Consider the following 107,077-nt stretch of genomic DNA (forward strand, 5'->3'; position numbering starts at 1 on the left):
GACGGTGTCGTCCTCGATCGGGTCGACCAGGCCGTACTCCAGGGTGTGCCGGACCCCGAAGAGCCGGTCGAGATGGGCGTACCAGGGGCCGCGCTGCTCCTCGTGGGCGCCGGGCGAGTAGGAGACGTAGACGGTCGCGCCGCCCCGGGCCAGCTCCTCCAGCCGGTACCAGCTCGGGGAGAGCAACTGCTTGGTGGAGGGCAGCAGATAGAGCCGGTGGCCGTCCGTGATGCCGTCGCTCTCCCGTACGACGGTGGCGGGGGCGTCGGCCAGCCGGGAGCTGATCCAGGCCTGCCGCCCGGTCCGCTCCACGTACGAGCGGTCCTCCTCCCGGGTGAAGGGGTAGAGGGTGTCCAGGTACGAGGAGACCACCAGCGCGGTGTCGGTGCCGGGCCGGACGCAGTGGCCGAAGTCGATCCGCTCCAGCAGTTCCGCGAACGCCCGGACCTCCTTGAGCTGGGGTTTGGGGGTGCCCGCGCTGTCGGTGAGCCCGAAGTGCATCTCGAAGGCGTGGTGGGAGTAGGGCGGTTGCTCGCGCAGGGTGTCGTAGTCGGTGTTGTTCCAGGCGATCCAGCCGGTGGCGCCGGCCAGCAGGCTGTTGTGGAGGGCCTGGCGGTAGTAGCGGGCGGCGTACGGTCCTGACGCGAAGTCGGAGGTGAGCCCGAACTCCTCCAGGACGACGGGGAGTCCGAAGCAGCCGGTCAGTTCGCACACCCACGCGGCGGCGTAGTGCTGGCGGACCGGGTCGTCCTCCATACGGTAGACGTGCGGGCCCAGCCAGTCGGTGAGGGCGGCGCAGTCCCGCAGCCGGAAGCCGTTGTCGTGGCCGGAGTTCTCCAGGCCCCAGGCGCCGTCACCGAGCGAGACCGGCTGCCGGGCGCCGGAGGCCCGTACGCCGTCCACCACGAGCTGGGCCCAGGCGGCCACCTCCTCCCGTGTGGCGCCCGCCCGCCCGTAGATCGGCATCTCGTTGGAGACCAGCCATCCGGCCACGGCCGGATGGTCCTTGAAGCGGGCCGCCATCTCGCGGGCGAACCACGCCTGCCGGGAGACCAGCCAGACATCGGTGTAGAGGTCCCGGCTGCCGCGCCAGGCCGGGTCCCAGTTCTCACCGGACATGTGGCCCACGAGGAAGGTGGGAACCGTGGTCATGCCGAGGGCGTGGTGCCGGTCCAGGAAGTCCGCGTAGTGGGCGCAGAGCCGCTCGTCGATCCGGTCGGGCTCCGGCATGAAGTCCGGCCAGTAGAAGAACGACCGGGTCATGTTGAGCCCGTGGTCGCGCAGCACCCGCAGCTCCTCGTCGACCACCTCGCCGCGGTACGAGCGCCACATGAGCGGCCCTCCGGTACGCGACCAGAAATTGGCGCCGATCCAGGTGACGGGGTGCTCGCCGACGGAAATCCGGGCAGCGGGACGCGGCATCTTCGTACTCTCCCTAGAACGGGGATTGATGAAATACCTGCGTGTGTGTGGGCCGTGCGCGAGAAGCGCCTCGGGCGCGCGTGGAGATCGTGTGCGGCCCCGGTGCGGACGGGGTCGGTGCCACATCTTTTCCAGTGAATCGCTGTACCGGTTTAGCGTCAACCCCGCACGGCATTACCGTAAACCGGTTTAGGACTCCGCCGCGGGCGGCGGCGCGACGCTGCCGCGCGGGGTGAGACGGGGCGCCGGGTCCTGGCGGTCCGGTACCGCGAGCCCGCCGGCCGCCTCGCGCAGCATCCGCGCCGCACGCGCGCCGTGGGCCACGATGTCCCTGCTCAGCGCGGTCAGCGGCGGGTCCACCAGCTCGCACAGGGCGGAGTCGTCCCAGGCGACGACGGAGAGGTCGGCGGGCACCCGTACGCCCAGGGAGTGCGCGGCGGTCAGCCCCGACACGGCCATCACGTCGTTGTCGTAGAGGATCGCGGTGGGCGGGCGGTCCGCGCCGAGGAGGGCGCGGGTGGCCGCCGCGCCGCCCTCCCCGCTGTAGTCGGCCTCGACGGTCCTGCCGGTGAGCCCCCGGTCCCGTACGGCCGCGTCGAAGGCCGCCGTACGGATCGCCGTGTGGCGCAGCGGAGCCGGGCCGCCGACCCGGGCGAGGCGGCGATGGCCCAGGCCGGCGAGGTGGTCGACGACGGTGGTGACGGCCGCGGCGTCGTCGCTCCACACGGCGGGCAGCCCGCGGGTGCCGATGGGCGCGCCGATCACCACGGTGGGCAGGCCCAGCTCCTCCAGCACGGGGACACGGGCGTCGTCGACCTTCAGGTCCACCAGGAAGACGCCGTCCACCCGGCGCCGGGCCGACCAGGAGCGGTAGAGCGCGATCTCGGTGGCCCGGTCCTCGGCCATGGTGAAGACGAGGGGGGTGGCATCGGCGATCAGTTCGGCCTGGATCCCTGAGATGAGCTGCATGAAGAAGGGTTCGAGGCCGAGGGTGTGCGCCGGGCGGTCGATGACCAGGCCGAACGCCCCCGCCGTGCCCCCGGAGAGCGCCCGCGCCGCGCTGTTGGGCTGCCAGCCCAGCTCCTGGGCGATGGCCCGGATACGCCGCCGGGTGGGTTCCGAGACGCCGGGGCGGTCGTTGAGGGCGAAGGAGACGGCAGCCTTGGTGACGCCGGCCCGATCGGCGATATCGGCCATGGTGGGGCGCTTCACGGTGGGGTGCCTCGCTTTTCTCCGCAGGTGCGGACGGCGGCCCGGGACGGGGGCCGGAGATGAATATGGCCGAATCGGTCCGGGAGGAAATCCCGGCCCTGGCACATCGTTCACCGGGGAAGTCGAGAAAAGCAATGCACCGGCATTGACACTCGCTTTCCGGCGCCTTTAATTTCACGGCGCCGGAAGGTGTGCGGACCACCCCCATCGGACCATCCCCCCATCGGACCACCCCCCACATCGGACCACCCCCATCCACCCTCGTACAGCCGAGCCAAGGGGCCGACATGACCGTACCGACCGTGACCACCACGCGCGCGGGCCGCAGGACGCCGCCCTCCGTGCCGCTGCTCGCCACCGCCGTCGCCGGCGCGCTGCTGGTGGCCGGCTGCACCGGCGGCGGGGCCGCCTCCCGGGGCGAGGAGGCGAAGGCTGCCGGCGACCCGTCGAAGGTCTCCGGGACCATCACCGTGCTGACCCACCGGACGGACTGGGTGCAGGACGGCACGATGAAGAAGTACGCCGACGCGTTCCGGAAGGTCTACCCCAAGGTGACCGTCAAGTTCGACGGGATCACCGACTACGAGGGGGAGGTCAAGATCCGGATGAACACCGAGAACTACGGCGACGTCCTCATGATCCCGGCCGCGATCAAACGGAACGACTACCCGAAGTTCTTCGCCTCCCTGGGCAGTCGGGCGGAGCGGGCGAAGAAGTATCAGTTCACCGCCTTCACCACGGTGGACGACAAGGTCTACGGGCAGAGCCCGATCGGGGTGACGCCCGGCTTCCTCTACAACAGGAAGGTGTGGGAACGGGCCGGGGTCACCGAGTGGCCCACGACGCCCGCCGCCTTCCTCGACGATCTGAAGGCGATCAAGTCGCGGACGGACGCGGTGCCGTACTACACCAACTTCAAGGACATGTGGCCGCTCACCTCATGGACGAACGCACTGGGTTCGGTGAGCTGCGACGCCCGGGCGAACAACCTGCTGGCGACGACCGACCCGTGGGCCGAGGGGTCCGAACTGCGCGCCATCGACACCCTGCTGTACGACATGGTGCGCGGCAAGCTGGTCGAGAAGGACCCGTCGACCACCAACTGGGAGGGGTCGAAGCCGCGGTTGGCCAAGGGGGAGATCGCCACGATGTGGCTGGGCTCCTGGGCGATCACCCAGTTCCGGGCCGCCGCGGAGCAGGCCGGCACGGACCCCGACGACATCGGCTTCATGCCCTACCCCGCCCAGGTGGACGGCGCGTTCTGCGCGGTCGCGTCGCCGGACTACGCGCAGGCGGTGAACGTCCACTCGAAGCGGAAGGAGGCGGCGCGCGCCTGGGTCGACTGGTTCACCGAGAAGTCCGGGTACGCGGCCGACAACCTGGCGCTCTCACCGCTGAAGGGCGACCCGCTGCCGGACGTGCTGAAGCCGTACACGGACCGGGGTGTGAAATTCATCGAGCTGGACCAGAAGGACGCGGCGCTGGTCAACGAGATCGACAACGCGGCCGAGGTCGGCCTGCAGAAGCCGGACTACCGCCAGGACCTGGTCGATGTGGCGCGCGGTGCCGCCCAGGGCGATCTCGACGGGTTCCTCTCCGGGCTCTCCCGGCGCTGGACCGAGGCGGAGAAGAGCGCGGGCGCGCGATGACGCGGCGGCTGTGGCGGGAGCTGACGCCCTGGCTCTTCCTGCTCGTACCGCTGACGCTGCTGGTGGTCTTCACGTACGCCCCGGTCGTCAACATGATCGTGTACAGCTTCACGGACTGGGACGGGGTCAGCCCGGATCTCGCGTTCACCGGGATCGGCAACTACGTGGAGCTCTTCACCCGGCCCGAGTTGTTCCAGGTCTTCTTCGTCAGCGGCTACTACCTGGCGGCGTCGGTGGTGCAGATCGCCGCCGCGCTCTACTTCGCGACGGTGCTGAGCTTCCGCACCCGGTTCCGTAACTTCTTCAAGGGCGTGCTGTTCTTCCCGTATCTGATCAACGGGGTCGCGATCGGCTTCGTCTTCCTCTACTTCTTCCAGGACGGCGGCACACTCGACTCGGTGCTGCGGCTGTTCGGGATCGCAGGTGACCACGCCTGGCTCTCCTCCGCCACTTCGGCCAACGTCTCCCTGGCCGGGGTCTCGGTGTGGCGGTTCATGGGGCTGAACTTCGTGCTGTTCCTCGGCGCGATCCAGTCGATCCCCGGTGAGCTGTACGAGGCGTCCGAACTGGACGGGGCGAATCGCTGGCAGCAGTTCCGGCACATCATCGCGCCCGGCATCCGGCCGGTGCTGAGCCTCAGTGTGATCCTCGCGGTCTCCGGTTCGCTCTCGGTCTTCGAGATCCCGTACATCATGACCGGCGGGGCCACCGGCACCGAGACCTTCGTGATCCAGACCGTGAAGCTGGCGTTCCAGTTCAACAAGACGGGGCTGGCCTCGGCGGCGGCGGTCGTCCTGCTGCTGATCATCCTGGCGGTGACCTGGGTGCAGCGCCGTCTCGTCCCGGACGACAAGGTGGATCTCGTATGAGCGCCCGCGCCCGGCTGGCCGGCTCCCTGAAGTACCTCTCCCTGGTGGTGGCGGCCGTGGTGGTGCTGCTGCCCCTCGCGGTGGTCTTCCTGACCTCGCTGAAGACCGGGAAGGAGATGGCCGACGGCAGCGGCGCGCTGGCGCTGCCGGACAACCCGCTCAACTTCGGGAACTACGCGACGGCGTTCTCCGACGGCAGGATGCTCGGCGCCTTCGGGAACACCGCGTTCATCCTGCTCTTCGCGATCACCGGGACGGTGGTCATCGGCTCCATGACGGCGTACGCCGTCGACCGCTTCGACTTCCGGTTCCGGCGGCTGGTGGTCGCGCTCTTCCTGGTCGCGACGCTGGTGCCCGGGGTGACGACGCAGGTGGCGACCTTCCAGATCGTCAACAGCTTCGGGCTCTTCGACTCGCTCTGGGCGCCGATCGTGCTCTACATGGGCACCGACATCGTCTCGATCTACATCTTCCTCCAGTTCATCCGGGGGATCCCGGTCTCGCTCGACGAATCGGCGCGGCTGGACGGCGCGAACTCCTTCACGGTCTTCTGGAGGATCATCTTCCCGCTGCTCAAGCCGGCCGTCGCCACGGTGGTCATCATCAAGGGCATCACGGTCTACAACGACTTCTACCTTCCGTTCCTCTACATGCCGTCCGAGGAACGGGGCACCATCTCCACGTCGTTGTTCCGCTTCAAGGGCCCTTTCGGGGCGCACTGGGAGAACATCTCGGCGGGGGCGGTGCTGGTCATCGTGCCGACGCTGGTCGCGTTCCTCTTCCTCCAGCGCTACATCTACAACGGCTTCACGCGGGGTGCGACTCGCTGAGACCGCCGGGGGCGAACCAGGTGGGCGCGTCGTTGAGCGCCTGCTTGATCCGGAAGCGCGCGAACTCGGGCAGCTCCGGCAGCGCGTCCACGGAGAACCACGCGACGTCCAGCGACTCGTCGTCGTTGACGCGCGCCTCGCCCCCGACGGCCCGGCAGCGGAAGGTGATGTCCATGTACTGGCAGGTGTCGCCGTTGGGATAGACGACCGGCTTCAGCGTCTGGACGAGTACGACCCGCTCCGCCTCGCACCGTACGGCGGTCTCCTCGTACACCTCGCGCACCGCCGCGACGGCGGGCTGCTCCCCCGGCTCGGGGATGCCGCCGATGACCGACCACCCGCCCGTGTCGGCGCGCCGCCCGAGCAGGACGCGCCCCTCGTCGTCGAAGACGATGGCGCTCACGCCCGGCAGGAAGAGCAGCTGGTGGCCGGCGTCGGCCCGGATCTCGCGGATGAAGTCAGGGGTTCCCATGCCACCGACCCTAACCGGCGGCTCCGGCGCTCAAGCCGCCTTCCGGGCACGCCGGTCGCGTACGGCGCCGAGCGCCACCCAGCCCAGTCCGGCCACCGCTACGGCCGCCAGAAGCGCCTCGGGCAGCGGGCCGAGCCGGGTCGCGGGCGTCAGCGAGGAGCGCAGCGGGACCTTCGCGACCAGCGCGTCCGGGGTGAACATCCCGCTCCGCTCGGTGATCCGGCCGTCGGGCTGGATGATGGCGCTGACCCCGCTGGTGACCGGGACGACCACGGTCCTGCTGTGCTCGACGGCCCGCACCCGTGACATCGCGAGCTGCTGGTACGTCATCTCGCTGCGGTCGAACGTGGCGTTGTTGCTGGGGACGGAGATGAGCTGGGCGCCGTGCGTGACGGCGTCCCGTACGGTCCAGTCGAACGCCGCCTCGTAGCAGGTGGCGAGGCCGACCTCGGTGCCCGCCATGTCGAAGACACCGGTTTTGTCGCCGCGGCCGAAGTCCCTGCGGACCATCTCCGCGTAGCCGGGGCTGATCCACCGCACCACGGAGCGCAGCGGAAGGTACTCGCCGAACGGCTGGATCTCCCGCTTGTCGTACGTGGCGGTCGGGCCACGCTCGGGGTCCCAGAGGATCTGCCGGTTGTACAGCGGGCCGCTGTCGGGCGTGACGACGGCGCCGACGGAGATCGGGGCGCCGATCGCCTTGGCCGCCTGGTCGATCACGTCGTACGCGTCGGCGTTGCGGTACGGGTCGATGTCGGAGGAGTTCTCCGGCCACAGGACGACGTCGGGCCGCGGCTCCTTGCCCGCCTTCACCTCGGCGGCGAGCTGCAGCGTCCTGCGCACATGGTTGTCGAGAACGGCCCGGCGCTGGGCGTTGAACTCCAGGCCGGCGCGCGGCACGTTGCCCTGGACCGCGGCGACGGTCGCGGTCCCGTCCTGCGCCGAGTCGCTGACGAGCGGCAGCGCGGCGAGCGCCGCGACGACCGGGACGAGGACGGTGGCCGCCGCCGCGACGACCGCTCCTCGCGGGACCGTGCGGGTCGCGCGGTACGCGAGGACCTGGCGGACGCCCTCGTACAACCCGAAGCCGCAGAGCACGACGGCGAAGCCGAGCACGGGGGTGCCGCCGACCGCGGCGAGCGGCAGGAAGACGCCGTCCGCCTGGCCGAAGGCGATCTTGCCCCAGGGGAAACCGCCGAACGGCACCCGGGCGCGCGCCGCCTCGCCGAGGATCCAGACCGCCGCGGCCCAGACGGGCCACAGCGGCAGCCTGCTGACGGCGGCGATCCCGAGCCCGGTGAACGCGATGAACACGGCTTCCAGCGCGACGAGACCGAGCCAGGGGCCCGGTCCCACCTCGGTGCCGGTCCAGAACAGCAGCGGCAGCAGGAAGCCGAGCCCCGCGAGATAGCCGAGGCCGAGCGCCGCCCGCGCCCGGCGCCCGTACAGGCTCCAGGCGAGCAGGGCGAAGCCGGGCAGGGCCAGCCACCACAGGGTGCGGGGCGGGAAGCTCGCGTAGAGCAGCAGACCGGCCGCCGCGGCTCCGGCCGGTCGGGCGAACCGCCGGAACAGGGACGGCCCGGGGCCGGTCGGGGCGGCGGGCTGCGGGGGTTCGACGGTGGTCATGGTGGCGCTCACCTGGCGGAGTCTACGGTGACACCGCCGGTGCCGGGAGTGAGACCTCCGCCCTTCCGCCGGCGCCCGCGCCGGGGGCGGAAGCCGCGGTCCGGCGGGCCCCTCGGCCGGAACCGGAGGGAATCCTTCTCCGCAATCCCTCCACAAACGCCCGTCCCTGCCGTTAACGTGTGCGCCAGTCCGTGGCGTATGGGACGGATCCGGCCATGCGCACGGGGGGCAAGACCGACACAGTTCGAGCGACAGGCCCTGGGGGGTCGGCACCATGTCCGCACCGGCGGAACGGACCGCGGCGGGGCGGCGCGGCAGAGCACCCGACGCGGTCGGCGCCGCGCTGCTCGCCGGCTGCGCCCTATGGGCGCTGATCAGCACGGCCGGGCGGGAGGCCAGGCCCGAAGGGGTGCTGCTCGCGGTGCTCGCCGTCACCACGGGGTACGTCGTCGGCCGGATCAGCGGATCGCTCGTACCGGTCGCGACCGCGTCCGCCATGGCGCTCCTCTGGCTCGCCGGAGCGATCACATCGAGCCAGGAGACGTTCGGCACGGCGGTGAGCGCGGCCGCCCCTCCCGGCGACTCCGGCGCGGTGGCCGCGCTGCTGGTACTGGGCGGCGGGGCCGCCTGCTGCGCCGGTACGGGGGCCCGCCGGGCGTCCGGGCGGCTGGCGCTGCGGCTGCTGGCCCTGGCGATCGCGGGCTGCGCGCTGCTGCTCGGCTCGGTCGTGGGGTTCCTCGCCACCCTCGGCGTGCTGCTGTGCTCGCTGGCCGCGGCCCGGCTGCGCGGGCGGTTCCTGTGGCTCGCGGGGTACGCGCTGATCACGGTGCTGGTCGTCGGGACGTCCTGGGCGGTGGCGGAGCGCGCGCTCCCCGAGGGGCTCACGGTCTCGCTGGAGGGGCAGCTCACCCAGCACCGGGTGGAGCTGTGGCACGACGCCGCCGAGCTGGCGAGGGAGCGTCCGGGGCGCGGGATCGGCCCCGACCGGTTCGGTGATCTCAGCCCGACGGTGTCCCGGTCGCTGGACGACGACGGCAAGCCGCATTCGGCACCGCTCCAGCAGGCGGCCGAGCAGGGTGTGGTGGGGGTGGTACTGCTGGGGGCGCTGTTCGGCTGGTTGCTGTACGTACTGGGGCGCTCGCCCTGCTCCACTCCGGTGATTCTGACGGCGGGGGCCGCGCTGACGGCGCTGGCCGCGGTGGCGACCGTGGGGAACGCGCTGAGCTTCACGCAGGTGACGGCGGGCGCGGGGCTGCTGGCCGGGCTGGCGACGGCCCGGCCGGCGGCGGGCACCGGCCCTGGCGCGCCGCCGGAACCGGCCGGGAGCGCGCGGACCGGGGCCCCGGCGGAGGTCTAGGGCCTGTCGTTGCGGGTGTACGTGCAGGGCCTGCCGTTCGGCTCGTCCGGGCCGCTGACGAGGCCGGGCCGCCGGGGCTCAGGCGCCCGCCGTGCCCGTGCCGGTCGCGGGCAGCAGGCCCAGCCGGTGGCGGATGATCCGTACCGCCGACTCGGCGTCGTCCACCGTGACCGTGAACGTACGGCCGTCGCCGAGCTTGAGGACCAGGGCCTCGCCCCGCCGCACCACCACCGCCGTGCCCATCTCGGGGCGCCAGCGGTAGCCCCAGCCGCCCCACTGGCGCGGGGTGACCCGGGGTGCGAAGTCGGCGTCCACGACCTGGGCGAACTCGATGCGTCTGCGGGGCAGGCCCATGTGGCCGCAGCGCACCTCCAGGCACTCCTTGTCGACGCTGACGGCCACATGGACGAAGGCGAGCGTGCCGAAGAGGATCAGCAGGCCCGCCGCCACACAGCCGACGACGGACATCAGCAGGGCCACGGGACCGCTGTTCCAGCTGGAGTCGACGGCCAGCTCGACGCCGAGCGCGACACAGGCCGCGCCGACGGCCGCCAGCAGCCACTGCACACGGTTGGTGGCCCGGCCGTTCCAGGTCTCCGGCGGGGGCGGGGCCACCGGGCTCTCGGGCCCGGGATGCTCCTTCATGCCATGCAGCGTACTCAGATTCCGCCCGTCGGGGAGCCCCTGTGGACAACCGGCGGGCGCTACGCCGAACGGGTCACTCGGCCCGTACGAGACCCGCGAGCGCCCGTCCCTCCGCGTACGCCAGCGCGGCGGGCGGCAGCGCGGACTCGCGCCCGCCCAGCAGCACGGTGAGCCGCCCGACGGCACCGCCGGGCTCGGGCCGCCCGCCGGCCCGGCGCAGCGCCTGTGCAGCGACCGCGCCGGCCGAGCCGTACAGCGCGGGGTCCGGCAGGCCGGGCCCGCGGACCGCCGCGAGGATACGCCCGGCGACCAGCTCGTAATGGGTGCAGCCGAGGACGACGGCCCGTACGCCACGCGGTGTCAGCGCGGCGGCGGCCGCCACCGCGCGGTCGATCGCCTCCTCGTCCGCGTGCTGCACGGCGTCCGCGAGTCCGGGGCACGGCACTTCGGTGACGTCGGCCGCGGCGGCGAAGTCGCGGATCAGGGCGCGCTGGTACGGGCTGCCGGTGGTGGCCGGGGTCGCCCAGATCGCGACGGGGCCGCCACCGGAGGCCGCCGGCTTGATCGCCGGGACGGTGCCGATGACGGGCAGCCGGGGCTCCAGCTCGGCGCGGAGCGCGGGCAGCGCGTGGACCGAGGCGGTGTTGCAGGCGATGATCAGGGCGTCGGGGCGGTGCCCGGCCGCGGCGCGGGCGACGGCGAGGGCCCGCTCGGTGACGTCCTCGGGGGTACGGGGCCCCCAGGGCATCGAGTCGGGGTCCGAGGAGAGGACGAGATCGGCTTCGGGGCACAGCCGCCGTACCGCGTCCGCCGCCGCGAGCAGGCCGATGCCGGAGTCCATGAGCGCGATCTTCACCCGGTCACCATAGTCGACGGCACTTGCGGTCCTCCTCAGGTGGTGCAGACTGCGGCGAATGAGCGCCGTTGTCTGGATCGCCGTGGGTTCGCTGGCCGCGTGGTGCTGGCTGTTGCTGGGTCAGGGGTTCTTCTGGCGTACGGATCAGCGGCTGCCCGCGCACGAGAGGTGCGCGGACGATCCCAAGGGGCATGAGGGGGACGACGGCCGGCGCTGGCCCTCGGTCGCCGTCGTCGTACCGGCGCGGGACGAAGCCGCCGTACTGCCGCAGTCGCTGCCGTCCCTCCTGGCACAGGTCTATCCGGGCAGCGCGGAGATCTTCCTGATCGACGACGGCAGCCGGGACGGGACGAGCGCCCTGGCGCGTGAGCTCTCGGCGCGCTACGGCGGGCTGCCGCTGACCGTCGCGTCGCCCGGCGAGCCCGAACCCGGCTGGACCGGCAAGCTGTGGGCGCTGCGCCACGGCATCGCGCTGGCCCGCGCCCGCGATCCCGAGTATCTGCTGCTGACGGACGCGGACATCGCCCATGAGCCGGACAGCCTGCGGGAGCTGGTGGCCTCCGCGAGGCCGGAGGGGTTCGACCTCGTCTCGCAGATGGCGCGGCTGCGGGTCGTCAGCGGCTGGGAGAAGCTCATCGTGCCCGCGTTCGTGTACTTCTTCGCGCAGCTCTATCCGTTCCGCCGGATCAACCGTCCGGGCGCGCGGACCTCGGCCGCGGCGGGCGGCTGTGTCCTGCTGCGTACGGAGGCCGCCGTGCGTGCCCGGGTGCCGGAGTCGATCCGCCAGGCCGTGATCGACGACGTGTCCCTGGCCCGCGCGGTACGGCGCAGCGGCGGACGCATCTGGCTGGGGCTGGCGGAACGGGTGGACAGTGTGCGGCCCTGTCCGCGGCTGGCCGATCTGTGGCGGATGGTCTCGCGCAGCGCGTACGCCCAGCTGCGGCACAGTCCGCTGCTGCTCCTGGGCACCGTGGCGGGGATGGTGGTGGTCTATCTGGCGCCGCCCGTGGTGCTGTGCGTGGGAGCGTTCGGCGGGAACGGGGCCGCGGGGTGGCTGGGGTTCGCGGCGTGGGGGGTGATGACGGGGACGTACGTCCCGATACTGCGCTACTACCGGCTGTCCCTGTGGCTGGCTCCGCTGCTGCCGTTCACGGCGCTGCTCTATCTGCTGATGACGGTCGATTCCGCGGTGCGGCACTACCGGGGGCGCGGGGCGGCCTGGAAGGGCCGGACGTACACCCGTCCCGAGACCGCCCCCGACCCCTGACGGACGGGGGGTGTCCGGCCGTCGGCGTAGGTCACTTCCTGCCGGGTGTCCAGTTCATGCCCCATCCGTAGGCGTAATCGATGGTGCGCTGCGGGCTGACGCCCCGTTCCGGTACGAGAAAGCGTGCCTCGCGCTGGACGACGAGGTCGGAACCGGTATTGGTGATCAGCGCGAGTGAGCAGACCGTCGAGGCCACCGTGCATTCGCCGAGCGAGAAGTCGATCGCGGCACCGTGCTGCGGCTGGAGAGTGACCGTCGCGTCGAGATCCGCGAAACTGCGGGCGCCTTCGTAGATGGTCACGAAGATGACGACGCGGCGCAGCCGGTCCTTGTGGTCGAGGTTGATGGTGAGGTTCTCACCGCTGGAGACCGCGCCCGTGCGGTCGTCGCCGTCGAGATGGATGTACGGCGGCTGGTTGAGCGCGCCGAAGGCATTACCGAGCGCCTGGACCACGCCTTTGCGGCCGTCGGTCAGTTCGTAGAGCGCGCACAGGTCGAGATCGAGATCTCCGTGCATGGCGACGGCCCGGCCGAGTTTGGCGCCCCAGCCCTTGAACTGTTTACGCACCTGCCAGTTGAGGTTCACGCGCATCGCACCCGAGGTTCCGCCCTGTTTGGCGAGGGAGACGGAGGGCGCGTCCTTCGTCAGCGTCACCTTGCTGAGCCGTACGGGCGGGGCGGAGCGGGACGGAGCGGGCTGCGCCGGGGGCGTCGGGGCCGCCGGAGGCGTCGGGGCCGCCGAGGGAACTGCCGGGCGCGTGGGAGGTACGGACGGCGTGGGAGGTACGGACGGCGCGGTCCGTGCCGGGCGCGCCGCCCGGACCGGAGCGGGCGGCGTGGTGCGGGACGGCGCCGGGGCCGGGGCCGAGGGGCCCGGGTCGTCGACCGAGATACCGAAGTCCGTTGCCAGACCGGCGAGTCCGCTGTCGTAGCCCTGTCCGACGGCCCGGAACTTCCACTGTCCCTGGCGGCGGTACAGCTCGCCGACGACGAACGCCGTCTCGACGGTCGCGTCCGTGGAGTCGTACCGCGCGAGCTCCGCGCCGGTGGCCGCGTCCAGCACCCGTACGCGCAGTCCCGGAACCCGGCCGAAGGTGCCGCCGTCGGCGGAGGCCGCGAGGACGATCCGCTCGACGGCGGGTTCGACCCCGGCGAGATCCACCGCGAGGGTGTCCGTGACCTCGGCTCCCCCGGGCTTCTTGCCTTCGTGCCGAACCGCCCCCGAGGCGTGCCGCGGCTGGTTGTAGAAGACGAAGTCCGCGTCCGAGCGGACCTTTCCGGAGACGAGCAGGAGGGCCGACGCGTCGACGTCCGGCACCCCCGGCCCTGAACGCCATCCCAATTCGACGCGGACGGCGGGCGCCGTCACCGGAAGATTGGCTCCTTTAAGCATGGACATGCTCGCCCCCATCGCGCATCGCTGAGTCCGAGGATTCGGTCCCGTCAAACCTAATCGAGACGTCAGCGCGATGCCCCCGTTGGTGCCGCGGACACCGCGGGACTCACTGGTAACCCCCCGCGAACTTGCCTTTTACACGATCCGAACGCGCCAGGACGACCGTTTTTCCCACGTTCGCTCGCATTGGGGATGCGAAGACACCCAGAGGTCCCCAAAGAACCCCCAATCCCGACTCCCCAACCGGCGGGTCCTGGGCTTAACTTATGTTCCATGACCTCCCCCCGCGCCACCTACGGCGGCGGTTACTACACCGCCCCGGCGTTCCCGGACACCCCGATCTACGACTCCCTGGTCGCGGAGCGGGGCACGCCTCAGATCGCCCCGATCCGAGTGCCCGCCGCCTACGACACGGGCAACAGCTATCTGCCGGCCCTGCCCGCCGCGCTGCCGGCCCTCCCGGCGGCTCCCTCGCACTCCGCCCCGTCCTACGGGGGCGGCTACCCGCAACAGCAGCCCATGCAGCAGATGCCGCAGCCGATGCCTCTCCAGCAGGCGCCGGCTCCGTACATCCCGCAGCAGGCCGCCGCGCCCCGGGGCTACCAGCCGGCTCCCCAGCCCCAGCAGTACGGGCAGCCCCAGCCGCAGCGTCCGATGCCCGGTACCGGGTACGAGGCGATGCGTCCGGCCGCGGCGCGCCCGGCCCCCGCGGCGCCTCAGCAGTACGAGGACCCGTACAACCGGCCCTACCAGGGCCGGGGTTACTGAGACAGCCCGCCGAGGGCCCGAGGCGCCGACGGGAGGCACCGGACAGGAGGGGCGGCAGGAGGCACCGGCGGCATCCGGCCAGGGGCCGGGGCCGGGGCAAGACCGTCGGGCGGCCGGCGGCTGACAGGATGGCTTCATGCCGAAGCCGTTCCACGCCGTTGTGCACGCTCTGGGGGTCCACCCGGTCAAGTCGATGGCCGGGTGCGCGCCAGCGAGCGCCGTGGTGGAGCCCTGGGGGCTCGCCGCGGACCGCCGGTGGGCGCTGATCGACCGTACGGGGAAAGTGGTCACGCAGCGCCAGCGTCCGGGGCTGGCGCTGGTCCACGCGGAGCCGCTGCCCGCGGGCGCCGTCCGGCTGCGCGGGCCCGGGCTCGGCCCGGTGGACGTCGCGGTTCCGGAACCGGCGACCGGGAGCACGACGGGGACGGAGCTCGTCGTGACGGACATCTTCGGCACCAAGGTCGAGTCGGTGCCGGCCGGTCCCGACGCGAGTGAGGTGGAACGCCGGCTGAGCGCGTACCTCGGGGAGGAGGTCCGGCTCGTCCACCTCGACGACCCGGCCACGCGCCGGCCGGTCAACCCGCTCTACGGGCGGCCCGGCGAGACGGTCTCCTTCGCCGACGGCTTTCCGCTGCTCGTCACCTCCACGGCGTCGCTCGACGCCCTCAACGCGCTGATCGCGCAGGGGGACCACCCGGAAGAGGGTCCGTTGCCGATGGACCGGTTCCGGCCGAATCTCGTGGTGGCGGGGACGGCGCCCTGGGCGGAGGACGGCTGGCGGCGTCTCGCCGTCGGCGAGGTCGCCTTCCGGGTCGCCAAGCCGTGCGGGCGCTGCGTCATCACCACCATCGACCAGCGCACGGCGGAGCGCGGCAAGGAGCCGCTGCGGACCCTCGGCCGTCACCGCCGCCTCGACGGGAAGCTCGTCTTCGGGCAGAACCTGGTCCCCGAGTCGACCGGCACGGTGCGGGTGGGGGATCCGGTGACGGTGCTGGAGTGACCCGTGCCACGCGGCCGTACGGCCGAAAAGCTCCCTCTCCGGCGTGACGCCGCGGGCTCACGGGAACACGCCGCACGGAACCGTCCGTTGAGCGGACGGGCACATGTCGGTGCATGGGGCACCGAGGTGAGCTTGCTCTCTCTTCAGGCCGACGGCGCGTGGAACCCACCGTCCCCGGCCAGGACGGACACCGGAAAGGGGGTGCGGACTGGTGCGCACCATGGTGGGACTGTGGCGCTGGCGGCGCAACCCCTTGCGCAGGGGCACCGACGCCGCGGAGGGGTGGGTCGCGCTGACGGCGGTGCTGCTCTTCGCGCTGGCGGCACCGGCCGCCGGCTGGCTCTGCGGCGAGCGGGTCGACGCGGCGCTGCGGGAGACGGTGCGGCTCCAGGAGGAGCAGCGGCACACGACCCCCGCCACGGTCGTCTCCCGCACGCGGGAGCGGCCCCTCCTGGCGTACGACACGGAGTCCGCCACCGAGCAGGACACGGGCAGCCGGGTGGTCGCGACCTGGCGGGCGCCGGACGGCACGGCGCGCACGGGCACGGTCTCCACGCCGCTGCGCACCCCGCACGCGGGCGACACCTTCACCATCTGGGCCGACGGGGAGGGACAGCACGTACGGCCCCCGATGACCGTCGAGGCGGCGCGGGCCCACGCCGTCCTGGCGGGGTTCGGTCTCGCGGCCCTGACCGTCGGAGTGGTCGAGGGCGTCAGACGGCTGATCGTATGGCGGCTCGTGCAACGGCGGTACGAGCGGCTCGACCGTGCCTGGGCCAAGGCCGGTCCTGACTGGGGGCGTACCGGGGCGGGGAGTTAGGGTCGGTCGGACCTGGCCCGACCCGACCTGTACCTGACCTGACCGGTCGGTGGGAGCCCCGGCCCCGATCGGGCCGGGTCCGGCCGCGGGACACGCCCCGGTGGCACGGACGGGAAGTTGTCCGCCATGTCCGGGGCGCGGCGGAAAGCGGCCTCCCGGAGCCGCTGCTCGCGTCAACTCGGCGGCGCCGCGCGCGCTACGGTGGTGCCGCCCGGTATGCCGCACTGACCGGGGGCCGGGGCCGGCACCCGGGACGGCACGACACGGGCATACGCACGAGGTGGGGACAGAACAACACCATGGCACAGGGCACGGTCCAGGTGACCAACACCGGAACATCGCGCTGGCGGCGGCGCACGGGCGAGTACGCCTCCCTCGCCGCCGCGCTGGAGGCCGCCGGGGACGGCGACATCCTCACCGTCGCCCCCGGGACGTACCGGGAGAACCTCGTGGTCACGCGGGCGGTCACGCTGCGCGGCGCGGAGGGCTCCCTCGGCTCCGTACGGATCGCGCCGCTCGACGGCGTGCCGCTGATCGTGCGTGCCTCCGCCACCGTCCAGGACCTCCATGTGGAGGGCCAGGACGCCACGGCGCCCGCGCTGCTGGTGGAGGACGGCACGCCGGATCTGACGGATCTGCGGATCGTGACCCGCTCGGCGGCGGGACTGGAGGTCCGCGGCGCGGCCCGCCCCACGGTGCGGCGGTGCACGGTCGACAATCCTGCCGGGGTCGGCATAGCCGTACTCGACGGCGCCGGCGGGGTGTTCGAGGAGTGCGAGATCGTCGCGGCGGGCCAGGCGGGCATCTCGGTGCACGGCGGCGCGCATCCCCGTCTGGAGCGCTGCCGGATCCACCACGCCTCGGGCTCCGGGCTGGCCGTCACCGGTGAGGGCAGCGGTCTGGAGGCGATCGGCTGCGAGGTGTACGAGATCAAGGGCACCGGCGTGCAGATCGCGTCCCGCGCGGCGGTCCATCTGACCGACTCGTCCGTGCACCGCACCTCGGCGGACGGCATAACCCTGGACACCGACGCCGTTCTCACGCTCTCCGACTGCGACATCCACGACATTCCGGAGAACGCGGTCGATCTGCGCTCCCGTTCGGTCCTGACGCTGACCCGCTCCACTGTGCGCCGCTTCGGCCGCAACGGGCTCTCCGTGTGGGATCCGGGCACCCGCGTCGATGCCAACCAGTGCGAGATCCACGACAGTACGGGCGACTATCCGGCGGTCTGGGTGAGTGACGGCGCGACCGTCGTGCTCGACTCCTGCCGGCTGCACGACGTGCCCGACGCGCTCTTCGTGCTCGACCGGGGCTCGCGCGCGGACGTCGTCGACAGCGACATCTCCCAGGTGCGCAACACCGCCGTGTCGGTGAGCGACGGGGCGACCGCCCAGCTCGACGACTGCCGGATCAGGGAGGCCTCCACGGGCGCCTGGTTCCGCGACCACGGCAGCGGCGGCACCCTCGCCTCCTGCACCATCGACGCCGTCCAGACGGGCGTCATCGTCACCAAGGGCGCCGATCCGGTCATCGAACGCTGCACGGTCACCTCGCCCGCCGAGGCGGGCTTCTACGTCTCCGCCGAGGGCCGCGGCACCTTCCGCAACTGCCGGGTGACGGGCAGCGGCGGCTACGGCTTCCACGTCATGGACGGCTGCCGTACGACGCTCACCCGCTGCCGTACGGAGCGCTGCGCGCGCGGCGGGTACGACTTCGCGGAGGACGGGCCGACCGTCGAGGACTGCACCAGCGACGAGAGCGGTGTGCTGGCCCCGCCGTCACCGGTTGCGGAACCGACGGCGAAGCTGACGGCCAGCCAGTCCCCCGGCCTGCTCGGGGCGGTGCCCGCGCAGACCGCCCCCGCCACGCCGCCCGGCGTCACCGCCACCGCCGAGCCCCCGCGCGGCTCCGAGGAGGTGCTCGGGGAACTGGACTCGCTGGTCGGCCTGGACAGCGTCAAGCGCGAGGTGCGGGCCCTCACCGACATGATCGAGGTCGGCCGCCGCCGCAAGGAGGCGGGCCTCAAGGCGGCCTCGGTCCGCCGCCATCTCGTCTTCACCGGCTCCCCCGGCACCGGCAAGACGACCGTGGCCCGGCTGTACGGCGAGATCCTGCACTCCCTCGGGGTGCTGGAGCGCGGCCACCTCGTCGAGGTCTCCCGGGTGGACCTGGTCGGCGAGCACATCGGCTCGACCGCGATCCGTACGCAGGAGGCGTTCGACCGGGCGCGCGGCGGTGTGCTGTTCATCGACGAGGCGTACGCGCTCTCCCCCGAGGACTCGGGCCGCGACTTCGGCAAGGAGGCCATCGACACCCTGGTGAAGCTGATGGAGGACCACCGGGACGCGGTGGTGGTGATCGTCGCCGGGTACACCGCGGAGATGGAGCGGTTCCTCACCGTCAACCCCGGTGTGGCGTCCCGTTTCTCCCGGACCATCACCTTCAGCGACTATGTGCCCGAGGAACTGCTGCGGATCGTCCGGCAACAGTCCGAGGAGCAGGAGTACCGGCTGGGCGAGGGCACGGCCGAGGCCCTGCTGTCGTACTTCACGGACCTGCCGAAGGGGCCCGCCTTCGGCAACGGCCGTACCGCGCGCCAGACGTTCGAGTCGATGGTGGAGCGGCACGCGGGCCGGGTCGCCCAGCTTCCGGAGACCAGCACGGACGACCTGACCCTGCTCTACGCCGACGACCTGCCGGAACTGCCCGGGCTGCCCGAACTGCCCTGAGCCGCACCGGCGTCGGGCAGCGGCGGGAGCACGGTCGGCCGGTGTCCGTCGGTGCGCTGCGGCGGCAGTTGCGGCGGCAGCCGGTCGAGCAGCGAGGCACGTTCCTCGGCGAAGACGGGGTCGGCCTGGTAGTCGGAGTGGCCGAGGATCGGCTCGGGCAGCGGGTGGAGCACCGTACGGCCGTAGGCGAGCGGGTCCTTCAGCGGGCCCCGGTCGACCTCGGCCCCGTCGCCGTCGGCGGGCACCCTGACGGGCCCGCCGATCGGGTCGGTGTCGCGCCACAGGTTGCGCCAGCAGTGCAATTCCTTGCTCAGGTCCCCGAGTTGCCCCGCGCCGAAGTACGCGGGGAACCAGCGGCCGTAGAGCCGCTCCAGCGGTGAGCCGTACGTCAGCAGTGCGACCCGGTGGCGGGTGGCGGACGAGAGCTGCCAGACGGCGGCGGCGGCGAGCACACTGCCCTGGGAGTGGCCGGAGAGGACCAGCCGGCCGCCCGAGCGCTCGGTCCAGGTGGCGATGCGCCAGGTGAGGTCGGGGACGGCGCGCTCGGCGTAGCAGGGCGGCGCGAACGGGTGGGCGGCACGCGGCCAGAACGTACCGACGTCCCACAGGATGCCGATGGTGCGGCGGGCCGAGGGGTCGCGGTAGGCGCGCCGCCCCCAGGTGACCAGCAGTATGAAGCCGAGGCCCACGAACCAGGAGCCCAGCGCCTGCGCGGTCTGCGCCACGGACTCCAGGAGCGGGAAGGTGCCCCGCATCGCCTTGCCCGGCACCTGGCCGCTGACCCACGATCCGGCGACCGCGGCGGCGCCGAGGAACAGGGCCGCGCCGGAGACCAGTCCGACGATCCGGGGAGCGGAGTCGGTGAGCGCGGCGCGGGCACGGGCGCCCGCGATCTGCCGGGTGCGCGGGGAGTCGGCGGCGATGTCGCCGTACTCCTTCTCGACGGCGGGTGCCAGGGCACGGGTGGCGCGTACGGTACGGACGCACAGGACGGCGAGGGGGATCAGCAGCAGCACGAGCAGCACCGGGATGACCGACGCCTGCCAGCTCAGCAGCGCCGGAGGGCCGATGATCGCACCGCCGCCCATGCCGGGGGTGGCGTCGCCGTCCAGCCAGTCGGCGACGCGCTGGGCGACCCCGCCGGTCATCACCCCGGCCAGGGCGCAGGCGAGCATCGCGACGGCGGGCCCGGCGAGTCCGCGCAGCGCGGTGCGCGGCTGGGCGGCGCGGCGGTGGAGCACATGCGCGGTGACGGCGAGGGCGACGATCAGGGCGACCTGGGCGAGCGAGAGGACCCGGAAGGAGAGATTGCCGGGCAGCCCGCCGGAGGAGGCCCAGCCGGGTCTGGACCACCCGGCGTACACCACGGCCAGCACGAGCACCGCGACGGAGCCGGCGGGCAGTCGGCTGATCACCATCCGGTCGAGGGAGCCGTCGCGGCGGCGCTCGCTGCGGCCCCTGCTGCACACGACGTACAGCACCGCGCCGAGGCCGGCGACGAGCGCCGCCTGGAGCAGCAGGCCGAGGAGTTCGAGGGGCCCGTCACCGGCCCGCCGGTCGTGGTCGGCGCCCGCCGCGACGAGGGCGGCGGCGATGGTGAGGAAACCGGCGGCGGTGTGCGCGGCGCGCAGCCGGGCGACGAGGCGGCGGCCGTACCAGAAGCCGGGCCGGCCGAGGGCGGGGCGTACCCGGGCCTGCCCGTCGTCGGCGGAGGCGCCGGGGGCGCCAGGGACTCCGGGCGCGGCCGCGGGATCCGGAACGGCTGCCCTCGCGGGGGACGGCTCCGCGGGGCGGTCGCCGGTGAGCGGCGGGCGCTGGGCCTCGTACGCGCTCCATGTCCGGTTGGAGAGGAACCACAACAGCGTGACCAGCGCCGCCGGCACCACGGCGGCCAGGGCGAGGCGGCGGCCCGGCTGCGACCACCAGCCGTGGGACTCGGGCGAGAGGAAGCCGATCCAGGAGCGCTGTTCGACACACTGCGCGGAGCCGGCACACTGCCACGCCGTCAGGTCGAGCGCGACCTCGCAGGCGGCGGCGGTGAGCAGCACGGTGAGGGTGAGGGCGACCAGCCGTACCAACAGGCCGTACAGCCGCTGGGACCTGCCGAGTCCCTTGGTGGCCGGGCGCATCCAGTGGGCGAGGTTGACCACCATGAAGGGCAGGAGCAGCAGCCACAGGGCGCGGGAGCCGTTGCCCGAGGTGAGGTTGGACCAGCAGTACGCCTCGGGGATCGGCCGGTCCCGGTAGCGCTCCGGGTGCTGCTCGGCGTCGGCGTCGTCGGCTCTCCGGTAGACCGCGGCCGTCTTGTCGCCGGTGACTCTGACCGTGCGCGGGTCGTCGAGCATCTCCTGCGGGGTGGCCCCGCCGACGCCGTGGACCAGCAGTTCGAGTGCGGCTCCGCCGGAGTGCGGACCCGCTGTTGGTGAGGACACTTCGTAGCTCGCTCTCTCGTGGCGGACCGGGGAACGGTGGGGGAGGAACGATGAGGAGAACGGTGGGGAGGGGACTGTGGCGACGCGACGGCAGGGAGGGAACGGTGTGAGTACCAGAGTCCCGGATGGTGGTGGTTCGGCGCCGGTCCGTCACCGAATCTCCTCGTCACTCTCTTCCAGCGGGCACCGGGGCGGCTGTCCGACCCCCGTGGCAGGATGGGGCGCACAGCGGACAGGGCGGGGGCGTGCGATGCCGGTGCACGGCCGCGTTCCACGACGAGACGGAAGGCCGGCGCGGTGGTGAGCGACAACCAGAACCTGCTGGCGGAGCAGCGCCGCGCGCTGATCCTGGACGAGGTGCGCCGGCGGGGCGGGGTCAGGGTCAACGAGCTGACGCGCAGGCTCAATGTCTCCGACATGACGGTGCGCCGGGATCTCGACGCGCTGTCCCGGCAGGGCGTTGTGGCGAAGGTGCACGGCGGCGCGGTGCCGGTGGCCGAGGCGAGCACGCACGAGCCCGGCTTCGAGGCGAAGTCGGCGCTGGAGCTGACGGCCAAGCAGGACATCGCGCGGGCGGCGGCGGCGATGGTGGTGCCCGGCAGTGCCATCGCGCTCTCGGGCGGGACGACGACGTACGCGCTGGCGCACCTGCTGCTGGACGTGCCGGACCTGACGGTGGTGACGAACTCGATGCGGGTGGCCGATGTGTTCCACGCCGCCCGGCAGACGGAGCCGGGTGGCGCCGGCCGTCCCGGGGCGGCGATGGTGGTGCTCACGGGCGGCGTACGGACGCCGTCCGACTCGCTGGTGGGCCCCGTCGCCGACCAGGCGATCCGCTCGCTCCACTTCGATGTGCTCTTCCTCGGGGTGCACGGCATCTCGGTGGAGGCCGGGCTCTCCACCCCCAACCTGGGCGAGGCGGAGACGAACCGGCGGCTGATGAGGTCGGCGCGCCGGGTGGTGGTCGTCGCCGACCACACCAAGTGGGGCACGGTGGGCCTGAGTTCCTTCGCGACGCTGGACGAGGTCGACACACTGGTGACCGACGCGGGGCTGTCGGCGCAGGCCCGCGCGGAGATCGAGGAGCGGCTGCCGGGGCTGGTGGTGGCGGGCGACCGGGACGAATCCGCGGAGGGTCCGGGCGGCGACTGACACCGCCCCGGCCTACGATCACCGGATGAGCGTCTTCCGTATCGACCGGACCACCCCGCTCTCCGCCGAGGACGCCTGGCGTCGGCTCACCGACTGGCCGGCGCACGCCGCTCAGGTGCCACTGACCCGGATCACCGTTCTGACGCCGGGCCCGACCCGTGCAGGAACGGTCTTCGTCGCCCGCACCGGGCTCGGCCGCGCCGCGTTCGACGACCCGATGGAGGTCGTCCGCTGGCAGCCGCCCGCGCCGGGCCGCCCCGGCCACTGCCGGCTGGAGAAGCGCGGGACCGCGGTCACGGGCTGGGCCGAGATCCATGTGCGCCAGGAGGGCGGGGCCGGGGAAGCCGCGTACGGGAGCCCCACCCGGGTGCGCTGGGAGGAGGAACTGCGCGTGGGCCCGCTCCCCCGCCTCCTCGCCCCGCTCACCGCGCGCGCCGGCCGCCTGGTGTTCGGCCGGGTCGTCGACCGGCTGCTGCGCGGCCAGGGGTGACGCCCGCGCGCGGAACGGGCGGGGAACGCCGGTCAGTCCGGGGGTCGCCGGTCAGTCCGGGGGGAACCCTGGTCAGTCCGGGGGGACGCCGGTCAGTCCGGGGGGGGACGCCGGTCAGTCCGGCCAGACACCGGACTCCAGGAAGCGGTCGAGGGTCCGCGCGTACGGGGCGATGTCCAGGCCCTGTCCGGCGAGCCAGGCGTCGGAGTAGTACTTGTCGAGATAGCGGTCGCCCGGGTCACAGAGCAGGGTCACCACACTGCCGGTGCTCCCCCGCGCGACCATCTCCGCCACGATGCGCAGCGCACTCCACAGTCCGGTGCCGGTGGAGCCGCCCGCCTTGCGTCCGATGGCCCCCTCCAGCGCCCGTACCGCGGCGACGCTCGCGGCGTCCGGGACCTTCATCATCCGGTCGATCGCGCCGGGCACGAAGCTCGGCTCCATCCGGGGGCGGCCGATCCCCTCGATCCGGGAGCCGCGGGCGCTGCGCGCCCGGTCGTCGTGGCGCGTCCAGCCGTCGAAGAAACAGGAGTTCTCGGGGTCGGGCACACAGATCCGGGTGTCGTACTGCATGTAGTGGACATAGCGCGCGATGGTCGCGGAGGTGCCTCCGGTACCCGCCGTGGCGACGATCCACGCGGGCTCCGGGTAGCGCTCCAGCCTGAGCTGCTGATAGATCGACTCGGCGATGTTGTTGTTGCCGCGCCAGTCGGTGGCACGCTCCGCGTAGGTGAACTGGTCCATGTAATGGCCGCCGGTCCGCTCGGCCAGCCCAGCGGACTCCTCGTAGATCGTGCCCGCGTCGTCCACGAAGTGGCAGCGCCCGCCGTGGAATTCGATGAGCCGGCACTTCTCCGCGCTGGTGGTACGCGGCATGACCGCGATGAACGGCACGCCGATCAGCTTGGCGAAGTACGCCTCCGAGACGGCCGTCGAACCGCTGGACGCCTCGATGACCGGCTTGCCGGGTCTGATCCAGCCGTTGCACAGGCCGTACAGGAAGAGCGAGCGGGCGAGCCGGTGTTTGAGGCTTCCGGTCGGGTGTGTCGACTCGTCCTTGAGGTAGAGGTCGATGCCCCACTCCTCGGGCAGCGGGAAACGCAGCAGGTGCGTGTCCGCGGAGCGGTTGGCGTCGGCCTGCACCTTGCGCACGGCGTCCTTGAGCCAGGCTCGGTACCCGGCGTCGCTGCGGTCCACGTCGACCGTGGGCATGACCCGTCCGCCGACAGGTTCGCGGACGGGCTCCGGGACAGGTCCCTCCGCCGGCGCCGTCGTCCCTGTCGGCCGTCCGCTCGTCTCTCGCCCAGTCATACGTACCGCCCCTCTCCGTCTCCACTGTCTCCGTACCGGTTCCCAGCCGCACCGTACCTCTACCACCTGCACAAACGCTTGCTTTGGTGACCCATAGGAATCGCTGGTGAAGTGTGCGCCCCACGCGCTCTGGTGCCGGGCGGCATACTTGTGCAAACTGCCTTGAGGGGACGAACGGGGAACGGGTACGGAGGGGGCTGGAACGCCATGGCGGAACCGGAGTTCGACGCGCGCGGCGTGCGGATCGAGCGGTGGCCCCGCTCGCTCACCAGGGCCGGCCAGGTGCTGGTCCAGGACGGCAGGCTGGCGCTGCTGACCAGTTACGGCCGGGTGATCGACAGCGCGCCGCTGCGTGCGGTCCGGGCGGCGCGGCCGTGGTTCGCCGGAAGCGGCAGCATGGTCGCGACCGTGAACGGGACCCGCTACCGGCTGACCATGGGGCAGCGGGGGCGCAGGCCGGACGCGACGGCCCTGGCCGGTCGGCTCATGGAGGCGGTCAGCAGGGCGAGCCACCCGGGGCCCTGAAGCGGGCCGGCTCAGGGGACGCGCCGACACCTCAAGTCGGTCTGCCGCGAGTTGCGAAGCCGGGGTCGCTGGTCCACTCTGATCTCACATCACTCAGAGTTTCCCGGCGGTTACGCTGCGATCCAGCCCCGCCGGACGGGAACGGCGGCGAGCCGGTCGCCGGTCCCGGCCCCCTTCGTGTTCTTCCGGACCTCATTCGGGGAGTCGCGGCCGTGATCAGTCAGCCCAGCAGGCACTGCACGGTGGAGCTCCAGGCCCTGCCGTCGCGGATCGGTCAGATACGCAGAATAATCTCCGCGCAATTGCGCTACTGGCACCTCGACCTTCTCATCGACCCAGCGGCTCTCGGGGTGACCGAGCTGCTGACCAACGTTCACCGGCACGCACACCCGGACAAGAGATGCACCGTCGATGTCGAGCTGCTGCTCGAACGGCTCATGGTCTCGGTCAGCGACCACGATCCGCGCCTGCCGACGGTGCACCACGCCACTTTGTCGGACACCGGCGGCCGCGGCCTCGCGCTGATCGCGGCGGTGAGCGAGAGCTGGGGCATTCATTCCCGGGGCGACACCGGGAAGAGCATATGGTTCACGCTCCCCGCACCGCCGGTCGCCCTGGCGCTGCCGCTGCGACCTGTGTACGGCGCGATCACCGACGGCCCGTTCCCCGCGACGGAGTTCGGCGCCGTGGCGGGGGCGCACGGACCGAACCGGGCCCGGTCGGCCGTGTTCGGCTGACCCCGGGCACCCGGCCACGGGCAACCGGCCCCCACTCCTTGTCCGCGGACGTCAGCGTCCGAGCGCGCCGAGCGGGTCGTCGAGCACCGGCTGCCACGCCAACTCGGCGGCTCCCACGAGGCTGTTGTGGTCCAGGGTGCACGGCAGGATGGGTACGCCGCCGCTGCGGCCCCACAGACTGCGGTCGGCGACGACCGCGCGCAGCCGGTCCGGGTCGGCTTCGAGCAGTTCGCGGTGGAGCCCGCCGAGGATGATCCGGTCCGGGTTGAGGATGTTGACCAGTCCGGCGAGCCCCAGGCCGAGCCGGTCGATCAGCTCCGCGGCGGCGCCCCGTACGGCCGGGTCGGCGTACTCCGTACGGAGCAGATCGCGCGACTGCTGGAGCAGCGAGCTCTCGGGGCCCGGCGTGCGGCCCGCCGCGGTGAGGAAGGCGAGTGGGTCGGCCTCGACGTCGAGACAGCCCCTGCTGCCGCAGTAGCAGGAGCGCCCCTCGGGGTTGACCGTCAGATGGCCGACCTCCAGGGCAAGGCCCGAACTGCCGGTGTGCAGACGTCCGTCGAGGACGAGCGCGCCGCCGACTCCCCGGTGGCCGGTGGCGACGCAGAGGAGGTGCTGGGCGCCGCGCCCCGCGCCGTGTCGGTGCTCGGCGAGCGCTGCCAGATTGACGTCGTTGCCGGTGAAGGCGGGGCCCTCGATGCCCGCGGCGCGGACCCGCTCGGCGAAGATCTCCCGTACCCGCGAGCCCACGGGCCAGGCGATGTGGAGCGGGTTGAGCGCGGTTCCCTCCGGTTCGGCGACCGCGGAGGGCACGGCGAGGCCCGCGCCCACGCACCGCCGCCCCGCGGCGCGCAGCAGTCCGGCGCCCGTCTCGACGACCGCGCCGAGGACCTGCGCGGGGTCGGCCGAGGCCGTACCGCGGCCGGGAGCGGTCGCGACGATCCGGCCGCCGAGCCCGACCAGCGCGGCCCGGAAGCCGTCGGCGTGGACCTGGGCGGCGAGCACGACGGGGCCCGCCTCGTCGACCGAGAGCCGGTGCGAGGGCCGGCCCTGGGAACCGGCGGCGGCGCCGGGCCGGGAGTCCACCCGGATCAGGCCGAGCGCTTCCAGCTCGGCGGCGACCGCGCCGGCCGTGGCGCGGGTGACGCCCAGCTCCGCCGTGAGGACGGCGCGGGTGGGCGCGCGGCCCGTGTGAACCAGTTCCAGCGCCGGGCCGAGCGCGCCGCGGCCCCTCTCCAGCCGTGTCCTGGCCGTGGTCCCCTTGCCGTTCATGGAGGCGAGTCTCCCATGATCCGATGGAGTGGCGGACTTCCGGCCGGAAAGGACGGCGGAGTCCGCGGGACGGCCCATGACGCCTTGTAGGGACGTCCCCTGGCCCCTATCCTCACTTTGTGCCGCTTCTAAACAAAATGCGTACGGCTCTCTCCGGCAGCGCGGCCGGAGCGCCCCGGGCGCATTCCCCCCTCAGCCGCCTCCGCACCGTCCTGACCGTGATCTTCGCCCTCGACGGCTTCCTGTTCGCCGGCTGGGTGGTCCGCATCCCGGCGATCAAGCAGCAGACCGGGGCGTCGGCGAGCGACCTCGGCCTCGCCCTGCTCGGGGTCTCCGCGGGCGCCGTGGCAACCATGGCGTTCACCGGCGGGCTCTGCCGCCGGTTCGGCAGTCATCCGGTGACGGTGGTCTGCGCGGTGCTGCTCTCGCTGAGCGTCCTGCTGCCGCCGCAGACCCACTCGGCGCTCACGCTCGGCCTGGTGCTGCTGCCGTTCGGCGCGGCCTACGGCGGACTCAACGTGTCGTAGACACTAACTACTTGAGGCGTAGCTGAGCCCCGTTCGACAGCGTTGTCGAACGGGGCTCAGCTACGCAGTGCGGCGCCCGTCCAGCCGGGACTTACGCCAGAGATCAACAAGAACGCGCCGATCCGCTTCCGAGAGGTCCATCGCCCAGATCGCGCGCTCATGTCGATCATCGAGGTCCGCATACGGCTTCGGATCCGAATCCGGCTCCGCCGCACGCTTCAACGGCTCAAGGGCGCCGCCGGCATACGCGCGCTGGATCGATCCAGGAGCCAGCTCAAGAGCCGCCTCCCAGGCAGGTCGCTTCCCCCTGCTGATCGTGGCGCGACCGTTCTCGGCAGCGGAAACGGAGTTCACAGTGATGCCGATGCGATGAGCGATCGCCTGCTGCGTGAGGTCGAGCTCTTCGCGGCGCGCGGCGAGCTGCTTGCCGACCAGCGTGGGGGTGTCGGACTGGGTCATGTCACAGAACTGTCCCACGGAGACTCTAGAAAATCTACAAGTCTTGTCCACCAATTGCAGCACTCTGGGGGCACAAAGGCGCACAGGTGTTTCTTTGGGATGAGACTTGTACAAGTCTGGTACCTGTGCTTATCTTCGTGCATGCCACTTCGATCAAACGGGGCTGAGATCCGTCGACGCCGCGAACTGATGGGCATGACGCTCACGCACTTCGCGAAGACGACGGGCTTCTGCCTGAACCACGCCAGCATGGTCGAGATCGGCCGGTCCAACGGCGGCCCACGGTTCCTGAAGGCCGCCGCGAACACCCTGGGCTGCGAGATCGCCGACATCGTCGAAAACACCAGGGCCAGGCCGTGACCCGCCGGGTGTGCCGCACCGTCGACGACGCGTGGGCCGCGGGGTGGGACGCGCCGTGCGGGCATGGCATCACCGATCTGCGGAACTGCCCGGACTGCCGACTCACCCCGGCCGAAATCGGCGCCCTGGCCACTCTGCTGCGCCCCAGTCCCGAGACCGCGCAGGCGCTGGCGTCCACGCACAGCGCCGCCTGAACACGCCGCGGGGCTGCTCCGACTTCCCGGCCTGAGCAGCCCCGCCGGCCCTCACCAACGAGAGAAGCGAGGACCCGTGAATCACAGTATCCACCGTCGAGGCACGCCGCCCACGGCCACCACCCAGCTCGCTGCCCCGGCCGTGCCGCCGTGGCGTACGGCGCAGCAGCTCGCGATGAACGCGGTCTGGGCGGCGTCCGCTCAGACCGCGCTCGCCCCGTTCTGCGTCTCGCTGTCCCGGATGAACCTGAAGTCGGACGTCTTCGTCGGGCACCTGCACTACGAGGCCGCCCGGTCCGTGACCGAGTTCGCGTCGGCGTACGACGTGACGCCGACGGAGGACCACCAGCGCGGCGGGGCCCAGTGCACGCACAAGGCGGTCGCCACGGTCGACGGCGTCCAGGTCACCGCCGTGGCCGTCGTCACCGTCACCGCTGCGGCGGGTGCGGGGGCCGGCCGATGACGGGCGCCATGGACTCCTACCTGGAGTGGGACCTGCTGGCCCACGAGCCCGACTGCGCCAGCCCGGCCTGGACGATCGACACGCGTACCGAGTACAACGCGTACCGCCTCCGCCACGACGGCGTCTCGCACGACTGCCGGAACCAGGAGTGCGGCCACGGCGACAACTTCGCGCGGACGACCCTGCGCATCGTGTGCTCGTGCTGCGGGGCGGCCTACGTGATGACCGGCGAGGAGACCCCGGAGGCGACGTCCACGCAGGCGCTCGGCTACGGGCAGCCGCCCCGCCGCATCGCCGGCCTCTACCTCTACCCCGGCGAGCCGCTCCTCCACGGCTGGGGTGAGAGCGCCGGGCCGCATGACCAGCTCGTGACCGCGCGCCGCGTCCCACGCCTCCAGGCCGACGACGTGATCGGGCAGATCACCCAGAGCCGCGGCAAGCGCGGCGCGGTCCGCTGGTCGGCGTGCGCCGTGCCCAGCGCGGAGGGCACCTACGGCATCCGCCCGCTGCGCTGGACGCGCGTCGAGGTCGACTTCCGTTCGGTGGCGGCCGCCGCGAAGTGGATCGCCGCCCGCCACGCCGAGCGCGCCGAGGGTGGTGACCCGTCGTGAGCGACAACTCCACCACCCCCAACCAGCCGGGCCTGCACGTCCCGCACTCGGCGCGCCGTGGCTGCGCGGCGTGCAGCGGGATGCACCACCCGGCCCGGCGGGGCCTCGCGCGCCGCCTGGCCGCGCACCCGATCCCCCGTCAGATCCTCGGCCCGAAGGGCGGGACCCGATGACGAGTACTCCCACACACCGCCGCACGCTGACTGCCCAGGTCGTGGCCCGGGCGATCGCCGGGCGCCTGCCCGGCGCGGTCGTCGACGAGACCCGCGTCACGGTCGAGTCCGGCCGCCACACCTGGACCGGCACCCCGGACGGGCTCGCCTTCCACATCGCCGATGCCCTCCACCCGCCGCGACCCGGCAGCAGCAAGGCGCCCGTCCCGGTGGCCGACCTCCACGGCTGGCTGCGCGGCGTGGCGGCCACGCTGCAGGACGGCGAGACCCTCGCACCGGGCGACGTGCAGACCATCTACGCCTGCCGGTTCCACGCGATCCTCGGACGGAGCGATGCCCGCGCCGCGCTGTACGCGCTGCGCGACGAGGGACTCCTCGTCGCCGACGACAGCGATCCGGCCCGCCGCGTCTACCGCCGCACCACGCCGCACACCGTCACCGTCACGGAGAAGACCACCCCCGCCGCCGTGGCGGGGACTGCGGTCACTCCCGGCGCGTGGCCGCGCGGCGCGGAGGCGGCGGTGCTGATCGCGCTGGCCCGGGCGATGCGGGAGCAGCCCACCGGGTACCGGGTCCTGGCCGGCCTGGAGGAGCTCGGTGAGGCTGTCGTCCTCAAGGACGCGAACGCCGTCGTTGACTGGGTCCCGGCTCTGTCCCAGCTCCTGGCCGACCACAGTGTTGTTCCGTTCCTGCCCGGGCAGGCGGAGGTGTCCGCGGCCGGGCACGAGGCGGTGATCGCGGACCGGATCCGCGCCCTCGGCGCGGACCACCCTGCGGAGGACGCGGCGGCCGAGATCACCGCCTGGCACATCCAGCCCCTCCACCGGCGCATCACCGAGCTGGAGAAGCAGCGCGACCGGCGCCGTGCCGAGTTGGTGGCGCGGCGGAACGACGACATGGAGATGCGGGGACTCCTCGCGCCGAACGGTGCCGCGCGCCGGGTTCCGATGCCGCTCGGCGAGAGGCTCGCGCCGGCCGTCGACTGGCTCATCGACCGTATCGCCGAGCTGGAGGCCGCCGCCGCGCAGGCGCCGGTCGAGTACCTCGCGTCGCACGAGTCGGTCCCCTTCGGCCGCTACACCAACCCGGCCGCGGCGGTCGCGCACATCGAGGACCTCCTGGTCCAGGAGGAGGGCCCGAAGGTCCGGTCCCGGATCGTGTGGTCAAACCCGGAGGACGAGGACGAGGAGGTGCCCGTCTGGGACGTGGCGCTCCGCGACCCGGCCACCGGGGCCCTGACCCCCACCCAGTACATGGTCACCGCGCTCTCGCTCGCCCACGACTACAACCGGGAGGCCGACGCATGAGCGCAGACGCCCTGACCAACTTGATCATCGTCACGTTCGTGGTGGGCACCGCCGCCTTCCTCGCCGTCGGTTACGCGCTGGACCAGAACCGCACCCAGGCCGAGCGTGCGTCGGGCCCGGAGATCATCGGCCAGTTCACGCAGGGGCCCCGGCCGCCCCGGCCCGGACCCCGGCCCGAATTTGTGTACCCGCCGCTGCCGACACACCCGCCGGTACGGCGTGAGACGGGGCGTCCGTGACCAGGCTGCCGGGCGTCCGCCCGGCAGCCGCTCCCGGCCCCGCCCCGGTTCTGGTGGACTTTTCCCAGGCCGCTTGCGTGGCGACGCCCGGCCCGTTCGGCGCGGTGCCCGGGGTGTCCGCGAACCAGCAGGCGGCCCTCGCCGTCTGTGCCCGCTGCCCCGTCAAGCCTGGCTGCCTCGAGAAGGCCATGGAGGAAGAGGGGGCACTGCCGGCAGCCCATCGCGGCGGAGTCCGCGGCGGCCGCACCGAGCTGCAGCGGGCCGATCTCTACGTGAAGCGGTCCAAGGCCTGCGGCGGGCGAGGGCTGCGCGCGCGGTCCGCGTCCTCTGAGCAGATCGTGACGCTGCTGAGGACCGGTATCAGCGATCAGGCGGTCAAGGCCGCGGTGCGCAGGCTGGGGATGACGGCGGACGCCGCCCGTATCGCCGCTCTGCGCGCCGAGTACGGCATCGTCCGCGCGTCCGGGACGGAGGCCGGCCGTGGCTGAGTTCGCGCTCTTCAACCCGGTCGCCGCGCTGCTGATCACGGGCATGACCGCAGCCCTCGCGCTGGTCGCGATCGCCGGGCTCGCCTGGCTCCTGGCCCACCGCACCTGGCGCCTCGTCGCCCCCGCCACCCGCATCCCGTCAATCCCGGCGCCCTCCCCAGCCCCGGCCGACGAGGACCCGGCACCCGTACCGGTCCGCTACCTGCCCTGCCACAGCACCCGCTGCGCGCACCTGACCACCAGGCACACCGAGCTGCCGGGCGGCGGGTGGGTGTGCACCACCCGCGGCTGCGGCCGTATCGGCCAGGCCCCGTCGGAGGAGTGCTGATGTCCAGGTTCTCGTCCAGCAGCTGGCGTCTGGCCGCCGTGTGTGTGCCGTTCGCGGACCTGTTCATCCCCGACGGGGAGACGCGGGAGGGCAGCGGGGAGGCGAACCGTCGTAACCGTGCGGCCAAGGGGATCTGCGTGCCGTGCCCGGTGCGGCGTGAGTGCCTGTCCGACGCGCTGAGCACCGAGGGTACGGACAGTCCGTATCAGCGGGCCGTGGTGCGGGGCGGGATGAGCCCCCATCAGCGGGCCACGCTCAGCGTCGTGGACCGTGAGCGCCTGATTCGCGAGGGCCAGACCGGCCCGCCCGGACCCCGATGACCGGCCCGGGCACTGCCGAGTGCGGTCACTGGCTCGGTGAACTGCGGCTCTACTGCCGCGCCGTGGTCGGCGTCCGCCGCTACCGGACCGGGCTGCGCTGCCCGCTGCACACCCCGGCCGCGCTGGCCGACCGACCGGAGCCGCCGTCCGGCCCGGGCTGGCCGGCCGCCGCCAGGACCACCTACCAGGCCGCCCAGGCCGCCGAGGAGAACCACAAGCGATGACCACCACCAGCACCCAGGGCGGGCCCGGGGCCGGTCCCGAGCAGCAGACCGTGTTCCGCGGCTACGGCGCATGGTCCAACCGGCCGCAGCCCTGCATCCGCTGCGCCATCCCGACCCATCTCCGCGACACCGACGGACAGCCCGCACACATCCCGTGCCGCGGCACTCAGAACGGAACACCATGAACAACCCCACGAGCGCCGGCGCGGGCGGTGTGGTTCACCGGACCACCCCGCTCGCCCCGCTGCCCGGGCCCGGGGATCCGCCCCTGGTCCCGGAGTGGGTGGCGTACATCCTGCGCGCCACCCACCTCCTGCCGTACTACCGGCACGTCGCCCTCACTCTCGCCACCCACGCCGACCTGGTCACCGGCGCCATCCCGCCCGGCGCGCCGACCGGCGAGGCCGAGCTGATGGCGCAGACCGGACTGCCCGACTACCGGGTCCGCGGCGGCCTCCGCTCCCTGGAGTCCCGCTGCCTCATCCACCGGCACGGCGACCAGGTCACCGGGCTGGTCCTGTCCCTGACCTCCCAGGCACTCATCCGCAAGGCCCGCGCCGCCAAGGAGGCCTCGGCCCGGTGACCGCCCGTCTGCTCGCTTCCGCCGAGCCCCGCCGCACCCGCGGCGGGGCCGGTGGCGTGCGCTACAACCGGCCCCGCCGGCGCAGCGAGCAGACCGTATGGATCCCCGAAAGCCTCTTCCGCGGCACGCACTTCAACGACGAAGCGGTCACCGTGTACGTGAAGGTGGCCGCGCTGGACGCTCGCCGTACCTGGCCGGGGTCCCGTACGGACACCGACCCGTGCACCGCGGCCGTCACCGAACTCGCCGACGCCCTGGGCCTGTCCGTCTCCGCGGTCGAGCGGGGCCTGAAACTCCTCAACCGGCCCGGCCCCGACGGTGCCGCGCCCTGGCTGAGTACCAAGCAGCGCACCCACACCGGCGGCCGCGGCCGCAGCGCGCTGCGCCACGCCCGCCTGGTGCCCTGTGACGAGGCGGCCCTGGAGGTCCCGGTGACCGTCGCCGAGGCCCTGACGCCCCGCCGCTTCCGCGCCTACCTGCACCTGGCCCGGGCCACCGCGAAGGGCCTGCCCGTCACCGGCGCGGAGCTGGCCGGTGAACTCCACCACCAGCCCGGCAGCAAGCACGCGGGCAAGCCACTGAGCGAGACGACCGGCCGGCGCATCATGACCGAGCTGGACGCGGCGGGCTGGATCACCCTGGACCACCGGGCCGGATACCAGGGCCGTCACCTCGTCACCGTCCACCGCCACCCGCTCCTCGCCACGGAAACGGCCGTCGACGAGCAGCTCGCCCTCCCCCTCGACACCCCGGCCCCTGCCCCCTCCACCAGGGCGGACACGTCCGCGATCACCACAGACGGATCCGGTGCCGCCGATCATGACGGGTCCCTCGCGTCTAAGGAAGACAGCAACTACTCCACTGACAGGACCTCGCAGCTCGGTGGGGGGTGCCGCCGTAGGCGAGGTGACCGTAAGTGGGTCGCCCGGCCTGTGGAAAACCCCGGTGGTGTCCCTGACACCTTCCGTGCCGGTCACCGCGAAAAGCGCAGCAACAGCGGGGGCCAGGAACGGCCGTACGACGGGCCCGGCTTGACGATCTCCGCCCGCATCTGGCAGGTCCTCGCCCCCGTCCACCACGTCTACCGGCACGCCACCGTCTGGGAGCAGCGGGAGATCGCCCGGCGGATCGGACGGCAGCTCTCCGGCGGTTGCCCGCCCGAGCGGCTCACCCACCGCATCGGAACGCGGTACGCGACCGCTCTGGACCCCTACCGGGGGCCCGACGGCATCGGCCGGTGGATCCTCGGCGTCGCCCTGGCGCCCGGGGGGTGCGGGCTGGCGATGTGCGAGGACGGGGCAACCTGGCCCACCCGCGCCCCATGCCCCGGCTGCTCGGAGATCGCCGCCGACAAGGCCGCGGCGTCCGCCCGGCTGCGGCGTGAGGAAGACGAGCGGGCGGCCCGGGCGCAGCGGCGGCGCGCCGAGGAGCAGTGGGCGCAGCGCACCGCCGCCTGGGCGAAGCGCCAGGAGCAGGAGGCCGCGGCCGCCCGGGCGGGTGGCGGGCAGGGCGGGGCGCAGCAGCCGGCGGGGCCGGTTGTGGCGCAGCCCGTACCGCCAGGTCCTCGCTCCGGCGCCGGGCCCGGCCCGGGGGCCGGGCCGGTGACCGTGTGGCCTCGGCGCGCGCCGGCGACTCCGCCCCCGCACCGGGAGCTGGACGCCGCCGAGCTGGCGGAGCTCCGCGCGGCCGCGACTCCGGCCGCCATCACCGCGGCGGTGGCCGAGCACGGGCGGACCCATGCGGTCTACCTCTACGGCCACGCCCTGGTCCTGCGCCACCTCAACGCCATTGACCTCGAAGGAGAAGCCCGTGCTCAGTAGCGCAGGAGTCCACCCGTGCCCGCGCTGCGGGCGCCCGGTCCGTACCGCTGTCACCGAGTACAGGCGCCAGCAGGACATCGACGCCGCCCCGGACGAGAAGGGCAACCTCGCCGCCTACACCGATGTCACCGGCAGGCTGCGGGTCCGTGTCCTGAAGAAGGACCGGCCGGACCTGGAGCACATCGAGTGGCGGGCCATGCCCCACGTCGCATCGTGCCCGCCCACCAACGCCCGGCGCAGCAGCGGTTCGGGGCAGCGCCGCCGTAGCGGGGTGCGCCCGGCGCCGTGGCAGTCCAGGCCCGTGCGGTGACGATCGCCGCGCTGCGGCGCCTCCTCGACCAGGAACTCCCGCACGTGCCCCGCCTGCCCGCCCCGACCCTTCCCCGCCGGCCTTTCAGCGCCAAGGAGACACCCGACATGCCAGAGACCGCCGACACCCTGATCAGCACCACGGACGACGTCGTCGACCACGAGGACCTGGCCGCGCCGCAGCACAGCACGGAGCAGCCCGCGGCGCCCGCCGAGCCGTTGACGACCGGAGCGCTCATCGCGTGGGCGGAACGCCACACCGACCCCACGGTCCGCGCGGACGGTGAGCGCGCGTGGACATCCCTGCAGGCGCTGCGGGAGCGACACACGGCCGACTCCGAACTGGTGCAGGTCGACACCGAGATGAGCCGGCTTGAGGACCGTCTCGCCGTGCTGCGCGCCCGGCGCGACCACCTCGCGCCGAGGCCGAAGAAGCGCGGAGCCCGCGGCTACGAACCGAGGGTCGTCCGGGGGTGGGCCCTGGAGCAAGGGATGGACGTCCCCGCGCTCGGCCCGGTCCCCAAGAAGATCGTGGCCGCCTGGCGGCAGCGGGCCGAGGCGGTGAGCCAGTCGTGACCCGGGCCCCGCTCTCCCTTCTCCTCTCCGAGGAATGGCCCGACGGAACCTTCGGCGGCGCCCGGCCCGTCCCGGACGCGCCAGCCGCGCCGACCCGGACACCGGACCCGGACGCCGCCGCACACGTCGCAGTCCTGGAGGCCGCCGTCCACCGCCGGCAGCCCGGGCGGTCCGCGGCATGACCACCACCAGCCACCGTCACCAGGAGCAACGCGTGAAGAGCCCGGTCCCGTACTTCGGCAGCAAGCGGCGGGTGGCCGACTGGATCGTCGGCATGCTCCCGCCGCACGCCCACTACGTAGAACCGTTCGCCGGCGGGATGTCCGTCCTCTTCGCGAAGGCGCCGTCCGCGATGGAGACCGTCAACGACCTCGACGGCGACCTGGTCACCTTCTGGCGCGTCCTGCGTGACCGCCCCGAGGACCTGGCCCGCGTCTGCACGCTGACCCCGCACTCCCGCGCCGAACTCACCGACGCCTGGGAGCCGGCCGAGGACGAGGTGGAACGGGCGCGCCGCGTCTGGGTCCGGCTGTCCCAGGGCCGCGGCGGGATGATGCGGCGCAGCGGCTGGCGGCACTACGTCACCACCTCCCGGTCGAGCTTCAGCATGCCCGACCACCTGGACGCCTACCGGGACCGGCTGCTGCCCGCCGCCGAGCGGATCATGTCCGTGAGCCTGGAGTGCCTGCCCGCCCTCACCATGATCGGCAAGTACGGGTCCGCGAAGGATGTGCTGCTGTACGTCGACCCGCCGTACCTCGGCACCACCCGCAGCCACCGCGACCGCTACGGCGCGGAGATGCGCGGCGAGGCCGACCACCGGGAGCTCGCGGCCGCGCTCGCCGACTGCCGATCCGCCGTCGTCCTGTCCGGCTACCCCTCAGCGTTGTACGACGAGCTGTACGCGGGATGGCACCGGTACGAGACGTCGACCAGCACCGGCAACGCCGCGGCGGAGCAGGCCCGGACCGAGGTCCTGTGGTCGAACCGCGTCCTCGGCGGTCAGCAGGACCTGTTCGCCGGGAGCAGCGGATGACGCCGGCGGCGCGCGGGGTGCCGCGGCGGATCGTGGTCGTGGCCGGCCTGTCCGAGGGCCGGAGTCACCGGCAGATCGCGGCCGAGCTGGGGATCGGGCGCAGCACGCTGACGGACTACGTGTACCGGCTGTCCAGGTCGGTTGGTGCCCCGGACCGGGCCGCGCTGGTCGCGTACGCGTACCGGAACGGCTGGCTCGCCGTGCCCGCGGCACCTGCCGGCGGGGCCGGCTGCCCGCGGCCGCTTCCGCACCTGGTCCGGGTCCTGGAGTGCATGGCCCGGGGGATGGACCACCGGCAGATCGCTGCCGCCCTCGGCCTGACCCACCACACCGTCTGCGCCTACGGCCGGGACCTGCGCGCCCACTACGGAGCCCGGCACCGCGCCCACGCCGTGGCCCTCGCCCACCAGCACCGTCACCTTCCCATCACCACGAGGAGCAGTTCCTGATGACCGACACGCCCGTCTCGTACACGTCGTGGGCACAGGTGCCGCCCGGCTTCATGACGAAGACCGTCCTGGCGCAGCTCGACCTGCCCCGGCAGCCCGGTGGCCCCGTGCGCGCCACCGTCACCGCCCGGGATTTCCGGAACCGGGAGACCGAGGTCGAGCTGTACGCGGTGGCCGAGTCGGTGCCCACCGGGGCGAGCGTCGCCCAGCTCGCCGCCGCCCGGGCCCGCGGCGGCGGGCCGGACACCCGCCGCTGCTCCGACTGCGGCGCCCGGCCCGACCGGCCGTGCACCGTATATAAGGACGGTCAGGTGCTGTGCGGGTGCTGCGGGCACATCCGTCACCTCCGTGATCTCCAGCGGCAGGCCGCCGAGCAGCGGGCGCACTCCGCCGCCAGGGCCGCCGGGCTCCTCGCCGACGAGCGCCTGGCCGTCGTCCACGTCCAGCTCACCGACCGCGGCACCACCCCCGGCGGTACGCGGCGTTCCCCGTCCGCTGCCCGTGTCACTGCGGTCGGCCCGGCCGGGCAGCCGTTGTGCGATGTCACGGTGCGGCTGGTCGGCCCCCGCTCGGCGGGCGTCCCCGACGGCGCGCTGGCCCCCGAGGACGCGGCGCCGCTCCTGGAGGTCCTCGCCGGCCGGGTGCTGCTGGAGTGGGAGGCCGGGCCGCTCGCCTTGGTCGCCGGCGCCTTGCAGGCCGCCGGGCAGACCGTCCCGTTCCCGACCGGTCACGGCGCTCGCCGCGCCTTGTGGGGCCTGGCCCTGAACTGGCGGGCGGACGTCGACCACCGCGCGCGCAGTGTCCGGCAGGCCGTGGCGCCCGGGCGGGCCGAGCGGATGCTCTGGCTCCTCCAGCAGATCGCCGCCGACGCCACCCCCGAACCCGCCACCCCCTGACCCGCCACCCCCTGACCCGCCACCCGGGGCAGCCCCGCACGCCGGCTGCCCCGGGTCACCGGCCGTGTCACCCGCGAACAGCAGCACCAGGAGCAGCAGTTGACCAGCATCCGCAGTATCAGCAGCACCCCGGACCTGTCGGAGTGGCTCGACCCGGTGATCGTGGCCGGCGGCGCGCGCCCGCCGGTCCCCGCGCTCCACGCCGCCTACCTCCTGCAGCGCGACGGCGGGCACGTCCATTACGTGGCGGACGGGCAGGCCCGCTGCCTCGGCGGCCACTGCTCGCTCTATGTAGGGAGCGGCAGGTGACGGGGCTGCCGGACGGCTACTACGCGGTCCTGGATCCGGCCGATCCGCAGACGATGACGTACTGGCGGGCCCGAGCCGGGGAGCTGAAAGCGTGGCCGGCCGGGGCGTGGCACGGGCCCGCCCGGCTGCTGAAGAAGGACGCGCCTGCTGACCGTGACGAGCGTGTCGCGTGGATGAGGGACTGGCAGGCCCGCTACCGGGCGTGGCTGGAGACCCTGCACGCGGCGCTCGCCGCCGACCCGGCCGGAGCACGGCGCACGTTCGTGGGGTTCACGGTGCGCTGCTGCCTGTGCGGCCGGGCCCTGCGCGACGAGAAGTCGAAGGTTCTCGGGGTCGGCCCGGAGTGCCGCACCGGTCTGGACGAGCACGCGCTCGCGGCGCTCCTCACCCCGGCCATCGCCACCGCCCACGCCACCCACACCCACGCCCAACTCCCCACAGAGGACGAGGCGTGATGGCCGCGCTCCTGCGCCTGCCCGGCGGGCCAGACGACGTCGCCGAGCTGGTCGAAGCACTCCTCGTCGCGGCCGACGCCCGGCCCGGAACCCCGACCGCGGCCCGCTGGCGGCGCCTCGCCGACCAGTTCGGCGACGCCCTGGACCACCTCCCCACACCCGCACCCACCACCATCAAGGAGCAGCAGCAGTGATCAGCCTCTCGAAGATCGAAGAGCGCGCCCCCGGACTCGTGTCGCTCGCCAAGACGGCCGCCGTGTCGCTGGAGAAGCACGGCATCACCGACGAGGTCGCCAGCGTGTACCTGGTCCTCGACCACTCCGCCAGCATGCAGCGCTACTACCGGGACGGCAGCGTGCAGCAGCTCGCCGAACAGGCCCTCGCCCTGGCCGTCAACCTGGACGACGACGGCACCGTGCCGCTCGCCTACTTCGCGTCCCGCTACCAGACCGCCGCCGACGTCCAGCTCTCCGACTACCAGGGCGTGATCGACCGGACACACCGTCACGCCCGGTGGGGCAGCACCAACTACGCCGCGGCGATCATCGAGACCGCGAACGCGTACGGGCGGTCCTGCCACGGCGGCGCACCCGGCCTGGTGATCTTCCAGTCCGACGGCGAACCCGACCACCGCGGCGCGGCTGTCGACACGCTGCGCCAGGTCAGCACCATGCCGATCTTCTGGGCGTTCGTCGGCTACGGCGACCGCATCAGCTTCCTCGAGCAGCTGGACTACCTGGACGGCCGGGCCGTCGACAACGCGAGCTTCTTCCACGCCCGGGACCCGCACAACGTGAGCGACGCGGAGCTGTACGACGGGATCACCTCCCAGTACGGGACGTGGCTCGCCGCCGCCCGCGCCGCCGGCATCATCCGCCGCCCCTGACCCGCCCATTGGGGCCGTCCCGCCGCCGGGACGGCCCCTCCCGTCACCCGGTCCACGACATGGAGACCACGGTGCCCGCCTTCCTGTTCGACGACTGACCCCTCACCCCACCAGCACCTTCAGGAGCACATCTCCCATGACAAGCAGCAAGCGGGCCAGCATGGTGGCGATCGACGGGACCGACGCCCTCGCCTACGTCATCATCCGTCCCGGAGCGGAGCCGGGCACGATCATCCCGCAGGCCGGCGCGAAGGGCCTGAGCAAGCAGGACGCCGCCGAAATCCTCCGCTACGTCGCCGACCAGTGGGGCGGCCTCCCCGAACACCAGGCCACCCGCCAGGTCCTCGCCGAGATCGCCAGCGAACGCCGGCGCCAGGACGACAAGTTCGGCGAGCAGAACCACCCCGACGGCACGGGCCAGCACCCCGAGCAGATCGACGCGGACGTCGCCCGCATGGCGTGCCAGCAGGCGGCCGACGGCGGCTATCTCGACTGGCTGCACATCCTCCGCGAAGAAGTGGCCGAGGCCCTCGCCGAGTCCGACCCGGCCCGGCTGCGCGCCGAGCTGGTCCAGGTCGCCGCCGTCGCCGCCGCCTGGGTCGAAGCAATCGACCGCCGCACACCGCAGGACGACGACTCATGACCGACCACGCCGCGGCCGCGCGCAGACACCGCGCCTACGAACTGGCCTTCGCCACGGGCTGCCTGGCCCTGTCCGCCGTCGCCCTGTGGTGCGCGGCGCACGCCCTGTGGTGGCACACCGCGCTGTTCGGGGGCGTCGCCCTGGTCCTCGCCGACGGCGCCGCCCGCTCCGGCACCGACTACCGGCACGCCTGCGCCCGTACGACCGGCGACACCAGCGGCCCGTGCTGCCCCACCTGGACCGCCTCCCACCACACCGTCCACAGCGCCCGCTGCACCCACACCAACCCGCCGTACACCGAGGAGACCGACCATGCCTGACCAGCCCGAGCCCGCCACCCTGGAGCATCGCCGCGTGCCCGGTGCCGGAAGTGCCAAGGGGACGCACTGCTCGTGTGGCATCGTCTGGCCCTGCACGATCGGCGCCGACCGGGCCGTGCTGCGGAGGCTGGCTGCCGACGCGGTCCGTTCCGCCGCCTGCCCTGGCAGCGACTGCCCGTACACCGAAGAGGAGTGCACGGCGCGGCGCATCCAGCCTGCTGCCTGGGAGCTCGGCGTGCTCTCCGAGGTGCACGGCCGTCCCGAGTGGTTCGCCGACGCGATGCTGTCCGTGCTGCCCATCGTGCAGGCCGACCTGACCCGCCGCGCCGACCTGGCGGAGGCAGCGATCAGGAACGTGCGTGAACTCGCGGCCGCCGTCGACGATCCGGACTGGCGCGCGCCCGGCACCGAGGTCGCCGGCCGGATCCGCCTCGCCCTCTCCCACGACAGCCCAGCCGTTTTGAGGCCAGCCGCGGGGTTCGCGCGCGGGTTCCGTCTCCACCACCGCGGTGCTGTCCTCCACGGTGCGCAGTTCCCCGGCGACGGGCACGTCGTGCTCCTCGACCTCGAGGACGCGTACTTCGCGACCGGCGCGCCCACTTTGGACCAGCTCCTCCTCCACTACCCGGGCGCCCACGTCCAGTGGGCGGACCAGTCCGGCGACACCCCGGCCCCGGTCGTCCACCCCGGCGACGAGCAGCAGGCCAGCACGCCGCCGGGGGTGGACGAGTCCGGGCAGGACCCGGTCGACGCCGCCCACATGCGTGCCGAGCTGGAACAGGTGCAGGCCGCCGTCGACCGGGTCCGGGCCGCGACGGCCAGGATGCGGGTGCAGTCCCGAACGTGGCATCCGGCCGCCGACCTGGTCGACGCCGCACTCCTCGGCACGACCGCATCCTCCGAGCCCGGCCCGGAGGATGCGGACAACGAGCCCGGCCGGCGCACCGCCCGCCGCCGGGACATGGCCGACCTCCTCACCCAGGCCGTCAGCACCGGCACCGTGGACGCCAACCGCCTGTGGGAGTACGCCTGGTCGGAGATGGCCGAGGCGGACATCGCCCGCAGCATCCTCGCCGACCACCGGGTCGAGACCCAAGCCGTACGGGCCAAGCTGGAGGAGGCGCGGCGGCAGGCCGGCCTGTCCGACTCGGTGACCGCAGCCACGAAGGAGCTGCTGGCGCGGCGTACCGCCACGCTGCGGGAGCGAGCGGCGCGGGCGGAGGCCCGTATCGAGCGCACCGTCAAGCAGATGGAGGCGTACGCCGCGGCGGGCTCCGGCGGGGTGAACCCCCACCAGGTGATCGGCCTGCTCTCACCGACGTGGCCGGACGGTAACCACGAAGCCGCCGCCCCTGGTGAAACGGCCACCCTCCGTACCGACACCCGCCCCTGAGCACGTTCCGCCGCATGCAGCGGGGGCGCGCCATACGCAGTCTGACCAGGACCGGCGCGCCCCCGAGGTGATCATCAGCCTACGCCCCGCCCGCCCACTGGAGCGCCCGATGAGCACCACCACGATTGAGCACCTCACCACCGTGATCACCCACTGGCCCGACCTCCAGGCCGCTCTTGCTACCCGCGCCCCCGACGTATGGCCGCCCGCCGGGCGCATGTCCGACTACCTCACCAGCCTCGACCGGCTCGACGACGACCGCGCCGAAGTTCTCCGCCATCAGGCCGCCGAGCTGCGCAGCCAGGAACGCGACCCCGGCCAGATCGGGGCGAGCGCCGCACCGCTGCGCCTGGCCCTGCTGGACGTGATGATCGAGCTCGAGACGGATTTGCTCCGGTTCACCGATGCGGCGGCCGGCCGCATCCAGCGCCAGCCGTACGAAGCGAGGAACGCCCGGTGGAGTGATCGGATTCACCGGGAGGTGGCGCGCCTGTCGCTCCTGGACGCGGCCGACCCCAGCCGCTGGGGGCGCGACAGTTCGACCCGCACCACGGTCCACGCGGCGAGGTGGCTGCGCGCCCGCGCCCAGCACCAGCCCGGCCCGTTCTGCCCCATGCCCGACGGCCTCCAGTGGCAGCTGAAGGAGATCGCCCGGCTGTCCGCGCACCGTGTCGCCGTCGCCCTCGACATCACGGGCCGTACGGCGGTGGTCGCCCGGCCCTGCACCGCCTGCGGAGGGCGGATCGAGATGCGCAGCGCCGGCGGAGAACCGCCCGTCGCCCGCTGCACCGGCACCTGCGGCCGCGTCTGGACCATCCTTGACATCCCCGCCAGCGCCTGACCGCCGCGGCGTAGAATCCCCGCCGGACAGCACGAAGGGCCCACCGCAACTCCCATGCGGTGGGCCCTGATGCGTGCGCTCCTAGCCTCCCTGCGTGTCGAGGTCGGTGCGCCGCCCTTGCCTGATCCCTGACTGCCGTTCCGCCCAGTACGTATCGAACCAAGCCACGTCGTACTCCGGGCGGCTGCTGCCCGGCTTGAAGACCGGCGCTGGCCACCCTTCAGCGGGATTGGTCGCGAGGCGATGGATCAGTGTCCGGCTGCGCCCCACTCGTTCGGCGAGTTTGGGGATGGTCATGGTCTCCCTCTCCGTCTCTTGGCCCTTTGGCGGTTCGGGCATGCGGCCATCCTCTCCGAGAAGTGTGGACAATGTCCACACTTCCCGCTACGGTCGTACTCGGTAAACGGGAAAGCCCCTCGGCCCGGCGCTTGCGACGCCAAATGGACCGAGGGGCGGACCCACCCACAACCTCGACGAAGGGATGGATCCGTGAGGGATCGTATCCGCGGCACTGTCGTACTGGCAGCCCCCACCCCGCCCACCTCGCCCGCCCGGCGCCTCGTCGCCACCGGGATCCTCGGCCGGGCTGGTGCCCGCACCGTCCGTACGGTCCGGACCGAGGCCGGTACCACCGGCACCGTCACGCCTGCCCGCCAGGACCGCACCGCCCATCTCGCCCTCGCGGTCGCCCGGCACCTCGCCGCGCACCGCCCCGGCGCGCCGATGACGGAGGCCGCCCGGCTGACGATCGCCCTGCGCATCGCGGGCACCGGGGCGGCCGCCCGCCCGCTCCTGGCCGTGCTGCCCTGGCCCACGGCCGGCATCACCCGCGGCGAGTACGCGCTGCGCCTCCGCAAGACCGCCTGGGCCTCCGTCACCAGCGACAACCGCTGCCCGGGCGGCCTCCTGCTGGAGAACTGCATGTGCCGCGACGGCCAGGCCGGCAGCTCCTGCCCCCGGCAGGCGGTGACCCGATGAGTAAGCGGACCACCCCCGTCGACGAGGACCAGAACGCCACCGTCGAAGAGTTCCACCAGCGCGCCGCGCAGGACTACGCCGCGAACGCGGACGCGCAGGCGGACCCGGACCGGGCTCCGTTCTGCGACTGCGTTCTGGGTGACGGGCACTACTGCTGACCGGTCTGACCGCTGCCTCCCCCGCCCGTCCGCCCCGGCGTACGGGCGGGGCCTCAGAGGGAGCCGTCCAGCCCGGACCGGCCGAACCCGCCCTGGAGGGCACGTGTTCCGCATCATCCGCACGAAGAACCTGGCCGCGCTGCGCGCCGACCGCGACCAGGCCCATGCCGACCTGGCGGCGCTCCAGGCCGAGGCCGCCGCCCTGCGCACGGGCGCCGAACGGGCCACCGACAGCGCGATCCGCGCCGAGCTGCTCACCGGGGAACTCCGCGAGCAGCTCGCGACCGCGACCGCCGGCGCTGCCCGGGTCGAGGGAGAGCTGTCCGCCCTGCGCACCCAGCAGCTCCTCGACACCGAGGACCGTGCCGTGCTCCGCGCACTGCTGCGCAACGCCCGCAAACAGCAGCTGGACCGGGTGTACGTCCTCTTCCGCAACGGCGACCTCCACAGCGTGCACATCTCGCCCGCCACCGCCGAGGACACCGCCGAGAAGGAGGGCGCCTCCAGCACCTGGACCGTGCGCGAGACCGCCCGGCCCTCGGCGGAGCCCGCGCCCTGGAGCATCGGCCGCTTCCCCCTCCAGCGGACCCAGGACTGAGGCGGCACCTCGACTCGCCGCCAGCCCGGACCGCCTGACCGCCCCTCAACCGGCCGGGCGCGCAGTGACCACCCCTGCACGCCCGGCCCCCGACCCGGAAGACCCACCGATGAAGACACGCTCCGTTCCCCGTACCCGCTGGGTCCAGCACACCGAGGCCGGCGAGACCCGCACCGTCCCCGACCGCTACACCGAGGACATTCCCGTACCGCCCCGGGACTGGGACCACATCCTCCTGAAGGCCGCGCTCACCGCCGCGGTTGCCTTCACCGGCGTCTCGGTCGTGTGGTCCGCGGTCTCCGGCGGCGGACTCCTCGCCACCACCGCCACCCCCTGGGTCGCCTACCCCGTCGCCCTCGCGTACGACGCCGCCTGGATCACCTGCCTGATCCTGGAGTGGCTCGCCCGCCACGACCCCGACCGCGCCGTCCTCCCGCGCCGCCTCGGCTACGCCGCCCTGGCCATCGTCATGGTCGTGATCTACGCCCACGGCCACCTCGCCGACCAACGAGTCGCCGGGATCGCCGGCGCGGCGATCAGCCTCATCGCGAAAGTCCTCTGGTCGCTGGTCCTCGGCCGGTTCTCCTACGAGCTGCCGACACTGACCCGGGAGTGGGTACGTGTCTCCCGCGCCGAGATCGGCGCAGAGCTGGCCCTCACCCAGGAGCGCCGCCAACTCGACCGGATGCGCGGACAGTCCCTCGCCCTCCAGGCCGCCACCCGCACCACCCCCATGCCCGCAACACCTCCCGTCGCGACACCCGCCACACCCACCGTCGCACCCGCAGCACAGCCCGCCGGACTCCCGCCCGCCGCCACGCCCACACACCCCCCGCGCAACACCCAGCCCCCGCCCGCCCGTCGCACCCAGCGCCGCCGCACCACCCGCCGCGCCACACCCGTCCCCCGGCCCGCAACGCCCCCGCAGCCCGGTCCCGCGACGCTGCCTCCGCCCCCGCCCAACCAGATCCCGCCCGGCGCCACGCTGCTCCCCGTCATCTGCCCGCCCCGCAGCACCGCCGCCCCTGCAACACCCATCCCACCTGCGGCGCAGCACACCGCCGCGCACCCCGCGACGGCCAGCACCGGGCCGGTGGAACGCGTCGCAGCCGCCGCAGCACCCGCTGTCGCACCCGTCCGCAGCGCCGAGCTGCTGCTCACCGTCGCGGACGTCGCACGGCTGCGCGGCGTCAAGCCGGGCACGGTCCGCTCCTGGGTCAACCGCGGCAAGCTCACCCCCGCGCCCGAGAGCAGCGACGGCCGCAACGTGTTCCGTCCCGAGGCCGTCGCAGCCCTCGACAACCCCACCGCGACACCCCCCGTCGCACCGTCGCAGCCCGGCCCCATGGAAGGCGGCTACGCGTGAGTGCCGAGCCGGGCGCCGACGAGCGCCGCGTGCAGCATCTGCTCCGCCGCCGCGGCGTCGGCCCGAACGGCGACCCGGCCCCGGTACCCCCGCCGCGCCCTGCCCGGCCGCCCCGGATGCCGGCCCCGCGGCCGGACCGGGGGGACTGGGTGGACGAGGCGGTGGCCGCATCCCGCGCGCAGCGCCCGCGCCCGATCACCCCGACCCGGATCATCCCGCCCGGCACGCCGCTGCCCCTGCCTGAGCGGGTCCCCGAGCACGGCGAGGTCCCTCCGCAGCGGCCCGCGCCGCCCGCGGCCGCGCCGCCGGCTGTTCCGCCGCCGCTCCCGCCGAACGGCTGGTACGGCCCCGGCCCGTACGCCGGACCGCCAGTTCCGGCCGGGCCGATCGAGGTCCACGTCACCCTCACCCCCGCCGCGCCCGCGCCCGACCCGACCTGGCGCGAGCGAATCATGGAGTGGCTGCGTACCTACGCCAGCCCCACCCAGGCCATCCTCGGGCTGGTCCTGGCCGTCGCGCCCATCCCCGGCGTCGGCTACAGCGCGGCCGCGGTCTGGTACGAGACCGTCGCCGGCGCCCGGGACTTCGGCTCCGGGTGGGGCTACGCGCTCGGCGGCACCGCCCTCGTCCTCACTGCGGCAGGCCTCGCCCGCCGCCGAAGCCTCACCGGCGGCAAGACCAGCAGCTTCCTGCGGATCTTCTTCTTCGCCACCGCGCTCGTCGGCTCCTTCGGAGCCATCAACCTGTACGACCCCGTCACCTGGATCACCGGAGTCACCCCATGATCGGCACCACCCTCGCGGGCGCCACCATCGCCACCGCGATCCTCTTCCTCAGCATGCGCAAGTGGTGGACCGGCGGCCGCCAGTTGAAGGACTTGATTCCCACCGTGCAGGGCCTGCTCACCGGCGCGATGAGCACCGTGTGCGTCGGGGGCCTCGCCGGATGGCTCTCCGGCTGCACCCGCCAGGCCGTCAACTTCGGCGGCGGCACCGCCGTGTCCGGCACCACCGGCACGGACTCCAGCGGCCCCATCGCCACCGGCACCATGGGCGCACTCAGCGAAGAGGGCGGCGTCGTCGTCTTCCTGCTGTTCGTCGCCACGATCGCCGCGTACAAGGCGTTCAACAAGGAGGAGAAGGGCCGCCTGACCGGCGCCATGGTCGCGGGCAGCATCCTGTGCGCGACCGCAGGCGTGGCCGGAGCGCTCGACAGCCTGCCCGGCATCGCCAACGGCCTCGGCGCCGCCGGCGTGTCCCTGTTCGAGGGGAAGAGCCTGTGAGCACTCCGCTTCAGCGCCTCGCCGCCCGCCTGTGGGACGGCTCCCTCATCCGCGCCCGCCAGCTCGCCGCCCGCGTCGCCGCGTGGATCCGGGCCGGCCGCCGCGACGACCTCACCGGCCTCGCCGCCGTCCTCGGCGTCTGGCTCCGCGTGCTGCTCGCCCTCCTCGGCGGCTACCTCCTGTGGCGCCTCATCCGCGCCGTCCCCGGGCTGCTCTGGCTCATCGTCCCCGTGTGGTGCTGGTCCGCCGTCCGCGCCGTCCCGCCCACGGACGACGCGGAGGACAGCCCCGAAGAGAGCGCCAGCGGGGGCACTGAGAGGTCCATGCGCGACGACGTCCTGGCGCTGCTCTTCGACGTCCTCGGAGACCGCCCCGCAGTGCACCTGTCCGAGGTCCTCCAACACCTCCAGAAGCAGGGCCAGGGAGAGGGCTGGACGGTCACCGACCTGAAGACCCGTCTGGAGGCTCTGGGCATCCCGGTCGAAGCCAAGGTCAAGGCGGGCGGGAAAGGGCCGACCCGCGGGGTCCGCCGGGACGCCCTCCTGGCCCTCTCCCCGGACGCGGCCCCGGAGGCGTCTACCTCCCCGTCTACCGCCGCCTGACCTGCACGTCTACCACGCCGTCTACCGGCATCTACCCCTGATCTCCCGGCGGATCTACCGCCGGTCTACCTCACCGAGAGGCACCCACCGTGACTCAGCAGACCGACGCCCCGCAGGGCACGCACCACTTCGTCATCACCATTCAGAAGCCTCTCCTTGGAGGCGGCGGCTTCGCGATCGCCGACATGCACGGCTTCATCACCCTGCCCCCGGCCTGGAGTCGCCACGACGCCTTCGAGGCGATCCGCGAGGAGCACGCCCGCCGGAACCCGGACACGGAGGGCGGCAGCGTCCTCTTCTTCTCCCTGGAGCTCAACCAGCTCTGACCCCGGGGCGGCCGGCTCACTGCCAGGCGAACGGCCGCCCCGGGCCCCATCACCCACCAGGAAACAGGAACCGCATCATGACATTCGCTCAGGCGATCGCCACCGTCCTCCGGTACACCAGCCCGACGCTCGACTACTGCCCGACGCACGCCGGCCACTACCCGCCCAGCCATTTCCCCTGCGGGTGAGAACCGCTCAATCCCACCCGCACAGCACCCGCCCGAGGAGACGATGACCATATGACCCCACCTCGCCCCCGCCGCGAACAGACCACCCTGCCGGGCATCGCAGACATCCGCATCGTGGCCGACGAAGCCACCACCGAGATCGTCCTGGAAGCGCTGCGACGCGAGTTCACCGTCACCACGCCCCGGCCCTACTCCGGCGGGCGCAGCTACCTCCAGCTCGACACCGGCTCCACCTCACCAGACCCCGACACGGAATGAGGAACTGACATGAGCAAACGCTTCGCGCCGGACTGCGGCGCCATCAAGCCCGACGAGGAGTGCGGCGAGTGCGAGGCATGTGACGAAGCCGAGTACAACGGCATCGTGAGCGACAACGAGGCGGGCATCATCACCGACGCTGAGGCGCTCGCCCGGCACGCTGACCGCGGGGACATCTGAGCGACGCCCGCCACTGGAATCTGAGCCCCGCCGTCACCCCCCGCCGGCGGGGCTCACCCATACCCGCCTGTTCCCAACGCGACGGCTACTTGCGCGGGACCACGCGGCCCGGAGAGCGGAGGGCCGTGTGGTCGACGGCGGCGATGATCTCGTCCATATGCCGCTCGGTCCGAATACCCCCTGGCTCATCGACCACGACCAGGGCGTGCTGGATGACCGCCTTGTAGTGCAGCAGCACGAAGGCCAGCTCGCTCGGACTGTGCGTGGCGTAGTGGGCCACGAAGTCCTCGTCGCTGACGAACGGCGCGAGAGTGCCACAGAGGACGCACCCCTCACCCGTACCTGCGTAATCCACGAGCTGCATGCACCCACCCTGCCCGACGTCATCGCTAACGGCAGGGCCTTCGCCATACCCGCCCGCAGCCGGACTCCGCTGCGCCACCATGGGGCCATGACCGAGCCCACCAGCACCGTGGAAGTCGAGCTCCACGGCGGCCCCCTCGACGGCGAGCACGTACCCGTAGACCTCACCGACCCCGACCCGTGGACCGCGATCATCAGCGACCACGGCCAGTACCCCGGCGGCCGATCCCTCTACGCCCCGGATGAGGCAAGCGTCTGGCGATGGGTCAGAGACCTCCCCTGGGACGCCCTGTGAACCGGCCGCCCCGCGAGAGACTGAGGGCATGAGCGACGACCTGGTGGACTTCCTGCGGGCCCGGCTCGCCGAGGACGAGGCGGCAGCCGTGATCGCATCGGGCGTACTGCACCCGGCCGCCCACTGGTCCCTGGACGAATGGACCGGCAGAGAAGAGCCCCACTCGCTGATCGCGCAAGGCACCGCGGCGCAGCCGGTACTGATCGGGCACTTCACAGCGGACCCGGTGCCTACCGCGCAAGCGGCCCACATCGTCCGCCACGACCCGGCCCGCGTCCTACGGGAGATCCAGGCGTACCGAACGACCGTCGACGAGTACGAGATCGCCCTTTGGGCGCAGCCGGACGCGGACCAGGCCGCCTACTGGCAGGCTCGCCGCGACGCCCTGCGGGAGACCTGCCTCCGCATCGCCACCGTGTGGGCCGACCACCCCGACCACCGCTCGGAGTGGCGACCGTAGACGGTGGGACAACCCCGCGCATGAGGGGTGACATCCGGCCATCGCCGGGCGTAGCGTGACGCAACCGGCGGCGCGGCAGGGCTCGCACGACTTCCCGCGCGCGAGGACCTTCCCGTCCTGCTGCGCCGTCGGCCGTACGGCCCCGCCGAACCCCCGCGGCGGGGCCGTACCCATGCCCGGCGGAGCACGGACCGTATCCACCGCCGCTTGACTCTGCGTGATCTCCTGCCGCATTCTGGGGGCACGTCCGGAGTGCCCGGACGCAGAAGCCCCGCCAACGAGCGGGGCATCGCTGTCTCCGGGACCACCCAGCGGGCCGCTCGCCGTGTAACGGCACGGTCACCCGCCGGACAGGCCCGACCCTCACGCGACACCATGCTCCCCTCAGCGGCACCATCCCAGGGGGAACCATGCGCGCCCAACTCGCCGTCGTCGCGGCCCTGCTCGTCACGCTCACCGCCTGCGGGAGCACCGAGAACACTCCGGTACCCGAGACCAGCGCCAGCGCTTCGGCCGCCCTCTCCTCCGAGGAGGCAGCCCAGGCGTGCACCGACGCCGTGTACGACGCCGACTCAGCCGCCCGGGAAGCGGGCACCGACGCCGACTGGCCGATGCCAACGGAGTGCACGCACCTCGACCCCGGCGACTACGTCGACATCGTCTTCGCCGTCAACCAGCAGCTCAACAAGAACGCCCGCGACGAACTGGAACGGCAAGCCGAAGAGGCCAAAGACAACCAGCAGTAGCCCAGGAGGCGCCCGTGGCCGGCAACCCGCGCAACGGGCGCCCCTACCGCCGCCTCTGCGCCGTACAGCGCGCCCTCGGCCTCCCGTGCTGGATCTGCGGCCACAACATCGCCTACGAGATCCGCGGCCCCGAGGCAGGCCGCCACCCGGACGCCTTCACCCTCGACCACCTCGTCCCCCTCAGCCTCGGCGGCGTCCTCCTGGACCCCGCCAACGCCCGCTCCGCGCACCGCCGATGCAACAGCGCCCGCGGCAACCGCACAGCCGTACGGCAGCCCCGCACCTCCCGGAGATGGTGAGTGACCATGGACGTACCGCCGCCTGCCCGCCCGTTCCTCGTCCGCCTGACCGACGGCCGCGCGTGGCCCGGAGCCGAGTTCGCAGACGGGTTCGTCTGCGTCCACCACCCGGACGAGCCCACCGTGTGCACCATCGCCGTCTCAGTCGACGCCCTGCTCGAGGACCGCAGCCCCGGAGACCCGCTCCACGGCGCACGAGTCGAGCGGCAGGACGACCGCCCCGACCACCGCAAGGAGTACGGGCCGTGACCAAGTCGGACGACGACCACGCCGCGCTCAAGCAGCGCTTCGCCAACTCGATGGACAACCCGCGGCTCCGCATCCTCACGCCCATCACGTCCCGCAACTCCGCCTGGACGGCCCGTACCGGCCTCTCCTGGTGGCTCGGCTACGCCCTGCACGAGCCCCGCGAGTTCGCCTACGTCACGCCACGCCGCATCGCCTGCCGCGTCCTCGGCCGCCACAACCCCACCTGCATCGGACGGCCCGCGCCACACCCGCGCCGCTGGTGACACCATGGACGGCATGGACGACCTGGTGAAGTTCCTCCGGCACCGCCTTGACGAAGACGAGCGGGCTGCCCTGGCAGCCTCGTGGGACGAGTGGGACGGTAGCCACTGGACGGCGCACCACCGCGAGCAGCACGACGGACGATGGGTCATCATCGACCGCGCAGACGAAGGCGTCACGGAAGTGACCCCGCAGGCGGCCGACGACGAGGCGGTGGCTCGACACATCGCCCGCCACGATCCGGCCCGCGCCGTACGCAGCGTTGAGGCCCATCGCGGTCTGCTCAAGCAGTACGAGGAACCCGAGACGAGTGCGGCCCTCCCCGACTCGTTCAACACGTACACGGCTCGCATGCAACGCGCACACCTGACCGCCGTGTTCCGGCATCTCGCCCTGGCCTACGCCGACCACCCCGACTACCGCCCGGCATGGCGGCCGTAGGGCCCGAGCCTCCCGGAGGCGGGCATGACCCAGAAGGCCACCCTCACCCCCCGTCGCTCACCGGCACCGCCACCGCCCCCGCCACCCCCGCCGCCCAAGAGTTGCCCGTGCTGTACGTGATCACCGGCCCGCCCGGCGCGGGCAAGTCGGCGTGGATCCGGGCGCACGCCAAGCCGTCGGACATCGTCATCGACCTCGACCTCATGGCCCTGGCGATGGCCGGTCCCGGCGCCGATCACCACGCGCACACACCCGAGCTGCTGCGCGTCGTGCACCGCGCCCGCCAGGCGGCCCTGTACGAGGCGGAGAAGGTGCTGGACACCGTGGACGTGTACGTGATCCACACCATGCCCCAGGCCAAGGCTCGCGCCCGCTACAAGCGACTCGGCGCGCGCATCGTCGTTGTAGATCCAGGCGAAGCGATCGTTCGTCAACGCGTACGGGACATGCGGCAGCCCGCCATGGAGGCGGTGGTCACCCGCTGGTACGCCCAGCATCGCAAGGGTGGTTCACGCCCCGTCACCCGGCAGGCATCCCGGGAGTGGTGAGCTGCGCCGGGCGCCCCCGGCGCGGCCCCGGCCGGTGATCATCAGCGCTCGATGATCACGCTTCGGGGAGAGAGTGGATCAAAAGTTCAGGGCCGGAGCGGGCGACCCAAACGCCCTTGTCGCCCGGTTTTTTGCGCGCCCGATTCAAAGATCATTTCCCCAAAGCTCGACCTAGGCACTAAATGATCATGAACCGTCAAACGATCTTGCCGCCATGATCACCCAACGTCACTCCGAGTGACATTGCTATGAGTGACGGGAGGCGAATGATCATGGTGGCTCGGCAAGTGCGCGCGGAGATCAAACAGCTCGGCGCCGCGGACACCGCGCCCGGCCTCGCGGCCGTCGCGATCCGCCTCGCCACCGCCCTCGACGCCATCCCCGCGGGTGAAGCCCCGACGTCACAGGCGGTAGTTGCCGACAAGCTTGCGGCGATCATGATCAAGCTGCGCGCCCTGGCGCCCGTTAAGGAAGCGGGTGATCCTGTCGATGACATCCGGCGTCAGCGAGAAAAGCGCAGGTCAGAGGCGTACGGCCGTACGGGCACCGGCGACGGGTAGACCTCCGGGGCGCCGCGCCGCCCTCTACGGCGCGCAGCGTCCGCGGATCCAGACCGTGCCCGCTACGCTGCGTTCGTCGGCGGGCCAGGAGGCCATCGACCTGGCCCTGCGGGCCGGCCTCGAGCTGGACCCGTGGCAGCAGTTCATCCTCCGCCAGGGCATGGGCGAGGACGCCGACGGCCGGTGGGCCGCGTTCGAGATCTGTGTCAACGTCCCGCGCCAGAACGGCAAGGGCGGGGTCGCCGAGGCCCGGGAGCTGTGGGGCCTGTTCATCGGCGGCGAGGAGCTGATCCTCCACAGCGCGCACGAGTTCAAGACCGCGATGCAGGCGTACAAGCGGATCGAACGTCTGATCCGTCAGACCCCTGACCTGCATAAACGTGTCAAGCAGTATCGCAAGACGGTGGGCCAGGAGTACATCGAGCTCCACTCGGGCCAGGTCCTGCGGTTCATCGCCCGCTCGCGAGGCTCGGGCCGGGGCTTCACCGGCGACTGCAACGTGATGGACGAGGACATGTTCCTCGGCGACGACGAGATGGACGCCCTCGGGCCCACCATGTCGGCGATCGACGACCCGCAGATCTGGTACCTCGGCAGCGCCGGCGTCGGCGCGCCCTCCGTGCAGCTGGCCCGGCTGCGGCGGCGCGCCCTGGCCGCAGCCGAGTCGGGCACGCCGGACCCGTCGCTGGTGTACCTGGAGTGGTCCATCGACCCGCACGTACAGGAGTGCCCGCCGGACTGCGCCGACCACGACGACCCCGCGTCGGACGAGGCGGTACTCAAGTCGAACCCGGGCATCGGCTACCGGCTCACGCTGGAGAAGACGGAGAACGAGCGGCGGATGATGAGCACGGAGGGCTTCGCCCGTGAGCGCCTCGGCGTGGGCTCGTACCCGGTCGAGGAGGAGGACGGCTGGCGAATCGTCTCCGAGGACGCGTGGCGGGCGCTGACGGACCATACGTCGCAGATGGTCGACCCCGTGGCGTTCGCGGTCGACGTGACGCCCGAGCGGTCGCACGCGGCGATCTGCTCGGCCAGCGTCGCCGACGTGCCCGGCCGTGACGACCAGGGCCAGGAGTTCCCCCGGATCCAGATCGAGGTACCCGAGCACCGGCCCGGCACCGGCTGGGTGGTCGAGCGGCTCATGGAGATGGTCGGCAAGCACAAGCCGTGTGCGGTCGCCGTCGACAAGGGCGGGCCGGCCGCGTCCCTCATGACGGCGATCCGCACCGCGCTGGAGGAGCGCGGCCTGGGCCACCTGCTGGTCGAGATGACGACCCGCGACGTCGCCGCGGCGTACGGGCAGTTCATCGACGCGATCGGCGAGGAGCGGCTCGCGCACCTGGACCAGGCGCCGGTGGCCACCGCTCTCGCGGGCGCGGACCGGCGCGCGGTCGGGGACGGCTGGGCCTGGGCGCGCCGTGGCGTGCAGGTCGACATCAGCCCGCTGGTGGGTGTCACGCACGCAGCGTGGGCCCACGGCGAGCGGGCGCATCTGGAGCCGGAAGGGGCACCGAACCTGTGGTGACGGAGCGTGTTCTCACTGTGTGTGAGGTGGTGTTCGTCCTGGCCGTACTGGTCGGGGTGGGGCTGTGGAGCGTCCCGGCCGCCCTGGTGGCGGGCGGGGTCCTGGGTGTGCTGGCGTGCGAACGCGCGTCGGCTGAGAGGCGTGCCGCTGGGCGGCGGCACGGTGGGGAAGCAGGGGGAGGTGAGCGGCAGCGATGAGTCTCTTCGGGCTGTTCGAGGGGCAGCAGCGGCGGGCGCTGGAGAACCCTGCGCAGCCGCTCACCTCCTCCGCGCTGCTGGACTACCTCGGCGGGCAGGCGGTCGACGCCGGCGTCTCGGTCAGCGAGCGTACGAGTCTGCGGATGCCAGCGGTGTGGCGGGCGGTCGGGCTGATCTCCGGGGTGTCCGCGGCGTTGCCTCTGCCCACGTACAGGGACGGCACGCGGACCAAGGTGCCGACGGACCTGCTGAAGGATCCGCACCCGGAGCTGACGCCGCTGGAGGTCTGGCGCCTGGCCTACGCGCACCGGGTGCTCTGGGGTAACGGCTACGTGCAGAAGGTCCGCGACGGCGCCGGGCAGGTACAGGAGCTGTGGCCGGTCACACCGGACCGGGTCCAGGTCGAGCGCGTACGGCCGTCCGACGAACTGCCCGGCGGGAAGCTCTTCCAGGTCACGGACGACTGGGGTGTCCAGCACGTCCTGACGTCGCGGGAGATCCTGCACATCCCCGGTGTCGGCTACGACGGGCTGACGGGCTGCTCGCCGGTGCGGCTCGCCGCGCAGGGCATCGGCCTGGCGCAGGCGGCGGAGAAGAGCGCTGCCCGGCTGTTCGGCTCGGGAAACCTCATCGGCGGCGTGCTCCAGACCGAGCAGCGGCTGAACTTCGACCAGGCCGAAGCCCTCAAGTCGCGGTGGAAGGCCAAGATGTCCGGGGTCGCCAACAGCCATGAGGTGGCGGTCCTGGACTCTGGCGCCTCCTTCAAGCCGGTCGCGATGCCGAACACGGACGCCCAGTTCCTGGAGTCCAGACAGTTCGGTGTGGTCGAGATCGCGAGGATGTTCGGTGTCCCGCCGTTCCTCCTGATGGCGACGGAGAAGTCAACGAGTTGGGGCACCGGGCTGGAGCAGCAGGCGCAGGGTTTCGTGACCTGGGACCTCGCGCCCACCTGGCTGACGCCCACCGAGCAGCGCATCACCAAGGAGCTGCTGCCGCGCGACCTGTACGCGAAGTACCAGCTCGGAGGGTTGCTGCGGGGGGACAGCGCGGCGCGGGCGACGTTCTACCGGGCCATGAGGGACGTGGGCGCCTACACCGCCAACCAGATCCTCGACCTGGAGGACCTGCCCCCGATCGACGGCCCGGAGGGCGACCTGCGGTTGCAGCCGCTGTACATGGCGCCCCTCGGCTCCAACCCCCTCGCACGCAACGCGGAGGGCGCCCCGGCCGTCGGTAGCAACGCGGCCCGTGCGGCGGCGCTCATGGCCGAGGCGCACCGCCTCCTGCAGACCCCCGACGAGACCGACGCACACCGGCCGGAGGCCGTTGACGACACCGAGGAAGGCGACGCCTGATGAGGACTCTGACCAGGGCAACGACGACCGAGGAGCGCCGCCATCTGCCGCTGTCCACGGCGGAGGTCTCCCTGCGCGCCGACGACGGCCAGGACGGCGCCGACGGCGCGGAGAGGTTCAACGGGTACGCCGCGGTGTTCAACTCCCGGACGGCGATCGGGAACCCGCTGCGCTGGGGGTTCTACGAGGAGATCGCCCCGTCCGCGTTCACCAAGACCCTCACCGAGGGTGATGCGCGGATGCTCATCGACCACGACTCGTACTACGTCGTGTCGCGGGTGTCGGCCGGCTCGCTGCTCCTGGCGGAGGACGCGCGCGGCCTAGCGGTCGACTCCGCCCTCGACACGGGCCTGTCCTACGTGTCCGACCTGAAGATCAACATCAGGATCAAGAACGTCACCGGCATGAGCTTCGGGTTCTACGTCGTCAAGGACGACTGGACCACGGAGACCGTGACCACGTCCGACGGGCAGACCGCCGACGTGGAGGTACGCCGCATCCTCGAGGTCCGCCTCATCGAGGTGTCCGCGGTGACGTTCCCTGCGTACGAGGACACCGAGGCCGAACTCGCCTCGGTGCGCTCCGCGCTGGTGCGGCGCGGGGACGCCGCGGCGATCGAGCGGCGGGCCGTGTGGCGGCCGGAGCTGCGCGACCTCCTGCGCCTGGTCGACGGCGACGACCGCCAGGACGCGGCGCCCGCACCGGTGCAGGCGGAGCCGGTGGCCGAAGTGCGGGCGGCGATCGCCGTGCACTCCACCGGTACGTCGGACGCCGCATGGGACGGACCGGCCAACGCGCGCGATCTGCCGGCGGACGAGGAGGCGCTGCGGCTGGCGCACGCCTGGGTCGACCCGGACGGCGACGCCGCGGCGAAGGCCTCGTACCGGTTCATCCACCACTTCGTCGGCGTGGACGGCGACGTCGGCGCCGCGTCGACGGTGGCGTGCACCACCGCGATCGGCGTACTGAACGGTGCCCGGGGCGGCACGACGCTCCCCGACGAGGACCGCCAGGCGGTCTACAAGCACCTGGCCAGGCACCTCAAGGACGCCGGGATCAAGGCCCCAGAACTCAAGCAGGTTGAGAGCGAGCCGGGTGAGTCCACTCGCGAGACCAGCACGACGGATACCGAGACCACGCCAGTCGAGCCGGCCGCTGCCACTCGCCTGTCACGCGCCTCGGTCGATCTGGCCATGAGCGGGCTGGCCGCCCGCTACGGCCTCACCCAGTAACCGACTCACCCGACACCCGGCCCACACCGGCCGGGCGTTCGGCATGCCCACAGAACGGAGGGCCCTGTGCCCACATCCCAGCTCACTCGCCTGGTCGAGGAGCAGAACAAGACGTGGCAGCGGATGCTCGACATCAGGTCCGCCGCCGAGACCGACGGCCGCGACCTCACTGCCGAGGAGCGCACCAACTGGGACGCCGCCGAAGCGCGACTCACCGAGATCGGCGCCGACATCGACCGCATGACGAAGATGGCCGCGCTGGAGAAGATCGACCGCAGCCAGATCGTCACCGCCACCGGCGAGCCCGAGGACCGTCGCAGCGGCGACCGGGAGGAGAAGGCTAAGCGGTACGCGGACGCGTTCGGCATCTACCTGCGCGGCGGCATGGACCGGCTCAGCCCGGACCAGCGCAACCTGATGATGGACAACGAAGTCGACCTGCGCGCGATGGGCGCGGGCATCGACACGGCCGGCGGGTTCACCGTTCCGGACGAGTTCCGCAACGTCATGACCGAGACGATGAAGGCGTTCGGTGGTCTGCTCGGTCTGGCCGAGGTCATCCCGACCGGGACCGGCGCCGATCTGAAGTGGCCGACGAACGACGACACCGGCAACGAGGGCGAGATCCTGGGCGAGAACCAGCCCGCCGGCGAGCAGGACCTCATGCTCGGGGGGAAGACCCTCAAGGCGCACATCTTCTCTTCCAAGCAGGTCAAGCTGTCGATGGCGCTGCTCCAGGACTCCGCGTTCCCGCTCGACTCGTGGGTGCCGAAGAAGCTTGGCGAGCGCATCGGCCGGCGCGCAGCCAGGGCGTGGACCACGGGCACGGGCGTGGACCAGCCGGAGGGCCTGACCACCGGCGCGGTCGTTGGGAAGGTGGGCGCCAACGGGCAGACCACCAGCCTCGTCTACGACGACCTCGTGGACCTGGAGCACTCGGTCGACTCCGCGTACCGGCCTGGCGCCCAGTACCTGATGCACGACAGCACACTCAAGCTGATCCGGAAGCTGAAGGACACCCAGGGCCGCCCCCTGTGGGTGCCGATCCCCGCACCGGGATTCCCCTCCACGATCAACGGGTTCGGCTACACCCTCGACAACTCGATGCCCCAGCCGGGTGCGTCCGCGAAGACGATCGCGTTCGGCGATTTCAAGGCGGGCTACGTCATCCGTCAGGTCCAGGCTGTGCAGACGCTGCGCCTGGTCGAGCGCTACGCGGAGTACCTCCAGGTCGCGTTCCTCGGGTTCTCCCGCATGGACGGCATGATCCAGGACTCCTCCGCGATCCGCATGTACCAGCACTCGGCATCCTGACCGCCCCGTCCGCCGTACGGCCCGGCCCCACGTGGGCGCCGGGCCGTACGGGGTTCTGACCTGAGAGGAGCGATCCCATGAGGGACGCGTACAACAACATCCGCCCGCGCATCGGTCTGCCGTTCTCGGCCCGTACGGCCACGGCCACCGGAACATCGGTCGACCGGGCCGAGAACGGTCTGGCCTACCAGGACGCGCTGATCACGGTGGCGACGGGGACGATCACCGATGGCACCCACACCATCGACATCAAGGAGTCCGACGACAACTCGACCTGGACGTCGGTGGCTGCGTCGGATCTCCAGGGCGCCAAGCCGGTGCTGACCAGCTCGGCGGGCGGCGCCTCCACCCTGGACGTCGGCTACAAGGGCATGAAGCGGTACGTCCGCGTCGATGTGACCGTGGCCTCCGCGACGACGGGCGGCGTGTACGGGGCGGTCGTCATCCTCGCCAACCCGCGCACCGCGCCGGTGGTGCACTCCTGATGGCGCGCATCCGCGTCCTGGAGTCGATCGCGGGCGCCGACTTCTCGTGGGTGCCCGGCGACGTGGTGGAGCTCCCGGAGGAGCAGGCCGCGGCGTGGGCGGACGGGCACCGGGCCGTACGGGCGGACGACGTGCCGGAGGCCACCAGCGTCCTCGGGCCGGCGGAGCTCGCGCCGGTCGTGACCACGGTGGACGGCATGGTGCTGCGGGTGGTGGACGCTGTGGTCGAGGAGGTCGACGTGCCGGGGCCGGACGGCGGCAGTCTGGCCGGGGTGCGCTGGTCGGTGACCGTCGCCCTGCCCCCGGACGACCCGGACGCCGTGGACGCCCTCGGCCCCGTCAACGACCCGGAAAGCCCTGACGAACCGGATACCCCGGATGCGCCGGCGGTGTTCGTCCCGGGCGAGCACAGCAACCGGGAGGTTCTCGCCTACCTCGCGACCGCCGGGGAACAGGAGGCGCTGCGCGTGCTCGAGGAGGAAGCGGCCGGGCAGGACCGGGCCGGTATCCGTAAGGAGCGGGATGCCGTCCTGGACCAGGCCCGCGTCAACGACGTGGCCCGCAACGGGCGCCAGGAGGACGCGGAGAAGGCCGCCGAGACCTCGCGCGGCGGCGGTCGCGGCGACGGCATCGAGACCCGATGAGGAGGTGGTGAGCGGTGCCGTACGACTTTGGCGCGACGGCGCGCCTGTTCGCGGAGTGCCGGGACCCGGGCGGCACCCTCACCACCGCCACCACCGCGGTCCTGACTATCGGTCTGCCCGACGGCACCAGCACCACCGTGCCCACCGAGGAGACCACCACCGGCCGCTACCAGGCCGACTACCCCACCACCCAGCCCGGACGGCACACCCTGGCCTGGCTGTTCACCGGCCCGGCCCACGCGTACACCGACGTCCTCGACGTACGCCCGACGCTGGCCACCGCGGTGATGTCGATGGCCGACGCCCGCGCCCACCTCAAGTTGACGAGCACCGCCCGGGACGCGGACGTCCGCCAGTGGCTGGAGGTCACCACCGACGCGGTCGAGTGGTTCACCGGGCCCGTCACCGTACGGACCGTCACCGAAGTGCATCAGGTGCGGCAGGTCCGTGCGCTGGCCCTGCGCCAGGCGCCCGTCCTCGAACTCCTCGACATTCAGCCCGTCCACTCCGGCGGCAGGGCGTACGACGTTGTCCAGCTCACCATGGACAGCACGACCGGAGTGGTGCAGCTCCTCGCCGGGCCCGGCTACCTGTACGGGCCGCTGCGCGTCACCTACCGGGCTGGCCGCCCGGTCGTGCCGCCGTCGATTGCTGGTGCGGCCCGCATCATCCTCGGGCACCTGTGGCGTACGCAGCAGGGGCCGGGCCGCCCGCAGACCGGCGGCGGTGACGACTTCGACGTGTCCGAGCCGATCCCCGGCCTCGGCTACGCCATCCCCAACAGGGCCGTCCAGCTCCTCAGTCCGTACCAGCTACCACCAGGGACCGCGTGATGCAGACCTCCGCTGTACCCGCGGCGATCGCCGCACTGCTCGACATCTGCCGCAACGCCCCGGGCCTGGACGGGGTGACCGTGGTCGACGGACCGCCGACCGTCGACATGTCCGACGCCGACCTGGTCGCCGTCGGCTGGGCGCCCGGCGGCGACGGCGGCGCCGAGCTGGTCCAGGACTTCGCGTACGCCGGGGCCCGGTCTCGGGACGAGGACTTCAGCGTCACGTTCTGGGTGGAGTCCTGGTCCGGCGACGACGACATCGCGGCCCGGCGGGCGCGCGCGTTCGAGCTGCTGGCCGCCATCGAGACGGCGATCCGCGCGACCGGCCCCAACCCGGAAGCGCCCACCCTGGGCGGCGCCGTGCTGTGGGCGCACCTGACCCGGGCGCAGCTCCAGCAGATCGCCACCGACCAGGGCGCCCGGGTGGGCATCACCGGCACGGTGACGTGCCGCGCCCGCATCTGACCACGACCAAACACACGAGGAGAGATCATGGCGCGTGTGCGCTACATCGGGCCGGAGCCCGTGACCGTCCCCGAGCTGGGCGGCCGACAGGTCGACCTGGACGAGGTGGTGGAGGTACCGGACGACCGCTACGAGGGCTACGTCTGCCAGCCCGCCGCGTGGGAGTCCGTGGAGGAACCGACGACCAACGAGCCGGCGCCCGTGTCCGCGCCGCTGAAGAAGGCCGCGGGCAGGACCGCGCCGAAGGGAGCTGACCTCTGATGGCGATCGGATCAGGGCTTGGCGCCCAGCTCGGTATCGCGGCGGAGTCCACGTACGGGACGTACGTGGCGCCGACGAAGTTCGTGGAGTTCACCAAGGAAGGGCTCCAGCTCAAGAAGACGACCGCGCAGTCTGCGGGGATCGCGGCGGGCCGGTTGCTGCCGCTGTCCTCCCGCCGGGTGGTGACGCAGCGGGAGGCGTCCGGCAGCATCGACATGGAGGTCACCAACAAGGCGATGGGCGTGCTGCTCCAGTCGCTGATGGGAACCAGCGTCACGCCGGTGCAGCAGGCCACGACCGCGGCCTACCTCCAGACGCACCTTCTCGCCGACATCGCGGGCAAGTCGCTGACGATCCAGAAGGGCGTGCCGTTGACGACGGGCGTCGTCACGAAGAAGAACTTCGTCGGCTGCAAGGTGATCAGCGCCGAGTTCTCGTGTGAGGTCGGCGGCATGCTGACCGCGTCGTTCGAGATCGACGCGAAGGACTGCGAGGAAACGTCGGTGCTGGCGACGGCCACCTACCCCGCGATGAGTCCGTACCACTTCGGACAGATGGCGGTGAAGACCGGTGCTTACGCATCGGAGACGGCCCGGGACGGCGTCCGCAAGGTCAGCATCAAGATCGAGCGGCCTCAGTCGGTGGACCGCTTCTACGCCAACAGCTCCGCGCTGAAGAAGGAACCCATCACGAACGACCAGGTGAAGATCACCGGGTCGATCGAGATGGACTATGTCGACACCGTGCTGGACGACCTCCACACCAGCGACGCGGCCACGTCCCTGCTCTGGGAGTTCAAGGGCGCCAACATCGCCAGCACCTTCGACGAGCGGATCACCTTCGCCCTGCCCGCGATCCGCATTGACGACGCCCCGCCGACCGTCGAAGGGTTCGACGTCGTCAAGCCCACGATCAACTTCACCGGGCTCTACGACGGCAGCAACCAGCCGAAGATCGAGTACATGAGCACCGACATCACGCTCTGACCGGCGGGAGGTGACCCCGTGGTCCAGGACGTCCGCATCCTCAACACCGGCACCCTGCTGATACTCCAGCGCAAGCTGCGCGCGGCCGGGCACGAGAACATCCGGGCCAGCATGCAGCGGCGCATCCGGCATGCGGCCGAGCCGCTGCGTGACGATCTCCAGGACACGATGCGCACCCTGCCGATCCGCTCCAGCGGCCGGGCTCAGGGGAAGCGCGGCGGCCCGTCCCCTACGCGCCGGCCGCTGCGCGCGACCCTCGCCGCGGCGATCCGGATCAGCGTCCGTACGACCGGCAACCCGGGCGCCCGCGTGTGGATGGACAAGAGCGCTCTCCCGCCGGACCTGAAACGCATGCCCGACGTGATCAACAGCGGCCGCATCCGGCACCCCGTATTCGGGAACCGGCGCCGCTGGGCCACCCAGACCACCACCCCCCTGTGGTGGGACAAGACCATCCGCAGTCACACCCCGCGCATGGAGCGCGAGGTGGCCCGCGTCCTCGATGACGTGCGCAACCGACTGACCTGAAAGAGAGCAACCGATGATCGTTGTGTACACGCCGGACGGCGGCCAGCCGGAGCACTACGACGCCCGCAAGCTGCTGCGGTCCGAGGCGTCGCTGGCTCAGTCCGTGACCGGGAAGACCTGGGCGAAGATCAAGGCCGGGCTGCCGGACGACGACCTCGACTCGATGTGCGCCGTGGTGTTCGCGTACAAGAAGCGCCAGGACCCCTCGCTCCGCTGGAGCGGATTCGACCCGGGCGTGGAGGAACTGGTCACCCGCTTCGACAACCGCGAGGCGAAGGACTACGTCACGAACGCCCTGGCCCTCCGGGCCGCCGATCCGGAGGTGGCGCTGGAGCAGATCGCGCACGCGCTGCGGGACCTGCCCGACGCGTGCATCGACCCGGAGTACGCCCGCCAGCTCATCGCGGAGATGACGACCGAGGACCCAAAAGACCCGGAGTCCGAGCAGGCGCCGGAGCCTCGCGTAGAGATCCTGTCGGCGGGCCCGCTGGTGGAGATCTCCCCGAACCCGAGCCCGACATCGACATCGCCCGGCAGCAGTACCTCGGGCTCTTCGCCCACCTCCTCCACATCCCACCCGCAGCCGTAGACGCCCTGTACGTCGACGACTTCGAGGTCCTCATCGCCTGGATGGATGCCCACCAGGCCCAGCAGTCCGGAGGCGATGAGTAGTGGCCCGCCTGACGTTCATCCTCGACGGCCGAGACCAGCTCTCTCGCGTGCTGAACCGGGCGGGGGACTCCGCTCAGCGGCTGCATCGTCGCCTGGCCACCGCCGCCAACGGCAGCTCCAGCGCGATGGGCCGCATGCAGCGGGACGTCGCCAACCGCATGGCCGGTCTCCAGCGGGACGCGAACGCAGGAGAGAAAGCGATCGACGCGCTCGGCGGCGCGCTGCTGTCGCTCGCCCCCGCGGCGCTGCCCATCGCGGCCTCGCTCGCGCCGATCGTCGCGGGCACGGGCGCTGCGACCGTCGCCGTCGCCTCGTTCACGGCGGCGATCATTCCGCAGATCGGCGCCATGAACGAGGCGTCCGAAGCGGAGAAGAAGCACGCGGACGCCGTCGCGAAGTCCGGTGCCCGCTCGGAGCAGGCGGTCACCGCGCACCAGGAGTACCTGGCCGCAGTCCAGGCGATGCCACCCGAGACCCGGAAGGCCGCGGCGGCGCTCGGCATCCTGAAGGACAACTTCGCCGACTGGTCCGACACACTCGCCGCCGACACCATGCCGGTGTTCACCAAGAGCCTGGCCGTAGCCAACAGCCTCCTCCCCCGGACGACGGGCCTGGTGAAGGGCACCAGCCGTGAGCTTGACCGGATGGTCACGATCGCGGCCGGATCCATGGCAACGCCGGGCTTCGACGCCCTCAACACCAAGTTCACCCAGTTCGCCACGCGCACGCTGCGCCAGGTCAACGAAGGACTCCTGTCGCTGGGACGGTCCGGCACCGGCCGCGTTGGTGGCGCGCTCTCCGAGTTCATGACCTACGCCCGGGAGCAGGGGCCCGTCGTGGGCGAGGTCCTGCGCAACATCGCCGAGGCACTGATCCATGTCCTCGATGCGGGCGGCGACGTCGGCGTGGGCATGCTCGACATCGTCAACGCGCTGACCGGCATCGTGGCCGCCGTCCCACCCGGGGCCATCGCCGCGCTGCTGCAACTCGCCCTCGCCATCAAGGCGGTGAAACTCGCCGGGGCCGGGATGGTCGCGGTCCGCTCGGCATTGGCCGGCGTCGGTATCCAACTTGTTGCGATGCAGACCGCTGCGGCGGCGGCGCCCGGCAGGCTCAGTGCGGTGACCGCGGCGATCGGCACTCTGTCACGCGGGGCCAAGCTGGCGATGGCGGGGACGGGGATCGGGCTGCTGATCCTCGGGCTCATGCAGCTCTCCAGCATGGGCAAGAAGACGCCGCCGGACGTCGACCGGCTGACGACCGCGCTCGGGCAACTCGGCTCCACCGGCCGCGTGTCCGGCGAGGCCGCGCGCGCCTACGGCAAAGACCTTTCGGGGCTCGGCGAATCCCTGCGGGTGCTGGCCCGCCCGTCGAACGCCCAGGGGATTCAGCAGTGGCTGACCTCGCTGATCGGCATGGACTCCACCCCGGTCAAGGAAGCGAAGCGGGACCTGGACGGTGTCGACAAGGCGCTGGCCAACCTCGTCTCTTCCGGGAAGCCGGAGTTGGCGCGCGCCGCGTTCGACCAGGTGGCCGCCGCCATGCGGAAGCAGGGCATGACCAGCGGCGAACTGCGCGCCCAGCTCGGCGACTACAAGGCCGCGCTGGCCAACGCCGACTTCGAGGCCAAGCTCATTGCACAGAGCATGGGCTTGTTCGGCGCGCAGGCGGGCGAGGTCCAGCGGAAGCTCGACGCCCAGAAGGCCAGCGCTGACGGGCTGCGCCAGTCGATCCAGGCGCTGAATGACGTGCATCGCAATGGTCTCGGCGGCATGATCGGGTTCGAGGCCGCGATCGATGCCGCAGCGGAGGCGGCGAAGAAGAACGCCGGCGCGCTGGAGATGTCCGGCGGGAAGCTCAACCTCAACTCGGAGAAGGCCCGGACGGCGGCGAGCGCGCTCAACGACCTCGCGGCCAAGACGGACGAGGCGGCGGCACAGGCCCGGCAGTCCGGGGCGTCCTGGTCCACCGTCAACGGCATCTACGACCGGGGCCGCGCCAAGCTGATCGAGTCCGCGCGGGCGATGGGCCTCAACAGGGATAAGGCGAAGCAGCTTGCTGACCAGATCCTGCGGACGCCGGACAAGACTGCGAAGCTCAAGGGGAATCTGGAGGACCTCCAGGCCAAGCTGAAGTCTGCCAAGGGTCAGCTGAAGTCGGTGCCTGACTCGCGACGTGCGAAGCTCCTCGCGACGATCTCCGACCTCCAGGCCAAGGTGGCCGCGGCCAAGCGTGCGATCGGATCCGTACAGGGCAAGACCGTCAGCGTGATGGTCCAGTACCGGACCAGCGGCTCCAAGGCGTCCGCGTTCGCCAAGTCCATCGGCGGCTACGCCGGCGGCGGTAAGCCCAAGCCGGGTGAGCTGGCGTGGGTCGGTGAAGAGGGCCCGGAGCTGATGCGCTTCGGCGGGGGCGGGACGGAGATCTACGACCACCGCTCCAGCATGCGCATGGTCGCCGACGCGCGGACTGCCGGACGGGACGCGGGCCTCGGCCTCCAGCGCGGCATGTCCGTGTCGACCGGCGAGGTCGGCGCGGGCGGCCGGGCCATGGCGGACGCGATCCTCCAGGGGATCCGTGACGAACTGGAGATCGCCTCCCCGTCGAAGAAGACGAAGGCCCTGGCCGCCGACGCGGGCAAGGGCCTGATCATCGGCATGACCGGCTCCAAAGCCCAGATCAGCGCGACGGCGAAAGACTTGGTCAAGGACATCTGGGCGGCGTGGAAGGGCACCAAGTCCACCAAGGACTCCAAGCTCGTCGCGATGGTCAACCGGGACACGGCCAAGCTCCAGGGCCTGGCGTCGAAGCGGGACGCGCTCGCGCAGAAGATCGCGGGGGCGAAGAAGAACGCGCAAGGGTGGACGGAGACGGCGCGCCAGGACGCGTCGCTGTCCGGCCTCGGCATCGAGGAGGGGCAGGTGTCGGCCGGGTCCATCCAGGCCGGTCTGAGCGCCCAGCTCGCGAAGATCAAGCAGTTCACGAACTACATCAAGATCCTCGGCAAGCGCGGGCTGGCCAAGAGCATGTTGAAGCAGATCCTCAACATGGGGCCGGAGCAGGGATACGCCTACGCGTCCGCGCTGGCCGGGGCGTCCACCACCACCCTGAAGTCGATCACCTCCCTCCAGTACGCGGTCAACTCCGAGACGGACAAGTTCGGCAAGGTCGGCGCGGACGTCATGTACGACGCGGGCGCGGCGTCGGGGAAGGGGTTCCTCACCGGGCTCAGCAGCCAGCAGAAGGCCATCGAAGCGCAGATGGTGAAGATCGCCCAGGGGATGCAGAAGGCCATCAAGAAGGCTCTCGGGATCCGTTCGCCCGCACGCAAGCTGATGCCCGACGGGGCCAACGCAACGAAGGGCCTGGCGGTGGGACTGGTCCAGGGGATTCCGTTCCTGGACCAGGCGCTCGCCACCGTCACCGGCCGCGTCGCCGCGACCCGACCCGCCCTCGGCGTGCCCACTGTGGGCGCGGCCGGTGCGGCCGGCGCGGTCATGAACGTGGACATCCGCGTCGAGGGAGCGATGGACCCCGTTGCGGTCGCGCAACAGGTCCAGAAGCTGCTGCTCATGCTCAAGCGGAACCAGGGTGTCAACGTCAATCTGCTGGGGGTGACTGCCTGATGGCGCTGCTGATGGAGATGGGCTGGGGCGGGCTGGTGCAGTACCCGTGGTCGATCACCTGGACGGATGTCTCGTCGCGATTGGACATGGTGCAGGGGGTGAGTATCACCCGAGGCGCCCAGGACGAACTGTCGGACGTCCAGCCCGCCAGCATGTCCGCCCGCCTCGACAACCAGGATGGGGCCCTGACGCCGGGCAACCCGAACAGCCCGTACTGGCCGTTCGTCCGCCGGAACACCCCGGTGCGGGTGGCGGTCACCACGACCACCGCCCGCACCGGGGCCGCGCCGTGGTCGCTTGCCCAGCTCGCGGACGACTTCGACGACGACCGGATCGACACCGGGCTGTGGCCCAACAGCTATGGCGGCGCGGTCGAGACCGGCGGGCGGGCCCGCATCCCCGTCATCCCCGGCGGGTTCGCCGCCTACCAGACCGCACGGTCCTGGCTGCTGGCCGGCTCCCAGCTCTCCCTGAAGATCGCGACGCTGCCCGGCGTCTCGGGATCGTCGGCCGCCTCGGTGTCCGTCATGGTCAACAGCACCACCGCCGGAACGAGGTGCGGGTTCACGTACTCGCCGCTCGGGGGCGGCACGCTGCGCCTGGTGTCGGAGACCGGCTATTTCGACGGGTCGGCCACCGTGCTGACGTACTCGGCGATCGACCATGTGTGGCTGCGGATCCGCGAGTCCGCGGGCACGCTGCGCTGGGAGACCAGCGGAGACGGCACCACGTGGACCACGCAGCGCACCCTGGCCACACCGGCCTGGGTGACCTCCCAGCAGGTAGCGGTCGAGATGGTCGCCAACCGCACCGGCGGAGCCGCTGACTTCTGCGAGTTCGACCTGGTCGGGCACCGGCCGCGCTGGCGGTTCCACGGCACCCTCAACGATCTGCCGGTCTCCTGGAACGGACTCGTGTCGACCGTGACGGTCACGGCCACCGACCTGTTCAAACGGCTCAACCGGCTGCCCGCGCTGAAGAGCTGCCTGGCAGAGGAGATCATGTCCTCGGTGCCGGTGGGCTACTACCGGCTCCTCTCCGCGTACTTCCCGATGGCCGAGGAGACCGGGGCGACGGCGGCCGGCGACCTGTCCGGCCGAGGTGCGGGCGCCATCGCACAGACCCAGGTCGGCGCGGGCGGCACGATCGAATTCGGGGCGGCCGGGCTGCCCGCGACCGGCGACACCTGCGTGACGTTCACCCCGGCCAGCGCGTCGGCTGGCCGGTACCTCACCGGAGACCTGGGCGCGCTGTTCCAGTCCGACAGCAACGCGACCCCGGAGCACACGGTTCTGTCCCCGATGATCGAGGTGTGGATCAAGACGTCCACGGCCGGGCGCGCGATCCTCGGCCTGTACGAGCCGGGGCTCGATCACCGCCTGGTCCTTGCCCTCAACGGCAGCGGCGTGCTGACGGTGGAGCACACCGAGGACGGCGGGAGCCTGACCACCGTCACCACCGCCAGCGCCAACTTGGCTGACGGCGCATGGCATCACATCGTCCACGACAACGCGGCCAAGACCATCTGGGTGGACGGCGTCCAGATCGGCGGCAGCCTGGCCATCAGTACCCAGGGCAACGCCCGCATCCTCCATGTCGGCGGGTACGGCGGCGGGCGCCTGTGGTCCGGGCAGATCGCCCACCTCGCCATCCACCACGCCAACGGCCCCCTCGGTGCCGTCTATGCCGACCACTACACGGCCGGCACCACCGGCTACGCGGGAGAGACCGCGGCCCTTCGGATCGCCCGCCTGGCCCGGTATGCCGGGCTCACCTCCGTCACCGTGTGGGGATTCACGCACGACCCGGTCGCATCCCAGGGCGAAGGCGGCACAGGCGTGCTCCCGCGCATGCGGGAGGTCGAAGCCACCGAGTCCGCCCGGCTGTTCGCCGAGCGCGACTACTTCGGCCTCGCCTACCAGAGCCGGGACATCCGCTACAACCCGAGCCCCAGCCTGGAGACGTTCACCTCCGCCTACGCCGACCTCGAGACCGGCGGCGTCGAACTCGCCGACGACGACCAGAAGCTGTGCAACGCGGTCGAAGCGAGCCGGCCGGGAGGGGCCACCCAGCGAGCGACCGCGTCCGCCTCGGTGCTGGCGTTCGGCCTGTACGAACAGCAGCTCACCCTCCTGAAGATGAGCGACAACTCGGTGCTGGACGCGGCGTACTGGCAGGTCTCCCGCTACGCCAACCCGCAGCCCGAACTGCGCGAGGCAACGATCGAGGCGTACACGCACCCCCGCTACAGCGACATCCTCGACGCCGACATCAGCTCGTACTTCTCCATCAACGACCTGCCCGTACAGGCCCCGGCCAGCTCGATGCGCGTCACGATCGAGGGCTACTCGGAGACCATCCGCGAAGCCAGCCACGTGCTCGCGTTCCGCACCAGCACCAGCGCCCGCGACTCCGTCTGGGTCCTGGACGACCCCACGTACTCCGTCCTGGACTACACCACCCGCCTCGGCTACTGAGGAGCCCCGCATGCCGCCCCTGCCCATCGTCCGCGCAGAGACGTACTACCTGCCGCCGACACCACCCCGCGGCCAGGACCCCGTCGACTGGTCCGGATACGGCGGCGCCGAACTCGTCTACCTGTGGTGGGAAGTCCGCGGCCGCCGCATCCCCATCCCCACCACCTTCGAGCCCGACGCGCCGCCGGTGTACGCGCGGATAGACGACAACCGGTGGCTGGCCGAGTGCGACGCCTGCCGCTCCGCGTGCGTCGTCTCCGTCCTCGACCCGCGGTTCGGATGCGCACAGTGCCGGCGCGCCTGGGTGGAACTGATCGTGCCCGACGACGTCGAGGCCATCGAGGCGGAGGTGCTGCCGCTGGCGCGCCGGTTCTGGTGGCACCCCGACGATCCCCGCAACCCCAACCGGCCCGAGCCCGAGCCTGAGCCGCCGACGGAACCCGAGGAGCCGACCCCGTGACCTTCGCCCCGCGCACCTGGGGTGCTGGCGAAATCGTCAGCGCCGCCCAGCTCAACCAGGAGATCCGCGACCAGCTCAACTCGATGTTCGACGCCTGGACCTCCTGGACCCCGACGTGGACCGCGGTCACCACCAACCCCTCCCTCGGAAACGGCACGCTGAACGGCCGCTACATGAAGTGGGGCCGCACCTGCATGATCAGCCTGGAACTCACCTGCGGCTCCACCACCACCTACGGCGCCGGCGCCTGGTCCTTCAGCCTGCCGTTCGGCTCGGCCACCGGCGTCGGCCACAAGGTGGGACTGGCCCATGCGGTAGGCAGCATCCGCGTCGCCGGCCACACCCTGATCGCCCCGAACGCGCCGAACTTCCAGTGCTTCTTTCCCGCGTCCGGCTCCGTTTCCAACCTGAACAACGCGGGCGCCGCCAACCCGTTTACCTGGGCCGCGACCAACCTGCTGCGCGTCACGCTCACCTACGAGACCGCCACCTGACCCCCACCACCCCGAGCCCCGAGCCGATGGCCGGGGCTTTCGTCATGTCTGGAGATGCACATGGCCTACGGCCTCGACCTCGAGAACCGGTTCACCTACCACCCGCCCGTCGGCAACCAGCCCGAGCGGTACGAGCAGATCCGCGCCGGCGCCCTCACGTTCGCCGAGCTGCTCGCCGAACTCTGCCCGTCCTCACCCGAGCTGACCCGCGCGATCAACGCCGTCGACGAGGCCGTGATGCTCGCCAACGCGTCGATCGCCCGGCACGACCGGACGGAGCAGCGCTGATGGCTTCACCGATGGCCGCAGCATCCTTCGCGGCGATACTCCGAGCGGAGGGCCTGGCCGTGGTGGAGACGCCCGGCTGGGCCACCCACACCCGCACCTCGTCGTCCCGCCTCTGGGGTCCGGTCAACGGCGTGATGATCCACCACACCGTCACCTCCGGCACCGACCGGTCCGTCGCCATCTGCCGCGACGGGTACGCCGGCCTGCCGGGGCCGCTGTGCCACGGCGTCATCGACAAGACCGGCGTCGTCCACCTCGTCGGCTACGGCAGAACGAACCACGCCGGGGGCGGCGACCCGAAGGTTCTGGCGCGGGTGATCGCGGAGGACTACGGCGACCGCCCGCCCACGCCGGCCCGGGGCAACTCCGGGGGCCAGGACGGCAACGCCCGGTTCTACGGCTTCGAGTGCGTCAACCTCGGCGACGGGAAAGACCCGTGGCCCGCCGCCCAGCTCGACGCGATCGAGAAGGCCTCGGCCGCGATCTGCCGTGTCCACGGCTGGAGCGCGCGCAGCGTCATCGGTCACCTGGAATGGTCGAGGGACAAGATCGACCCCAAGGGGTTCGGCATGGACTCGATGCGCGGGCGGATCGCTACCCGGCTCGGCACGCCCCCTGCGCCGAAACCGCCGGCACCCAAGCCGTCGTCGTCGTACGAGCCGTTCCCCGGCGCCGGCTTCTTCACGGCCGGCCGCCGCAGCGCCATCGTCACCGCGATGGGTCGGCGGCTGGTGGCGGAGGGCTGCGGCCGGTACAAGGTCGGGCCCGGGCCCGAGTGGTCGGACACCGACCGCGCCTCGTACGCAGCGTGGCAGCGCAAGTGCGGTTACACCGGAGCGGCCGCCGACGGCGTCCCCGGCAAGACGAGCTGGGACCGCCTCAAGGTCCCGCGCACCTGACTCTCACCGGGTCTGAGATTCGGAATCATTTTATTGCGCCGGATCTCAGACCATCCATCTGACCTGCACTGATGAAGGGAATCAACGTGTCTGCTGCTGTGGAGAAGAAGGTCAGCGTCGCGTCCGCCGCTGCGTATGTCGGATCGACCGGGCTCCTCGCGGGCCTGACGGCCGTCCAGGACAACGCGCGCCTGGTCGAGTGGATGCCGAGCGCGCTGGCGCCGTTCGTCCTCGCGCTGATCCCCACGACGATCACGTTCGTCGGGGGGTGGGTGGCGAAGCACACCCCGCGGGCCGGGCTCCGGTGATGCGGGCCGCGCCGGCCCGAGTGTGGGCGCGGCTGGGCTGGCGCGGCCTGGCCCTGCTCATCTCCGGCGTCTCCTGGATCTCGTACGGCGCCAGCATCGCGGTACAGCCTCGGTACGGGACGACGAGGGGGATCGCGGTTCTGCTGGACCTGATGCCGATGCACGCCTGGGGCTGGGGGTGGATCGCGTGCGGGCTGCTGTGCCTGGTGTGCTGCTGTCTCCCGGCTGGCCGGGACACGGTTGGGGTGCTGGCGGCGATGGCGCCGCCGCTGCTGTGGTCGGTGGCGTATGCGATGGGCGGGGCGCTGGGTGCGTCGCCGACTGCGTGGGGGGCGGTGGCTCCGTGGGGGTCGCACGCGGTGCTGATCGCGATCATTGCGCGGGTGACGCGGCCGAAGGTGTTGATTCCGGTGGTGAAGCATGGATGAGCCGTCGACCTGGTACGGGGTGATCGCGCTGCTGATCACCACCGTGGGCGGGATCATGACCGCGCGCGGGGGGCGGATCCGCCGGCAGGAGGTGCCCGTGGCCGAGCCCGAACCGGCCGAGCTGGTGGGTGCGGACCTGACGACGCTGGCCGGGATCGCCACGGTGGTGTCGCGGCAGTCCCTGAAGCTGACCGCGCAGGAGCAGCGGATTCACCAGCTCGAGGCGGAGCAGGCGGCAACGCGGGATCAGATCGCGGCGCTGGTCCGGTACAACCGGCTTCTGCAGGGGACCATCCGGCGGGCCGGCGGGGTGGTGCCCGAGCCTGATCCGTCCGACCGTCCACTCATCGACCAGTGACAGCGCCCCTCCGCCCACCCCCAGAACGGGGGCGGGCGGAGGGGCGCTTTCGTCATGCCCGCGATCAGGTCAGCCGGTGGGATTCTGCTCGTGGGTGTAGATGGCGGCCTCGTCGGACTGGTCGTGGGTGTCGTTCCAGACCAGCACGCGGGCGCGGTGTTCGCGGGGACCGCGGCCGGCAGCGCGGAGAATGTGCTCTGCGAAGTCTGTGACGGTGCGTTCGGCAGGCACGAGGTCGCCCCCTGTCTCCCATCGCTGCCATCCGGGACCGGCCTCGCTGTCATACAGGTCGAGGCGCCATGAGTACTGGACGTGCTCGCGGATGAGGCGCCGTACGTAGGAGTCGGTCATGCCGAGCTCGCGGGCGATCTCCGCTGTGGTGTCCTGGTTTTCCTTGGCGCGGAGGATGATGCGAGGGAGCGCTGTCTTGATGGCGGTGGCGGCGCGGAGGATGACGCCAGCCTCGTCGATGGTGAGCCGGTCGGCGATCTCCGCGGCGAGCTGGTCGCGTTGTTCGGGGGTGACGGCGTGGGCGTAGTCCCGCGCCAGGCCGAGGAGCCCCGAGTTGTCGAGCAGGTCATCGGAGTGAGGCCGGCGCATTGCCGCAGCCTCCTTGCGCTCGAACGCCATCATGGTGGCGACTAGTTCGGCGGTCAGTCGTCCGAGCGGGGTGCCGTCGTCCCGCCTGGCGAGCAGTCGCTCGATGTCGGCGACCTGCTCAGCCGGGGCGGGAGAGGCTGAGGTGCTGGGGCGTCGTCGGGACGTGCTCGGCGGGGTGTCGTCGGTCATGGTGCCCTCAGATCGGGTGGTGGAAGGGCAGGCGCAACAACACCCCCCTAGCGGTACCGAATACCGTAGGACACCGGTACCTAGTACCGCAAGGAAGGTTACGCGGCCCGCTCGACCTCCGCGCGAGCGGCTGCTTCCCACTCCGCGAGGAGTTGCTCGTACCGGGCCCGCTCCTCCCTCGTCAGCGCACCACCGGCCGCCGCCCACAGCGCGCGTATGTCCGCGTTCACCACAGCGGCAGGACGCAGCGCGGGCCCGTGGGCCCGGGGAGAGAAGGACATGCACTCAGAATATGGACTACACCACTGGGCGGCGCCGCCCTTGCGATGCGGAGAGCCTCACAAGCTATGCAGGGCCGCAGTCGCCCCTCGGCTTCGGTCTGTGACACGCTGTCCGATCATAGATAGGAGGTAGCCAGTGAGTGAATGGACGGTACATGGTTCCCGCACCATCTACACCAGCCCGTGGGTCGAGCTGGACCTGGTCGACGTAGAGCCTCCCGGACACGCAAGGTACGAGCATCACTTGATCAAGCTCGCCCCGGTGGCCGCGACCGTCCTACTGGACGACTCGGAGCGCGTTCTGCTGATGTGGCGGCACCGCTTCGCCACGAAGACCTGGAACTGGGAGATCCCCAGCGGCATTGTCGAGCCGGGCGAGGACCTGGCCGTCGCAGCCGCGCGCGAGGCACTGGAGGAGACGGGTTATCAGGTCGAGGCGAGCGCGCTGGAACCGCTCGCGTACAACCAGCCCATTGGCGGAATGTCCACGGCCGAGCACCATGTCTTCCTGGGTCGAGATGCGGTGCGCGTGGCCGACCCCGTCGATACCCACGAGGCAGACCGCATCGAATGGCGCCCCCTGGACCAGGTGCAGCAGATGATCGATGACCGGCAGATCGTCGCCGGCGTCGCCGTCACCGGGCTGCTCCAGTTGATCGCCCGCCGCTAGCCCGCGGTCAGCTCCGGCCGGCCACTGTCCTCCACCAGCTCGCGCAGGTCCCGCACCGGAGCCGTAGCCGCCGCACGCGCGGGCACGGCCGCCAGGAGGTCCCGAGCACGGGAGATGACGATGCCCGTCCGATGCTCGGGAGGCAGACCGAGCAGGAGCATCTCCGTCTCGCGGCACGCCACCGCGGTCTCGCCCACCCCCAGCAGACACGTCGCCTCGTCCATCGCGATCAGCGCGCGGTCCAGGTGCTCGCCGGGGCCATAGAGGTCCCGGGCCGCCTGAAGCGCAGCCTGGGCCCTGCGGGTGTCGCCCAGCGTCGTCCACATGCTGCCGCTGTGCCAGGTGAGCTGTCGCTCGGTGTAGCCGTAGGCCGTATCCCCCGTGTCGGCCGACGTGAGCCTGGCGAAGGCGCGCTCGGCCATGGCCATTGCGTCCTGAGCCTCGCGGTGCCGGCCCATGCGGGCAAGAGCCCTCGCCTCCAGGCTCGGAGCCCACGCCGCGGTCGCGCAGACCGCCGATCCGGCGAGGACCCGAGCCCGCTCGGCCAAGGCCAGGGCGGCCGCGGGCGCCCCGAAGTAGAACGGGATCACCGCCTCGCGGGCGAGCAGCCAGGCGCGCAGTGCCCGGTCGCCCGTCTCTTCGGCCAGGAGCTGGCCGAGGTGGTACCACTGCCGGGCTTCTCGGTGCTCTCCGAGGGCGACGAGCGCGATGCCCGCTGTACCGGCGAGTTGGGCGCCGATCCGGCAGAGCCGCGCGCGGACGTCCGTGGGCTGTCGCTGCTCCAGCAGCGCCCGCAGCTCCAGGAGGTCGGTGACGGCGGCGGTGAGGATCCCGGACGGCGGGGTGATCTGGTAGGCGTGCCCGTACTCGGCGGCCTGCCGTTCCCACTGGTCGATCGTGGTCTCCGCTATGGGTGTTGCGAGGATCGAGGTCATGCTCCTGCGTACGGACGCGAGGGCCGCGAGGGCGGTACTCGTCGGCGGCATCATCGTCAGCCCGGTGGGCGCCTCGGCGGGGCCGGCCGGGGCAGGCGTCTCGGTGGGCGGCGCGACGGCGGGCGCAGTCTCGCCCGGCGGGGTGTAGTCGCGGCCGTACCCGAGGCGGTCCGGCCGCGTCTCGTACAGCCTGCAGAGGGCGTCCGCGTTCGCCGGACCAGGACGGCCCTTGCCCGTTTCCCATGCCGACAGTTGTTGGACCGTCACGCGGGCCCCGAGCTGCGCCAGTCGCTCACGCACACCATCCAGAGTTTCGGGCAGAGCGAGCCGGTGGGCCTGGAGCAGCGTGCAGCCTGCCTGCTCCGCGATGCACGCCACGAGGGTCCACCGGGTCCAGCGCTCAGCCTCGGCCCTCGCGATGAGAGTGCCGGCGAGCCGCTTCGAGTCGCTACGCATCCCAGCTCCATCCGTTGCGCCCACGGTAAGGGCACCGTCGCGAGGGCGCGCCCGGCTTTCATGCACTCGGTATGACATGTCGGCGTGTTCTTCATACGCACCAGATGAGGGCCTGCCGGTTTCGTACCGAGAGTGCCAATGCGGATTCAGACGGCTGGCGGCACCTTTGAGTCGCCCAGCCCGTACCGTCTGGAGCCGACCATGACGCATGACCAGCTCGCCATCACGCCCCTCGAAGAGTGGCTGGCGAGGACGATTCGAGATCCTGAGTCCGCGTTCCGAGATTGGCGCGAGGGGCGTCCTGCCGTCCTCGCCCTTGGCAGCCTGTTCGATGCGGTGAAGCTTCCGCAGCGCTTGGTGCACGCGGCGGCCAGTATCCCCGAGCACTCCGCCGTTGCTGCCGTGCTGGGCCCTTTGGCCGGCCCCGTCATCTGGTCGCCGCCCGGCTGGTACCTGGCACTCGTCCCTGCCGGCACGGCGGACACCTGGGATTCCCCGCACGCGGCCGCACTCGGCGCAGGCAACTACCTGCCGGTGCCCCGCCTCGACCGCACCGCTCCGGAGGGCATCCACTGGACCGTGCCGCTCAACGGCGCCCGCACCCTGTGCTCCCCGCCCGCTGTCGTGCAGCTGCTGCACGCCGGCCGCGATCGCCAGGGTCTTTCCCGGTGAGCGCCATCGAGGCCACCCTCGCCGAGTCGGCCGCCCTCGCCGACACGCGGGCCAGCCTCCCAGAGCTGATCGAGGCAGCCGAGGCACTGACGGCTCACATCACGGACCTACTGCCTGCCGCCGAGGAAGAGGTCGACGGCATGTGGCGAGGTGGGCGGGAGTGGTGCGGCCGCCGGGCCCGCCTGGACATAGTGCGGCGCCACGCGGCCGCCGACATGCCGTTGTCGCCGCTGTCCGCTCAAGTGCACGTAGCCCTCCTGCGCCGCGACTGCGAGTGGCTCCTGGAGCATTACGGCGCAGGACTGACAGGGGCCGCATCATGAGGGACGGCAAGGTGTGGGTGGGTGACCAGATCCACGACAAGGCCACCGACCGAGACGGCATCGTCACCGACGTCCGCAGCGGCACCTACGTGCTGCGCCCGCTCTACGGAGGCGGGAAGGAGTGGACGGCGGAGGACGGTGGCACGTTGACGGTGGTGGTGCCGCTCGACGAAGCGCCCCCCAGGCACAGTCCCAGGCGCGCGAGGCGTCGGGGAAACTGACTCCCGTACGCCGCCCGGGGTGCTCGCCCCGGCGTGCGGGCCGGTCCGGCCGCGCCACCCCTACGGCCGGACCCCATTTACCGCCCCGGCCGGGAGTCGTCCCCCGTCGTCGCCGGCCGGGGCTCCGTCCGCACCAGGTCCTCAATAGGTACGCCGAGCGCATCGGCTATCAGCAGCAGGTCGGCGTATCGAGGGTCGCGGCGGCCGTTTTCGTACCGTTGGATGGTCCGGCGTTCGACGCCGGTGCGGGCTGCCAGGTCGTCCTGGGACATCTGGACTGCTGCGCGCCGGGTGGCGATGCGGTGGCCGAGGGCGCGGCACTGGGCGAGCACCCAGTCTGGGCGGGGGGTTCGGCGGGCTGGCACCCGGAACACGCTGGGCGGACCAAGATCATCCGTCAGTACCCAAACGGTCGCCAATCCATAACAAGATCATCGGCTGGTTCTCGTTCGCTCGACGCAAGCCCTGGGGAGGGATGCACTCTTGGTGACGCATAGGTGCAGGGCGCACACACAAAGCTCCTGCGCCCCTTTCGCGCCAGCCTTGACCTGAGGTTTACTCATGACACTCTCTCTCCTGCGCGGGGGCCTGGACGCAGAAGGGAGCAGCGCTCTGCCCTGCAGGCCCGGATCGGAGAGCACCACTCATGCGAAATCTGGAGCAGCTCGGTGACCAACTCGACGCCATCAGCGAGGCATTGAACGCCGCGGCAGAAGAGCCGGACCCTGAGCGCCGCACCCGATGGCTGTCGGTGGTGCGTCGAGCTAGGGACTCAGTCCAGCGGGAGCATCAGACCGCGGTCGCCCACAGCAGACGCCCCCGCCTGCGTCTCATCCCCGGCCAGGGTCACGAAGACGATGAGAGTGGCTTACGTACCAGGGCGACGCTCTCGCTGTCGAAGCCGCTGCCCATCCGCGCGCGCTTGACCTGTACTCGGAACAGGGCGCTTACGACCGACGCGCGTACGTCGATGTCGAGGCCCTCCCACTCTTTCCGGCTGATCCCCACGACCGTCAGAAGTACGCGGCGCTCCGCGGTCGTTGCGAGTTGATCTCGGAGCCGGGAGATGCGCCGGTCGAACGACGCAAGCGACGCGACCACCACCTCCGGGTCCAACTCGGTGTCACCGAGGTTCTCCAGGGTCTTCTTTGTTCTGGCGCGGCGCTGCTCCAGCGACGCGATCTCTGTAGCCGGGCTGGGGCCGGCGTCCGTGGTGTAGAGCTCGGTGAGGAAGTCGGCCTGGTTGAGGAGTTGGACGCACTTCGCGCCGACGAACGCGTCCAGGTGTGCCTCGTTGCGTCCCCGGCCGCAGATCTTGCAGTAGTAGATCAGCGACCTGCGTGCGCCCTTCTTGCCGACCGGCTTGTTCCACACCGTGGCCCGATGCTTCATGCACTTGCCGACGATGTCGGTGGCACACAGCTTGCACTCGGCGGTGGCCGTGGTGCAGTCGGAGCACTCGGCGATCCCTGACAGGAGATGACGGCGGTCGTGACCGTGGTAGCCGTACTTCTCTCCGCGCTCTGCGAGCAGCGCGCGGAGGTCCTCCCACAGTGCCTGGGAGATCACCTGGTCCCAGACCGCCTTGTGGTAGACGCCCTGATGCTCGACCAGGCCGGCCATCCGCGGAGCGAGTAGGGCCCTCGTAAGAGTTGTCACGCACCAGGGGTTCCCCATGGACGTGACGGACCGTTTATTCATCCACCGGACCGCTCCACGCTTGCTCATCCCGGCCTGGACCCGCGCGGCCACGTCGGCCAGCAGCTTCGTCTCCTCCGGCACCGTCTGGTCGTAGTCCAGCACCAGCACCAGGTTCTCCTCGCCGGACTCCGGGTCGACTTTCACCCGTACGCGCCCCGTGTCCACGCCCCACCCGAAGGGCCGGCGTCCGCCCGGCCGCGCGCGACCTTTGCTCGTCCGGGACTTGATGCCGCGCTTCACCCGCCGCGAGGTGTTGTCCGACTCGCGGCATGCCTGGGCGGCTTCGATCCGCAGGATGAACCGGTCGTCGGGGCTGGAGAGGTCTCGGACGCCGGACACCGAGGCGAGCGGGATCCTCCGCTGGTCCGCGATGTTGAGCAGGAGCTCGAGGTCGTACGGCTGCCGGATCAACCTATCGCCGTGGTAGACCATGATGCCGTCGTGCTGGTGCTCGGTCGTTGGGTCCAGCGAGATGAGCATGCGTTCCCAGTCGGGGCGGTGCCGATTCCGCTGCCACGCCGAGCGGGAGTTGTCCACGTACACGCAGCAGAAGTCCGGCCAGTTCAGGCGGCCGGCCATGGTTCGGCCGTCGGCCTCCTGGCGCTCCACCTTCTCCAGGGATCCATCCGGCGCATACGAAAGACGGCAGTACAGGCACGCTTTCTGAGGCGTGATCAGGTCGGACATCGAGCCCCCGGAACAGTCGAGTCGCAGCTATTAGTGAGTACTTTACGTTGAGTGGACTGAACGTCGCGATGAACAGCGCCGCCGTCGATCTCGTCGCCGCCCTGCGGCGCCCGGTGATCTCCAGTTTCCACGCCGCGTTCAGCCTGGGCGGCATGGTCGGGGCGGGGCTCGGCGGGCTGCTCGCGGGCGGTCTCTCTCCCGCCGTCCATCTGGCTCTTCTGTCGGCCGTCGGGCTGCTGGTCACCGCCACCGCGGGCCGGACCCTGCTGCGGATCCCCGCGCCGGCGGCGGAGCGTACGAAGGCTACGGACCGTACAGGCGCGGACCGTACGGATGAGGATGAGGATGCGGATGCGGACCGTACAGCTGCGGCTGGTACGGGTACGGACGGTACGGGTACGGAGAAGCGTGGCCGGGGCGGCGGCGGGCCGGACCGGCGCACCCGCCGGATGGTCGCCCTCTTCGGGCTGATCGCGCTGTGCACGGCGTACGGCGAGGGGGCGATGGCCGACTGGAGCGCGCTCCACCTCAGCCAGGACCTCGACGCCACCCCCGCGGTGGCCGCGGCCGGTTACTCGCTCTTCGCCCTCGCCATGACCGCGGGCCGGCTCTCGGGCACGGCCCTGCTGGAACGGCTCGGCCAGACCCGCTCCCTGGTGCTGGGCGGGGTGACGGCCGCCCTCGGCATGCTGCTCGGCGCCCTCGCGCCCACCGCCTGGCTCGCCCTGGCGGGGTTCGCCGTGGCCGGACTCGGCCTCGCCAACATCTTCCCCGTGGCCATCGGCCGGGCGGGCGCGCTGGCAGGGCCCTCCGGGGTCGCCGCCGCGTCCACGCTCGGGTACGGCGGGATGCTGCTCGGGCCGCCCGCGATCGGCTTCCTCGCCGACTGGTTCTCGCTGCCGCTCGCCCTCACCACGGTGGCGCTGCTCGCCGGCGCGGCGGCCCTCATCGCCCACGCGGCCCGCGGCGCCTCGGCGAACGGCCCGGCGGGGCACACCCACGAAGGATGAGTAGGAGTACTCAGGCACAGCCGTTCGAGTTCCCGCACCCTGGAAACAGACCCAAGGGCACCCCACTTCGCGGGAGGAGCCATGAACTCCAGGGAGAACACGATGGTTTCAGGACGGCTGACCGGACTCGCGCGGCTCGCCCACGGCAACCGCGCCTCGCAGGTCTACCTCGCCCTCGTCGGCGCGGCGGCCTTGTTCGTCACGGTCGACACGCTCTTCGTGCACCACGACGACGCGTCGTTCGCCGGAACGTGGCTGTTCTTCCTCGCGGCTCCGGCCGTCTTCGTCTTCCTCATCGGCGGCGGGATGATCGGGGAGGACCTCGCCGCCTCCTCCGGCTTCCTCTACCCGGCGCTGGTCCTCTCCGTGCTGATCCAGTCGATCGCCATAGGCGCCTTCGTACGGCTGCTGCTCCACCGGCCCTCCACCGGCACCGCCCACGCCCGCGAGGCGTGACGCCCCCCGGCCGGCCGAGCCAGGTGTCCGTCCGGTGCTACGGGGCCGCCGGCGGGCCCGCGGGATGCGGCGCCCGCCGAGCGGCGTGACGCTTGGGGTATCCGCGCGCGTCGCGGCGCACAGCGGCACGTCGCGGTACATCACCGTATGTCGCGGTACCGAGGCGGCGGGGGCGGTACTGCCGGAAGAAGGTCGTCATGAGCGTCCCGCAGCAGAAGGTCGCCGTCATCACCGGTGCGTCGCAGGGCATCGGCGCGGGCCTGGTCGAGGCGTACCGCGAGCTCGGCCACGCCGTCGTCGCCACCTCGCGCGGCATCGCTCCCTCCCGGGACCCGGACGTCCGCACCCTCCAGGGCGACATCGCCGACCCCGCCACGGCCGAGCGCGTCGCCGCCGCCGCGATCGAGCGGTTCGGCCGCATCGACACCCTGGTCAACAACGCCGGCGTCTACAGCGGCAAGCCGTTCACCGACTACACCCGGCAGGACTACGACCGCGTCGTCGGCGTCAACCTGACCGGGTTCTTCCGTATCACCCAGCTCGCCGTCGAGCAGATGCTCCGCCAGGGCGGCGGCGGTCACCTCGTCCAGATCACCACCAGCCTCGTGGACCACGCCAGCTCCGCGGCCCCCTCGCTGCTGGCCTCCCTGACCAAGGGCGGGCTCCAGTCCGCCACCAAGGCCCTGGCCATCGAGTACGCGGCCCGTGGCATCCGCAGCAACGCCGTCTCACTGGGCGTCATCAAGACTCCGTTGCACCCGGAGGCCGAGTACGAGGCGCTCGCCGGGCTGCACCCGCTCGGGCGGATGGGCGAGGTCGGCGACGTCGTCGGCGCGATCGTCTACCTGGAGAAGGCGCCCTTCGTGACGGGGGAGATCCTCCATGTCGACGGCGGACAGAGCGCCGGCCACTGATCCCGCCGCCGTCGGGGCGGGCTCCAGGGCGGAGGTGCCTCTGCCCCGGTCGGCGGGTGCGCGACGTTCCGCGGCACACGGGCGGCGCGGCGGAAGGGCTCCTTGCTCCGGGGTGCCGCCTCGGTCAGACTCGGGGCATGGAGACACGGAGCGGGGACCGACGGGACGCCGTCACCGTCGAGATCGCCTTCGCGGTGGTGACGGGGGCCTTCGCGGCGGCGCTGGTGTTCGGGGTGGCCGCCGGTGCGGTGCGGTTTCTGGAGCTGCCCGAGATCGGCCTGCGGATCGGCGCCGTCGCCGCGTGCCTCGCCTTCGTGGCGCGGGTCGTCCAGGTCCTGTGGCGCTTCACCCCGGAGGATCCGGGACGTACACCGGATTCTCCCGGCGGAACCGTCCCTCAGCCCAGCCAGCCCGGCCGCACCAGTCCCGACTCGTAGGCGAGTACGACCAGTTGGGCCCGGTCGCGGGCGCTGAGCTTCACCATCGTCCGGCTCACATGTGTCTTGGCCGTGAGGGGGCTGACCACCAGCCGCCGGGCGATCTCCTCGTTGGAGAGGCCGATCCCGACGAGGGCCATCACCTCCCTTTCCCGGTCGGTGAGTTCACCCAGTCGGGCCGCCTCCGTGGGCTCCTTGGAGCGGGAGGCGAACTCGGCGATCAGCCGACGGGTCACCCCCGGGGAGAGCAGCGCGTCACCGCCCACCACGGCCCTGATCGCACGCACCAGTTCCTCCGGTTCGGTGTCCTTGACCAGAAAGCCCGAGGCCCCCGAGCGGATCGCCTCGAAGACGTACTCGTCGAGCTCGAAGGTGGTGAGCATGACCACCTTCACCTGGTCGCACCGGGGGTCCTCGGTGATCCGACGGGTCGCGGCGAGGCCGTCGAGCCGGGGCATCCGGATGTCCATCAGCACGACGTCGGGGGCGAGTTCGCGCACCCGGCTCAGTGCCTCCTCGCCGTCCGCGGCCTCGCCCGCCACCTCGATGTCCGGCTGGGCGTCCAGCAGCGCGCGGAAGCCCGCCCGTACCAGCGACTGGTCGTCCGCGAGCAGCACCCGGATCATGTGGTCTCCTCGGTCGTCAGGGGAGTCGTCGGGGGAGCCGTCAGGGGAAGTGTGGCCCGCACCCGGAATCCGCCGTCCCGGCGCGGCCCGGCCTCGACGGTGCCGCCGAGCGCGGCGGCCCGCTCCTCCATCCCGACCAGCCCGTTGCCGCTGCCGCCCGCGTCCCCGCCGGTCGCCGGGCCCGGGTCGTCGATCCGCAGGTCGAGCAGCCGGGGCCCGTATCCGAGTCGTACCGCCGCCGTGCGCGCCCCGGAGTGGCGCACCACGTTGGTCAGGGCCTCCTGGACGATCCGGAAGGCGGCCAGATCGGCGCCGGGCGGCAGCGCGACCGGGGTGCCCTCCCGGTGCACCTCGACGGTGAGCCCCGCGGAGGCGGCCTGTTCGGCCAGTTCGGGCAGCCGGTCCAGGCCGGGCGCGGGCGTACGGGGCGCGTCGCCGGGCGTTCTGAGGGTGTCGAGCACCTGCCGCACCTCGCCGAGCGCCTCCTTGCTGGCCGCCTTGACGGTGATGAGCGCCGACCGCGCCTGTTCCGGGTCGGTGTCGAGCAGCGCCAGGCCCATGCCCGCCTGGACGTGGATGACGGAGAGGGAGTGGGCGAGTACGTCGTGCAGCTCGCGGGCGATCCGCAGCCGCTCCTCGTTCTTTCTGCGCTGCTCGGCGGCGGCGCGCTCCGCGCCCTGTCTCGCCCACTGTTCCCGGCGTACGCGGGCGAGTTCGGCAGCGGCGCAGAGGGCGACCACGAAGGCGGCGATGACCAGCTCCTGGCCCCAGGGCGCCGCTCGGTCGCCGGGCGGCGGCAGCAGGCGGTAGAGCCAGTGCGCGATCAGTACATGGCCCACCCAGAGCGAGCCGAGCGCCCACCAGGCCGCCCGCCGGTGTCCCGCCGCGATCGCGGCGAAACCGGCGACCGCGACGACGAGGAAGACCGGACCGTACGGATAGCCCCCGGCGAAGTAGGCCAGCACGGTCGCCGAGACGCCGAGGACGCAGAGGACGGGGTGGCGGGTACGGAGCAGCAGCAGAGCGGCGCTCACGAGCAGCAGTGCCCGTCCGAGGGCGTCGAGCGCGGCCCGGTCGGGCTGCTGCCGCGCCGCGTACGCGGTGCCCACCAGGACGAACACGGCCAGCAGCACGGTCGAGACCCACGGCAGCCGCCCGCTCGCCGGCTCGCCGCCAGGGAAGCGGGGCGACCGGTGCGGCGGCCCGCCCCATCCGCGCGGGCGCCCGTCCGCCCGGGGTGGACACCGCCTCCGGAGGTGGTGTCCACCCCGGCGCGGGGGTCCGCCACCGCCCCAGGGCCAGGCGGGGCGCATGTGCTGCTCTTCCATACCGGTCACGCTAGACCGGCGGGCGCGCCCCGGGCGTCAGCCGGGCGTCGCGGTCACCCGTACTCCCCGGGGAGTACGCGGCGGCCCAGGGCCTCTCGTTCGGATCTCGGATCTCGCCGGGCTCGCGTGCCCGTGGTGACATCAGCCGCTGCCGCGGGTGGGCCGCGCCTCGCGGCGTTGTCTTCACTCGACGACGCGAGCCACCGTGTACCGGAGCCCGCGTACCGGAGCCCGCGTACCGACGACCGCCTACCGGCGACCGCGTCCTGGACGGCGCCCCGCGGGCCGGACATGGGGCCGGGCCGCTCCCGCCCTCACGTCACGCGCGGGCGCCCGTCACCGGCGCGGACGAGAGGCCGTCACGGGACACTAACCGCAGGCCGCCCACGGGCGCCCGTCACCGGCGCCGGCAGGACACCGTCACAGGACGCAGACCGCACATCACGCGCGGGTGCCCGTCACTCCCGCGTGCCGGCCTCCGGCACACCCTTCGGGTCACTCCGGTCCGGCGACGCGCTCTCCTCCCCCGCGGCCGTCACCGGGCGGCCGTCCGCCGGCCGGCGGTCCAGTACGTCCAGCGCGCGCCGGGCCAGCGGCCGCGTCCGTACGAGACCCGCCAGGGTCGTCGAACCGCGGGTGATGTCCGCGAACGCGTTCCACGCCGGGCGCAGGCCCGTGATCGCCGCGTGCAGCACCCCCGGCCGGCGCTCGAAGATCGCGAGCATCCGCCGCCCGACCCCCATCTCCACACCGAGGCCCGCCTTGATGGCGAAGGCGTAGTTCAGCGCCTGGCGGCGGGCGTCCACGGCGTCGTGCGCCTCGGAGATCCGTACCGCCCACTCCCCCGCGAGCCGTCCGGAGCGCAGGGCGAAGGAGATGCCCTCCCTCGTCCACGGCTCCAGCAGCCCCGCCGCGTCGCCGCAGACCAGCACCCGGCCCCGGGAGAGCGGGGAGTCCTCGCTGCGGCAGCGGGTGAGATGGCCGGAGGAGACCGACGGCTCGAACCCGGCGAGCCCGAGCCGGGCGATGAAGTCCTCCAGATAGCGCTTGGTCGCCGACCCCTCGCCGCGCGCCGAGATCACCCCGACGGTGAGGGTGTCGCCCTTGGGGAAGACCCAGCCGTAACTTCCGGGCAGCGGGCCCCAGTCGATGAGCACCCGCCCCGCCCAGTCCTCCGCGACGGTCGGCGGCACCGGGATCTCCGCCTCCAGGCCCAGGTCCACCTGGTCCATCTTCACGCCGACGTGGGCGCCTATCCGGCTGGCACTGCCGTCGGCGCCGACCACGGACCGCGCCAGTACCGTCTCGCCGTCCCCGAGGACGACCGCGACCGTACGGCGGTCGGGCACGGCCGGGCCGTGCTGCTCGACGCGGGAGACCGCCGTGCCCGTACGCAGGACCGCCCCCGCCTTCTGCGCGTGCTCGACCAGACTCGCGTCGAACTCCGGGCGGTTGATCAGCCCGAAGAGCATGCGCTTGGAGCGCCGGGTGCGGGTCAGCTTCCCGTTCAGGGAGAACGTCACCGCGTGCACGCGGTCCTTGAAGGGCAACTCGAAGCCCGGCGGCAGCGAGTCGCGCGAGGGCCCGATGATCCCGCCCCCGCAGGTCTTGTAGCGCGGCAACTCGGCCTTCTCCAGCAGCAGCACCCGGCGGCCCGCGACCGCCGCCGCGTACGCCGCGGAGGCTCCCGCAGGTCCTGCGCCGACCACGACGACATCCCACACCGGCTCGTCGTGCACACTTCCGGCGTCTGCGTTCTCGCTGCTCACGATGTGCTTCTGCTCCTGATCCGACCGGTGGCCCCTGCTGTCGAACGGCATCCTACGGCGCTGCGCGCCCGAGCCGTTGTGGGAGTATCGACAAGGCTCCGCCGACGGCGCCGGACCATCGGCACACCATCGCCATCGCCCCGGCGTAACACCCGCCGTACACCCGACTGTGACAACGATGTACCCACCAGGAGCGTGCCCATGACCGCGAATCCGTTTTCCGGGACCGTGGCGTCCCTCATGCCCCGCGCCCGTACGGAGCTCGCGGAGCTGGTGGCCTTCCGCTCGGTGGCGGACCCCGCGGTCGCCCCGAGGAGCGAGTGCGAGGGCGCCGCGCGGTGGGTGGCCGACGCGCTGCGCGCCGAGGGGTTCCAGGATGTCGCGGTCCTCGACACCCCCGACGGGACCCAGTCCGTGTACGGCCTGCTGCCCGGCCCCGAGGACGCTCCGACGGTGCTGCTCTACGCGCACTACGACGTCCAGCCGATCGGCGACGAGGACGCCTGGCTGACCCCGCCGTTCGAGCTGACCGAGCGCGACGGACGCTGGTACGGGCGCGGCGCGGCCGACTGCAAGGGCGGCGTCCTGATGCATCTGCTCGCCCTGCGCGCGCTCAAGGCGAACGGCGGCGTACCGGTGAACGTCAAGGTGATCGTGGAGGGTTCGGAGGAGCAGGGCACCGGCGGTCTGGAGCGGTACGCCGAGGAGCACCCCGAACTGCTGGCCGCCGACGCCGTCGTCATCGGCGACGCCGGGAACTTCCGGGTCGGCCTGCCCACGGTCACGGCCACGCTGCGCGGCATGACACTGCTGCGGGTGCGGGTCGACACGCTCGAAGGCAACCTGCACTCGGGGCAGTTCGGCGGTGCGGCGCCCGACGCGCTCGCCGCCCTCATCAGGGTGCTGGACTCGCTGCGCGCCGAGGACGGCTCCACCACGGTGGACGGGCTGGCCGCCGACGCGGTCTGGAAGGGGCTGGAGTACCCGGAGGCCGACTTCCGTAAGGACACGAAGGTGCTCGACGGGGTCGGGCTGATCGGGCACGGCTCGGTCGCCGACCGGATCTGGGCGCGCCCCGCCGTGACCGTCCTCGGCATCGACTGCCCGCCCGTCGTCGGCGCCACGCCGTCCGTCCAGGCGCACGCGCGGGCCACGGTCAGCCTGCGCGTACCGCCGGGTCAGGACGCCGTGGAGGCCACCGAGCTGCTGACGGCTCACCTGGAGGCCCACACACCCTGGGGCGCGCGGGTCGCGGTGGAACAGGTGGGCCAGGGGCAGGCGTTCCGCGCGGACACCTCCAGCCCCGCGTACACGGCGATGGCCGACGCCCTGCGGGTCGCGTACCCGGGCCAGGAGATGCAGACGGCGGGCCAGGGCGGGTCCATCCCGCTCTGCAACACCCTGGCCGGGCTCTACCCGGAGGCGGAGATCCTGCTGATCGGGCTGAGCGAGCCGGAGGCGCAGATCCACGCGGTGAACGAGAGCGTCTCCCCGGAGGAGCTGGAGCGTCTCTCCGTGGCCGAGGCGCACTTCCTGGTCAACTACGCCGCCTCCCGGCGCGCCTGAGGCATCCCCCGGGACACACCGGGGGCGGGAAGCGGCGCGGGTCAGCCGACGGGGGCTCCGTCCTCCAGGTTGAGCACCGTGCCGCGCTCCCGCGCGCGCAGGGCCCAGCGCAGCCGCGCGCGGCGGACCGGCGGCAGCAGCCTGGCCGCCTCCTCCTCGTCGACGAAGCGCCAGCCCCGCAGTTCGGGCCCTGGCAGCAGCAGCCGTCGGGCCTCCTCGGCGGTCAGCCTGCCGCCGTCGAAGAGCAGCCGCAGCCCTCCGTACCCCGGAGGGCGCGGCGGCTCCCAGTCGACCACCAACAGCTTCGGCACCTCGGTGAGTTCGATCCCTATCTCCTCGGCGACCTCCCGTATCCCGGCGCGGGCGGGGGCCTCGCCCCGCTCGACCACACCGCCGGGGAACTCCCAGCCCGGCTTGTAGGTGGGGTCGACGAGGAGCACCCGGTCCTGCTCGTCGAAGAGGAGCACCCCGGCCGCGACGGTCTCCGCGGTCGGTTCGGGCGTCTGGACGATCTCGCAGACGCCGGCCACGCCGTCCCGTACCGCCTCGGCCAGCGCCTCGGCCGTCTCCCGCGCGGTCAGCACGGTGTTGTCGATGACGTGGGCGTCTCCCGTCAGCCAGTCCAGGGCCGTACGGTAGGGCTCGATGTGCTCGTAACACCAGCGGCGATTGCGCTCGTTCACCTCCGGATCGTCGGCGACGTCCTCACGAGCCGCGATACGTGCGCGAAGTATCGTTTCATCTGTTGACAGCAGCACATGGTGTACGGCAATGCGGCGCGCGGCGAGACCGCCGAAGATCTCGTCCCGGTACTCCTGGCGCAGCAGGGTCATGGGGACGACGAGCGCCCCGCCGACCTCGGCCAGCAGCGCCGCCGCCGTGTCGACCACCAGCCGCCGCCAGATCGGCAGGTCCTGGAAGTCGCTCACCTCGGCGAGCTTCTTCTGCGGCAGCAGCCGCGTCAGTTCCCCGGCGATCGGCTCGGGATCGTAGAGCGTGCAGTTCGGGATCAGGTCGATCAGTTCACGCGCGGTGCTGGTCTTGCCCACTCCGAACGCGCCGTTGATCCAGACGATCACGGTTCCCCCTCTTCCGTAGGGCCCAGGTCGCGAGAGCCCCCAGTGGACTGCCCGCAACACCCTGCCACGGAAACCCCGTGCGGGATCAGAGCGCCGCTCCGGCCAACCGGCCGTGACCAACCCGTGCCGGGGCCGTAACACAAACCCGTGGCACGTCGTTGGAATGCTCGATGTCGTCAACGGGCAAGGGGGGTACGCGATGCGCCGCACGGTGCTGGAGGAGTTTCCCGCGGGCGGGCCGCGCGGGAGCCGGCCCGCGGAGGAGTTCGCGCGGGCGCGGCGGGACGAAGGGACGCCCGCCGAGGTCGTGATGGACCTCGACTCGGACGTCTTCCTGGTCGTCGTGCCGCAGCAGGCGACCGATCCCGACTCCTGCTCCTGAGACCGCCGGACCGGGCCCGTGCGAACGGGTCCGGAGTTTCTGACGGCCCGAAGTCCCCGGCGGGTCCGCAGACCGGCACCGCGAACCGTACGAGTGGAGAGCCCGAGATGCCCAGAACACCGGCCGCCCTGGCGCTGTGCCTCGCCCTGGCGGCGGTCGCCGTCCCGCTGAGCGCCAGCCCCGCCGCCGCGGACAGCAGCGCGTGCACCCATCACTTCTCGGGGCCGCAGATCTGCATCCGACTGGAGGGGCGCGGCGCAAGGAACTCCGTCACGGGGATCTGGACCAATCCTCCCGAGGAGATCGCCTCCCGCCCGGTGTCCCTGCTGCGGAACGGGCGGCACGTCGACACGGCCACGGCCGTCCGCTCCGGCAAGGCGCTGACGCACACCTGGCCGTCCGGGGACACCGGCAGCGGTACGGAGCTGTGCGTACGGTTCCGGGGCAGCCAGCGGCTGGCCTGCCAGACCACCCACTGACCGGCACTCGGTTCGAGGCCGGGCCGCCCCGCCGCCGGACTGCCCCGCCACCGGACCCGGTCGCCGGGCCGGACGCCGTCAGCCGGCCATCGGCGCCGCGGTGTCCCGCCGTGTGAGCAGGGCCGCCGCCGCCGCGCCCACCAGCCCGGCGTCCGTGCCGGTCAGCGCCGGGGCCACCGTGAGCCGTTGGACGAACGAGAGCGTCGCGTACTCCCGCAGCGAGCGGCGCAGCGGGGCGAACAGGACCTCGCCGGCGCCCGCGACACCGCCGCCGATGACCGCGATGCGGATCTCGGTGAGCGTGGCCGTCGCGGCGATCCCGGCGGCCAGCGCACGCGCGGCCCGGTCGAAGGAGGCGATGGCGACCGGGTGCCCGGCCCGCGCGGCGGCGGCCACGGCGGCGGCCGAGGTGTCGCCGTCGGGGCCCGGCAGCCAGCCGCCCTCCAGAGCCCTGCGGGCGATGTTGGGGCCGCTCGCGATCCGCTCCACACAGCCCCGGGCTCCGCACGGACAGAGGTCGCCGTCCAGTTCCACGCTGATGTGCCCGATGTGGCCCGCGTTGCCGGTGGGGCCCGGGTGAATCTTTCCGCCGAGCACCAGCCCGCCGCCGACACCGGTGGAGACCACCATGCACAGCGCGTCGTCGTAACCGCGGGCCGCGCCCTGCCAGTGTTCCGCGGCGGCGATCGCGACGCCGTCCCCGACCAGGGTCACCGGCAGCCCGCCCGTGGCCGCCCGTACCCGCTCCACCAGCGGGAACGCCCGCCAGGCCGCAACGTTGACCGGGCTGACCGTACCGGCCGAGGCGTCCACGGGGCCGGCGCTGCCGATGCCCATCGCCGTGGCCGTCGGCCACAGCGGCGAGGCGGCCACCTCGGCCAGGACCTCTTCGACGGCGCGCATCACCGTCTCGCCGTCCTCGCGCGCCGGGGTCGGGCGCTGGGCCCGTACGAGGATTCTGCCGCTGCCGTCCACCAACGCCCCGGCGATCTTGGTGCCGCCGATGTCGAGTGCGGCAACGGAGTCGGTATGCATCGGTGTGGCATCTCCTGGAGATGAGGCGCATTCAAGGGAACCGCGCGGGTAGGTGTCCTCGGTTTCGATGAACAGTTTCCATTCCCCTGACAACGTTGTCCAGGGCCTATGCTCGACCGCACGTCCCGGACGGCGCGCGTCGCGCCCCCGGACGACCCGACGACCGTACGACGACAGGACAGCGCACTGTGGCCGATACCGCCCGCCGCCCCGAACCCCGCTACGGCAACCGGCCCACGATGAAGGACGTGGCCGCCCGGGCCGGGGTCGGGCTCAAGACCGTCTCCCGTGTGGTCAACAGCGAGCCGGGGGTCACGGCGGACACCGAGCGGCGGGTGCAGGAGGCCATCGACGCGCTGGGGTTCCGCCGCAACGATTCGGCACGCGTGCTGCGCAAGGGCCGTACGGCGAGCATCGGGCTGGTCCTGGAGGATCTGGCGGACCCGTTCTACGGTCCGCTGAACCGCGCCGTGGAGGAGGTGGCCCGCGCCCACGGCGCGCTGCTCATCAACGGCTCCAGCGCCGAGGACCCGAACCGCGAGCAGGAGTTGGTGCTGGCGCTCTGCGCGCGCCGGGTGGACGGGCTGATCGTGATCCCCGCCGGGCAGGACCACCGCTATCTGGAGCCCGAGATAAAGGCCGGGGTGGCGACCGTCTTCGTGGACCGGCCGGCAGGCCGCATCGAGGCCGACGCGGTGCTCTCCGACAGCTTCGGCGGGGCCCGTTCGGGCACCGCCCACCTCATCGCGCACGGCCATCGCCGGATCGGCTTCATCGGCGACCAGCCCGGCATCCACACGGCGGGCGAGCGGCTGCGCGGCTACCGCACCGCGATGGCGGACGCCGGTCTCGCGATCGAGGAGGAGTGGGTCTCGCTCGGCACGACGGCGCCGGGCCGGGTCCAGGAGGCGGTCGTCGCGATGCTCGGCGCCCCCGAGCCCGTCACGGCGATCTTCACCGGCAACAACCGGGTCACGGTGACGGTGGTACGGGTCCTGGCGGCCCACCACCGGCCGGTCGCCCTGGTGGGCTTCGACGACATCGAGCTGGCCGATCTGCTCGACCCGGGGCTCACGGTCGTCGCACAGGACGCGGCGGCCCTGGGCCGCGCGGCGGCGCAGCGGCTCTTCCACCGGCTGGACGGCGCGGCCGACGCACCGTCCCAGGTGGTGCTGGCGACGCGGCTGATCGCCCGGGGCTCCGGGGAGATCCCGCCGCCTGCGGACGGGTGACCCGGCGCCGGGTCACCGGCCGCCCGGCACGCCGCCCTCAGGCCGCGGGCGGGTGAAGCCCTCCAGATCGGCGCGGGTGAGGCCGGTGAGGCGGGTGACCTCGTCGTGGTCGAGGGCGCCGCAGTCGAGTCCGCGCAGCAGGTGACCGCTGAGCGCCTTTGCGGTGGCGGGCTCGTCCATGACGGCGCCGCCCGCCTTGGCGACGTAGGCGGCCAGCCGGGCGGCGGCCGGTGCCAGGCCCTCGCGGTAGAAGGCGTACACGGCGGCGTAACGGGTCGGCAGATGGCCCGGGTGCATGTCCCAGCCCTGGTAGTAGGCGCGGGCGAGAGCCCGCCGGGTGAGGCCGTAGTGCAGCCGCCACGCCTCGTGCACCTGCGGGGTCGGTCCGACCGGGAGGACGTTGGTGGAGCCGTCGCTGACCCGGACCCCGGTGCCGGCCGCGGCGACCTGCATGACGGCCTTGGCGTGGTCGGCGGCCGGGTGGTCGCTCGCCTGGTACGCGGCGCTGACGCCGACGCAGGCGCTGTAGTCGAAGGTGCCGTAGTGCAGCCCGGTGGCCCGGCCGTCCGCCGCGCCGATCATCCGGGCCACGGTCGCGGTGCCGTCGGCGGCGAGGATGGCCTGGCTGGTCTCGATCTGGATCTCGAAGCCGATCCGGCCGGGCTCCAGTCCGTGCGCCTTCTCGAACTCCCCGGCCAGCCGGGCCATCGCGGCTACCTGCTCGGCGTACGTCACCTTGGGCAGCGTCAGGACCAGCCCGTCCGGGAGTCCCCCCGCCGCCATCAGCCCGCTGAGGAAGATGTCCAGGGTCCGGACGGAGCGCTCGCGCACGGCCGCCTCCAGGCACTTCACACGGATGCCCGTGTACGGCGCCGAGGTGCCGGGGGCGCCGGCTGCGTACGCCTCGTGGACGAGCCGGGCGGCGCGGGCGGCGGCCTCGTCCTCCTCGCGGTCCGGCCGGGGCCCGTAGCCGTCCTCGAAGTCGATCCGCAGGTCCTCGACGGGCTCCCGGACCAGCTTGTCCCGTACGCGCTCGTACACCGGCCCGGCCAGTTCGCCGGAGAGGCCGAGGACGCGGGCCAGCGAGGCGGCGTCCGGGGCGTGTTCGTCGAGCGCGGCGAGCGCCTGGTCGCCCCAGGAGCGGACGGTGCCCGCGCCGTAGGCGTCGGCGGGTACGTAGACGGTGTGGACGGGCTGGCGGGTGCCGGGGTCGCCGGGGTAGCGGCGCGCCAGCTCGGCGTCGACCCCCGCGAGGGAGGCGCCGACGGCCTCGGTGACCGCCGCCGGGAGGCTCGTGGCGATCTTCTCGTGCTGCCCCATTCCGGCACCCTTCTTCTTTCCGCCTTGCGGAATCAGTAATCCGTTACCGAAGTTAAGCCGCAGGTCCGAGCCGCGTCAACGGCGGCCCGGCCCCGGCCCGGAAACGGCGCGGGGCCGCGCGGTGGGGTCCACCGCGCGGCCCCGGGGCGTACCGGAGGGGTCCGTTCAGCCCTTGCGCACCTTGATCTCCTCGGTGAGCTGCGGGACGACCTCGAAGAGGTCGCCGACCACGCCGTAGTCCACGAGGTCGAAGATCGGGGCCTCGGCGTCCTTGTTGACGGCCACGATGGTCTTGGACGTCTGCATCCCGGCCCGGTGCTGGATCGCGCCGGAGATGCCGGAGGCGATGTAGAGCTGCGGTGAGACCGACTTGCCGGTCTGGCCGACCTGGTTGGAGTGCGGGTACCAGCCGGCGTCCACGGCGGCGCGCGAGGCGCCGACGGCCGCGCCGAGGGAGTCGGCGAGTGCCTCGATGACCGCGAAGTTCTCGGCGCCGTTGACACCGCGACCGCCGGAGACCACGATCGCGGCCTCGGTCAGCTCCGGGCGGCCCGTGGACTCGCGCGGGGTACGGGAGACGATCTTCGTCCCGGTGGCCGTGGCGCCGAAGCTCACCGCGAGCGGTTCGACGGCGCCCGCGGCCGGGGCGGGCTCGACGGCCGCCGAGTTGGGCTTCACCGTGATGACCGGCGTGCCCTTGGAGACCCGGGACTTGGTGGAGTACGCGGCGGCGAACACCGACTGCGTGGCGACCGGGCCCTTGTCGTCGGCCGTCAGGTCGATGGCGTCGGTGATGAGTCCGGAGCCGATACGGACCGCGAGGCGCGCCGCGATCTCCTTGGCCTCGGCGGAGGACGGGAAGAGCACGGCGGCCGGCGCGACGGCGTCGTACGCGGCCTGCAGCGCGTCGACCTTCGGCACGACGAGATAGTCGGCGAACTCGGCGGCGTCGGCGGTGAGGACCTTCACCGCGCCGTGCTCGGCGAGCGCGGGCGCGGTGGCCTCGGCGCCGGTGCCGAGCGCGACGGCGACCGGCTCGCCGATGCGGCGGGCGAGCGTCAGCAGCTCCAGGGTGGGCTTGCGGACGGCGCCGTCCACGTGGTCGACATAGACGAGAACTTCAGCCATGGGATTGCACTCCTGCGGATGCGAGGGGTCGTGAGGATCTGGTGCCCGCGGGGCACCGAAGGCGGTGTGACGGGGCTCGGACCGACCGGCACACGGGGGCGGTGTCGCCCCGCATGTGCGCGTGGTCTCAGATGAACTTCTGCTCCGCGAGGAAGGCGGCGAGCTGCTTGCCGCCCTCCCCCTCGTCCTTGACGATCGTGCCCGCCGTACGGGCCGGGCGCTCGTCCGCCGAGTCGACGGCGGTCCAGGCGCCTTCGAGGCCGACCTCGTCGGCGTCGATCTCCAGATCCTCCAGGTCCCAGGAGGTGACCGGCTTCTTCTTGGCGGCCATGATGCCCTTGAACGAGGGGTAACGCGCCTCGCCCGACTGGTCGGTCACCGAGACAACGGCCGGCAGCGACGCCTCCAGCTGCTCGCTCGCGGTGTCGCCGTCGCGGCGGCCCCTGACCGTGCCGTCCGCGCCGCCCTCGACCGAGACCTCGGAGAGGAGGGTGACCTGCGGGACACCGAGCCGCTCGGCGAGGATCGCGGGCAGCACGCCCATGGTGCCGTCGGTGGAGGCCATGCCGCAGATGACGAGGTCGTAGCCGGTCTTCTCGACGGCCTTGGCGAGCACCAGGGACGTACCGAGGGCGTCGGTGCCGTGCAGGTCGTCGTCCTCGACGTGGACGGCCTTGTCGGCGCCCATGGAGAGCGCCTTGCGCAGCGCGTCCTTGGCGTCCTCGGGGCCGACGGTCAGCACGGTGATCTCCGCGTCGCCGTCACCGTCGTAATCCGCGGCGATCTGGAGGGCCTGTTCGACCGCGTACTCGTCCAGCTCCGACAGCAGGCCGTCCACATCGTCCCGGTCGACGGTCAGGTCATCGGCGAAGTGCCGGTCACCGGTGGCGTCGGGCACGTACTTCACACAGACAACGATCCTCAGGCTCACGCCGGCTCTCCTACCGCATCGTCATTTCTGGCTGCCTTGTTGCACGCAGCATAGGCGCCCTGCCGGGCTCTTTCCGGTCGGTGGGACCGGAGCCACGGAGTTGATATTACTCGCCAGTACATCCGGAGTATGCCCGCTGAGCAAGCGCTTGGAACTGTGACCTTCCCAACGCCCGGAAGGGGCCCGCCAGGGAACTCCCGCCGCGAGGAAGCCGGAGACCGCTCAGTCGCGCAGGGCGTTGAAGCGCCCCTGGTGGTAGAGGAGCGGGCGGCCGGCCCCCGACGGCTCCGGGCGGCCGGCCCCCGAGGGGTCACCGACCACGGCCTGGGCGACGACCAGCCGGTGGTCGGCGGCCGGGACCCGGGCGACGACCCGGCAGACCAGCCAGGCCAGCACCCCGTCGAGCAGCGGCACGCCCTCGGGGCCGGTGCGCCACGCGGTGGGCGGTGCGAAGCGGTCCGCGCCGCTGCGCGCGAACCGCGCGGCCAACTCGGCCTGGTGCTCCCCGAGTATGTGGACGCCGACGTACGCGGACTCGGCGAGGACCGGCCAGCTGGACGAGGAGACGCCGATGCCGAAGGAGACCAACGGCGGCTCCGCGGCGACGGAGTTGAGCGAGGTGGCGGTGAAGCCGACGGGGCGATCACCGCGGGCGGTGATGACCGCGACGCCCGCGGCGTGCTGCCGGAAGACGGAGCGGAGCAGGTCGGCGGAGGCAAGCCGGTGGGTGCCGAGGTCGGGGGTCGCCGTCATGGCAAGGTCCTTCTACGAGGTGTGTCGAACGGGTCCGTGGCTGCTCAGAGAGCCGGACAGCGCGCGCTCGCGTTACGGGCCAGGTCCACATGGGCCCGCCCGAAGAGAAGGAGTTCCTGGGGCACTTCGCCAGGGTGACGATCGGTGGCATGCACAGTCAAGTACGTGGGTCACAGCGCCGCGTACCGTCCCGGGTCACACCGCCGCGCCCAGCGCGGCGATCACATCCACGGTACGGGGCTGCCCGGCGGCCCGGCGGACGATCCGTCCGCCGGCGTCCAGGACCAGCGTCGTCGGGGTCGTGACGATGCCCAGGTCCCGCACGAGCGCGAGCCGTTCCTCGGCGTCCACCTCCACGTGGGCGACCCCGTCCACCATCCTCGCCACCTCGGCGAGGGTGCGCCGGGTCGCCCGGCAGGGCTGGCAGAACGCGGTGGAGAACTGGACGAGCGTGGCCCGCTCCCCCAACTCGGCACCGAGTAGCACCCCGTCCAGAGCCTCTCGCCGCCGCGCACCGCCGCCGCTGCCGCCGCTGTCCGCCCGGCCGTCCGCCGGCGGTGCGCCGTCGGTCCGCGTCCCGTCGTCCGTCCGCACGTACGGCCTCCCGTCGTCGCGGCGGCGCGCCCTGCTGCTCACCGCCACCGTCCCGGGCAGCGTCCGCGCGACCGGAAAATATTCCGCGACCGGGACGGAGCCACCGCGCGCCCGCGCGTTCTCCCTGGCAGGCCCGGTGGCCCGGGTTTCCGGAGATGTTCCCGGAGATGTCCCGCCGGTGTTCCCCGGGGTGTTCCCGGCGACGTGACGAGAATCTCGCTCCGTGCGTACACCAGGACTGGCCACAGCGCGTCTGATACGGCAACATCGGCGCAATGCCGAAAACCTACGGCTGCGTAACTTCCGCCGGGAGAACCTCCCCGGAACAGAAGGGTCCTCCCCAAATGGCAGAGCTCGTCTATCGGCCGGTCATCGGCGCCGCTCACACCATGTTCAAGGCGCTGGACCTGAAGATCGACACGCAGGGTACCGAGCACATTCCGCGTACCGGCGGTGCCGTGCTCGTGAGCAACCACATCAGCTATCTGGACTTCATCTTCGCGGGACTCGCGGCGCTCCCCCAGAAGCGGCTGGTGCGCTTCATGGCCAAGGACGCCGTGTTCAAGCACAAGGTCTCGGGCCCGCTGATGCGCGGCATGAAGCACATCCCGGTGGACCGCAAGCAGGGGGAGCACGCGTACGCCCACGCCCTCGCCTCGCTGCGCGCCGGTGAGATCGTCGGGGTCTTCCCCGAGGCGACGATCTCGCAGTCCTTCACGCTGAAGAGCTTCAAGTCGGGCGCCGCCCGGATGGCGCAGGAGGCGGGCGTTCCGCTGATTCCGGTGGCCCTGTGGGGCACCCAGCGGGTGTGGACCAAGGGCAGGCCGCGCAACTTCAGGCGCAGCCACATCCCGGTGACGATCCGGGTCGGCGAGCAGGTCGAGGCGCCGGCGGACCAGTACGCGGGCGCGATCACCCGGCGGCTGCGCGAGCGGGTGCAGGAGCTGCTGGAGGCGGCGCAGCGTGCCTATCCCGTACGCCCCAAGGACGCGAACGACACCTGGTGGGTGCCGGCGCACCTGGGCGGTACGGCGCCCACCCCGGCCGAGGCGCGCGAGGCCGAGGCTCGCTGAGCGGAACGGACGGGGAGGAAACGTCTCTGCTGTGAGCGTGCAGCGTGCGGGCGCGCAGGGCCGCCCGCACAGGACGACCGCCGCCGGACCGCACCGGGGTCCCGCGCGATGACCGACCGCGTGCTGGACCTCCTGCGCACCCGCCCCGATCTGGCCGCACTGGCCGCGTTTCCGTTCGGCTTCGACGTGGACGGGGCGTACCACGTCGAGGCGGTGCACCTGGCCTCCGGTGCCCCGCTGGAGCCGGTCGCCGGGGACGATACCGGCGGCACGTACTTCCTGTGCGGGGGAACGGCCGTGCTGTACGCGTCCTCCGAGGGAGATGCCGTGCTGCTGGCCGACAGTGTGGGCGAGGCGCTGGAAATCCTTGTCCGGCTGCCCGAATGGTGCGAGGACCTCTCCCCGGAGATGGACGAGGCGGAGTTGGTCGCCGCGGTCCGTGCGGCGGACGACAAGGCGCGGGAGGAGTTCGTCCCCGATCTGGACGCGCGCCGAGCGGCGTTGATCAGCGGTCTGGGTCTGCCGGACCGCCCGCTGACCGAACTCCTCGCCCTGTCGGAGTCGGCCGCCGGACGCACCGAGCCGGACCATCTCCTGCTCAACTCGGCCGAGTTGTGCGCGTACCGGCTGGACGAGTCCTGCCGGCGCCCTCTGCGTGACACCGTGCTCGGCCCCGGACGCGCCCTGCTGGAGCGGCTGCGCGCCGGTGACGCGGGCGCGCGGGAGGAGGCGGCCGGCGACGCGGTGCTGCGGGCCGGGGTGCTGCGGGCGGCGCGGCACGACCGCCGGGAGGACGATCTGCCGCTGCTGCGTCTCCTGCTGGAACACGAGAACGCCACGCGGACCGAGTGGTTCGAGGAACGGCTGCTGGCCGCGGCGCTGGTGGCGTCGTACGGACGGGACGAGGACGTTCCGCTCCTGCGGTCGGCCACCTCCGGGCAGATCACCGACAGCCCCGGGGCGGTGGCGTGGGCCCGTGCCCGGGAGGCGTCCGCCGAGACCGAGTTCACCTGGGTCGAGCTGGCCCGCCGGCAGGGCCGTGTCGAGCACGCCCGGGTCTCGCTCATCCGCATGCTGGACGACACGGGCCCGTCCTCCGGCGCCCGGCTCCGGGAGTTGAGCCGCGCGCTGGAGCGCCTCGGCGACCACGCGCAGGCGGCCCGCGCCCAGTTCTACCTGCTCTCGCTCCAGGACACGGCGTGGGACCGGGCCTCGGAGGCGTACGTCCTTGCCCGTCTGGAGTGCCGCAAGGGCGATCTCGCGGCGGCGGGACGGGCGCTGGAGCGGGCCAGGGCGGCGGTCGGCGCCGACGGCTCGGCGACGGACGGAACAGTCCTCCAGTGGCACCGCCGGGCGCTCGGCCGGCTGATCACGGAGCAGCATCTGGAGCTGACGCTCGCCGCCGTCGAGGCGGGCGACGCGGAACTCGCGCGTGCCACGATGGCGCACGGCCGAGCGCTGCTGGACATCATCGGCAAGGAGTCGGTGAAGGCGCTCGGCGGGCTGTCCACGCGGGCGAAGTGGGCGGTGGCGGGTCTGCGCCGGAGCGACGCCTGACCCTTCGCGACCCCTGACCCTCGCGCCGTCTGACCTTCGCGCCGCCGACGCCGCGCCGGGGAGCCCGCGCCGCTCAGGCGGTCATCTCCTCCTTGAGCGCCTGCACGAAGGCGTCTACGTCGTCCTCGGTGGTGTCGAAGGAGCACATCCAGCGGACGTCCCCGGCCTTCTCGTCCCAGAAGTAGAAGCGGAACCGCTCCTGGAGGCGGACGCTCACGGCGCCCGGCAGCCGGGCGAAGACGGCGTTGGCCTGGACCGGGTGCAGGATCTCCACCCCGTCGACGGCACGGACCCCGGCCGCGAGCCGCTGGGCCATGGCGTTGCCGTGCCGGGCGTTGCGCAGCCACAGGTCCCCCGCGAGCAGCGCCTCCAACTGCACCGACACGAAGCGCATCTTGGACGGGAGCTGCATCGAGAGCTTCCGCAGGTGCTTCATGGCCCGTACGGCGTCCGGGTTGATCACGACGACGGCCTCGCCGAAGAGCATGCCGTTCTTCGTGCCTCCGTACGAGAGGACGTCCACGCCGGCCGTGTTGGTGAAGGTCCGCATCGGAACGTCCAGCGACGCGGCGGCGTTGGCTATCCGGGCGCCGTCGAGATGGACCTTCATGCCGAGCGCGTGGGCGTGCGCGCACAGGGCGCGGATCTCGTCGGGCGTGTACACCGTGCCCAGTTCGGTGTTCTGGGTGATCGACACGGCCTGCGGCATGGCGCGGTGCTCGTCGTCCCAGCCGTACGCCTGCCGGTCGATCAGCTCGGGCGTGAGCTTGCCGTCGGGCGTCGGTACGGTGAGCAGCTTGAGCCCGGCGACGCGCTCGGGCGCGCCGCCCTCGTCCACGTTGATGTGCGCGGACTCGGCGCAGATCACGGCGCCCCAGCGGTCGGTGAGCGCCTGGAGCGCGACGACGTTGGCGCCGGTGCCGTTGAAGACGGGGAACGCCTCCGCCGTCGGGCCGAAGTGGCTGTGCATGACCCGCTGGAGATGACCGGTGTACTCGTCCTCGCCGTACGCGACCTGGTGGCCGCCGTTGGCGACGGCGAGCGCGGCGAGGATCTCGGGGTGGGCGCCCGCGTAGTTGTCGCTGGCGAAGCCGCGCACCTCGGGGTCGTGGTGGCGGCGCGCGTCCGTCGTACGGGACCTCATGGTCCTGGAGTCAGCCACAGGCGGTTTCCATTCACTTCCCGGGCGGGCCTGTCCCAGACCCCGGCGATGGCCTCGGCCAGTTCCGTGACGTCGGTGAAGCCCGCGAACTTCGCGTTCGGCCGCTCGGCGCGCATCGTGTCGTGCACCAGTGCCTTGATCACCAGGATGGCAGCCGCGGCCCGGGGCCCGTCCTCGCCCCCCGCCTTGCGGAAGGCGTCGCCGAGGGCGAGCGTCCATGCCTCCGCCGCTGCCTTGGCGGCGGCGTACGCGGCGTTGCCCGCGGTGGGCTTCGTGGCGCCCGCGGCGCTGATCAGCAGATACCGGCCCCGGTCGCTGCGCAGGAGCCCGTCGTGGAACGCGAGGGAGGTGTGCTGGACGGTGCGGACGAGCAGCTTCTCCAGCAGCTCCCAGTCGGCCGGGTCGGTCCCGGCGAAGGTGGCGCTGCCGCGCCAGCCGCCGACGAGGTGGACCAGACCGTCGATCCGGCCGAACTCCTTCTCGGTCCTGGCCGCCCAGGCGCGGGTGGCGGCCAGGTCGAAGAGATCGACGGTGTCGCCGGTGACGGTGGCCCCGCCGTGCGCGTACCGGGCGGCGTCCACCGCTTCGGCGAGCCGCTCCGGGTCCGCGTCCGCGGCCACGACGGTCGCCCCGGCCTCGGCGAGCCGCAGCAGCGCCGCGCGCCCGGCGGGTCCGCCCGCGCCCGCCACGGCGACGACGGCGCCGTCGAGGGCGCCGCCCGGGGCCGACGGCACACCGGGGTCCGGGTCCGGCGCCACGTCCGGCCCCGTTTCCGCGCTCGCTCCCGGACGCACCGCCATGCCCGTCTCCTGCCCCGGCGCGCTCACGCGGCCGTCCGGTCCGTCGCCGCGGATCCCGCGGACCCGTCGGATCCCGCCGTTCCGGCGGATTCCGCGGTGATCCCCTTCGTCTGGGCGATCACGTGCTTGAGCTTCTTGGCGAGCGCCTCGTAGAACATGCTGAGCGGAAACTCGTCGGGAAGCACGTCGTCCACGAGCTTCCGGGGCGGCTGCGAGAGGTCCAGCGCGTCGGGGCCCTTGGCCCAGCGGGATCCGGGGTGGGGCGCGAGGTACGTGGAGACCAGGTCGTACGCCGCGAACCAGTGGACCAGCTTCGGCCGGTCGATCCCCGCCCGGTAGAGCTCCTCGATCTCCGCGCAGAGCTGGTTGGTGACCTGGGGCGCCCGCTCCCAGTCGATGCGCAGGGTGTTGTCCGTCCAGCGCACCACGTCGTGCTGGTGCAGATAGGCGAAGAGGAGCTGGCCGCCCAGACCGTCGTAGTTGCGTTCCCGCGCGCCGGTGACGGGGAAGCGGAACATCCGGTCGAAGAGCACGGCGTACTGGACATCGCGGCCCTGCGGGAAGCCGTCCGCCTCCAGCCGTACGGCCTCCCGGAAGGCGGTGAGGTCGCAGCGCAGCTCCTCCAGGCCGTACATCCAGAACGGCTGGCGCTGCTTGATCATGAAGGGGTCGAAGGGCAGGTCGCCGTGGCTGTGGGTGCGGTCGTGGACCATGTCCCAGAGCACGAAGGCCTGCTGGCAGCGGCCCTGGTCGGCGACGAGCGCGCGGATGTCCTCGGGCAGGTCGACCCCGAGGGTGGTCACGGCCGCGTCGATGACCCGGCGGAAGCGGGCGGCCTCGCGGTCGCAGAAGATGCCGCCCCACGTGAACCGCTCGGGGGCCTCGCGCACGGCGATGGTCTCGGGGAAGAAGACCGCGGAGTTGGTGTCGTACCCGGGGGTGAAGTCCTCGAAGGTGATGCCACAGAAGAGCGGATTGTCGTACCGCGTGCGCTCCAGCTCGGCGAGCCACTCGGGCCAGACCATGCGCAGCACGACCGCTTCGAGGTTACGGTCCGGGTTGCCGTTCTGCGTGTACATGGGGAAGACAGCGAGGTGCTGGCGGCCGTCCGTCCGGTCGGCGGAGGGCCGGAAGGCGAGCAGCGAGTCCAGGAAGTCCGGGACCGCGAAACCGCTGTCGGCCCATTTACGCAGGTCGGCGACGAGCGCGGCATGGTACGCGGCATCGTGCGGAAGGAGCGGGGAGAGCTGCTCGACCGCGTCGGTCACCCGGTCGAGTGCCGCCTCGGCGACCTCGCGCGCCGGGGCTCCCTCGGCGTCGAAGTCGATCGAGCCGTCCGCGGACTGCCAGGGGCGGATCTCCTCGACGGCACTCTTGAGCCGGGGCCACGCCGGGTGTCCGATCACTCGGTCGACACCGTTCGCGCCGGGCCTGGAGGTGTCCTGCACAAGAATTTCCGTCATGTCACTTCCTCCACAGGAGATCTTGGCGTCAAACCACCGTATAGGTGTCTCGATCTCCGATACAAGCGGAGATCAAAAAATCATCCTGCCGACCCCCCATGGTCACCGCTAATTTTCCTGCGCATCCACGGTTTGACGCCTCGATTCAGCGTAGCGCCGGGAACCTCCCCCGGCACGGGGACGGCGGGGCAACGGCGCGGGCACCCGGCACGGGGACGGCGGAGGACCCGGCACGGGGACAGCAAGGGACGGCGGGGGGCGCCACGGAAGGCAATCGCCTCTAGGCTGCGCGCGGGAGCCGCTGTCGACGAAAGCGAGACTGTCTTGACTTTCCAGATCATCGGTCATCGTGGAGTGATGGGTGTCGAACCGGAGAACACCCTGCGCTCCTTCACGCACGCGGAGCGTGCCGGTATGGACGCCATCGAGCTGGATCTGCACCTGAGCAAGGACGGCGCCCTCGTCGTCATGCACGACACGGAAGTGGACCGTACGACCGACGGAACGGGCGCGATCGCCGAACGGACGCTCGCCGAGCTGCGGGAGCTGGACGCGGGCGACGGCGAGCGCGTCCCGGTCTTCGAGGAGGTCCTGGACGCCGTACGGTCGCCGCTCCAGGCCGAGATCAAGGATGTGGCGGCGGCCCGCGCGCTGGCCCGGGTGATGCGCGAACGCGACCTCGTGGAGCGCGTCGAGGTGTCCTCGTTCCACGACGAGGCGGTCGCCGAGATCGCCGCGCTGGTGCCGGGGGTACGGACGGTGCTGATCGCCAGCCGCTGGGGCGCGGACGTGGTGGACCGGGCGACGGCTGTGGGCGCCGCCTCGCTCGCCCTGAACCTGCGCAGACTCACCCTGGAGGTCGTGGAACACGCGCACGAGCGGGGTCTCGGCGTGATCGGCTGGGTGGTGAACACGCAGGAGCAGCTCCGGCTCGCGCGCGCCTTCGAGCTGAACGCCGTGACCACCGACCGCCCGGAGATCCGGCGCACCGGCCGTTTCACCGCCTGAGCGCGCCGTATTCACCGCCTGAGCGCTCCGTACGCGTACGGAGCGCCCGGGCCCGGGTCGCTCCTGAGGTCAGGTCAGGGGCTTGACCAGCAGCTCGAACTCCAGGTCGTCCCGCTGCGGGATGCCGAAGCGCTCGTCGCCGTACGGGAAGGGGAACCGCTTTCCCGTACGGCGGTAGCCGCGCCGCTCGTACCAGGCGATCAGGTCCTCGCGCTGCGCGATCACGGTCATGTGCATCTCACCGACCGCCCAGTCGGCGCGTGCCCTGCGCTCCGCCTCCGCGATGATCCGCCGGCCGAGTCCGCCGCCCTGCGCCCCCGGCGCCACGGCGAACATGCCGAAATAGGCGGCGTGCCCGCGGTTCTCCAGCTGGCAGCAGGCGATCAGCCCGCCGTCCCGCTCGACGGCCAGCAGCCGGCTGCGCGGCGCCTCGACCACCGCGAGCACGCCCTCCCGGTCGATCCGCTGCCCCTCCAGGAGGTCCGCCTCCGTCGTCCAGCCCGTACGGCTGCTGTCGCCGCGGTAGGCCGACTCGATGAGCGCGACCAGGGCGTCGGCGTCGGCGGCCGTGGCGTCGCGGTAGGTGAGTGCGCCGACAGGGCTCGGGACGGTGTCCATGATGCGCGGTCTCCTTGCGGCCGGCCCGGGAGCCGACGAGCTGGTGGGCTGCTGATGGGGCAGCAGCAGCCTAACGCGGGTACGGATGGGCACGACGGGGTGCGAGGGGGGGGCGGTACGGGCGACTCGGTACAGCTGTAGGTACGGCTCCCGCCCCGGCACCGACGGGTCCGTGACACCGATGGGAGTGTGCAACGACTGTGACACGCGAGACATCCGCCGTCCGACGGGCACTGGTCGTCCGGGGCGGCTGGGAGGGACACCGCCCCGTGGAGATCACGGAGTTGTTCCTGCCCTTCCTGCGCGCCCGCGGCTACGAGCTGACGATCTCCGGCACTCTGGACGTCTACGCCGATCCCGAACTGCTCGCCGCCACCGATCTGGTGGTCCAGTGCTGGACCATGGGCGAGATCACCGCGGAACAGAGCGCGGGACTCGTCGCCGCCGTACGCGCCGGGACCGGGCTGGCCGGCTGGCACGGCGGGATCGTCGACTCCTTCCGCGGGGACCTCGGCTACCAGCTGCTGACCGGTGGCCAGTTCCTCATGCACCCGGAGGGCTTCTCGGACCACGAGATCACTCCGGTCGCGGAGCACGCCGGCCATCCGGTGACGGCGGGCCTCGGCGCCTTCCGGGTCCGTACGGAGAAGTACTGGCTGGCCACCGATCCGCTGATCGACGTGCTCGCCACGGTCGGGTTCGCGGCGGACGAGGACCGTTCGCGGCCGGTCACCATGCCTGCCGTGTGGACCAGGAACTGGGGCGCGGGGCGGGTCTTCGTCTCGGCCGTCGGCCACAAGCCGGACGACTTCGACGTGCCCGAGGTACGGACACTCACCGAGAGGGGACTGCTGTGGGCGAGCCGCTGAGAATCGGCATGGTGGGCGCGGGCACGATCAGCGGCGCCTATCTGGACACCCTGGAGCGGCTGGGGAACGTGACGCTCACCGCCGTCACCGATCTCGATCCCGGCCGCGCCGCGGCCGTGGCGGCCCGGGTGCCGGGGACGGCGGTCGCGGGCTCGGTCGCCGAGCTGGTGGCCAGGGCCGATGTCGACGCGGTGCTCAACCTGACGATCCCTGCGGCCCACGCGGACGTCGCCCTGACGGCGCTCGCCGCGGGCAAGCACGTCTACGGGGAGAAACCGTTCACCACCACCCGGGAGGAGGCGGACGCGCTGCTCGCCGCCGCGGGCGCGGGCGGCCGGCGTCTCGGGTGCGCGCCGGACACCGTGCTGGGCACGGGGGTCCAGACGGCGCGCAAGGCGGTCGACGACGGACTGATCGGCACTCCGGTGGCGGCGACGGCCTTCATGACCACGGCGGGACACGAACGCTGGCACCCGGCGCCGGAGTTCTACTACCGGCCCGGCGGCGGGCCGCTGCTCGACATGGGCCCGTACTACCTCTCCGCGCTCGTCCATCTCCTCGGCCCGGTCGTGAAGGTGACCGGCGCGGCCTCCCGGCCCCGCGCCGAGCGGGAGATCGGCGGCGGGCCACGGGCCGGCGAGCGGTTCGGCGTCGAGGTGGACACCCATGTCAGCGGGGTGCTCCAGCACGCCGGCGGCGCCCTCACCACCCTTCTGATGAGCTTCGACATCCAGGCCGCGCGGCTGCCGCGCATCGAGGTGCACGGCACCGGCGGCTCCCTCTCCGTACCGGACCCGAACGGCTTCGACGGGCCCGTGGAGCTCCACGGGAGCACCGGGGAGTGGGAGACCTTGCCGGTCTCGGCGGGGTACGCGGGCGCCGGGCGGGGCACGGGGCTCGCGGATCTGGCGCGGGCCCTCGCCGAGGACCGCCCGCACCGGGCCTCCGCCGAGCTGGCGCGGCACGTCCTGGACATCATGCTGACGCTCCTCGACTCGGCGCGGGAGGACAAGGCGCTGCGGGTGGCGAGCAGTTGCTCCCGCCCGGAGCCGGTGGAGGCGTAACCGTACGAGGACCGGAACGAAGGGAAACGACCGCCGGGGCGCGGAGGGATGCGCCCCGGCGGACCGGCTCCGCACCTCCGCGGTCTCCCGCGCGCCCCTGTGCCCCTCTGCGCGTGTCTGCGCACCCGTCGCCGGGGGCATCACTCCGCCGGAGCGACGGAGCGGGGACGGAGCGGGGGAGGTGCCCGGTGCACGGATCTGCGGCGGCCGGCTGGCTGCTCGTCGCGCTCTGCGCGACGGCGGGCGGGCTCTGTCTGCGCCGACTGCGGGCCGGCGGCACGGCCCGGCACACTTCGGCGGGCGGCGAGGCGCTGATGGGGTTCGGGATGGCGGCGATGGCCCTGCCCGCCACGGTGGTGACACCGCCGCGCTGGGTCTGGCTGGGGTACGCGGCGGTCTTCGGCGCGGCGGCGCTGCGCGTGCTCGGCACGGACCGCGGCTCGGCGCACCGGGCGCACCATCTGCTGGGCCTGCTCGCGATGGTCTACATGGCGGGCTCCATGGCCGCCGTGGCGGGTGGCACGCACACCGCGCACGCCGCGGGGACACCGCTGGTCACCGGCGCGCTGCTGCTCTACTACGCCGGTTATGTGCTGTGGGCGGGCGCCCGGCTGCTGCCGCTGCCCGCGCCCGTGCCAGCGCCCA

131 protein-coding genes and 1 pseudogene (2 of these 132 only partly in view) are annotated in these 107,077 nt (G+C 72.3%); 100 read left to right on the forward strand and 32 right to left on the reverse strand.

Translation table 11 applies throughout. The features are described 5' to 3' along the window. Positions 1-1,422 carry the 5' portion of a cellulase family glycosylhydrolase gene (locus tag ACFXKG_RS18130; protein ID WP_384839429.1) on the reverse strand. The gene continues 513 nt to the left of window position 1, outside the view, so only the first 1,422 of its 1,935 coding nucleotides appear in the window; the start codon lies at positions 1,420-1,422; its stop codon lies beyond the left edge, outside the window. A gap of 189 nt (positions 1,423-1,611) precedes the next feature. Then, positions 1,612-2,634, reverse strand: coding sequence for a LacI family DNA-binding transcriptional regulator (locus tag ACFXKG_RS18135; protein WP_384839432.1), 1,023 nt, complete (start codon positions 2,632-2,634; stop codon positions 1,612-1,614). 287 nt (positions 2,635-2,921) lie between these two features. Here ACFXKG_RS18135 and ACFXKG_RS18140 point away from each other — a divergent pair, with 287 nt between their 5' ends. Genes ACFXKG_RS18140 through ACFXKG_RS18150 form a run of 3 tightly spaced genes read left to right on the forward strand, consistent with a single transcriptional unit; the run spans position 2,922 to position 5,982 of the window. Next, the gene (locus tag ACFXKG_RS18140; protein ID WP_384839435.1) at positions 2,922-4,283 is read left to right on the forward strand and encodes an ABC transporter substrate-binding protein; all 1,362 of its coding nucleotides are present in this window, start codon (positions 2,922-2,924) and stop codon (positions 4,281-4,283) included. After that, positions 4,280-5,152, forward strand: a complete 873-nt coding sequence (locus ACFXKG_RS18145; protein WP_384839438.1) for a carbohydrate ABC transporter permease — start codon at positions 4,280-4,282, stop codon at positions 5,150-5,152. The genes ACFXKG_RS18140 and ACFXKG_RS18145 overlap by 4 nt, the downstream gene beginning before the upstream one ends. Next, on the forward strand, positions 5,149-5,982 hold the full coding sequence (locus ACFXKG_RS18150; RefSeq protein ID WP_384839441.1) for a carbohydrate ABC transporter permease: 834 nt from the start codon (positions 5,149-5,151) through the stop codon (positions 5,980-5,982). The genes ACFXKG_RS18145 and ACFXKG_RS18150 overlap by 4 nt, the downstream gene beginning before the upstream one ends. Here the strand turns inward: ACFXKG_RS18150 and ACFXKG_RS18155 are convergent. Then, positions 5,960-6,454: an NUDIX domain-containing protein gene (locus ACFXKG_RS18155; RefSeq protein ID WP_384839444.1), complete on the reverse strand. Its 495-nt coding sequence runs from the start codon at positions 6,452-6,454 to the stop codon at positions 5,960-5,962. The genes ACFXKG_RS18150 and ACFXKG_RS18155 overlap by 23 nt on opposite strands. A gap of 30 nt (positions 6,455-6,484) precedes the next feature. Continuing rightward, positions 6,485-8,092, reverse strand: coding sequence for an apolipoprotein N-acyltransferase (gene lnt, locus ACFXKG_RS18160; protein ID WP_384839446.1), 1,608 nt, complete (start codon positions 8,090-8,092; stop codon positions 6,485-6,487). A gap of 262 nt (positions 8,093-8,354) precedes the next feature. Here lnt and ACFXKG_RS18165 point away from each other — a divergent pair, with 262 nt between their 5' ends. Beyond that, on the forward strand, positions 8,355-9,437 hold the full coding sequence (locus tag ACFXKG_RS18165) for an O-antigen ligase family protein (RefSeq protein WP_384839450.1): 1,083 nt from the start codon (positions 8,355-8,357) through the stop codon (positions 9,435-9,437). Between the two features lie 78 nt (positions 9,438-9,515). On the opposite strand, the gene ACFXKG_RS18170 is transcribed toward ACFXKG_RS18165, so the two are convergent. Beyond that, positions 9,516-10,082 (reverse strand): hypothetical protein, encoded by a 567-nt coding sequence (locus ACFXKG_RS18170; RefSeq protein ID WP_384839453.1) that lies wholly within the window; start codon positions 10,080-10,082, stop codon positions 9,516-9,518. A gap of 73 nt (positions 10,083-10,155) precedes the next feature. Then, positions 10,156-10,938, reverse strand: coding sequence for a glutamate racemase (locus ACFXKG_RS18175; protein WP_384839456.1), 783 nt, complete (start codon positions 10,936-10,938; stop codon positions 10,156-10,158). A 58-nt stretch (positions 10,939-10,996) separates the two neighbouring features. Here ACFXKG_RS18175 and ACFXKG_RS18180 point away from each other — a divergent pair, with 58 nt between their 5' ends. Further along, positions 10,997-12,205, forward strand: a complete 1,209-nt coding sequence (locus ACFXKG_RS18180) for a glycosyltransferase (RefSeq protein WP_384839459.1) — start codon at positions 10,997-10,999, stop codon at positions 12,203-12,205. Between the two features lie 31 nt (positions 12,206-12,236). Here the strand turns inward: ACFXKG_RS18180 and ACFXKG_RS18185 are convergent, their stop codons facing one another. Beyond that, positions 12,237-13,616: a TerD family protein gene (locus ACFXKG_RS18185; RefSeq protein WP_384839461.1), complete on the reverse strand. Its 1,380-nt coding sequence runs from the start codon at positions 13,614-13,616 to the stop codon at positions 12,237-12,239. Positions 13,617-13,874: 258 nt separating this feature from the next. Here ACFXKG_RS18185 and ACFXKG_RS18190 point away from each other — a divergent pair, with 258 nt between their 5' ends. From ACFXKG_RS18190 to ACFXKG_RS18205, 4 genes are all read left to right on the forward strand, one after another. Then, entirely contained in the window at positions 13,875-14,369 is a 495-nt protein-coding gene (locus tag ACFXKG_RS18190) for a DUF6643 family protein (protein WP_384839464.1), read from the forward strand. Positions 14,370-14,505: 136 nt separating this feature from the next. Continuing rightward, a complete protein-coding gene (locus ACFXKG_RS18195; RefSeq protein WP_384839467.1) occupies positions 14,506-15,369 on the forward strand; it encodes an MOSC domain-containing protein in 864 nt (287 codons plus the stop codon). A gap of 220 nt (positions 15,370-15,589) precedes the next feature. Then, a complete protein-coding gene (locus tag ACFXKG_RS18200; RefSeq protein ID WP_384839867.1) occupies positions 15,590-16,189 on the forward strand; it encodes a hypothetical protein in 600 nt (199 codons plus the stop codon). Positions 16,190-16,488: 299 nt separating this feature from the next. Continuing rightward, positions 16,489-18,921, forward strand: a complete 2,433-nt coding sequence (locus tag ACFXKG_RS18205; protein WP_384839470.1) for a right-handed parallel beta-helix repeat-containing protein — start codon at positions 16,489-16,491, stop codon at positions 18,919-18,921. Here the strand turns inward: ACFXKG_RS18205 and ACFXKG_RS18210 are convergent. Beyond that, the gene (locus tag ACFXKG_RS18210; protein WP_384839473.1) at positions 18,873-21,353 is read right to left on the reverse strand and encodes a hypothetical protein; all 2,481 of its coding nucleotides are present in this window, start codon (positions 21,351-21,353) and stop codon (positions 18,873-18,875) included. The genes ACFXKG_RS18205 and ACFXKG_RS18210 overlap by 49 nt on opposite strands. A gap of 300 nt (positions 21,354-21,653) precedes the next feature. On the opposite strand from ACFXKG_RS18210, the gene ACFXKG_RS18215 reads away from it, so the two are divergent. Together ACFXKG_RS18215 and ACFXKG_RS18220 are read left to right on the forward strand one after the other, a co-directional pair. Beyond that, positions 21,654-22,505 carry a DeoR/GlpR family DNA-binding transcription regulator gene (locus ACFXKG_RS18215; RefSeq protein WP_384839476.1) on the forward strand — a complete coding sequence of 284 codons (852 nt, stop codon included), beginning with the start codon at positions 21,654-21,656 and terminating at the stop codon, positions 22,503-22,505. A 25-nt stretch (positions 22,506-22,530) separates the two neighbouring features. After that, positions 22,531-22,995, forward strand: coding sequence for an SRPBCC family protein (locus tag ACFXKG_RS18220; protein WP_384839478.1), 465 nt, complete (start codon positions 22,531-22,533; stop codon positions 22,993-22,995). Between the two features lie 114 nt (positions 22,996-23,109). On the opposite strand, the gene ACFXKG_RS18225 is transcribed toward ACFXKG_RS18220, so the two are convergent. Further along, positions 23,110-24,207, reverse strand: coding sequence for a PLP-dependent cysteine synthase family protein (locus ACFXKG_RS18225; protein ID WP_384839482.1), 1,098 nt, complete (start codon positions 24,205-24,207; stop codon positions 23,110-23,112). Positions 24,208-24,513: 306 nt separating this feature from the next. Between ACFXKG_RS18225 and ACFXKG_RS18230 the strand changes: the two genes are divergently transcribed. Beyond that, complete coding sequence (locus ACFXKG_RS18230) at positions 24,514-24,831, forward strand: hypothetical protein (protein ID WP_382888145.1); 318 nt, start codon at positions 24,514-24,516, stop codon at positions 24,829-24,831. A 212-nt stretch (positions 24,832-25,043) separates the two neighbouring features. Beyond that, positions 25,044-25,568: an ATP-binding protein gene (locus ACFXKG_RS18235; RefSeq protein ID WP_384839485.1), complete on the forward strand. Its 525-nt coding sequence runs from the start codon at positions 25,044-25,046 to the stop codon at positions 25,566-25,568. A gap of 51 nt (positions 25,569-25,619) precedes the next feature. Here ACFXKG_RS18235 and ACFXKG_RS18240 read toward each other — a convergent pair whose 3' ends face one another. Next, complete coding sequence (locus ACFXKG_RS18240; protein ID WP_384839488.1) at positions 25,620-26,837, reverse strand: ROK family protein; 1,218 nt, start codon at positions 26,835-26,837, stop codon at positions 25,620-25,622. A 119-nt stretch (positions 26,838-26,956) separates the two neighbouring features. On the opposite strand from ACFXKG_RS18240, the pseudogene ACFXKG_RS18245 reads away from it, so the two are divergent. After that, positions 26,957-27,361: pseudogene (locus tag ACFXKG_RS18245) on the forward strand (MFS transporter); the annotation flags it as partial. Positions 27,362-27,424: 63 nt separating this feature from the next. Here the strand turns inward: ACFXKG_RS18245 and ACFXKG_RS18250 are convergent. Next, positions 27,425-27,823: a helix-turn-helix transcriptional regulator gene (locus ACFXKG_RS18250; RefSeq protein WP_384839490.1), complete on the reverse strand. Its 399-nt coding sequence runs from the start codon at positions 27,821-27,823 to the stop codon at positions 27,425-27,427. Positions 27,824-28,018: 195 nt separating this feature from the next. On the opposite strand from ACFXKG_RS18250, the gene ACFXKG_RS18255 reads away from it, so the two are divergent. The 28 genes from ACFXKG_RS18255 to ACFXKG_RS18390 all read left to right on the forward strand — a co-directional run bounded on the left by ACFXKG_RS18255 (position 28,019) and on the right by ACFXKG_RS18390 (position 43,046). Beyond that, positions 28,019-28,183: a hypothetical protein gene (locus ACFXKG_RS18255; protein WP_384839493.1), complete on the forward strand. Its 165-nt coding sequence runs from the start codon at positions 28,019-28,021 to the stop codon at positions 28,181-28,183. Continuing rightward, entirely contained in the window at positions 28,180-28,377 is a 198-nt protein-coding gene (locus ACFXKG_RS18260) for a hypothetical protein (RefSeq protein ID WP_384839496.1), read from the forward strand. The genes ACFXKG_RS18255 and ACFXKG_RS18260 overlap by 4 nt, the downstream gene beginning before the upstream one ends. A 76-nt stretch (positions 28,378-28,453) precedes the next feature. Further along, positions 28,454-28,840, forward strand: coding sequence for a hypothetical protein (locus ACFXKG_RS18265; RefSeq protein ID WP_384839499.1), 387 nt, complete (start codon positions 28,454-28,456; stop codon positions 28,838-28,840). Then, a complete protein-coding gene (locus ACFXKG_RS18270; protein ID WP_384839502.1) occupies positions 28,837-29,451 on the forward strand; it encodes a hypothetical protein in 615 nt (204 codons plus the stop codon). The genes ACFXKG_RS18265 and ACFXKG_RS18270 overlap by 4 nt, the downstream gene beginning before the upstream one ends. After that, entirely contained in the window at positions 29,448-29,624 is a 177-nt protein-coding gene (locus ACFXKG_RS18275) for a hypothetical protein (RefSeq protein WP_384839505.1), read from the forward strand. Before ACFXKG_RS18270 ends, ACFXKG_RS18275 begins: the two co-directional genes overlap by 4 nt. Further along, complete coding sequence (locus tag ACFXKG_RS18280) at positions 29,621-30,931, forward strand: hypothetical protein (RefSeq protein ID WP_384839508.1); 1,311 nt, start codon at positions 29,621-29,623, stop codon at positions 30,929-30,931. Before ACFXKG_RS18275 ends, ACFXKG_RS18280 begins: the two co-directional genes overlap by 4 nt. Continuing rightward, a complete protein-coding gene (locus tag ACFXKG_RS18285) occupies positions 30,928-31,170 on the forward strand; it encodes a hypothetical protein (RefSeq protein ID WP_384839511.1) in 243 nt (80 codons plus the stop codon). The genes ACFXKG_RS18280 and ACFXKG_RS18285 overlap by 4 nt, the downstream gene beginning before the upstream one ends. Then, positions 31,167-31,658: a WhiB family transcriptional regulator gene (locus ACFXKG_RS18290; protein ID WP_384839514.1), complete on the forward strand. Its 492-nt coding sequence runs from the start codon at positions 31,167-31,169 to the stop codon at positions 31,656-31,658. Before ACFXKG_RS18285 ends, ACFXKG_RS18290 begins: the two co-directional genes overlap by 4 nt. After that, positions 31,651-31,986, forward strand: a complete 336-nt coding sequence (locus ACFXKG_RS18295) for a hypothetical protein (RefSeq protein WP_384839517.1) — start codon at positions 31,651-31,653, stop codon at positions 31,984-31,986. The genes ACFXKG_RS18290 and ACFXKG_RS18295 overlap by 8 nt, the downstream gene beginning before the upstream one ends. Next, the gene (locus tag ACFXKG_RS18300; RefSeq protein ID WP_384839519.1) at positions 31,986-32,306 is read left to right on the forward strand and encodes a WhiB family transcriptional regulator; all 321 of its coding nucleotides are present in this window, start codon (positions 31,986-31,988) and stop codon (positions 32,304-32,306) included. Before ACFXKG_RS18295 ends, ACFXKG_RS18300 begins: the two co-directional genes overlap by 1 nt. Then, positions 32,303-32,530: a hypothetical protein gene (locus ACFXKG_RS18305; protein ID WP_384839522.1), complete on the forward strand. Its 228-nt coding sequence runs from the start codon at positions 32,303-32,305 to the stop codon at positions 32,528-32,530. The genes ACFXKG_RS18300 and ACFXKG_RS18305 overlap by 4 nt, the downstream gene beginning before the upstream one ends. Further along, on the forward strand, positions 32,527-32,715 hold the full coding sequence (locus ACFXKG_RS18310) for a hypothetical protein (RefSeq protein ID WP_384839525.1): 189 nt from the start codon (positions 32,527-32,529) through the stop codon (positions 32,713-32,715). Before ACFXKG_RS18305 ends, ACFXKG_RS18310 begins: the two co-directional genes overlap by 4 nt. Beyond that, positions 32,712-33,113 carry a hypothetical protein gene (locus ACFXKG_RS18315; RefSeq protein WP_384839528.1) on the forward strand — a complete coding sequence of 134 codons (402 nt, stop codon included), beginning with the start codon at positions 32,712-32,714 and terminating at the stop codon, positions 33,111-33,113. Before ACFXKG_RS18310 ends, ACFXKG_RS18315 begins: the two co-directional genes overlap by 4 nt. Continuing rightward, positions 33,110-34,933 carry a hypothetical protein gene (locus ACFXKG_RS18320; RefSeq protein ID WP_384839531.1) on the forward strand — a complete coding sequence of 608 codons (1,824 nt, stop codon included), beginning with the start codon at positions 33,110-33,112 and terminating at the stop codon, positions 34,931-34,933. Before ACFXKG_RS18315 ends, ACFXKG_RS18320 begins: the two co-directional genes overlap by 4 nt. Continuing rightward, complete coding sequence (locus tag ACFXKG_RS18325) at positions 34,923-35,243, forward strand: hypothetical protein (protein ID WP_384839534.1); 321 nt, start codon at positions 34,923-34,925, stop codon at positions 35,241-35,243. Before ACFXKG_RS18320 ends, ACFXKG_RS18325 begins: the two co-directional genes overlap by 11 nt. Next, complete coding sequence (locus tag ACFXKG_RS18330; protein ID WP_384839537.1) at positions 35,219-35,818, forward strand: hypothetical protein; 600 nt, start codon at positions 35,219-35,221, stop codon at positions 35,816-35,818. The genes ACFXKG_RS18325 and ACFXKG_RS18330 overlap by 25 nt, the downstream gene beginning before the upstream one ends. Continuing rightward, positions 35,815-36,000: a hypothetical protein gene (locus ACFXKG_RS18335; RefSeq protein ID WP_384839540.1), complete on the forward strand. Its 186-nt coding sequence runs from the start codon at positions 35,815-35,817 to the stop codon at positions 35,998-36,000. The genes ACFXKG_RS18330 and ACFXKG_RS18335 overlap by 4 nt, the downstream gene beginning before the upstream one ends. Then, positions 35,997-36,854: a DNA adenine methylase gene (locus ACFXKG_RS18340; protein ID WP_384839543.1), complete on the forward strand. Its 858-nt coding sequence runs from the start codon at positions 35,997-35,999 to the stop codon at positions 36,852-36,854. Before ACFXKG_RS18335 ends, ACFXKG_RS18340 begins: the two co-directional genes overlap by 4 nt. Then, positions 36,851-37,303 carry a LuxR C-terminal-related transcriptional regulator gene (locus tag ACFXKG_RS18345; protein WP_384839546.1) on the forward strand — a complete coding sequence of 151 codons (453 nt, stop codon included), beginning with the start codon at positions 36,851-36,853 and terminating at the stop codon, positions 37,301-37,303. The genes ACFXKG_RS18340 and ACFXKG_RS18345 overlap by 4 nt, the downstream gene beginning before the upstream one ends. Then, positions 37,303-38,199 (forward strand): hypothetical protein, encoded by an 897-nt coding sequence (locus ACFXKG_RS18350; RefSeq protein ID WP_384839548.1) that lies wholly within the window; start codon positions 37,303-37,305, stop codon positions 38,197-38,199. The genes ACFXKG_RS18345 and ACFXKG_RS18350 overlap by 1 nt, the downstream gene beginning before the upstream one ends. A 99-nt stretch (positions 38,200-38,298) precedes the next feature. Beyond that, positions 38,299-38,508 (forward strand): hypothetical protein, encoded by a 210-nt coding sequence (locus ACFXKG_RS18355; protein WP_384839551.1) that lies wholly within the window; start codon positions 38,299-38,301, stop codon positions 38,506-38,508. Further along, on the forward strand, positions 38,505-38,963 hold the full coding sequence (locus tag ACFXKG_RS18360; protein WP_384839554.1) for a DUF6011 domain-containing protein: 459 nt from the start codon (positions 38,505-38,507) through the stop codon (positions 38,961-38,963). Before ACFXKG_RS18355 ends, ACFXKG_RS18360 begins: the two co-directional genes overlap by 4 nt. Further along, the gene (locus ACFXKG_RS18365) at positions 38,963-39,157 is read left to right on the forward strand and encodes an acyl-CoA carboxylase subunit epsilon (protein WP_384839557.1); all 195 of its coding nucleotides are present in this window, start codon (positions 38,963-38,965) and stop codon (positions 39,155-39,157) included. The genes ACFXKG_RS18360 and ACFXKG_RS18365 overlap by 1 nt, the downstream gene beginning before the upstream one ends. Continuing rightward, positions 39,154-39,849 carry a VWA domain-containing protein gene (locus ACFXKG_RS18370; protein WP_384839560.1) on the forward strand — a complete coding sequence of 232 codons (696 nt, stop codon included), beginning with the start codon at positions 39,154-39,156 and terminating at the stop codon, positions 39,847-39,849. Before ACFXKG_RS18365 ends, ACFXKG_RS18370 begins: the two co-directional genes overlap by 4 nt. A 136-nt stretch (positions 39,850-39,985) precedes the next feature. Further along, positions 39,986-40,492: an NUDIX hydrolase gene (locus ACFXKG_RS18375; RefSeq protein ID WP_384839563.1), complete on the forward strand. Its 507-nt coding sequence runs from the start codon at positions 39,986-39,988 to the stop codon at positions 40,490-40,492. Next, positions 40,489-40,812 (forward strand): hypothetical protein, encoded by a 324-nt coding sequence (locus tag ACFXKG_RS18380; RefSeq protein WP_384839566.1) that lies wholly within the window; start codon positions 40,489-40,491, stop codon positions 40,810-40,812. The genes ACFXKG_RS18375 and ACFXKG_RS18380 overlap by 4 nt, the downstream gene beginning before the upstream one ends. Beyond that, positions 40,805-42,205 carry a hypothetical protein gene (locus ACFXKG_RS18385; protein WP_384839568.1) on the forward strand — a complete coding sequence of 467 codons (1,401 nt, stop codon included), beginning with the start codon at positions 40,805-40,807 and terminating at the stop codon, positions 42,203-42,205. Before ACFXKG_RS18380 ends, ACFXKG_RS18385 begins: the two co-directional genes overlap by 8 nt. Positions 42,206-42,314: 109 nt before the next feature. After that, positions 42,315-43,046, forward strand: coding sequence for a hypothetical protein (locus ACFXKG_RS18390; RefSeq protein ID WP_384839571.1), 732 nt, complete (start codon positions 42,315-42,317; stop codon positions 43,044-43,046). Between the two features lie 81 nt (positions 43,047-43,127). On the opposite strand, the gene ACFXKG_RS18395 is transcribed toward ACFXKG_RS18390, so the two are convergent. Further along, on the reverse strand, positions 43,128-43,343 hold the full coding sequence (locus ACFXKG_RS18395; protein WP_384839574.1) for a hypothetical protein: 216 nt from the start codon (positions 43,341-43,343) through the stop codon (positions 43,128-43,130). 192 nt (positions 43,344-43,535) lie between these two features. Between ACFXKG_RS18395 and ACFXKG_RS18400 the strand changes: the two genes are divergently transcribed. From ACFXKG_RS18400 to ACFXKG_RS18445, 10 genes are all read left to right on the forward strand, one after another. Continuing rightward, entirely contained in the window at positions 43,536-44,024 is a 489-nt protein-coding gene (locus ACFXKG_RS18400) for a hypothetical protein (protein WP_384839577.1), read from the forward strand. Beyond that, positions 44,021-44,182 carry a hypothetical protein gene (locus ACFXKG_RS18405; RefSeq protein WP_382893948.1) on the forward strand — a complete coding sequence of 54 codons (162 nt, stop codon included), beginning with the start codon at positions 44,021-44,023 and terminating at the stop codon, positions 44,180-44,182. Before ACFXKG_RS18400 ends, ACFXKG_RS18405 begins: the two co-directional genes overlap by 4 nt. Before the next feature lie 103 nt (positions 44,183-44,285). Continuing rightward, a complete protein-coding gene (locus tag ACFXKG_RS18410; protein ID WP_384839580.1) occupies positions 44,286-44,780 on the forward strand; it encodes a hypothetical protein in 495 nt (164 codons plus the stop codon). A gap of 109 nt (positions 44,781-44,889) precedes the next feature. Next, positions 44,890-46,146: a helix-turn-helix domain-containing protein gene (locus ACFXKG_RS18415; RefSeq protein ID WP_384839583.1), complete on the forward strand. Its 1,257-nt coding sequence runs from the start codon at positions 44,890-44,892 to the stop codon at positions 46,144-46,146. Next, positions 46,143-46,931: a hypothetical protein gene (locus ACFXKG_RS18420; protein ID WP_384839586.1), complete on the forward strand. Its 789-nt coding sequence runs from the start codon at positions 46,143-46,145 to the stop codon at positions 46,929-46,931. The genes ACFXKG_RS18415 and ACFXKG_RS18420 overlap by 4 nt, the downstream gene beginning before the upstream one ends. Then, positions 46,928-47,428, forward strand: a complete 501-nt coding sequence (locus ACFXKG_RS18425) for a hypothetical protein (protein ID WP_384839589.1) — start codon at positions 46,928-46,930, stop codon at positions 47,426-47,428. The genes ACFXKG_RS18420 and ACFXKG_RS18425 overlap by 4 nt, the downstream gene beginning before the upstream one ends. Further along, the gene (locus ACFXKG_RS18430; RefSeq protein ID WP_384839592.1) at positions 47,425-48,030 is read left to right on the forward strand and encodes a hypothetical protein; all 606 of its coding nucleotides are present in this window, start codon (positions 47,425-47,427) and stop codon (positions 48,028-48,030) included. The genes ACFXKG_RS18425 and ACFXKG_RS18430 overlap by 4 nt, the downstream gene beginning before the upstream one ends. 89 nt (positions 48,031-48,119) lie before the next feature. Then, the gene (locus ACFXKG_RS18435; protein WP_384839594.1) at positions 48,120-48,356 is read left to right on the forward strand and encodes a hypothetical protein; all 237 of its coding nucleotides are present in this window, start codon (positions 48,120-48,122) and stop codon (positions 48,354-48,356) included. A 239-nt stretch (positions 48,357-48,595) separates the two neighbouring features. Beyond that, a complete protein-coding gene (locus ACFXKG_RS18440) occupies positions 48,596-48,802 on the forward strand; it encodes a hypothetical protein (RefSeq protein WP_384839597.1) in 207 nt (68 codons plus the stop codon). 9 nt (positions 48,803-48,811) lie between these two features. Then, positions 48,812-48,982: a hypothetical protein gene (locus ACFXKG_RS18445; RefSeq protein ID WP_384839600.1), complete on the forward strand. Its 171-nt coding sequence runs from the start codon at positions 48,812-48,814 to the stop codon at positions 48,980-48,982. A gap of 85 nt (positions 48,983-49,067) precedes the next feature. Here ACFXKG_RS18445 and ACFXKG_RS18450 read toward each other — a convergent pair whose 3' ends face one another. Then, entirely contained in the window at positions 49,068-49,346 is a 279-nt protein-coding gene (locus tag ACFXKG_RS18450; RefSeq protein ID WP_384839603.1) for a hypothetical protein, read from the reverse strand. Between the two features lie 87 nt (positions 49,347-49,433). Between ACFXKG_RS18450 and ACFXKG_RS18455 the strand changes: the two genes are divergently transcribed. The 30 genes from ACFXKG_RS18455 (at position 49,434) to ACFXKG_RS18600 (ending at position 73,044) form a co-directional block, all read left to right on the forward strand. Beyond that, positions 49,434-49,640, forward strand: a complete 207-nt coding sequence (locus tag ACFXKG_RS18455) for a hypothetical protein (RefSeq protein ID WP_384839606.1) — start codon at positions 49,434-49,436, stop codon at positions 49,638-49,640. A 28-nt stretch (positions 49,641-49,668) separates the two neighbouring features. Continuing rightward, complete coding sequence (locus ACFXKG_RS18460; RefSeq protein WP_384839609.1) at positions 49,669-50,100, forward strand: DUF6221 family protein; 432 nt, start codon at positions 49,669-49,671, stop codon at positions 50,098-50,100. A 410-nt stretch (positions 50,101-50,510) separates the two neighbouring features. After that, a complete protein-coding gene (locus tag ACFXKG_RS18465; RefSeq protein WP_384839611.1) occupies positions 50,511-50,846 on the forward strand; it encodes a hypothetical protein in 336 nt (111 codons plus the stop codon). 14 nt (positions 50,847-50,860) lie between these two features. After that, the gene (locus tag ACFXKG_RS18470) at positions 50,861-51,145 is read left to right on the forward strand and encodes an HNH endonuclease (RefSeq protein ID WP_384839614.1); all 285 of its coding nucleotides are present in this window, start codon (positions 50,861-50,863) and stop codon (positions 51,143-51,145) included. 6 nt (positions 51,146-51,151) lie between these two features. Continuing rightward, entirely contained in the window at positions 51,152-51,394 is a 243-nt protein-coding gene (locus tag ACFXKG_RS18475) for a hypothetical protein (RefSeq protein WP_384839617.1), read from the forward strand. Further along, positions 51,391-51,657 (forward strand): hypothetical protein, encoded by a 267-nt coding sequence (locus ACFXKG_RS18480; protein WP_384839620.1) that lies wholly within the window; start codon positions 51,391-51,393, stop codon positions 51,655-51,657. The genes ACFXKG_RS18475 and ACFXKG_RS18480 overlap by 4 nt, the downstream gene beginning before the upstream one ends. A 13-nt stretch (positions 51,658-51,670) precedes the next feature. Next, a complete protein-coding gene (locus tag ACFXKG_RS18485) occupies positions 51,671-52,096 on the forward strand; it encodes a DUF6221 family protein (protein WP_384839623.1) in 426 nt (141 codons plus the stop codon). Between the two features lie 107 nt (positions 52,097-52,203). Then, a complete protein-coding gene (locus tag ACFXKG_RS18490) occupies positions 52,204-52,644 on the forward strand; it encodes an AAA family ATPase (RefSeq protein ID WP_384839627.1) in 441 nt (146 codons plus the stop codon). Positions 52,645-52,916: 272 nt separating this feature from the next. Further along, positions 52,917-53,204 carry a hypothetical protein gene (locus ACFXKG_RS18495; protein WP_384839630.1) on the forward strand — a complete coding sequence of 96 codons (288 nt, stop codon included), beginning with the start codon at positions 52,917-52,919 and terminating at the stop codon, positions 53,202-53,204. Between the two features lie 55 nt (positions 53,205-53,259). After that, the gene (locus ACFXKG_RS18500; RefSeq protein ID WP_384839633.1) at positions 53,260-54,732 is read left to right on the forward strand and encodes a terminase; all 1,473 of its coding nucleotides are present in this window, start codon (positions 53,260-53,262) and stop codon (positions 54,730-54,732) included. A 193-nt stretch (positions 54,733-54,925) separates the two neighbouring features. After that, a complete protein-coding gene (locus tag ACFXKG_RS18505; RefSeq protein WP_384839636.1) occupies positions 54,926-56,284 on the forward strand; it encodes a phage portal protein in 1,359 nt (452 codons plus the stop codon). Beyond that, a complete protein-coding gene (locus ACFXKG_RS18510) occupies positions 56,284-57,516 on the forward strand; it encodes an HK97 family phage prohead protease (protein ID WP_384839639.1) in 1,233 nt (410 codons plus the stop codon). The genes ACFXKG_RS18505 and ACFXKG_RS18510 overlap by 1 nt, the downstream gene beginning before the upstream one ends. Positions 57,517-57,582: 66 nt before the next feature. After that, positions 57,583-58,830 carry a phage major capsid protein gene (locus ACFXKG_RS18515; RefSeq protein WP_384839641.1) on the forward strand — a complete coding sequence of 416 codons (1,248 nt, stop codon included), beginning with the start codon at positions 57,583-57,585 and terminating at the stop codon, positions 58,828-58,830. Positions 58,831-58,907: 77 nt separating this feature from the next. Next, positions 58,908-59,315 carry a hypothetical protein gene (locus ACFXKG_RS18520; protein WP_384839644.1) on the forward strand — a complete coding sequence of 136 codons (408 nt, stop codon included), beginning with the start codon at positions 58,908-58,910 and terminating at the stop codon, positions 59,313-59,315. Beyond that, complete coding sequence (locus ACFXKG_RS18525; protein WP_384839647.1) at positions 59,315-59,959, forward strand: hypothetical protein; 645 nt, start codon at positions 59,315-59,317, stop codon at positions 59,957-59,959. Before ACFXKG_RS18520 ends, ACFXKG_RS18525 begins: the two co-directional genes overlap by 1 nt. Before the next feature lie 14 nt (positions 59,960-59,973). Further along, positions 59,974-60,792, forward strand: a complete 819-nt coding sequence (locus ACFXKG_RS18530; protein WP_384839650.1) for a hypothetical protein — start codon at positions 59,974-59,976, stop codon at positions 60,790-60,792. Further along, a complete protein-coding gene (locus ACFXKG_RS18535; RefSeq protein ID WP_384839653.1) occupies positions 60,792-61,259 on the forward strand; it encodes a hypothetical protein in 468 nt (155 codons plus the stop codon). The genes ACFXKG_RS18530 and ACFXKG_RS18535 overlap by 1 nt, the downstream gene beginning before the upstream one ends. A gap of 27 nt (positions 61,260-61,286) precedes the next feature. Next, the gene (locus ACFXKG_RS18540) at positions 61,287-61,520 is read left to right on the forward strand and encodes a hypothetical protein (protein WP_384839656.1); all 234 of its coding nucleotides are present in this window, start codon (positions 61,287-61,289) and stop codon (positions 61,518-61,520) included. Further along, complete coding sequence (locus tag ACFXKG_RS18545; RefSeq protein ID WP_384839659.1) at positions 61,520-62,506, forward strand: phage tail tube protein; 987 nt, start codon at positions 61,520-61,522, stop codon at positions 62,504-62,506. Before ACFXKG_RS18540 ends, ACFXKG_RS18545 begins: the two co-directional genes overlap by 1 nt. Positions 62,507-62,524: 18 nt before the next feature. Beyond that, positions 62,525-63,034 carry a hypothetical protein gene (locus ACFXKG_RS18550; RefSeq protein ID WP_384839662.1) on the forward strand — a complete coding sequence of 170 codons (510 nt, stop codon included), beginning with the start codon at positions 62,525-62,527 and terminating at the stop codon, positions 63,032-63,034. A 13-nt stretch (positions 63,035-63,047) separates the two neighbouring features. Next, positions 63,048-63,623 (forward strand): hypothetical protein, encoded by a 576-nt coding sequence (locus ACFXKG_RS18555; RefSeq protein WP_384839665.1) that lies wholly within the window; start codon positions 63,048-63,050, stop codon positions 63,621-63,623. 82 nt (positions 63,624-63,705) lie between these two features. Beyond that, positions 63,706-67,332 carry a hypothetical protein gene (locus ACFXKG_RS18560; RefSeq protein WP_384839668.1) on the forward strand — a complete coding sequence of 1,209 codons (3,627 nt, stop codon included), beginning with the start codon at positions 63,706-63,708 and terminating at the stop codon, positions 67,330-67,332. After that, positions 67,332-69,809, forward strand: a complete 2,478-nt coding sequence (locus ACFXKG_RS18565; RefSeq protein WP_384839670.1) for a LamG-like jellyroll fold domain-containing protein — start codon at positions 67,332-67,334, stop codon at positions 69,807-69,809. Before ACFXKG_RS18560 ends, ACFXKG_RS18565 begins: the two co-directional genes overlap by 1 nt. A gap of 10 nt (positions 69,810-69,819) precedes the next feature. Next, positions 69,820-70,269 (forward strand): hypothetical protein, encoded by a 450-nt coding sequence (locus ACFXKG_RS18570; RefSeq protein ID WP_384839673.1) that lies wholly within the window; start codon positions 69,820-69,822, stop codon positions 70,267-70,269. Further along, positions 70,266-70,763 (forward strand): hypothetical protein, encoded by a 498-nt coding sequence (locus ACFXKG_RS18575; RefSeq protein ID WP_384839676.1) that lies wholly within the window; start codon positions 70,266-70,268, stop codon positions 70,761-70,763. Before ACFXKG_RS18570 ends, ACFXKG_RS18575 begins: the two co-directional genes overlap by 4 nt. Positions 70,764-70,823: 60 nt before the next feature. Further along, complete coding sequence (locus ACFXKG_RS18580; RefSeq protein WP_384839679.1) at positions 70,824-71,051, forward strand: hypothetical protein; 228 nt, start codon at positions 70,824-70,826, stop codon at positions 71,049-71,051. Then, complete coding sequence (locus ACFXKG_RS18585; protein WP_384839682.1) at positions 71,051-71,950, forward strand: peptidoglycan-binding protein; 900 nt, start codon at positions 71,051-71,053, stop codon at positions 71,948-71,950. Before ACFXKG_RS18580 ends, ACFXKG_RS18585 begins: the two co-directional genes overlap by 1 nt. Positions 71,951-72,036: 86 nt before the next feature. Continuing rightward, on the forward strand, positions 72,037-72,258 hold the full coding sequence (locus ACFXKG_RS18590) for a holin (protein WP_384839685.1): 222 nt from the start codon (positions 72,037-72,039) through the stop codon (positions 72,256-72,258). After that, positions 72,219-72,686, forward strand: a complete 468-nt coding sequence (locus ACFXKG_RS18595) for a hypothetical protein (RefSeq protein WP_384839688.1) — start codon at positions 72,219-72,221, stop codon at positions 72,684-72,686. The genes ACFXKG_RS18590 and ACFXKG_RS18595 overlap by 40 nt, the downstream gene beginning before the upstream one ends. Further along, positions 72,679-73,044 carry a hypothetical protein gene (locus tag ACFXKG_RS18600; RefSeq protein WP_384839691.1) on the forward strand — a complete coding sequence of 122 codons (366 nt, stop codon included), beginning with the start codon at positions 72,679-72,681 and terminating at the stop codon, positions 73,042-73,044. Before ACFXKG_RS18595 ends, ACFXKG_RS18600 begins: the two co-directional genes overlap by 8 nt. 69 nt (positions 73,045-73,113) lie before the next feature. On the opposite strand, the gene ACFXKG_RS18605 is transcribed toward ACFXKG_RS18600, so the two are convergent. Both ACFXKG_RS18605 and ACFXKG_RS18610 read right to left on the reverse strand, forming a co-directional pair. Next, the gene (locus tag ACFXKG_RS18605) at positions 73,114-73,833 is read right to left on the reverse strand and encodes a hypothetical protein (RefSeq protein WP_384839694.1); all 720 of its coding nucleotides are present in this window, start codon (positions 73,831-73,833) and stop codon (positions 73,114-73,116) included. Positions 73,834-73,931: 98 nt separating this feature from the next. Further along, positions 73,932-74,114, reverse strand: a complete 183-nt coding sequence (locus tag ACFXKG_RS18610; protein WP_384839697.1) for a hypothetical protein — start codon at positions 74,112-74,114, stop codon at positions 73,932-73,934. 136 nt (positions 74,115-74,250) lie between these two features. Here ACFXKG_RS18610 and ACFXKG_RS18615 point away from each other — a divergent pair, with 136 nt between their 5' ends. Further along, entirely contained in the window at positions 74,251-74,784 is a 534-nt protein-coding gene (locus tag ACFXKG_RS18615) for an NUDIX hydrolase (RefSeq protein ID WP_384839700.1), read from the forward strand. On the opposite strand, the gene ACFXKG_RS18620 is transcribed toward ACFXKG_RS18615, so the two are convergent. Then, entirely contained in the window at positions 74,781-76,175 is a 1,395-nt protein-coding gene (locus ACFXKG_RS18620; RefSeq protein WP_384839703.1) for a hypothetical protein, read from the reverse strand. The two genes, ACFXKG_RS18615 and ACFXKG_RS18620, sit on opposite strands and share 4 nt — an antisense overlap. Positions 76,176-76,376: 201 nt before the next feature. On the opposite strand from ACFXKG_RS18620, the gene ACFXKG_RS18625 reads away from it, so the two are divergent. From ACFXKG_RS18625 to ACFXKG_RS18635, 3 genes are read left to right on the forward strand one after another with little or no spacing between them, the layout of a single operon-like run. Then, positions 76,377-76,847 (forward strand): hypothetical protein, encoded by a 471-nt coding sequence (locus ACFXKG_RS18625; protein ID WP_384839706.1) that lies wholly within the window; start codon positions 76,377-76,379, stop codon positions 76,845-76,847. Beyond that, on the forward strand, positions 76,844-77,170 hold the full coding sequence (locus ACFXKG_RS18630) for a DUF6415 family natural product biosynthesis protein (protein ID WP_384839709.1): 327 nt from the start codon (positions 76,844-76,846) through the stop codon (positions 77,168-77,170). The genes ACFXKG_RS18625 and ACFXKG_RS18630 overlap by 4 nt, the downstream gene beginning before the upstream one ends. Then, positions 77,167-77,391, forward strand: coding sequence for a hypothetical protein (locus ACFXKG_RS18635; protein WP_384839712.1), 225 nt, complete (start codon positions 77,167-77,169; stop codon positions 77,389-77,391). Before ACFXKG_RS18630 ends, ACFXKG_RS18635 begins: the two co-directional genes overlap by 4 nt. Positions 77,392-77,468: 77 nt before the next feature. Here ACFXKG_RS18635 and ACFXKG_RS18640 read toward each other — a convergent pair whose 3' ends face one another. Further along, entirely contained in the window at positions 77,469-77,756 is a 288-nt protein-coding gene (locus tag ACFXKG_RS18640; RefSeq protein ID WP_384839715.1) for a helix-turn-helix transcriptional regulator, read from the reverse strand. Between the two features lie 481 nt (positions 77,757-78,237). Beyond that, positions 78,238-79,779, reverse strand: a complete 1,542-nt coding sequence (locus ACFXKG_RS18645) for a recombinase family protein (RefSeq protein ID WP_384839718.1) — start codon at positions 79,777-79,779, stop codon at positions 78,238-78,240. A 68-nt stretch (positions 79,780-79,847) separates the two neighbouring features. On the opposite strand from ACFXKG_RS18645, the gene ACFXKG_RS18650 reads away from it, so the two are divergent. The 4 genes from ACFXKG_RS18650 to ACFXKG_RS18665 all read left to right on the forward strand — a co-directional run bounded on the left by ACFXKG_RS18650 (position 79,848) and on the right by ACFXKG_RS18665 (position 82,596). Beyond that, the gene (locus ACFXKG_RS18650; protein ID WP_384839869.1) at positions 79,848-80,789 is read left to right on the forward strand and encodes an MFS transporter; all 942 of its coding nucleotides are present in this window, start codon (positions 79,848-79,850) and stop codon (positions 80,787-80,789) included. Positions 80,790-80,870: 81 nt separating this feature from the next. Next, the gene (locus tag ACFXKG_RS18655) at positions 80,871-81,245 is read left to right on the forward strand and encodes an SCO4225 family membrane protein (protein WP_384839721.1); all 375 of its coding nucleotides are present in this window, start codon (positions 80,871-80,873) and stop codon (positions 81,243-81,245) included. A 197-nt stretch (positions 81,246-81,442) separates the two neighbouring features. Next, the gene (locus ACFXKG_RS18660) at positions 81,443-82,159 is read left to right on the forward strand and encodes an SDR family NAD(P)-dependent oxidoreductase (protein ID WP_384839724.1); all 717 of its coding nucleotides are present in this window, start codon (positions 81,443-81,445) and stop codon (positions 82,157-82,159) included. 137 nt (positions 82,160-82,296) lie between these two features. Continuing rightward, the gene (locus ACFXKG_RS18665; protein WP_384839727.1) at positions 82,297-82,596 is read left to right on the forward strand and encodes a DUF6332 family protein; all 300 of its coding nucleotides are present in this window, start codon (positions 82,297-82,299) and stop codon (positions 82,594-82,596) included. On the opposite strand, the gene ACFXKG_RS18670 is transcribed toward ACFXKG_RS18665, so the two are convergent. The 3 genes from ACFXKG_RS18670 to ACFXKG_RS18680 form a co-directional block, all read right to left on the reverse strand. After that, a complete protein-coding gene (locus ACFXKG_RS18670; protein ID WP_384839730.1) occupies positions 82,557-83,222 on the reverse strand; it encodes a response regulator in 666 nt (221 codons plus the stop codon). The two genes, ACFXKG_RS18665 and ACFXKG_RS18670, sit on opposite strands and share 40 nt — an antisense overlap. Then, the gene (locus tag ACFXKG_RS18675) at positions 83,219-84,550 is read right to left on the reverse strand and encodes a sensor histidine kinase (protein ID WP_384839733.1); all 1,332 of its coding nucleotides are present in this window, start codon (positions 84,548-84,550) and stop codon (positions 83,219-83,221) included. The genes ACFXKG_RS18670 and ACFXKG_RS18675 overlap by 4 nt, the downstream gene beginning before the upstream one ends. 458 nt (positions 84,551-85,008) lie before the next feature. Then, on the reverse strand, positions 85,009-86,319 hold the full coding sequence (locus ACFXKG_RS18680; protein ID WP_384839736.1) for a geranylgeranyl reductase family protein: 1,311 nt from the start codon (positions 86,317-86,319) through the stop codon (positions 85,009-85,011). A 201-nt stretch (positions 86,320-86,520) separates the two neighbouring features. On the opposite strand from ACFXKG_RS18680, the gene ACFXKG_RS18685 reads away from it, so the two are divergent. Then, entirely contained in the window at positions 86,521-87,885 is a 1,365-nt protein-coding gene (locus ACFXKG_RS18685; protein ID WP_384839739.1) for a dipeptidase, read from the forward strand. A gap of 41 nt (positions 87,886-87,926) precedes the next feature. On the opposite strand, the gene ACFXKG_RS18690 is transcribed toward ACFXKG_RS18685, so the two are convergent. After that, positions 87,927-88,964, reverse strand: coding sequence for an NUDIX domain-containing protein (locus ACFXKG_RS18690; protein ID WP_384839742.1), 1,038 nt, complete (start codon positions 88,962-88,964; stop codon positions 87,927-87,929). Between the two features lie 199 nt (positions 88,965-89,163). On the opposite strand from ACFXKG_RS18690, the gene ACFXKG_RS18695 reads away from it, so the two are divergent. Then, positions 89,164-89,346 carry a hypothetical protein gene (locus tag ACFXKG_RS18695; protein WP_384839745.1) on the forward strand — a complete coding sequence of 61 codons (183 nt, stop codon included), beginning with the start codon at positions 89,164-89,166 and terminating at the stop codon, positions 89,344-89,346. A 107-nt stretch (positions 89,347-89,453) separates the two neighbouring features. Continuing rightward, positions 89,454-89,825, forward strand: coding sequence for a hypothetical protein (locus ACFXKG_RS18700; protein ID WP_384839748.1), 372 nt, complete (start codon positions 89,454-89,456; stop codon positions 89,823-89,825). A 78-nt stretch (positions 89,826-89,903) separates the two neighbouring features. On the opposite strand, the gene ACFXKG_RS18705 is transcribed toward ACFXKG_RS18700, so the two are convergent. Beyond that, positions 89,904-90,860, reverse strand: coding sequence for an ROK family protein (locus tag ACFXKG_RS18705; RefSeq protein ID WP_384839751.1), 957 nt, complete (start codon positions 90,858-90,860; stop codon positions 89,904-89,906). 188 nt (positions 90,861-91,048) lie between these two features. Between ACFXKG_RS18705 and ACFXKG_RS18710 the strand changes: the two genes are divergently transcribed. After that, positions 91,049-92,092: a LacI family DNA-binding transcriptional regulator gene (locus tag ACFXKG_RS18710; RefSeq protein ID WP_384839754.1), complete on the forward strand. Its 1,044-nt coding sequence runs from the start codon at positions 91,049-91,051 to the stop codon at positions 92,090-92,092. Positions 92,093-92,104: 12 nt separating this feature from the next. On the opposite strand, the gene ACFXKG_RS18715 is transcribed toward ACFXKG_RS18710, so the two are convergent. The 5 genes from ACFXKG_RS18715 to ACFXKG_RS18735 form a co-directional block, all read right to left on the reverse strand. After that, positions 92,105-93,412, reverse strand: coding sequence for a DUF6986 family protein (locus tag ACFXKG_RS18715; protein ID WP_384839757.1), 1,308 nt, complete (start codon positions 93,410-93,412; stop codon positions 92,105-92,107). A gap of 165 nt (positions 93,413-93,577) precedes the next feature. Next, entirely contained in the window at positions 93,578-94,540 is a 963-nt protein-coding gene (locus ACFXKG_RS18720; protein ID WP_384839760.1) for an electron transfer flavoprotein subunit alpha/FixB family protein, read from the reverse strand. A gap of 127 nt (positions 94,541-94,667) precedes the next feature. Then, positions 94,668-95,471 carry an electron transfer flavoprotein subunit beta/FixA family protein gene (locus ACFXKG_RS18725; protein WP_384839763.1) on the reverse strand — a complete coding sequence of 268 codons (804 nt, stop codon included), beginning with the start codon at positions 95,469-95,471 and terminating at the stop codon, positions 94,668-94,670. A 222-nt stretch (positions 95,472-95,693) separates the two neighbouring features. Continuing rightward, positions 95,694-96,224, reverse strand: a complete 531-nt coding sequence (locus ACFXKG_RS18730; RefSeq protein WP_384839766.1) for a flavin reductase family protein — start codon at positions 96,222-96,224, stop codon at positions 95,694-95,696. 195 nt (positions 96,225-96,419) lie between these two features. Next, positions 96,420-96,719, reverse strand: coding sequence for a TlpA family protein disulfide reductase (locus tag ACFXKG_RS18735; protein WP_384839872.1), 300 nt, complete (start codon positions 96,717-96,719; stop codon positions 96,420-96,422). A gap of 443 nt (positions 96,720-97,162) precedes the next feature. Between ACFXKG_RS18735 and ACFXKG_RS18740 the strand changes: the two genes are divergently transcribed. Further along, positions 97,163-97,891, forward strand: a complete 729-nt coding sequence (locus ACFXKG_RS18740; protein WP_384839769.1) for a lysophospholipid acyltransferase family protein — start codon at positions 97,163-97,165, stop codon at positions 97,889-97,891. Between the two features lie 108 nt (positions 97,892-97,999). Beyond that, positions 98,000-99,448, forward strand: coding sequence for a hypothetical protein (locus tag ACFXKG_RS18745; RefSeq protein ID WP_384839772.1), 1,449 nt, complete (start codon positions 98,000-98,002; stop codon positions 99,446-99,448). 73 nt (positions 99,449-99,521) lie between these two features. Here ACFXKG_RS18745 and ACFXKG_RS18750 read toward each other — a convergent pair whose 3' ends face one another. Genes ACFXKG_RS18750 through ACFXKG_RS18760 form a run of 3 tightly spaced genes read right to left on the reverse strand, consistent with a single transcriptional unit; the run spans position 99,522 to position 102,873 of the window. Next, positions 99,522-100,592, reverse strand: a complete 1,071-nt coding sequence (locus ACFXKG_RS18750; RefSeq protein WP_384839875.1) for a threonine aldolase family protein — start codon at positions 100,590-100,592, stop codon at positions 99,522-99,524. Further along, on the reverse strand, positions 100,589-101,410 hold the full coding sequence (locus tag ACFXKG_RS18755; RefSeq protein ID WP_384839775.1) for an SDR family oxidoreductase: 822 nt from the start codon (positions 101,408-101,410) through the stop codon (positions 100,589-100,591). The genes ACFXKG_RS18750 and ACFXKG_RS18755 overlap by 4 nt, the downstream gene beginning before the upstream one ends. Positions 101,411-101,433: 23 nt before the next feature. Then, entirely contained in the window at positions 101,434-102,873 is a 1,440-nt protein-coding gene (locus ACFXKG_RS18760; protein ID WP_384839778.1) for a DUF6421 family protein, read from the reverse strand. Positions 102,874-103,197: 324 nt separating this feature from the next. On the opposite strand from ACFXKG_RS18760, the gene ACFXKG_RS18765 reads away from it, so the two are divergent. After that, complete coding sequence (locus tag ACFXKG_RS18765; RefSeq protein ID WP_384839781.1) at positions 103,198-103,881, forward strand: glycerophosphodiester phosphodiesterase; 684 nt, start codon at positions 103,198-103,200, stop codon at positions 103,879-103,881. A 69-nt stretch (positions 103,882-103,950) separates the two neighbouring features. Here ACFXKG_RS18765 and ACFXKG_RS18770 read toward each other — a convergent pair whose 3' ends face one another. Then, the gene (locus ACFXKG_RS18770) at positions 103,951-104,499 is read right to left on the reverse strand and encodes a GNAT family N-acetyltransferase (RefSeq protein WP_384839784.1); all 549 of its coding nucleotides are present in this window, start codon (positions 104,497-104,499) and stop codon (positions 103,951-103,953) included. Between the two features lie 200 nt (positions 104,500-104,699). Between ACFXKG_RS18770 and ACFXKG_RS18775 the strand changes: the two genes are divergently transcribed. The 3 genes from ACFXKG_RS18775 to ACFXKG_RS18785 form a co-directional block, all read left to right on the forward strand. Continuing rightward, positions 104,700-105,368 (forward strand): ThuA domain-containing protein, encoded by a 669-nt coding sequence (locus ACFXKG_RS18775; protein WP_384839787.1) that lies wholly within the window; start codon positions 104,700-104,702, stop codon positions 105,366-105,368. Continuing rightward, on the forward strand, positions 105,353-106,432 hold the full coding sequence (locus ACFXKG_RS18780) for a Gfo/Idh/MocA family protein (protein WP_384839790.1): 1,080 nt from the start codon (positions 105,353-105,355) through the stop codon (positions 106,430-106,432). Before ACFXKG_RS18775 ends, ACFXKG_RS18780 begins: the two co-directional genes overlap by 16 nt. Before the next feature lie 188 nt (positions 106,433-106,620). Continuing rightward, positions 106,621-107,077 carry the 5' portion of a DUF5134 domain-containing protein gene (locus tag ACFXKG_RS18785; RefSeq protein ID WP_384839793.1) on the forward strand. 119 nt of this gene lie beyond the right edge of the window, so only the first 457 of its 576 coding nucleotides appear in the window; it begins with the start codon at positions 106,621-106,623; its stop codon lies off the right edge, out of view.

The sequence above is a fragment of the Streptomyces sp. NPDC059255 genome (assembly GCF_042752355.1).
GTDB lineage: Bacteria > Actinomycetota > Actinomycetes > Streptomycetales > Streptomycetaceae > Streptomyces.

Coding starts and splice junctions, on each gene's coding strand:
- ACFXKG_RS18185 (WP_384839461.1), bottom strand. CDS start 13,616: ATGGGGGCGAGCATGTCCATGCTTAAAGGAGCCAATCTTCCGGTGACG.
- ACFXKG_RS18695 (WP_384839745.1), top strand. CDS start 89,164: ATGCGCCGCACGGTGCTGGAGGAGTTTCCCGCGGGCGGGCCGCGCGGG.
- ACFXKG_RS18170 (WP_384839453.1), bottom strand. CDS start 10,082: ATGAAGGAGCATCCCGGGCCCGAGAGCCCGGTGGCCCCGCCCCCGCCG.
- ACFXKG_RS18635 (WP_384839712.1), top strand. CDS start 77,167: ATGAGGGACGGCAAGGTGTGGGTGGGTGACCAGATCCACGACAAGGCC.
- ACFXKG_RS18770 (WP_384839784.1), bottom strand. CDS start 104,499: ATGGACACCGTCCCGAGCCCTGTCGGCGCACTCACCTACCGCGACGCC.
- ACFXKG_RS18760 (WP_384839778.1), bottom strand. CDS start 102,873: ATGACGGAAATTCTTGTGCAGGACACCTCCAGGCCCGGCGCGAACGGT.
- ACFXKG_RS18600 (WP_384839691.1), top strand. CDS start 72,679: ATGGATGAGCCGTCGACCTGGTACGGGGTGATCGCGCTGCTGATCACC.
- ACFXKG_RS18390 (WP_384839571.1), top strand. CDS start 42,315: ATGAGCACCACCACGATTGAGCACCTCACCACCGTGATCACCCACTGG.
- ACFXKG_RS18220 (WP_384839478.1), top strand. CDS start 22,531: ATGAGCGTCTTCCGTATCGACCGGACCACCCCGCTCTCCGCCGAGGAC.
- ACFXKG_RS18450 (WP_384839603.1), bottom strand. CDS start 49,346: ATGCAGCTCGTGGATTACGCAGGTACGGGTGAGGGGTGCGTCCTCTGT.
- ACFXKG_RS18555 (WP_384839665.1), top strand. CDS start 63,048: ATGATCGTTGTGTACACGCCGGACGGCGGCCAGCCGGAGCACTACGAC.
- ACFXKG_RS18315 (WP_384839528.1), top strand. CDS start 32,712: ATGAACAACCCCACGAGCGCCGGCGCGGGCGGTGTGGTTCACCGGACC.
- ACFXKG_RS18545 (WP_384839659.1), top strand. CDS start 61,520: ATGGCGATCGGATCAGGGCTTGGCGCCCAGCTCGGTATCGCGGCGGAG.
- ACFXKG_RS18305 (WP_384839522.1), top strand. CDS start 32,303: ATGACCGGCCCGGGCACTGCCGAGTGCGGTCACTGGCTCGGTGAACTG.
- ACFXKG_RS18230 (WP_382888145.1), top strand. CDS start 24,514: ATGGCGGAACCGGAGTTCGACGCGCGCGGCGTGCGGATCGAGCGGTGG.
- ACFXKG_RS18525 (WP_384839647.1), top strand. CDS start 59,315: ATGGCGCGCATCCGCGTCCTGGAGTCGATCGCGGGCGCCGACTTCTCG.
- ACFXKG_RS18140 (WP_384839435.1), top strand. CDS start 2,922: ATGACCGTACCGACCGTGACCACCACGCGCGCGGGCCGCAGGACGCCG.
- ACFXKG_RS18540 (WP_384839656.1), top strand. CDS start 61,287: ATGGCGCGTGTGCGCTACATCGGGCCGGAGCCCGTGACCGTCCCCGAG.
- ACFXKG_RS18580 (WP_384839679.1), top strand. CDS start 70,824: ATGGCCTACGGCCTCGACCTCGAGAACCGGTTCACCTACCACCCGCCC.
- ACFXKG_RS18745 (WP_384839772.1), top strand. CDS start 98,000: ATGACCGACCGCGTGCTGGACCTCCTGCGCACCCGCCCCGATCTGGCC.
- ACFXKG_RS18750 (WP_384839875.1), bottom strand. CDS start 100,592: ATGAGGTCCCGTACGACGGACGCGCGCCGCCACCACGACCCCGAGGTG.
- ACFXKG_RS18285 (WP_384839511.1), top strand. CDS start 30,928: ATGAGCGCAGACGCCCTGACCAACTTGATCATCGTCACGTTCGTGGTG.
- ACFXKG_RS18705 (WP_384839751.1), bottom strand. CDS start 90,860: ATGCATACCGACTCCGTTGCCGCACTCGACATCGGCGGCACCAAGATC.
- ACFXKG_RS18655 (WP_384839721.1), top strand. CDS start 80,871: ATGAACTCCAGGGAGAACACGATGGTTTCAGGACGGCTGACCGGACTC.
- ACFXKG_RS18755 (WP_384839775.1), bottom strand. CDS start 101,410: ATGGCGGTGCGTCCGGGAGCGAGCGCGGAAACGGGGCCGGACGTGGCG.
- ACFXKG_RS18565 (WP_384839670.1), top strand. CDS start 67,332: ATGGCGCTGCTGATGGAGATGGGCTGGGGCGGGCTGGTGCAGTACCCG.
- ACFXKG_RS18180 (WP_384839459.1), top strand. CDS start 10,997: ATGAGCGCCGTTGTCTGGATCGCCGTGGGTTCGCTGGCCGCGTGGTGC.
- ACFXKG_RS18250 (WP_384839490.1), bottom strand. CDS start 27,823: ATGACCCAGTCCGACACCCCCACGCTGGTCGGCAAGCAGCTCGCCGCG.
- ACFXKG_RS18700 (WP_384839748.1), top strand. CDS start 89,454: ATGCCCAGAACACCGGCCGCCCTGGCGCTGTGCCTCGCCCTGGCGGCG.
- ACFXKG_RS18380 (WP_384839566.1), top strand. CDS start 40,489: ATGACCGACCACGCCGCGGCCGCGCGCAGACACCGCGCCTACGAACTG.
- ACFXKG_RS18150 (WP_384839441.1), top strand. CDS start 5,149: ATGAGCGCCCGCGCCCGGCTGGCCGGCTCCCTGAAGTACCTCTCCCTG.
- ACFXKG_RS18155 (WP_384839444.1), bottom strand. CDS start 6,454: ATGGGAACCCCTGACTTCATCCGCGAGATCCGGGCCGACGCCGGCCAC.
- ACFXKG_RS18505 (WP_384839636.1), top strand. CDS start 54,926: ATGAGTCTCTTCGGGCTGTTCGAGGGGCAGCAGCGGCGGGCGCTGGAG.
- ACFXKG_RS18605 (WP_384839694.1), bottom strand. CDS start 73,833: ATGACCGACGACACCCCGCCGAGCACGTCCCGACGACGCCCCAGCACC.
- ACFXKG_RS18720 (WP_384839760.1), bottom strand. CDS start 94,540: ATGGCTGAAGTTCTCGTCTATGTCGACCACGTGGACGGCGCCGTCCGC.
- ACFXKG_RS18145 (WP_384839438.1), top strand. CDS start 4,280: ATGACGCGGCGGCTGTGGCGGGAGCTGACGCCCTGGCTCTTCCTGCTC.
- ACFXKG_RS18395 (WP_384839574.1), bottom strand. CDS start 43,343: ATGACCATCCCCAAACTCGCCGAACGAGTGGGGCGCAGCCGGACACTG.
- ACFXKG_RS18465 (WP_384839611.1), top strand. CDS start 50,511: ATGCGCGCCCAACTCGCCGTCGTCGCGGCCCTGCTCGTCACGCTCACC.
- ACFXKG_RS18485 (WP_384839623.1), top strand. CDS start 51,671: ATGGACGACCTGGTGAAGTTCCTCCGGCACCGCCTTGACGAAGACGAG.
- ACFXKG_RS18455 (WP_384839606.1), top strand. CDS start 49,434: ATGACCGAGCCCACCAGCACCGTGGAAGTCGAGCTCCACGGCGGCCCC.
- ACFXKG_RS18475 (WP_384839617.1), top strand. CDS start 51,152: ATGGACGTACCGCCGCCTGCCCGCCCGTTCCTCGTCCGCCTGACCGAC.
- ACFXKG_RS18570 (WP_384839673.1), top strand. CDS start 69,820: ATGCCGCCCCTGCCCATCGTCCGCGCAGAGACGTACTACCTGCCGCCG.
- ACFXKG_RS18300 (WP_384839519.1), top strand. CDS start 31,986: ATGTCCAGGTTCTCGTCCAGCAGCTGGCGTCTGGCCGCCGTGTGTGTG.
- ACFXKG_RS18675 (WP_384839733.1), bottom strand. CDS start 84,550: ATGGAAGAGCAGCACATGCGCCCCGCCTGGCCCTGGGGCGGTGGCGGA.
- ACFXKG_RS18445 (WP_384839600.1), top strand. CDS start 48,812: ATGAGCAAACGCTTCGCGCCGGACTGCGGCGCCATCAAGCCCGACGAG.
- ACFXKG_RS18625 (WP_384839706.1), top strand. CDS start 76,377: ATGACGCATGACCAGCTCGCCATCACGCCCCTCGAAGAGTGGCTGGCG.
- ACFXKG_RS18520 (WP_384839644.1), top strand. CDS start 58,908: ATGAGGGACGCGTACAACAACATCCGCCCGCGCATCGGTCTGCCGTTC.
- ACFXKG_RS18190 (WP_384839464.1), top strand. CDS start 13,875: ATGACCTCCCCCCGCGCCACCTACGGCGGCGGTTACTACACCGCCCCG.
- ACFXKG_RS18535 (WP_384839653.1), top strand. CDS start 60,792: ATGCAGACCTCCGCTGTACCCGCGGCGATCGCCGCACTGCTCGACATC.
- ACFXKG_RS18270 (WP_384839502.1), top strand. CDS start 28,837: ATGACGGGCGCCATGGACTCCTACCTGGAGTGGGACCTGCTGGCCCAC.
- ACFXKG_RS18340 (WP_384839543.1), top strand. CDS start 35,997: ATGACCACCACCAGCCACCGTCACCAGGAGCAACGCGTGAAGAGCCCG.
- ACFXKG_RS18345 (WP_384839546.1), top strand. CDS start 36,851: ATGACGCCGGCGGCGCGCGGGGTGCCGCGGCGGATCGTGGTCGTGGCC.
- ACFXKG_RS18195 (WP_384839467.1), top strand. CDS start 14,506: ATGCCGAAGCCGTTCCACGCCGTTGTGCACGCTCTGGGGGTCCACCCG.
- ACFXKG_RS18415 (WP_384839583.1), top strand. CDS start 44,890: ATGAAGACACGCTCCGTTCCCCGTACCCGCTGGGTCCAGCACACCGAG.
- ACFXKG_RS18165 (WP_384839450.1), top strand. CDS start 8,355: ATGTCCGCACCGGCGGAACGGACCGCGGCGGGGCGGCGCGGCAGAGCA.
- ACFXKG_RS18240 (WP_384839488.1), bottom strand. CDS start 26,837: ATGAACGGCAAGGGGACCACGGCCAGGACACGGCTGGAGAGGGGCCGC.
- ACFXKG_RS18375 (WP_384839563.1), top strand. CDS start 39,986: ATGACAAGCAGCAAGCGGGCCAGCATGGTGGCGATCGACGGGACCGAC.
- ACFXKG_RS18225 (WP_384839482.1), bottom strand. CDS start 24,207: ATGCCCACGGTCGACGTGGACCGCAGCGACGCCGGGTACCGAGCCTGG.
- ACFXKG_RS18365 (WP_384839557.1), top strand. CDS start 38,963: ATGGCCGCGCTCCTGCGCCTGCCCGGCGGGCCAGACGACGTCGCCGAG.
- ACFXKG_RS18280 (WP_384839508.1), top strand. CDS start 29,621: ATGACGAGTACTCCCACACACCGCCGCACGCTGACTGCCCAGGTCGTG.
- ACFXKG_RS18425 (WP_384839589.1), top strand. CDS start 46,928: ATGATCGGCACCACCCTCGCGGGCGCCACCATCGCCACCGCGATCCTC.
- ACFXKG_RS18440 (WP_384839597.1), top strand. CDS start 48,596: ATGACCCCACCTCGCCCCCGCCGCGAACAGACCACCCTGCCGGGCATC.
- ACFXKG_RS18620 (WP_384839703.1), bottom strand. CDS start 76,175: ATGCGTAGCGACTCGAAGCGGCTCGCCGGCACTCTCATCGCGAGGGCC.
- ACFXKG_RS18350 (WP_384839548.1), top strand. CDS start 37,303: ATGACCGACACGCCCGTCTCGTACACGTCGTGGGCACAGGTGCCGCCC.
- ACFXKG_RS18645 (WP_384839718.1), bottom strand. CDS start 79,779: ATGTCCGACCTGATCACGCCTCAGAAAGCGTGCCTGTACTGCCGTCTT.
- ACFXKG_RS18460 (WP_384839609.1), top strand. CDS start 49,669: ATGAGCGACGACCTGGTGGACTTCCTGCGGGCCCGGCTCGCCGAGGAC.
- ACFXKG_RS18205 (WP_384839470.1), top strand. CDS start 16,489: ATGGCACAGGGCACGGTCCAGGTGACCAACACCGGAACATCGCGCTGG.
- ACFXKG_RS18495 (WP_384839630.1), top strand. CDS start 52,917: ATGGTGGCTCGGCAAGTGCGCGCGGAGATCAAACAGCTCGGCGCCGCG.
- ACFXKG_RS18730 (WP_384839766.1), bottom strand. CDS start 96,224: ATGACGGCGACCCCCGACCTCGGCACCCACCGGCTTGCCTCCGCCGAC.
- ACFXKG_RS18715 (WP_384839757.1), bottom strand. CDS start 93,412: ATGGGGCAGCACGAGAAGATCGCCACGAGCCTCCCGGCGGCGGTCACC.
- ACFXKG_RS18670 (WP_384839730.1), bottom strand. CDS start 83,222: ATGATCCGGGTGCTGCTCGCGGACGACCAGTCGCTGGTACGGGCGGGC.
- ACFXKG_RS18660 (WP_384839724.1), top strand. CDS start 81,443: ATGAGCGTCCCGCAGCAGAAGGTCGCCGTCATCACCGGTGCGTCGCAG.
- ACFXKG_RS18385 (WP_384839568.1), top strand. CDS start 40,805: ATGCCTGACCAGCCCGAGCCCGCCACCCTGGAGCATCGCCGCGTGCCC.
- ACFXKG_RS18665 (WP_384839727.1), top strand. CDS start 82,297: ATGGAGACACGGAGCGGGGACCGACGGGACGCCGTCACCGTCGAGATC.
- ACFXKG_RS18610 (WP_384839697.1), bottom strand. CDS start 74,114: ATGTCCTTCTCTCCCCGGGCCCACGGGCCCGCGCTGCGTCCTGCCGCT.
- ACFXKG_RS18200 (WP_384839867.1), top strand. CDS start 15,590: ATGGTGGGACTGTGGCGCTGGCGGCGCAACCCCTTGCGCAGGGGCACC.
- ACFXKG_RS18650 (WP_384839869.1), top strand. CDS start 79,848: ATGAACAGCGCCGCCGTCGATCTCGTCGCCGCCCTGCGGCGCCCGGTG.
- ACFXKG_RS18510 (WP_384839639.1), top strand. CDS start 56,284: ATGAGGACTCTGACCAGGGCAACGACGACCGAGGAGCGCCGCCATCTG.
- ACFXKG_RS18255 (WP_384839493.1), top strand. CDS start 28,019: ATGACGCTCACGCACTTCGCGAAGACGACGGGCTTCTGCCTGAACCAC.
- ACFXKG_RS18585 (WP_384839682.1), top strand. CDS start 71,051: ATGGCTTCACCGATGGCCGCAGCATCCTTCGCGGCGATACTCCGAGCG.
- ACFXKG_RS18310 (WP_384839525.1), top strand. CDS start 32,527: ATGACCACCACCAGCACCCAGGGCGGGCCCGGGGCCGGTCCCGAGCAG.
- ACFXKG_RS18405 (WP_382893948.1), top strand. CDS start 44,021: ATGAGTAAGCGGACCACCCCCGTCGACGAGGACCAGAACGCCACCGTC.
- ACFXKG_RS18740 (WP_384839769.1), top strand. CDS start 97,163: ATGGCAGAGCTCGTCTATCGGCCGGTCATCGGCGCCGCTCACACCATG.
- ACFXKG_RS18685 (WP_384839739.1), top strand. CDS start 86,521: ATGACCGCGAATCCGTTTTCCGGGACCGTGGCGTCCCTCATGCCCCGC.